Here is a 115,343-nt window from a genome sequence, read left to right on the forward strand (position 1 = left end):
CGTCGGATTGATGGAACAGACCGGGATCGAGCAGGAAGAACTGCATGAGTGTATGGTCTGAGTGATTTTGGGGGCAGAAAGGCGACTGGTGTGTCTCCTGGTCTTCAAAACCAGTGTGGGGCTTAAAGAAGAAGTCCCGGGTGGGTTCGATTCCCACATGTCCTCGCCAAAAAAAGAAAAAGCAAAGATGATAGGAAAGACAGTTGATTTCACATAAGAAATTGATTGTCTTTTTTTGTATAGACGACGAGCCAAAGTCCGGGCTTGCCCGAGACCTTGGCGATTGCTTACAATCCCGGAATGTGCCTCTTGGCACTTCCGGTGATTTGAAAGATTTCATGCCGCAGTAAAAGGTCTGGGCACGATTTTTAAGACCGGTTTAAAAGTGTTGCTTTGGCAGGTGTTGATTTGTTATAAAAAGATTGTATTTATCGTCTTTTTTCTTGTACAGAATTTACAGATAAGATATAATAAGAGCATGTAACTTTTGAGAGAGATAAAAGGTATTACCTATGAAAGAAGAACTGTTTGGCAGACATGGGACCGTCAATGCAGAGACGGCGATTTATACTTACGGAGAGATGGTTTACAGGCTCGCATTGATCCAGATGAAGAACAGGAGCGAAGCGGACGATGTGTTTCAGGAAGTGTTTCTGAGACTGGTCAAATATAAAGACAGGATCCGGAGTGAAGAACATCTGAAAGCATGGCTTTTGCGGGTGACATTAAACTGCTGTAAAAAAGAGTTCGACAAAGCCTTTCGCAGGAATACCGTTGCGATGGAAAAGGAATGCAAAAGCGAAGAAAGTTATGAGATGGAGATGCCGGGTAATCCGGTGTATGAAGCGGTTCTTGCACTTCCGGAGAATTATAAAAGCGTCGTGCACCTGTTCTATTATGAGCAGTATTCCGTGCGGGAGATCGGCAAGATTCTGGAAGTTTCAGAGTCTGTCGTCAAGACGCGGCTTTACCGTGGACGCGAGATGTTGAAAGAAGCGTTGAAAGGAGAGTGGGAGAGTGCAGGAAGAATTTAGAGAAGAATATCGAAAAGCCAATGACAGTGTTCATGTACCGGAAGAACTGATGGAGCGGACGGTAAAGGCAGTCAGAACCGAGGAGCGCAGACAGAAGACGAGGTATTTTTGGAAATATGCGGCGATGGCGGCATGTGTCTGTATTGTCTGTTTTGGCGGCTGGAAACTGACGATGGGTGATCGGATCCGCGTGCAGGATGTGACATTTTCTTCCGGAGAGATGCAGATCGGGCTGACCCTTGGGAATCAAGAGGCGAAGCCGGATGGTGAGGAGAAAAAAGAACAGCTTACGGTTGAGACATATCAGATGGAAGAAAAGGGGAACGTTCCGGAAGAATTGTGGGCGGTGGAACCGAGCCGGATCAATGGAGAAGAGGTTTTCCTTGGACAGACGGAAGACGGCAGACTTCATGCAGCATATGAAACAGGCGGACAGATTTACTATATAATAGAAGAAAGCGGCGACCGCGATTTTCTGATCGAATATTTGAAAAATAATTTATAAAATATTTTGTGAAATCTGTAACCTTTTAAAACGCGGAAAGGTATTATAATCAGAAACACAAAAATACAGCCGCTCAAAGCAGGGAAACGAACTGGGGGCGCGGCAGACAGTTGCCTGGGAAAAGTTGATCGAGAGGAAAAGCGCATGAAGAGAAAATATCAGCGGATAGGAATCAGTGTATTATTGGCATCTTCCCTTTTGCTGACGGCATGTCAGGGACAGGGAGAGACGAAAGAGAAGACGGATGGGGACGGAAAAGAAAAGCAGGCGTCGATGGAGACGGCAAAGCTGGCGGATTCCATCCGGCAGAAATACGAAGAGAATTATGTGTATGCAGAGCCGATCAAAGATGTGGCGCGCGATGAACATTTGAAACTGCAGATGGGATTCGACATTATGAATTCTGAATTTACTGAATACACGCAGATCGTAAATGTGTTCAAAGATGCGGAACTGACGCAGCCCATCGGATCTCATTTTGAATGGGATGAGGAGACAAAAGAGCTGGAGGTCACTCCGCCGCGGTGGAGTGTCGGCGGGATCATGAGCGAGGGACTGAGCGAGGAAGATCCGGGTTATCAACCGGCAGATACTTCCCTGTTTGACAAAGGAGAACTCAACGATTGGGGAAACCTCCCGCAGTATTACATGGTGCAGTATGTGGATCTGGAGACCGGAGAACAACTGGAAAAGCCGATCGTCACCGTGTTTACCGTTGATTTTGAAGTGGACCGGGCGCCAAAGGTCTCGCTTTCGATCGACGAGGACGGAATACCGGTGTTCCGCTGGAAAGAGGTGGACGGAGCCGAACGTTATTATGTGATGAGCATGACGTATTCGGAAGAGAACGGTCTTTCCGGAGACGGATGGGTAGAAGGAAGTACGACAAAGACCGAGTGGAAACCGGAGTCGACGGCCAAATTTATCACTTATGATGTGTCGGAAGCGGAGCGGCAGGATCCGGCTGTCGTAGAAAAGTATGGAGAGGGAACCGGAGCGATCCCGAAAGATTCCGAGTATGAGACTTATTATTGCGTGATCGCGGCATCGGAAGACGGTACTTCCGCGATGAGCAATCTGCTGGACGAGAAAGCGATCGCCCGAAAAGTTCCGTATATGGAAGAAGTTAAGATGAGTCTGGATCAGGAGGGCTCCAATTATGTGGACAGCTTTGCGGAGATGCCGTCGTACAAATGGGTGACGATGTGCGACGGAACATTGGTTCAGAAGATCATCAATTATGATTTTGAAAATGCAAAAGCGACAACCGAGACATGGGGCGAATACGAAAAAGAGGATATGTCGGATCTGAAAGTCGTTGAAAAAGACATTGTCAAAGTACCTTATGTGATCGACGGAACCGGTTTTGACGGAACGGTTGTCATTGAAAATTATAATCCCGATACATGGGAAGAAGAACTGGAAAGAATCCATCAGAGACAGGAACAGCTTCGGAGCCGGGGCGGAGCCGTGACGCCGGAGATGACCGAGGGCGAAAGCGGTGAAGGCGGAAAGAACGAGGATAAGAAACCGGATGATGCGGAATCGGAGGATGCGAAACCGGAGGAAAACGTGCAGGATGCAAAATATCCGGTAACCGCGAACAGTGCGCTCAGCGAGTATCTGGCAGTGAATATGATGAATGGAAATACACGGATCGATCTGAAAGATTTTCCGGAAAGTGCAGATACGTCCTATCTTCTGGATGCATGGGAGGAAGCTGTTTACCAGAATCCGCTTGTGATCGGCGTTACGAGCGCCTCCATTTTAGATGATGGAAGAACGCTGGCGGTGGAATACGATACGGAAGCGGATGTGATCAAAGAGAAACAAAAAGAGATCACGGAAGAAGTGAAAAAAGTTGTCGGTCAGATCATCAAAGACGATATGACCGAACTGGAAAAAGAGATGGCGATCAATCAGTATCTGTGCGATACGGCAGAGTATGATATGGAGGCGCTGGAAAATGCCGAGGAAAATAATTTCGCAGGCGTGGATGAAGAATTCAACGATTCCTTTACTCCGTACGGCGTACTTCTGAATCAGGTCGGAGTATGTTCCAGCTATGCGGGGGCGTTTAAGCTGCTGGCCCAGGAAGCCGGACTGGAATGTATCGTGGTGACCGGCAATCTGGACGGAGATCTGCCGCACGCATGGAACAAGGTGAAGATCGACGGCGAATGGCAGATCGTCGATTCCACCAACAATGACAATGAGCTGATACTCAATGCGCTTCTGAACCTGCCGGATCATGCGGCGGATAAAGTGCTTGTGGAAGATGAACGGTATGCGTTGGATCCAATCGTCAAAGAGTATAAGGCACAGACGGACGAGAAAGAATATTATCGGATCAATGGCAAATTCTTCGAGCAAAGTGAAATCACAAAGCCACTGAGTGAAGCACTCGGAAAAGAGGGAACGGCAGTGCTTCGTACAGATTATACATTGAGTGACGAAGAGTTCATGAACATTGCACAGGCGGTGGTCGAACAGTCCGGACAGGAGGAACTTTCTGGTTATTACTGGATGGGCGTGATCTATCTGACAAAAGAAGAGATGGCAGAGCCGTAAATTGGCGGGACAGCGCAGTGTAGTCTGAGCGGCGCGGTCGAAGCGCTGCAGCTTCCCGAAAGGGAGAAGTTGAGAGGATATAGCTGCCGGGGCAAAAGATGCCTGACACATTGTTTCGTGCTATGCACTCCCCGGCATTTTATATATAAGAATATACATAGCAAAAAGGAGAAAAAGGTATGAAAAGACGTACAAAGAAATTAGTGGCATTGGGAATGACAGCAGCAATGACAGCCGGGCTGATAGCCGGATGCGGAAAGAAAGCGACGCCGGAAAGCCTGCTGACAGATATGGCGAAGAATCTCGCAGAGGTAGAGTCTTTGATGGCGAATATCGGAGTCGGAATGGAGATGACAGACGGAACCGATACGATGGGGCTTGAGATGAAAATGGATCTGGAAACGATCCTGAAAACAGAGGATACCCACGCAAAAGGTGAAATGAACATCGAAATGATGGGATCTAAGATCGGAACCGAGATCGAGCTGTACAGCGTAAAAGAAGATGACAAATATGTCACATATATGAAAGCGGCGGATCAGTGGACAAAAGAAGAAACAGACGTTGAGGACAGTGATTCCGAAGATGCTTCCACTGGAGATTTTGAAAAAATAGCAGAAGACATCGCGAAAAGTGCAGATGCATTTACGTTGTCAGAAGAAAAGACGGAAGTAGACGGAAAGAAATGTTTTGAACTGAAAGGAAAGATTGACGGCAGTGAAGTTTCCGATCTGATGGAAGACGAGATGATGGGTGACCTTTCTTCCGCCGGTATGGATTCCGAGGCGTTGGACGAGGTGACGATCCCATGTACGATGGAGATTTATGAAGAAGATCTTCTTCCCGCAAAGATTTCCTTTGATATGAAATCCGCAATGGCAGATATGGCAGAGGAGAGCGGTCTGGAGATCAATGAATTCTACATGGACGTTACTTACGTAGAATTTGACAGTGTTGACGAGATCAAAGTTCCGAAAGATGTGATCGAGGCGGTAGAAGATTCTGACAGCGGACTGAGCGCATTGTACGAAGACGATTCCGACAGCAAAGAAGAGAAGAACGACAAAGATTCCGATGACAAAGAGAAGGGGCAGGCAAAAGAGCCGGCAAAACAGAGCGGAGAGCTGGGAAAGACATGGGACAGCTATACCGTACAGATCAATGACAAAGTGCTGACACTGCCATGTACACTGGCAGAGCTGGAAAGTGCAGGCGTAACGCTTGACAGAGAATACACGCCGGAAGACTATGTGGTAAATGTGGAAGAATATGAACTGGCATGGTTTATGGATGGAAACGGAAATGAGATCACAGTAGAAATGGTGAATATGACAGACAAGCCGATCGCGTTAAAAGATTGTGTTGTAGGCGGAATTTCGGTAGATGCATACAGCGTGGAAGAAGGCGGACTCACAGTGATCTTCCCGGGAGGTATCCAGATCGGATCGACGGAGGCAGATGTACTGGCGGCGTACGGAGAACCATCCGACACATATGAGAGTGAAGAATATGGAAACTCTTTTATGTGGTATGACGAAAACAGCGAAAACTATTACGATGGCTGCTCGATTGACACGGAACTGGAAACGGGACTGGTAGATTCCATGAGCCTGACACATTACGAGTAAGAAAGAAAACAGATCATTTCTGAAAAAATGAAAAGAGTTTCTTCTATATATAATAGGAAGAAAGTCATAGGAAGATAAGATAGCGCCGGTGTGCAGGAGAGCATGTTGCCTCTTGTGCACCGGCGTTGTCATCGGGAGGAGAAATGCCGCAGCGCAGGTACAGATTTCCGTGCGGCGGTATTGTGCTAAAACCCGGTATTAAAAATTTGGTGTTAAAATTTTTTAAAAAATTTAAAAAAACTACTTGCAAAATCCGATGTGATTCGCTATACTAAGAGGGCTGTGACATGATAGCTGTGAAGCGCGAGGTTGCTGCCGAGACGAAGAATCGTCGATAGCAGGTTTTCCGTGGAGCGAATGTCAAGTTAGGAAACTGGCGACAAGTCACTGTACGAATCACAACTGATTACTTATTACCAAAAGGGAAGAGTATGAAACAACGTGTGAGTTTCTCACGACACACACGGGAGAGTGTACAGTCACCGCTTGTCGTACTGAGTTTAAAAGTACGAAAAGGAGGCGACTTTTTTTATGGCAAGTCAAGTAATGAGAATCACATTGAAAGCGTATGATCACCAGCTGGTAGATGCATCCGCAAAGAAAATCATCGAAACTGTAAAAAAGAACGGATCACAGGTGAGCGGTCCAGTGCCACTTCCGACTAAGAAGGAAGTTGTAACAATTCTGAGAGCGGTACACAAATACAAAGACTCCAGAGAGCAGTTCGAGCAGAGAACTCATAAGAGACTCATCGATATCATTACACCAACCCAGAAGACAGTTGATGCACTGTCCAGACTGGAAATGCCGGCAGGTGTGTTCATCGACATCAAGATGAAAAATAAGTAAAACACTTAGCAAGGCAGAAACATTTAATTAAGAAACAGTAATTCCTAATATTTAGGATGAACGTCCATGCGGCGTTCCGCTGTAAATTACAGGAGGTAGTTATAATGAAGAAAGCTATTTTAGCGACTAAAGTCGGAATGACTCAAATCTTCAACGAAGACGGAACATTGATTCCGGTAACAGTTCTTCAGGCTGGTCCTTGTGTAGTAACACAGGTTAAAACAGTAGAGAACGATGGTTACAGCGCAGTTCAGGTTGGTTTTGTTGACAAGAAAGAAAAGATTGTCACAAAAGACAAGAGCGGCAAAAAAGAAATCGCACACAGAAATGGTGTGACTAGAGCGGAAAAAGGTCACTTTGATAAAGCTGGCGTTTCCGGTAAGAGATATGTAAAAGAGTTCAAATTTGAGAACGCTGAAGAATACACACTGGCTCAGGAAATCAAAGCCGACATCTTCGAAGCAGGAGATAAGATTGACGCAACAGCAATCTCCAAAGGTAAAGGTTTCCAGGGAGCAATCAAACGTCACGGACAGAGCAGAGGACCTATGACTCACGGTTCTAAGTTCCACCGTCACGCAGGTTCCAATGGGGCGGCATCCGATCCGAGTAAAGTATTCAAAGGAAAGAAGATGCCAGGTCAGATGGGTAACAAGCAGATTACTGTACAGAATCTGGAAGTTGTAAGAGTTGATGCTGAGAACAATCTGCTGTTGGTAAAAGGCTCTGTACCGGGACCGAAGAAATGTCTCGTAACAATCAAAGAAACAGTAAAGGCTGCAAAATAGTCTGACATCGTAGAAAGGAGGAACACACAGATGGCAAACGTATCTGTTTATAATATCGAAGGTAAAGAAGTTGGTACAATCGATCTGAACGATGCTGTATTTGGTGTTGAGGTGAATGAACACCTTGTACACATGGCAGTAGTAAGCCAGCTTGCAAATAAACGTCAGGGAACACAGAAAGCAAAAACACGTTCTGAAGTTTCCGGTGGCGGAAGAAAACCGTGGAGACAGAAAGGAACAGGTCATGCAAGACAGGGTTCAACAAGAGCTCCACAGTGGACAGGCGGCGGAGTTGTATTTGCTCCGGTACCGAGAGACTACTCTTTCAAGATGAACAAAAAAGAAAAAAGAGCAGCTCTGAAATCTGCACTTTCATCCAGAGTAGCAGAGAACAAATTTATCGTAGTTGACGAGATCAAATTCGATGAGATCAAAACAAAGAAATTCCAGGAAGTTCTGAACAACCTGAACGTAAATAAAGCATTGGTTGTACTGGAAGACGGTAACACAAATGTAGAGATTTCCGCAAGAAATATCGCAAATGTGAAAACAGCACGTACCAATACGATCAACGTATTTGACATCCTGAAATACAACACAGTAATCGCTACGAAAGCTGCTGTTGCAACAATCGAGGAGGTGTACGCATAATGGCTAACATTCAATATTATGATGTAATCCTGAAACCGGTTATCACCGAAAAAAGCATGGAGCTGATGGCTGACAAGAAATATACATTCATGGTTCATACAGAAGCTACAAAAAATCAGGTAAAAGAAGCTGTTGAAAAAATGTTCAACGGAACAAAAGTAAAAAGCGTAAACACCATGAATCTTGATGGAAAAACAAAGAGACGTGGTATGACATTCGGAAAAACTGCAAAAGCGAAAAAAGCAATCGTGCAGTTGACAGAAGACAGCGCAGATATCGAAATATTCGAGGGACTGTAAAATAGGAAACACCACAGCCGCTAAGTTCGAGAATACCTCGCTAAGCGGACCGGGTGTACTTTCGCACTAAGCTCGGGGGATACCTCGCTAAGTGCTCAATGTATACGGTGCAAATCCGTGATAACAAATAATTAGAGCAAACGAAAGGAGAGACAGTAATGGGAATCAAAACTTATAACCCATATACACCTTCCAGAAGACAGATGACTGGTTCTGATTTCTCTGAGATCACAAAGACAACTCCTGAGAAATCTCTGTTGGATTCTAAGAGCAGAAAAGCTGGTCGTAATAATCAGGGTAAAATTACAGTAAGACACCGCGGAGGCGGAGCTAAGAAAAAATACAGAATCGTAGATTTCAAGAGAAGAAAAGATGGAATTCCGGCAACTGTAATCGGTATCGAGTACGATCCGAACAGATCTGCTAACATCGCACTGATCTGCTACGCTGACGGAGAGAAAGCATACATCCTCGCTCCGGAAGGACTGACAGACGGTATGAAAGTTATGAACGGACCGGAAGCAGAAGTAAGAGTAGGAAACTGCTTGCCGCTTTCTGAAATCCCGGTTGGTACACAGATCCACAACATTGAGCTTTATCCGGGAAAAGGCGGACAGCTTGTTCGTTCCGCAGGAAACAGCGCACAGTTGATGGCTAAAGAAGGAAAATACGCAACACTGAGACTTCCGTCCGGTGAAATGAGAATGGTTCCGATCATTTGTAGAGCATCTATCGGTGTTGTAGGAAATGGCGAACACAACCTGATCAACGTTGGTAAAGCAGGACGTAAACGTCACATGGGAATCAGACCTACTGTTCGTGGTTCCGTTATGAACCCGAATGACCATCCGCATGGTGGTGGTGAAGGTAAGACTGGTATCGGTCGCCCGGGTCCGTGTACACCATGGGGCAAACCTGCACTCGGTCTGAAGACACGTAAGAAAAACAAATCTTCTAACAAACTGATCGTAAGAAGAAGAGATGGTAAAGCAATCAAATAATTGTTCGCAAGGAGGTTAGAACTTATGGCTCGTTCACTTAAAAAAGGACCATTTGCAGATGAAAGCTTACTGAAAAAAGTAGACGCTATGAACGCTGCAGGTGATAAATCAGTTATTAAGACATGGTCACGTCGTTCTACAATCTTCCCGTCATTCGTAGGGCATACTTTTGCCGTACATGACGGAAGAAAACATGTGCCGGTATATGTTACAGAAGATATGGTTGGACACAAACTCGGAGAGTTCGTTGCAACCAGAACATACAGAGGACATGGAAAAGACGAGAAGAAGTCCAGAGTTAGATAATAAATCGAGATTTTGAAAGGAGGGTTCATCCATGGCTAAAGGACATAGATCGCAGATCAAGAGAGAAAGAAATGAGCAGAAGGATACAAGACCATCAGCTAAGATTTCTTATGCTAGAGTATCTGTTCAGAAAGCATGCTACGTTTTGGATGCAATCAGAGGCAAGGATGTACAGACAGCGCTTGGTATCTTGGCTTACAACCCGAGATATGCGTCAAGCGTAATAGAGAAATTATTGAAATCAGCAATCGCAAATGCTGAGAACAACAACGGTATGAGCGCAGAAAACCTTTATATTGAAGAGTGTTATGCAAATAAAGGACCGACAATGAAGAGAATCAGACCGAGAGCACAGGGCAGAGCTTACAGAATCGAAAAGAGAATGAGCCACATCACCATCGTGCTGAATGAAAGATAAGAAGGAGGAACACAATGGGACAGAAAGTTAATCCTCATGGCTTAAGAGTCGGAGTTATCAAAGACTGGGATTCCAAATGGTATGCAGAAAAAGATTTCGCAGATAACCTTGTGGAAGACCATGAAATCAGAACATTTTTGAAGAAAAGATTATACAGTGCCGGAATCTCCAAGATCGAGATCGAAAGAGCTTCTGACCGCGTGAAGATCATCGTATATACTGCTAAACCGGGCGTTGTGATCGGTAAAGGCGGTTCTGAGATCGAAAAAGTAAAAGCTGAACTGGCACAGTTCACAGACAAGAAGCTTATCGTTGACATCAAAGAAGTAAAGAGACCGGACAAAGACGCTCAGCTTGTAGCAGAGAACATTGCTCAGCAGCTTGAGAACCGTATTTCTTTCAGACGTGCTATGAAATCCTGCATGTCCAGAACGATGAAGTCCGGAGCGCTTGGAGTTAAGACAGCAGTTGCAGGACGTCTCGGCGGAGCTGATATGGCTCGTACAGAGTTTTACAGCGAGGGAACAATTCCGCTTCAGACACTGAGAGCTGACATTGATTATGGATTCGCAGAAGCTGACACAACTTACGGAAAAGTCGGTGTAAAGGTTTGGATTTACAAAGGCGAAGTACTTCCGACTAAAGGGAACAAGGAAGGGAGCGATAAATAATGTTAATGCCAAAAAGAGTTAAACGTCGTAAACAGTTCCGTGGTACTATGAAGGGCAAAGCTCTGAGAGGTAACACGATTTCTTATGGTGAATATGGTATCGTTGCAGCAGAACCATGCTGGATCCGTTCCAACCAGATCGAGGCAGCCCGTGTTGCCATGACACGTTACATCAAACGTGGCGGTAAGGTTTGGATCAAAATATTCCCAGATAAACCGGTAACAGCAAAACCAGCAGAAACTCGTATGGGTAGCGGAAAAGGTGCATTAGAGTACTGGGTAGCAGTAGTAAAACCAGGTCGTGTAATGTTCGAGATCGCAGGCGTATCTGAAGAAGTAGCAAGAGAAGCGCTTCGTCTTGCAATGCACAAATTACCTTGCAAATGCAAAATCGTTTCTCGCGCAGAATTAGAAGGCGGTGATAACAGTGAAAATTAATACATTTGTAAACGAATTAAGAGGAAAATCCGTAGAGGAATTGAATGAAGAATTAGTAGCTGCTAAGAAAGAGCTTTTTAACCTGAGATTCCAGAATGCAACAAATCAGTTAGATAACACAAGCAGAATCAAAGAAGTTAGAAAGAATATTGCTCGTATCCAGACTCTGATCACAGAGAACGCTCGTTAATCGGCGGCTGGTTGATTTGAAGTAAGTGAAAGAACTTCTTTATAAAAGAATTTGAAAGGAGTAGCAACTGTGGAAGAAAGAAATCTGAGAAAAACTCGTGTTGGCAAGGTTGTCAGCGACAAGATGGACAAGACAATCGTAGTTGCCGTAGAAGACCACGTTAAGCATCCGCTGTATAAGAAAATCGTAAAGAGAACTTATAAGCTGAAAGCTCATGATGAGCAGAACGAATGCCGCGTAGGTGATACAGTAAAAGTTATGGAAACAAGACCGCTCTCTAAAGACAAGAGATGGAGACTTGTAGAAATCATGGAGAAAGCAAAATAATTTGCTTTACGTTTGTGAGTATATAAAAGGAGGTTTACCTGCATGATACAACAGGAAAGTAGACTTAAAGTAGCTGACAATACAGGTGCGAAAGAATTACTGTGTATCCGTGTGCTTGGTGGTTCTACAAGAAGATATGCAAGCATCGGAGATGTGATCGTTGCGACTGTTAAAGATGCAACACCAGGCGGCGTTGTTAAAAAAGGTGACGTTGTTAAAGCGGTTGTTGTTCGTTCTGTAAAAGGTGCTCGTCGTAAAGACGGATCCTACATCAGATTTGATGAGAATGCTGCTGTAATTATAAAAGACGATTTGAACCCACGTGGAACACGTATTTTTGGACCAGTAGCTCGTGAGCTTCGTGAGAAACACTTCATGAAGATCGTTTCTCTGGCTCCGGAAGTACTGTAAGGAGGTGCGTAAGAATGTCAAGTATGAAGATTAAAAAGGGTGACACTGTAAGAGTGATCGCCGGTAAAGACAAAGATAAAGAAGGCAAAGTTCTTGCTGTAAATAAAAAAGACGGAAAAGTTCTGGTTGAAGGCGTTAATATGCTGACAAAGCACACAAAACCGAGCATGTCTAATCAGAATGGCGGTATCGTTCATCAGGAAGGACCGATCGACATCTCTAACGTTATGTATGTACACAACGGAAAGACAACAAGAATCGGATTCAAGATGGATGGAGACAAAAAGGTTCGTGTTGCGAAATCAACAGGCGACGTTATTGACTAATTCAAGGAAGGAGGTCCAGAACTTTGAGTAGACTGAAAGAGACATATCAGAATGAGATCGTTGATGCAATGATCAAAAAATTTGGATATAAAAATATCATGGAAGTACCGAAACTCGACAAAGTTGTTATCAACATGGGTGTAGGTGAAGCAAAAGACAATGCGAAAGTATTGGAGTCTGCAATTGCTGATCTTGAGAAGATCACAGGACAGAAAGCAGTTGTGACAAGAGCAAAGAATTCCGTAGCTAACTTCAAGATCAGAGAGGGTATGGCGATCGGATGTAAAGTAACACTGAGAGGCGAGAGAATGTACGAATTCGTTGACCGTCTGATCAATCTTGCACTTCCTCGTGTACGTGACTTCCGCGGTGTAAACCCGAACGCGTTCGACGGAAGAGGTAATTACGCACTTGGAATCAAGGAGCAGCTGATTTTCCCGGAAATTGAGTACGATAAAATCGACAAGGTTAGAGGTATGGACGTAATTTTCGTTACAACCGCTAAAACTGACGAGGAAGCTCGTGAACTGCTGACACAGTTCAACATGCCGTTCAAAAAGTAAGGAGGAAAATCATGGCTAAGACATCTATGAAAATTAAACAGCAGCGCAAAGCTAAATTCTCCACAAGAGAATATAACCGCTGCAGAATTTGTGGTCGTCCACATGCATATTTAAGAAAATATGGTATCTGCCGTATCTGCTTCCGCGAACTGGCATACAAAGGACAGATCCCGGGAGTTAAGAAAGCCAGCTGGTAAGCCGGAATTCTTCCGAATGCCGAATGGAAACAGCGAGGTTGTTCTTGGAGCTTAGCAGTCATCGACAGGTCTGGCGAAAAGAACTGCCGACCCAGCGCGGCAGCGCTTGAATAGAATTGATAAATATAAAAAAGGAGGATACTTCCACATGACTATGAGTGATCCAATCGCAGATATGCTTACAAGAATCCGTAATGCAAATACTGCTAAACATGATACAGTAGACGTACCTGCATCTAAGATGAAAGTAGCGATCGCAAACATTCTCTTGGATGAAGGATACATCGCAAAGTATGACATTGTAGAAGATGGAGTATTTAAGACAATTCATATCACACTGAAATACGGTGCAGATAAGAATGAGAAAGTTATTTCCGGTCTGAAGAGAATTTCCAAACCTGGTCTGCGCGTATACGCAAACAGCGAAGATATGCCGAAAGTTTTGGGTGGACTCGGAACTGCTATCGTATCTACAAACAAAGGTGTAATCACAGACAAAGAAGCAAGAAAACTCGGCGTAGGCGGAGAGGTTCTTTGCTTTATCTGGTAGACCGAAAGCAACTTAGTGAAAGCAAGCCGAAAGGCGCAGCTTGAACTTAGTGCGAGGTCGTTCTTGGAGCTTGTCGAGGTATTGTCGAGCTTAGCGAGAAGAACTACCTTAGACCGGCGCTCAGGCGCACGGAACTAGTCCGGGGAGAAAATCTCCCCACTGTAACTGAAAACAGAGCGGGCGAGCATCCGCTCCGAAAATCTAAGTTAATAGGAGGATAAAGGTATGTCACGTATTGGAAGACTGCCAATTACAATCCCGGCAGGAGTTACTGTTGAGATTGCTGAGAATAATGTAGTGACTGTAAAAGGTCCGAAAGGAACTCTGACAAAAGAGCTTCCGGTTGAAATGGAAATCAAACAGGAAGGCGAAGAAGTAATCGTAACAAGACCGAATGATCTGAAGAAAATGAAATCTCTTCACGGTCTGACAAGAACACTGATCAACAACATGGTTGTTGGTGTTACAGCAGGATATGAGAAAGTCCTGGAAGTAAACGGTGTAGGTTACAGAGCCGCTAAGTCAGGAAACAAACTGACACTGAACCTCGGATATTCACATCCGGTAGAAATGATCGATCCAGAGGGCGTTGAGACTGTTCTGGAGGGTCAGAATAAGATTACTGTAAAAGGTATCGACAAAGAAAAAGTTGGCCAGTACGCTGCTGAAATCAGAGACAAGAGAAGACCGGAGCCATATAAGGGCAAGGGAATCAAGTATGCTGATGAAGTGATCAGACGTAAAGTTGGTAAGACTGGTAAGAAATAATTAAGGAGGGTGTGAAAATGGTTAGTAAAAAATCAAGAAGTGAAGTTCGTAGAAAAAAACACATGAAATTACGTAACCGTTTCAGCGGTACAGCTGAGAGACCACGTTTGGCTGTGTTTAGAAGTAATAATCATATGTATGCACAGATTATTGACGATACAGTTGGAAACACTCTGGTTGCAGCTTCCACTCTTCAGAAAGACGTGAAAGCAGAACTTGAGAAGACCAACAACGTTGATGCTGCAGCATATCTTGGAAAAGTTATCGCTGAGAAGGCAATGGCAAAAGGAATCACAGAGGTTGTATTCGACAGAGGTGGTTTCATTTACCAGGGAAAAATCAAAGCACTGGCAGACGCAGCAAGAGAAGCTGGGTTGAATTTCTAGGAAGGGAGAACACATATGAGACAGGAACGTATTGATGCTAGTCAGTTAGAGTTAGAAGAAAAAGTGGTATCAATCAAACGTGTAACCAAGGTCGTAAAAGGTGGTCGCAACATGAGATTCACAGCTTTAGTTGTTGTTGGCGATGGAAAAGGCCATGTTGGTGCAGGTTTAGGAAAAGCTACTGAAATCCCGGAAGCAATCCGCAAAGGAAAAGAAGATGCAGCAAAGAAACTGATCGAAGTTGTATTGGATGAGAATGAAAGCGTTACACACGATACAATCGGTAAATTCGGAAGCGCTTCCGTATTGCTGAAGAAAGCTCCGGATGGTACCGGAGTGATCGCCGGAGGTCCGGCACGTGCGGTAATCGAGCTTGCAGGAATCAAGAACATCCGTACAAAATCATTAGGTTCTAACAATAAACAGAACGTCGTACTTGCTACAATCGAAGGACTGAGAGGAATCAAAACTCCGGAGGAAGTTGCAAGACTTCGCGGCAAATCAGTAGAAGAGATCGTAGGCTAAGATAGCGTATCAGCTCTGCTGCATCTGGCGGACAGAGCGTGATCCTATCCAATAGGAGGTAAAACAATGGCAGATTTAAAAGTTACTTTGGTAAAGTCTACAATCGGTGCCATCCCGAAGCATAGAAGAACAGTAGAAGCTCTGGGACTTAAGAAGCTGAACAAGACGGTCGTATTGCCGGACAACGCAGCTACAAGAGGAATGGTACAGCAGGTTAGACATTTAGTGAAAGTAGAAGAAGCGTAAATCAAAAACGATAAGGAGGTAACGTCATGGACTTATCAAACTTGAGACCGGCAGACGGTGCAAAGCAGAGTGATAATTTCAGAAGAGGCCGTGGACATGGTTCAGGAAACGGCAAGACAGCCGGTAAAGGCCACAAAGGTCAGAAAGCTCGTTCCGGAGCTACAAGACCGGGCTTTGAAGGTGGTCAGATGCCTTTATACAGAAGAATTCCGAAGAGAGGATTTACATGCAGAAACTCTAAGGAAATCATCGGCATCAACCTTAGCGCGCTGGAAATCTTTGAAGACGGCGCAACAGTATCTGTTGAGACTCTGATCGAGACAGGTATCGTAAAGAATCCAAAAGATGGTGTTAAAATTCTTGGAAATGGAGAGTTAACTAAGAAGCTTACAGTTCAGGCAAATGCATTCAGTGCAAAAGCTGCAGAGAAGATTGAAGCGCTTGGTGGAAAAGCAGAGGTGATCTAATGCTAGATACAGTGCGAAGAGCATTTCGTATAGAAGAGATCCGCAAGAAAATCTTTTATACCTTTTTGATGCTTATCGTTGTTAGATTTGGTTCCCAATTGCCGGCTCCAGGCGTGGACCCAACCTTTATTCAGAATTTTTTCGCGAACCAGACCGGTGATGCATTCAATTTCTTTGATGCATTTACCGGGGGTTCTTTTACCCAGATGTCGGTGTTTGCTCTCAGTATTACGCCGTACATCACATCATCTATTATCATGCAGCTTCTGACGATCGCGATTCCGAAACTGGAAGATATGCAGAAAGAGGGTGCGGATGGAAGAAAGAAGATTGCGGCGATCACAAGATATGTGACGGTCGTTCTTGCATTGATCGAGTCTACTGCAATGGCAGTCGGATTCGGACGTCAGGGACTTCTCGTTGAATTTAATTTTGTCAATGCGGCAATCGTTGTGTGCACACTGACCGCAGGAAGCGCATTCCTTATGTGGATCGGTGAGCGTATTACGGAAAAAGGTGTTGGAAACGGTATCTCTATCGTACTTTTGATCAATATTCTTTCCCGTGTACCGCAGGATCTTGTGCAGCTGTATACACAGTTCATCAGTGGAAAAACACTGGCAAAAGGAATCCTCGCGGCAGTGATCATTCTGCTTGTACTGTTGGCAGTTGTTGTATTTGTCATCATTCTTCAGGATGGGGAACGCAGAATCGCGGTACAGTACTCACAGAAAGTACAGGGACGGAAGACGTACGGAGGACAGTCCTCACATATTCCGCTTAAGGTGAACACCGCAGGAGTTATCCCGATCATCTTTGCATCATCGCTGATGCAGACGCCGATCGTCATCGCTACATTCCTCGGAAAAGGAGACGGAACAGGGATCGGAAGTCAGATTCTTCGGGCGTTGAACTCCAATAACTGGTGTGATCCGGATAACTTAATATATTCCATAGGGCTGATTTTCTACATTATCCTTACGATATTCTTTGCATATTTCTATACGTCGATCACATTCAATCCGTTGGAGATTGCAAACAACATGAAGAAAAGCGGCGGTTTTGTTCCGGGAATCCGTCCGGGAAAACCGACCGTAGAATATTTCCAGAAGATTTTGAACTACATTATTTTTATTGGGGCATGTGGACTGATTATCGTTCAGGTAATTCCATTTTTCTTCAATGGTGTATTCGGGGCAAACGTTTCTTTCGGAGGAACATCCCTGATCATTATCGTAGGTGTTGTGCTTGAGACGATCAAGCAGATCGAATCCCAGATGCTTGTACGCAACTATACGGGATTTTTGAACAACAAAGGAAATTCAATGAAAAACAGTTTCCTTGGATACTAAGAGATTTAGCTCGTTGTACCTGTCCGGATCAAAAGACAGGTGCGACGGGTTAATGTGCGTTCCGGCGTACTAAAAAGATGACAGCAAATACATATAAAGGAGGGTTACACAATATGAAGATTATTATGTTAGGCGCACCGGGTGCCGGCAAGGGTACACAGGCGAAGAAAATTGCCGAGAAATATGCGATCCCGCACATTTCAACAGGAGACATTTTCCGGGCAAATATCAAGAACGGAACCGAACTCGGTCAGAAAGCAAAAGGATATATGGATCAGGGACTTCTCGTTCCGGATGAACTGGTCGTAGATCTTGTTGCCGACCGCGTGAAGCAGGGCGACTGCAAAAACGGTTATGTGCTGGACGGATTCCCGAGAACGATCCCGCAGGCGGAAGCTCTGGATCATGCGCTTGCCGAGATGGGAGAAAAGATGGACTACGCGATCAATGTGGAAGTTCCGGATGAGAACATCGTCAACCGTATGTCAGGAAGAAGAGCCTGTGTGGACTGCGGAGCAACGTATCATATTGTGTATGCTCCGACCAAAGAAGACGGAGTCTGCGACAAATGCGGCGGCAGCCTGATCCTGCGCGATGATGACAAACCGGAGACGGTGAAGAAGCGTCTCGGTGTGTATCATGACCAGACACAGCCGCTGATCGACTACTATACAAATGCCGGAATCTTAAAAGAAGTAGACGGCACGATCGAGATCGAAGATGTGTTCGGCGAGATCGTAAAGATCCTGGGAGCGTAGTCAATGGAACTGAAGCCGGGAATGCTCGCCAGATCGAAAGCCGGGCGGGATAAGGATTGTATATATGTTATAAGATCTGTCAATGATGAATATGTATATCTGGCGGACTCTCTCGAGGAGGGAACCCGCCGGATCAAGAAAAAGAACCGGAAACATATTCAGGTAATAAAGAAAACAGGAAATGTAAAGTGCGAAGCGCACGGGAGGATTAAGCATGTCAAAAGCTGACGTAATCGAAATCGAAGGAGTCGTAGTTGAAAAACTGCCGAATGCGATGTTTAAAGTTGAGTTGGAGAACGGACACATTGTTCTGGCGCATATCAGCGGAAAACTGCGTATGAATTTTATTAAGATTTTGCCGGGAGACAAGGTAACTTTGGAAATGTCTCCGTATGACCTCAGCAAAGGTAGAATTGTCTGGAGAGACAAATAAATATCGATATAGTGAAATAAAACAACGAAACAGTATAAAAAAGATGCAAAATTGTGAATCAATAACACAAAAAGGTGTTGACTTTGCGATGAATTAGGCGTTATAATATCAAATGGTTGTTTTTGGGTAGGTGTGTCCAAAAATATCCGTAGCATAAGGATTCAGCAAAGGATGGAAGGAGGATTTGACATGAAGGTTAGATCATCAGTAAAACCAATCTGTGAAAAATGCAAGATTATCAAGAGAAAAGGAAGTATCCGCGTAATCTGCGAAAATCCGAAGCACAAACAGAGACAGGGCTAATTTATTAGTTTTGAGGAGAATTTGTGCAACAAAATTAGGCGGCTGACAGTGCGACACACCAGGCGGTGTGTAGACTGTTTAATATACAGTAAGGTTACACCAGGCGACTATCACAGGTACCGGTAGAGTCGGTGTTCGCTGCATTTGGGCTGTACGGCATATTCCCATGCCGATACATGAGAGGACCTGGCATTCACAGCAGGAAAATCCGGTTTGAAGAAACCGTCGGATGCAGAATGTATATTGCTTATAATACCCGGAGAAAGAGCGGTATATAAAAAAGAACCGTGCCGGGAAAGGGCATGGTAGCATGCCTGGGCGGTACCGACCTCGAAAGATCATGTCGGGAAACCCCAGTTAGGGACAATATGTAACACGCCAAGCCAGTCAGACTGGCAAAGCAAACAGAGACAAAAAGAAAATGGAGGAAAGACACATGGCTCGTATTGCAGGTGTAGACTTACCAAGAGACAAACGTGTAGAAATCGGTTTGACTTATATTTATGGAATTGGAAGAACAAGCGCAAACCGTATCTTAGCAGAGGCAGGAATCGATCCGAGCACTCGCGTAAGAGATCTGACTCAGGAAGATGTAAAGAAGATCAGTGAGATCATCGACGCATCTCAGGTTGTAGAAGGTGACCTGAGAAGAGAGATCCAGCTGAACATCAAGAGACTGAAAGAAATCGGATGTTACCGTGGAATCCGTCATAGAAAAGGACTTCCGGTTCGTGGTCAGAAGACAAAGACGAACGCAAGAACATGTAAAGGTCCGAAGAGAACAGTAGCAAACAAGAAGAAATAAAACTTGTAAACCAATTTTGTAGAAAGAAGAAAGTAGGTTAGTTTAAATGGCTAAGAAAGTTACAAAGAAAGTGACAAAAAAACGTGTCAAGAAAAACGTTGAACGGGGACAGGCTCACATCCAGTCATCTTTTAATAATACGATCGTAACATTAACAGATGCACAGGGAAATGCTCTTTCATGGGCAAGTGCAGGCGGTCTTGGATTTAGAGGTTCAAGGAAATCTACTCCATATGCAGCTCAGATGGCAGCAGAAACAGCAGCAAAAGCAGCTCTGCCGCACGGTCTGAAGACAGTAGATGTTTTCGTAAAAGGACCTGGATCAGGAAGAGAAGCAGCGATCCGTGCACTTCAGGCATGTGGTATTGACGTAGTAAGCATCAAAGACGTTACTCCGGTACCGCACAACGGATGCCGCCCGCCGAAACGCAGAAGAGTCTAATCGAAGACGAATTGCAGGCAGGTCAGATAGAGGTAACGAAGTGAGTTGCAGATATTCTGCAATGTAATCATATAGGAGGAAGCATAACTATGGCAGTAAATAGAGTTCCAGTTCTTAAAAGATGCCGTTCATTAGGCATGGACCCGATCTATTTAGGAATTAATAAAAAATCCAACAGACAGCTGAAAAGATCCAACAGAAAGATGAGCGAGTATGGTCTTCAGCTGCGTGAGAAACAGAAAGCAAAATTCATCTACGGAGTTCTGGAGAAACCTTTCAGAAACTACTACGCAAAAGCAAAACAGATGGAAGGAATGACAGGTGAAAACCTGATGACCATTCTAGAATCCAGATTGGACAACGTAATGTTCCGTATGGGATTTGCAAGAACAAGAAAAGAAGCAAGACAGATCGTTGATCACAAACACGTACTTGTAAACGGTAAACAGGTAAATATCCCGTCTTACCTTGTAAAAGCAGGAGACGTTATTGAAATCAAAGAGAAACACAAAGGATGCCAGAGATACAAAGACATTCTTGAAGTAACAGGCGGAAACATGATTCCGGATTGGCTGGAAGTAGATGCTGAGAACCTGAAAGGTGAAGTAAAAGAACTTCCGAAGCGTGAAGCGATCGATGTTCCGGTTGACGAGATGCTGATCGTCGAGTTGTATTCTAAATAATAGAATCCAATCAGTGCGCAAGGCGCGGAAACGTGTCTTGTGCATTGGTATATCGTATCCCCTCAACATATATTAACCCATAAGGAGGGTCTGTGTAGTGTTTGATTTTAATAAACCTAATATTGAAATTACAGAGATTTCAGAAGATAAGAAATATGGACGTTTTGTTGTAGAACCTCTGGAAAGAGGATACGGAACGACTCTCGGCAATTCCCTGAGAAGAATCATGCTTTCTTCACTTCCGGGAGCTGCGATCAGTTCTGTAAAGATTGACGGGGTTCTTCATGAATTCAGTTCTATTCCGGGTGTAAAAGAAGATGTGACAGAGATCATCATGAACTTAAAGTCTCTTGCGATCAAAAACACATCTGAATCAGACGAAGTGAAGACTGCATATATCGAATTTGAGGGTGAGGGCGTTGTAACAGGCGCTGACATCCAGGCAGACTCTGATATTGAGATTATGAATCCTGAGCAGGTCATTGCCACTTTAAGCGGCGGCAAAGACAGCAAATTGTATATGGAACTTACCATTACAAAAGGCAGAGGATACGTGAGCGCAGACAAGAACAAGAGTGAAGATATGCCGATCGGCGTGATCCCGATCGACTCCATCTATACACCGGTAGAGCGTGTGAACCTGACAGTAGAGAACACGCGTGTCGGTCAGATCACTGACTATGACAAACTGACACTGGACGTATGGACTAAGGGAACATTACTTCCGGACGAGGCTGTCAGCCTTGCTGCGAAAGTACTCAGCGAACATCTGAAATTATTTATCGATCTGTCCGAAGTTGCACAGGCAGCGGAAGTTATGATCGAAAAAGAAGACGATGAGAAAGAGAAAGTTCTGGAGATGAGCATCGACGAACTTGAACTGTCCGTCCGCTCATACAATTGTCTGAAGAGAGCAGGAATCAACACCGTTGAAGAACTCACGAACAAGACACCGGAAGATATGATGAAAGTACGAAACCTCGGACGTAAGTCTCTGGAAGAAGTACTTGCCAAATTGAAAGAACTCAACTTAGAACTAAACTCAGGCGACGAGTAGGAGCCGGAGAATATTTGCTTAATACTTAAATATCCTGTCGGTAAGCCCGATGAGTACGGCGGGAGCATTTGATTAATAAGCCCGAAGATTGCATAACCAAATGTAGGAGGAAAATGAAAATGGCAAAATATAGAAAACTCGGAAGAACAGCAAGCCAGAGAAAGGCTCTGCTTAGAAACCAGGTAACAGCACTTCTGAACAACGGAAAGATCGTTACAACAGAAGCGAAAGCAAAAGAGATCCGCAAGATCGCTGAAGGTCTCATCGCTATGGCTGTAAAAGAGAAAGACAACTTTGAAGAAGTAACTGTAAAAGCAAAAGTTGCTCGTAAAGACAGCGAAGGCAAGAGAGTGAAAGAAGTAGTAGACGGAAAGAAAGTAACTGTTTACGACGAAGTTGAAAAAACGATCAAGAAAGATATGCCGAGCAGACTTCATGCAAGAAGAGAGATGCTGAAAGTTCTCTATCCTGTAAAAGAAGTTCCGACTGCAGTAGCAGGAAGAAAGAAAAATACAAAAGAAGTTGATCTCGTAGATAAGCTGTTCTCAGAGATCGCACCGAAATATGCAGATCGTAACGGTGGTTACACAAGAATCGTTAAGATCGGTCAGCGTAAAGGTGATGCGGCAATGGAAGTTCTGATCGAACTTGTTTAATTAAAAATTGATCATGTGGAAAGAGCATTGTTTCATTTTCGGAAGAAATGGAATGATGCTCTTTCTTTACATTCAATGTGGAAAATGCTATTCTAATGTGTATAAGGTTTCTCTGAGGGGGGCGGGATTGTGAAAAAGAAGTATCAAAATATCGGAAAAATTGTTTTTATCATAATTATGGGGATCGGATTGCTTTATGCGTTCTGGAATCTTTTAAGCAGCCGCTTTTTACTTGGAGAGAACAAGAAAGAAGTGGAAATGGCAACGGAAAAGATTCTTTCGTCCGTAAAAAATGCAGATCGTATGGAGTGTTATACATGGGTTTACCGGGATCTTGCGGAGGAAGAGCTTTGGGATCCGCAGTATGATGTGAAAATGGTCCACGATTTTGAACATCAGAAATTCCAGACCATGAAAGCGGATAAGAAAGAGATCATCGACTATACGAAAGAAGATATTGAAGTGTATTCCCGCGGCATTTCTCCTGTTTATATTCCGGACGGCGAGGGGCTGCGCACAGCTCTTCTGGATCGGTGGCTGAAATATGAGGGCGCTAAAACATACGGAAAACAGCAGATCAAAGGTATGACGGATTTCATTTCTTATGGGTATCTGGAAAATCCGGATTATCTTCTGAGCATCAAGGAAGAAGACACGGAAGATGTGGGCGGCATGACATGCCGGAAATACAAGGTACGCGTACGCAATACGTTAAGACAGGAAAAAAGCGGTGAGGAAAGTGACTTTGAATTCCGTAAGGCGATCAGCGCCAACGGTTTGGATGTGTTGGAATTAAAAGCAAGTTATCCACAGGTGTACCGTCTTTTAAAAGAAAGTTTCAACAAGGATGCGGAAGAATTTTTCGTATGGGTGGATAACAATGACGTAATGGTACAGATCGAGCGGGATTATACGTTTCAGTATTACGTCAATGTGATGAAAGAACATTCCGAGAAGATCGAGGAACTCGTCGGGCAATATGATTATCCGAAAATCGTCTGCCATCAGCAGTATCGCTATTCACCGGAATGTCAGACCATCGAGATGCCGGAAGCATTTGAGGAGATGTAAAGCAGAGAAAAGGTGAGACCGATGAAATTTATTTTTGTACACGGTATGGGACATACGGCAGCAAGTTGGGAAGAGACAATTTCATATATGAAAAATAAACAGGATATTGTATGCCCGGATTTATCGGCGATCTTGAACGGAAAAGAAGCCAGTTATCCTAATTTATGTTCTGCATTTGCAGAATATTGCAATCAGTTTGAAGAGCAGATTCATCTATGCGGTCTCTCACTGGGAGGCGTCTTAGCGTTGGATTATTCTTTGAAGTTTCCCGAGAAAGTGAAGTCACTGGTTCTGATCGGCACTCCGCACAAAATACCGAAATTTATGCTCTCCGTTCAAAACGTGATTTTCCGTTTTTTCCCAAAATCCATGTTTGATGGTATGGTCTTTGATAAAAATGCAACCTCCGTATTGACAAATTCCATGAGGGAACTGGATTTTACGGATAAAGTCAAAATGGTGCAATGTCCGACACTGGTACTATGCGGGGAAAAGGACAGCGCCAATAAGAAATCCGCATATTATCTCGCAGAGAACATTCCACATGCAGAGTTGAAAGTGATAAAAAATACCGGGCACATTGTGAATGAAGAGAATCCCAAAGGTTTGGCGGAGATTTTGGATTCCTGGAGATGATTTTTAACCTTTCCTTTTTGAAAAATCTGCCGATAAAATATATAGGACTATGTATCGGAAAAATGGAGGAAAGGAGCAGGATCATGAAAATTCAGGAAACAATTCCCAATGATTTTTCAACTCGAAATCTAGTGAGAACCAGATCGATTCAACCGGAAGAAAAGAGAACGAGAGAACTTTCTACATCGGAAAAGTTGATGGAAGAATTGAGAAATAATTATAAAAATATTCAGTTTGATTTTGTTGATTTCAAAAATGATTCTCAACTGAAAGAATATGCGATGTCGAAACCGGGAATGAATCATGTTGCGATCTCGAAAGAGTTACTGAATAAAATGGCAGAGGACGAAAAGCTGTATACAGAAGTAAAAGAAATTTTATCGTCACTATCGAAGTATCAAGAAAATTCTATGATAGAAGCTTATCTGTCAGGGAAGAAATTAAATGGAATGGGTTTGGTGCTTGACGAAAATGGGGAAGTCTCCAAATGGACGAATATGGAAGAAATTCCGGAAGAAACATACTGGATTCCAAAACATGAGACAGAATCGACGACATCATCCTTTTCTTCAACGACGGAAAAAAAGAATATATATGAGATTCCTTACAAATATTCACAAAGCCGTCATATGATGCGCCTTGCCAACGCAAAGAATGTTACAAGTGTCAGAGGTGTGATTGCGGCAAGTCAAAGTGAAATTGGAAAAGTAAAGTTGAAAATTTCAGATCCAAAAGAGGCGGCAGTCATCATACGGAAGATCAAAAATGTGATACGAAATGGGAATATTAAAATTGCGAGGCTGCATAAGGAAGAACGATTGTTTCGAGCGGAACGTCTGGCGGAGAAACGAAAGAAAGCTGCGTTGGAACGTCAGTTGGCAGAGCAGCTCCGCAAAAAAAAGATTGCCCGTAAAGCGCAGGAACATTGTCAGACAGCCTCATTCGATGATATTTTTGGAAAACCGTCTGTAAATGACGAACGATACAGGCAGATCAGTGAACAGTATGCGTCGGTTGCAGCATTAGGAGTGGGAGCGGCGTCGGTTTCGGCTTCGGCTGTAACAACGGTTCCGCAGACAGCACTTACAGGCGGAAGTGGCGGGGAGATCAGTATTGTTTCCACAGGTGTCATTAATAGTAGTGTATAAAAAGAATGCGTGCGTAAGAAACAACAAAAGGGTTTCTTACGCACGCATTTTTTCTCAGCAAGATCCACAGACCTTACATCGTCAATGTACAAAAGTGCGTTACGGATTCCGTCAATATCCATAATAACGTTAAAAAAATAACGTTATATTTTTAACAAAAAAGTATTGACAAATAATTAACAAATGCATTATACTAAACACGTATTAAAGAAAAAGTTCCATTCATGAAAATGATTCAGGAGGAAATGAACATGGCAAAGCAGAAAGAAGCGGCAGTTGTGCCGACAGTCGTAGATAGTGTAGAAACACTGGAAGCAAAAATGAAAGCAATGCGCGAGGCGCAGAAAGTTTTTGCTACATTTACACAGGAACAGGTAGATAAGATTTTTTATGAAGCTGCTATGGCGGCAAATAAACAGCGTATTCCGCTTGCAAAAATGGCAGTGGAAGAGACACAGCGTGGTATCGTGGAAGACAAAGTGATCAAAAACCACTACGCAGCAGAATATATTTACAATGCATATAAGAGCACAAAGACATGTGGCGTGATCGAAGAGGACGAGGCATTCGGAATCAAAAAAGTTGCAGAGCCGATCGGTCTGGTGGCAGCAGTTATCCCGACAACAAACCCGACATCCACAGCGATCTTCAAGACATTGATCTGTCTGAAGACAAGAAATGCGATCATCATCAGCCCGCATCCGGCTGCAAAAGCCTGCACGATCGCGGCAGCAAAAGTTGTTCTGGACGCGGCAGTAAAAGCAGGCGCTCCGGAGGGGATCATCGGATGGATCGACGCTCCGTCACTGGAACTGACCAACACCGTTATGCGTGAGGCAGACATCATCCTCGCAACAGGCGGACCGGGAATGGTAAAAGCAGCATATTCATCCGGAAAACCGGCTCTCGGAGTAGGAGCAGGAAATACACCGGTCATCATTGACGATACAGCAGATGTGAAGATGGCAGTAAACTCCATCATCCATTCCAAGACATTTGACAATGGTATGATCTGTGCATCCGAGCAGTCAGTAACTGTACTGGACAGCATTTATGACGAAGTGAAGAAAGAATTTGCATACCGCGGATGCTACTTCCTGAAAAAAGGCGACGAGCTGGACAAAGTTCGTAAAACGATCATCATCAACGGCGCATTGAACAGCAAAATCCCGGGAAAATCTGCATACGAGATCGCAAAAATGGCAGGAGTCAATGTACCGGAAGATACAAAGATCCTGATCGGTGAAGTAGAGTCCGTAGACATTTCCGAAGAATTTGCACACGAAAAACTGTCTCCGGTACTCGGAATGTACAGAGCAAAGACATTTGACGAGGCGCTTGCAAAAGCAGAGCAGCTTGTAGCAGACGGCGGATACGGACATACCGCTTCCCTGTATGTACATCCTGCACAGAAAGAGAAGATCGCAAAACATGCGGCTGCAATGAAAACATGCCGTATCCTGATCAACACACCATCCTCACACGGTGGAATCGGAGATCTTTACAACTTCAAACTGGCTCCGTCACTGACACTCGGATGCGGATCCTGGGGCGGAAACTCCGTATCTGAAAACGTAGGAGTGAAACATCTGCTGAACATCAAGACCGTTGCCGAGAGGAGAGAGAACATGCTTTGGTTCAGAACACCTGAGAAAGTATACTTTAAGAAAGGCTGTATGCCGGTTGCACTGGATGAACTTGGAACGATCATGCATAAGAAAAAAGCATTTATCGTAACAGACTCTTTCCTGTACAAGAACGGATATGTAGCTCCGATCGAGGCGAAACTGGACGAAATGGGAATCCAGCACACATGTTTCTACGAAGTAGCTCCGGACCCGACACTGCAGTGTGCACGTCTTGGTACAGATCAGATGCGTGCATTTGAACCGGATACGATCATCGCGCTCGGCGGTGGATCTGCGATGGATGCCGCAAAGATCATGTGGGTAATGTACGAGCATCCGGAAGCAAACTTTGAAGATATGGCGATGGATTTCATGGACATCCGCAAGAGAGTTTATACATTCCCGGAGATGGGGACAAAGGCTTATTTTGTAGCGATCCCGACTTCTTCAGGAACAGGCTCCGAGGTGACACCGTTCGCGATCATCACAGACGCAGAGACCGGCGTAAAATGGCCGCTGGCAGATTATCAGCTTCTTCCGAACATGGCGATCGTAGACGTGGACAACATGATGACACAGCCGAAAGGACTGACAAGTGCTTCAGGTATCGACGTTATGACACATGCGATCGAGGCATATGTTTCGATCATGGCATCGGATTACACAGACGGTCTGGCGCTCAAAGCGGTGAAAGCAGTATTTGATTATCTGCCGTCCGCATATGAGAACGGAGCAAACGATCCGATCGCAAGAGAGAAAATGGCAAACGCATCCTGTATGGCAGGTATGGCATTTGCAAATGCATTCCTCGGACTGAATCACTCCATGGCACATAAACTGGGTGCGTTCCATCACCTGCCGCACGGTGTTGCAAATGCAGTGCTTCTGACAGAAGTAATGCGTTACAATGCGGCGGAAGTTCCGACAAAGATGGGAACATTCTCTCAGTATCAGTATCCGCACGCAAAAGCAAGATACGCAGAGCTTGGACGCTTCGCAGGATGTACCGGAAAGAACGACGATGAAGTATTTGAAAACTTCCTTGCAAAACTGGAAGACCTCAAAGAAAAGATCGGAATCAAGAAGAGCATCAAAGAGTACGGAATCGATGAGAAATACTTCCTCGATACATTGGATGACATGGTAGAGCAGGCATTTAACGACCAGTGTACAGGAGCAAACCCGAGATACCCGCTCTTCAAGGAGATCAAAGAAATCTACCTGAAATGCTACTACGGAAAATAAAGACCAGCGTAGGAAAAAGCGTACGATCCGTGAATAAAGGGCGCAAGTCCTTTTGTACGCGGAGGATAAATAGGGATTATAGAGAATAGAAAGCAGAAAGCCTGGATAGTACCGGAAGAGACGGTATGTCCGGGCTTTCTGTTTTTTTCGGGACTTTGCAAATAAAGGGGATTCCTGTATAATAAGAAGCGTCCAAATTATAGAAGAGAGGATTGACTGACAGATGGATTTGAATCAGAAACTGACCGAAGAATTAGGTGTAAAACGCTGGCAGGTAGACGCTGCGGTAAATTTGATCGATGAGGGAAATACGATCCCGTTTATTTCACGATACAGAAAAGAGGCGACCGGATCGCTGAATGACGAGCAGCTCCGAAAATTACATGAGCGGCTTTTATATTTGCGGAATCTGGAAGAGAAAAAAGAACAGGTACTTTCCAGTATCGAGGAACAGGGAAAACTAACGGAAGAATTGAAAGCGCAGATCCTTGCGGCGGAAACATTGGTTGTCGTGGAAGATCTGTACCGCCCGTATCGTCCGAAACGGCGGACGCGCGCAACGATCGCGAAAGAGAAAGGACTGGAACCGCTCTCTGTATTGATCATGCTGCAGCAGACGAAAGAACCGCTGGAAGTGGAGGCGGAGAAGTATATATCCGAGGAAAAAGAAGTGAAATCCGCGAAAGAGGCGCTCTCAGGAGCAATGGATATCATCGCGGAATCGATTTCCGATGAGGCGGATTACCGGAGCTGGATCCGGAAACAGACGATGCAGAAAGGAAAGATCATTTCTGCGGCGAAAGATGCGGAGGCAGAGTCCGTATATGAGATGTATTATGAATTTGAAGAACCGATCGGAAAACTGGCAGGACACAGGATCCTCGCATTGAACCGCGGGGAAAAAGAGAAGTTCTTGACGGTGAAGATCGAAGCGCCGGAGGAAGACATCCTGCGGTATCTCGAAAAACAGGTGATCCGGCGGGACAATCCATATACAAGGCCGGTGTTGAAAGATGTTGTGGAAGACAGTTATAAGCGTCTGATCGCGCCGGCGATCGAACGGGAGATCCGAAACGAACTGACGGAAAAAGCGGAAGACGGTGCAATCGAAGTATTCGGAAAGAATCTGCACCAGCTCTTGATGCAGCCGCCGATCACCGGAAGAGTTGTACTCGGATGGGATCCGGCATTCCGTACCGGATGTAAGCTGGCAGTCGTGGACGAGACCGGAAAAGTGCTCGGAACAACCGTCATTTATCCGACTGCGCCGACAACGCCTGCGAAGATCAAGGCGTCTAAAGATCTGCTCAAGAAGATCATTCCGAAGTACCATGTCTCCCTGATCTCCCTCGGAAACGGAACCGCATCCAGAGAGTCGGAGCAGTTTATCGTGGAACTGTTAAAAGAGATCCCGGACAACGTACAGTATGTGATCGTCAACGAGGCGGGCGCGTCGGTTTATTCGGCGAGCAAGCTTGCAAGTGAAGAATTTCCGAAATTTGACGTGGGACAGCGGAGCGCGGCTTCTATCGCGAGACGTCTGCAGGATCCGCTGGCGGAACTGGTGAAGATCGATCCGAAATCCATCGGAGTCGGACAATATCAGCACGACATGAACCAGAAGAAACTGGGCGAATCATTGAACGGTGTTGTGGAAGACTGCGTCAACAAAGTCGGCGTCGATCTGAATACGGCTTCCGCGCCGCTGCTCTCTTATATTTCGGGAATCAGCAGTGCGATCGCAAAAAATATTGTCGCATACCGCGAGGAGAACGGTCGCTTTGCGAGCCGGAAAGAATTGCTGAAAGTGGCGAAACTCGGACCGAAGGCATTTGAGCAGTGCGCCGGATTTATGCGGATCCAGGGCGGAGAAAATCCGCTGGATGGAACGGGCGTGCATCCGGAGTCCTACGAGGCGGCGGAAAAATTACTGAAAAAGCAGGGATATACGCCGGAAGACATTACAGGCGGCAATCTGACAGGACTTTCGCTGACGATCAAAGACTATAAGAAGCTGGCGGAGGAACTGGGAATCGGGGAGATCACTCTGCGCGATATTGTCAAAGAACTGGAAAAACCTGCGCGCGATCCGCGTGAGGAGATGCCGAAACCGATCCTGCGGACCGACGTGCTGGAGATGAAAGACTTAAAAGAGGGAATGGTCTTAAAAGGGACGGTGCGCAATGTCATCGACTTCGGCGTATTTGTGGATATCGGCGTGCATCAGGACGGACTGGTACATATTTCCCAGATCACGGACCGTTATATCAAGCACCCGTTGGAAGCGGTCAGCGTCGGAGACATCGTGGATGTGAAAGTCATGAGCGTGGATCTCAAGAAGAAACGGATCCAACTGACGATGCGCGGAATCTGATAAGGAAACTATGTGATGAGAAACATTGTAAATGGAGGGCTGTTGTTCTAGGAGATAAAATCATCTACTGGAGCAGCAGCTCCTCTTTATGTCCTAAAAGCAGAATGGAATAAACAGTTCTATATTTCAAAGATTCTTATTTCAGTAAAACTAGGGTGAAACTGGGACTTTTATATATAACGCGAGGGCGTCGGTCAATTCTCTGATTTTATATTTTACGATATTGGTAAATGTTTCTGAACATAAAAGGTGAAAATGAAATATAATTGAAAATTCTGAAAATTAGAGATATGATAAAGTTAGTGGAGAGTTTTAGGGATCAGTATCATGGAAAGAGGATAGCAAATAAGCTGATCATAAGTATAATACAGCTACTTAGAGATGAGATAGAAAGTAGGAAAGAAGATGAAAAAAATATAATAACATTTTTCTTATGTATAATTGTTTTAACAGGATGTAGTTCAAGTAAAAAAGTTGAAAATATTGAGAGAGAACAAATTATAGGTACACTTTATAATGTATCAGAAAGTGCTGTATCTTATCCGGATATTCCCTCATTAACAAAAAATAGTGAAATAATAATATATGGCGAAGTTGTACAAATAGAGTCAGTAACTCCAGAGAACGGAATTGCAAGAGCCTGGCGATCGAATAATTTATTTTTTGGTTGAATCACCTCATAAAGGATTTGGAGAATTATATACACGAGTAACAGGACCAGAAGCAGAGTATTTTGAACTGGAAGATGGGCAGTTCGTAAAAATGGAATCATGGGCTGGATATCAAAATAGTCTTTCTATTGAGGAAAAAGCTGCAGATGAAAATCCTCCGTTGTATGAAACTTACACATTTGATCAAATTAGTATCATGATTAATGAATCGATTGATTTAATTTGATTTTGCGTTCTCCTTTTGCATCCGGTAAAACTTTTTGCGTAAAAAAAAGTACCGTTCACGGATATTCCTGTTTTTCAATCGGAAAACGTGATATGGTTGAATTGACGAAAAATAACCGAAATTACGCGGTTTGAGGCGTGTTTCCCCTTATACATTGACGCCAGGGAAACAAAAGATACAGAAATGCAAAAAGGAGGAACGGCATGAAACGGATCGATTTTAACAACGGGTGGAAATACCGCCGTGCAGGAGGAAATGAGTCATGGAAAGAAGTGACGATTCCACATGATGCGATGATTTCAGAGAGACGGACAGCCGACAGCGCCGGGGGGATCAATACCGGTTGGTTTGAGGGATATGATTATGTTTATGAGAAAACATTTGAAGTGCCTGAAGAGATGAAAGAAAATGAGGTGAGCTTTGAATTTGAGGGAGTTTACCACAATGCGGAGGTCTATATCAATGACAGGAAAGCGGGATTCCATCCTTACGGGTACACGAATTTCTATGTGGAGGCGGATCCGTATTTGAAATACGGAGAGGAAAATGTGATCCGTGTCATTGCTCACAATGCCGACCAGCCAAACAGCAGATGGTATTCCGGCGCGGGAATTTATCGCCCCGTCTGGATGGATGTATTTTCAAAACAGCATATTCAAAGAAATGGCATTCGCATCCGGACGGTCAGTGCAGAGCCGCCTGTAATAGAAGTCGAAGTGCAGACAACTGCGGCAGGGGAATTGGAGTTGGAAGTGTTGGAGACGGGGGTCACGGCAAATATGGAGACGAACGGACATGCCTGTGTGCAGATGGAGATTCCCGGCGGAAAACTGTGGAATGTCGATATGCCGAATTTATATCAGTTAAAGGTAAGGTATACCGGAAGAAAAGAGAGCGGTGCAGATGACCAGACCGTCATAGAGAAAGAGACCGTGACAGAGAAAGAAACTGTGACAGAGGAAGAAACGGTCACATTCGGAATCCGGACTCTTACGTGGGATGTGAAAAAGGGACTGTGTATCAACGGGGAACGGGTGATTTTGCGCGGAGCGTGCATCCATCACGACAATGGTGTGCTTGGAGCCTGCTGTTACGCGGATGCGGAAGCGCGGAAAGTGCGTATCCTGAAAGAAAACGGATATAATGCGATCCGTTCGGCACACAATCCATGTTCCAAAGCGCTTCTGGAAGCCTGTGACCGTCAGGGCGTGCTGGTTATGGATGAGTTTGTGGACGTCTGGTACATCCATAAGACGGAATATGATTATGTGGATCATTTTCAGAAATGGTGGCGGCAGGATCTGAAAGATATGGTAGAAAAGGATTTTAACCATCCGTCGGTCATTCTGTATTCCACCGGAAATGAGGTGTCGGAAACGGCACAGCCGAAAGGAATCGAGCTGACAAGGAAAATGACGGAATATCTACATCGGCTGGATGATACGAGACCGGTTTCTTGCGGCATCAATATCTTCTTTAATTTTTTAAGTTCTGTGGGTTTTGGCGTATACAGTGATAAAAAAGCAAAAAAAGAAGTCGAGAAAGCAGAAAAGACAAAAGGAAAACAAAAAAAGAAAGCGGTCGGAAGTCAGTTTTTCAATGATCTGGCGGGAATGCTCGGAAGCGGTTTTATGAAATGGGGAGCGACGTTTTACGGCTGCGATCTGAAGACACGCGATGCCTTTGCAAATATGGATATTGCCGGCTACAATTATGGGATCAACCGTTATCGGCACGATCTGAAAAAATACAAAAAAAGACTGATACTCGGGAGCGAGACATTTTGTGACGATGCGTATACATTTTGGGAGCTGGCAAAACAAAATCCGAGGATCATCGGGGATTTTGTGTGGGCAGGGATGGACTATCTCGGAGAGGTAGGAGTAGGTTCCTGGGAATACAAAGATTACGCCCCGGACTTTTCACACGGTCCCGGCTGGATCACTGCGGGAAGCGGACGGATCGATCTGACAGGAAAACCGCTGGCAGAAGCGGGATATACAAAGACGGCGTTTGAACTGACAGACAGACCGGTCATCGCAGTGCGTCCGGTCAACCATACGGGAGAACGGCATTCTCCGTCCGCCTGGAAAATGACAAATGCCTTGGAATCCTGGTCATGGAACGGATGCGAGGGGAAAAAGGCAGTGGTCGAAGTCTATGCAAGAGCCGCAAAGGTCGCATTGTATCTGAACGGCAAGAAAGTCGGAAGCAATCTTCTGAAAGATGGGTGCGATACGAAGTTTCAGATCCGATATGAGCCGGGAGTCTTAAAGGCGGTGGCTTATGACGCCGAAGAAAATGTGATCTCGGAACATAAGCTCTGTACAGCAGGAGAGGAGACGATGCTTCGTGCGGTTCCGGAAGAAAAAACGGTAAAAGCCGGGAAGCTCAGTTTTATCCGTCTGCAGTACACCGATGCGAACGGAACGGTCAAGCCTCTGGAAAGGGGGATTTTGCAGGTTCGGGTCAAAGGCGGCAGACTGCTTGGAGTTGGAAACGGATGTCCGTATAATAAGATCGGTTACTGCAAAAATCACACGGATACCTATTGGGGCGAGGCATTGGCGGTTGTACAGGCGGACGGAAGCGGACCGGTCTGTCTGGAAGTAAGCGACGGCAAGCTGCGGGCATCGGCAGAGATCCCGTTAGAAAGAAGTGAAACCATACAAAATAAAAAGTGATTTTGTGCAAAACATACAAAAACGTGAATGCAGATTGCGTTAAAAAAGCAACCATTCACGTTTTTTTTATGCCTGTATTTTAAAACGTGATAACATAATAGCAACAAGAAGAGAGACGGTGAGGAGGAAACGGATATGCTGAAGATCAGCAGGCTTTCGGTAGAACATCTGCGTACAGGATGCGTGACGGACAGGGCGCAGCCACGGGTATCGTTTCAGGTGCAAAGTGACAGAGCAAACGTGCGGTTAAAATGTGCGGAGCTTCAGATCGCAGATTGGGAGATTGAGACGGACAAACAGATTCTGATCCCTTATCAAGGTCAGAAATTGAAGCCATTTACGACATACCCGGTGCGGCTAAAGGTGACGGATGACGCAGGAGAAACCGCGGAAGCAGCGATGCAGTTTGAGACCGGAAGAATGGGAGCACCGTGGCAGGCACAGTGGATTAGCGATCCGGCATATTCCTTTACTGAGAAAAAAGTATCGCCTCTCCCGATGATGTTCCGCAAAAAAGTTACGCTCAAGGGCAGCGTCGCGTCGGCAAAGATCTGCGCGTCGGCGCTTGGGATCTATGAGCTGGAGATCGACGGGAAAAAGGCAGGAGACCGGTATTTTGCGCCCGGATTCACTTCGTATCGACATGAAATGCAGTATCAGGTATACGACGTCACTGATCTGCTCACGGGAAACGAAGCCGTCTTGTCGGCAGTCGTTGCAGGCGGATGGGCAGTCGGTTCGTTCGTGTTTACAAGAGGAAACCGGTTCGACGGAGACCGGCAGGCATTTCTGGCAGAATTGAGAATCACTTACGAAGACGGTTCGGAAGAGATCATCGGTACAGATGAGACATGGGAAGTGACAGAGGACGGACCGTATCGCATGGCAGATCTGTACGACGGAGAAACGTACGATGCGACGATCGATACAGAACAGATCGCATGGAGAAAAGCAGCGCCGGAGAAATTAAAGTTTGTGCCGAATCTGATCGCAGATTACGGAAGCCCGGTCAAGGCGCAGGAGATCATGAAGCCGCTTACATGCAGACGGACAGAGAGAAAAACACTGATCTATGATTTCGGACAGAATTTCGCAGGGGTGATCCGACTGAAGCTCAAAGGAAGAGCCGGGCAGAAGATCACGGTCCGCCATGCTGAAATATTGAATCCGGACGGAAGTCTGAACGTAACGTTTTTGCGGACCGCAAAGGCGACGGCAACGTATATTTGTAAGGCGGGCGAGCAGGAGTACAGCCCGAAGCTGACGTACATGGGATTTCGATATGCGGAGATTGAGGGGACCGAGGAAGCGGATGTGGAAGTTTCCGCTATTGCGCTTTATTCGGATATGGAACAGATCGGCGGGTTTACCTGTTCCGACGAACGGCTGAACCGCCTGCAGAAAAATATCGAGTGGAGCAGCAAATCTAATTTTGTAGAGATCCCGACCGACTGTCCGCAGCGTGACGAGCGTATGGGGTGGACAGGAGATATCGCGGTATTTGCGCCGACAGCATATTTTAATTTTGATCTCAGCAGATTTGCGGAAAAATGGCTGCTGGACGTAAAGGCGGAACAGCTTCCAAGCGGAGGCATCCCGAATACAGTGCCGGCGCAGGGATACGGATTTCCGGCAACGATGCCGACCATGGCAATCGACTGGTGGGGAGACGCCTGCGTTCTCGTTCCGTGGGCACAGTATCAGGCATGCGGGGATATACAGATTTTAAAGGAAATGTATCCGACGATGAAAAAATATGTGAAAGCATGTCGGTTCTGGGCGGGATTTGGGCTCGGAAAACATCGATATATCTGGCACACTCCGTCCATGCTGCATTTCGGTGACTGGGTGGCACCGGATGTTCCGAAGATGTCTCAGTGGCAGAGCCGGAGTAAATGGACGGCCACCGCGAGCCTGTACAATACGAGCAGGATCACCGGAATGACGGCTAAATTGTTGGGAGAGGAAGCAGACGCAAAATATTTCAACACACTGGCAGATAAAACAGCGGATGCATATGTTTCGATTTTTACAGACGGAAATGGAAAACTGAAAGAGGAATTTCAGACCGGATATGTACTGCCGGTGTATTTGAACATGTTTTCGGAGGAAACAAAGCGTAAGGCTGCGGATAATCTGGCGGGGCTTGTCGAAAAAGCGGATTACTGTATCGGAACAGGCTTTCCGGGGACGCCGTATATACTCTTTGCTCTTGCAGATAACGGGCAGGAAGAGACTGCGTTTAGGATGCTGATGAATACGAGGTGCCCGTCCTGGCTGTATGAAGTGAAAGCCGGAGCAACGACGATCTGGGAGCGCTGGGACGGGCTAGATGAAAAAGGAGAGTGTCCGATCGGCAACGACGGAACAGACCAGATGATCTCTTACAACCATTATGCCTCCGGTTCAGTCGGCGCTTTCTTGTATCAGCGGATCGCCGGGATCGAGGCAGTCGAACCGGGATATGAAACATTTCGGATCAAACCGGTCGTGGGCGGCGGGCTGACCTGGGCAGAGGGAAGCACCGAAACGCCATATGGACGGATTTCTTCCAAATGGAAGATCGAAAACGGCAGATTTTATCTGGAAGCCGAAGTTCCCGTCGGCACAAAATGTACGGTCATACTGCCCGACGACTCCGTGAAAGAGACGGGAAGCGGAACATACAGGATGGAATGTGCTTATGCAAAAGGAGAAGTGAGGAAGTAAAAGTATGAGAGAAGAGAGGAAAGGAAATTTCTGGAATACGCCGTTGACGGCGTCTATGATCAAGACGAAAGATGTGCGGATGCCGGAAATGCTGCTGGGATATTTTATCGGTCCCATCGGAGGGCTGCTTTCATCTGGGATTTTTACCAGTATTTTAAATACATATTTCACGGATGTACTGAAACTGGATCTGACGTTTTTGACAACCTTGCAGTTGGTATCGACGATATTCATTGTGATCGCCAACCTGATCGTCGGACAGTTGATCGAACGGACAAAAGTGATGGCGGGCAAGGCAAGACCGTGGATTCTGTTATCGGCACTGACGCTGTCGGTCGCCTCGGTTCTGATGTTTATCGTACCGTTTGAGGGCACGGCAAAGATGATCTGGATCGCAGTGGCATATAACTTGTTTTATTCCGTGGCATATCCGATTTATAATACCGCCAATTCCACACTTGTGGCAGTGTCAACAAGAAATTCCGACCAGAGAGGACAGCTCGCATCCTTTACAAATATCGCAGGACTTGCGGCGATGGGAGCCGGTTCGATGGTATTTCCGATTCTCGTATCCTTTGCGTTAAAAGAGAAACAAAATCTCTGGTTTATGGCGATGCTGGCAGTCGGGATCCTCACGGCGCTTACCATATTCTTACAATATAAGTTCAGCCGTGAACGTGTGACGGAAGAATTGCTGGAGCAAAACAAAGAGGATGGGGGAACGATACCGCAGACATCGGTATCTATGAGAGCACAGTTTGCAGCAGTTGCATCGGAAAAATGGTGGTGGATCGTCATGGTATTCTATATGATCTTTCAGTTTTCCGGTGCGATCAAGAATGGCTCGATGTCCTATTTTTGTAAATGGGTGCTGGATAATTCGGTCATGGGAGCTGATGCATGGGGAACATATCAGTCGATCCTGGCGATCATGGGAGCGATCCCGATGGCAGTGGCGATGTTATTTGTCAATCCGCTGTGTCAGAAATTCGGAAAGCGGAAAACAGTCAGCGCGTTTCTGATCCTGGGCGTTATAGGCGGCGCGATCGCAGGAATGGGAGGAAATCATATCGTACCGGTTGCTGCCGGCGTAGCATTGAAATGTCTGGGATCGTCTCCGGCATGCTATATGATCCTGGCAATGCTGGCGGATGTGATCGATCATATTGAATGGAAGACCGGACTTCGTACGGACGGATTGACGATGTCGATTTACAGTTCGCTTATGGTGGCGGCGTCTCCGGTCATGAACGCAGTCTTTTCCCTGATCTTGAAGATCGTCGGATACGATCAGAATTCGGTGGTCGGAGTGGATGTGCAAAGTGCGGCGGCACAGGCCGGGATCTCCATCAGTTATATCTGGGTCGAGACCGCGGCATATCTGATCTGCGCAGTGCTGTTGTTTTTGTTCTTCCGGGTGGAAGACAATCTGAAAGCGGAGCAGGATGAGATCGAATGCAGAAATAAAGAGAAAAAAGCGGAAATTTAAAAAGGAATGAGATCGGATCTTTCAGCCGTGCGGGCTGAGAAAATAGATCAAATGAACAAAAGGAGGAGGAATCTATATGAAAACAAAGAAAATTGCACCGGCGATGCGTGGGCTTGCGGCAGTTACAGCATCTGTTATGGCTCTTTCCATCGTTGGGGCAGACATCGCAGACGGTTATCGCGCAAGAATAGACAGCGCGCTCGGAACACAGAGCTATGTGACGAAGAATGATGAAGATTCGGCGAGATTTGTCAGCGATTACGCAACATTCGAAGAGATGAAAGCGGCAGCAAAAGACATTGCCGTAAGAGAGGGAGAGGAGGGAACGGTCATTATGAAAAATGACAACGACGTTCTTCCTTTATCCGGTAAGAGTGTGGCGCTGTTTGGTCTTGCGGCGTATGTACCGTATCCATACGCACAAAAGGATCTGAAAGCCGGAAATGAAGATGCGGTGAATCTGGTTCAAGCATTTACAGATGCAGGGGTTGAGATCAACCAGACGGTGATGGATTTCTATCAGAAAAATATTTTGAATGAACATATTGAAGAAGTAGAAAACAAATGGACAGGAGAAAAGGAGAAACAGGTTGCATATGATAACATCTATGTATCCGCTCCGGGAGATATGGCGACGTATCAGATCAACGAAGTTCCTCCGTCAGAATATGAGAGCCTCGGAGCTCCGGCAGACTGGAAGTCCAAGATCAATAAGGACGAAACCGTCGGAATCTGTGTATTTGCAAGGGGCGCAGGAGAGGGAAATACTTATGCGCCGGGTTCCGCGACAGACCGTGCAGGCAAAGAAACAGGAGCAGATCCGCTTGCACTTTCAGCAGATGAACTGGCAGTTGTCGACGCGGCAAAAGAAACCTGTTCTCAGGTCGTTGTTCTGATCAACTCCGGAAATACAATGGTATTGAAAGAAATCGCAGAGGGCGGCGCACATGAGGTGGACGGTATCGCCTACATCGGCTGTCTGAACGATTATCAGGCGACCGGAGTTGTCAATGTACTGACCGGAAACGTGAATGCCACCGGAGCGCTTCCGGATACCTATGTGGCAGACAATGCCTCCATACCGGCGGTGATGAATTTCGGCGGAGGATATTATGCTGATTACGAATCCATCGGACGAAACGGAGATGACCCGCGGTATCCGGGCGTTGAGATCGCCAATACCGAAGCCGGTTCTTTCGGAGGATCCGATACATATAACGGCGGTACTTATGTCGTGGAAGCAGAGGGCATTTATGTCGGATATAAATATTTTGAGACACGTTATTACGACGCGGTTGCCAATCCGGATTCCGGTGCGAATTCAGCGGCAGGAGCGACTCAGGCGGCAGCGTGGGATTATAACAACGAAGTGCTTTATGATTTCGGGCATGGTCTGAGTTATCTGGATTATGCACAGAACTTAAAGAGCGTCGAAGTAGATAAGACGGCAGACGGCAATATTACGGCAGTTGTAGAATTGAAAAACAACAGCGATCAGGACGGAACATTTCTGGCACAGTTGTATGTGCAGCAGCCATATACGGAATATGATAAAGAAAATCATGTGGAGAAATCCGCAGTGATGTTCCTGAATTCTGCCAAGACAGAAGTGGCGGCAGGAAAAACAGAAGAAGTAACGATCACGATCCCGACAAAGTATCTCGCAAGTTATGATTATACAAATGCCAAAACTTATATTCTGGATGAGGGAGATTACTATTTTACCGCGGCAGCAGGATCCCATGAGGCAGTGAATAATATTCTGGCAGAACAGGGATATACAGTCAAAGACGGTATGGATGCGGAAGCATCAGGCGCAGTCCAGACATGGAAGCTGGATGAGTTCGACAATACCACATTTGCCGTTGAAAACGGTACGGAAGTCACCAATGTGGCAGAGGAAGCAGATTTGAATTACTGGACAGAAGAGGAGACCGTGACATACCTGTCCCGTCAGGATTGGGAGGGAACCTATCCGATCAACTACAACGAGGTGGAGATCAAGGTAGGAGACAGCCCGAAGAGTGAGGAATGGATTGCAGAACTTCGCGGAGAGACCTACACGATCCAGACAGACGATCCGGCAAAAGAGGGCAAGGATCAGGGCATCCGTTTTGATACTGCGACGATCCAGCCGAATCAGATGGAAGATATCAACGATCCGGTATGGGATGAACTTGTCGCAGAGATCACGATCGATGAAGCAGTCGGCGCAGTGATCCACGGCGGAAGCCAGACAGATAAGCTGACAAATGTAGAGAACCCGATCGTAAACCAGAACGAGGGCGTCAGCGGATTTACGGCAGCTTATGAGGATAAAGAGTCCGGAGAGACCTATCGTTTCAATGTACATTCCCAGACACTGCTCGGTTCTTCCTTTAATCCACAGCTGGCATATGACTGGGGACGTGTAGAGGGAAATTCCGGACTCTGGCTCCAGAGGTATCATCTGTGGGGAACCGGTCTCACACAGAGAAGAACGCCTTACAACGGACGTAACTACGAATACATTTCCGAAGACCCGATGCTGACGAACCGTATGGGATATGGTATTTTGCAGGGATGCGCGGATATGGGAATCTTAAACGGACCGAAGCATATGGGATTCAACGATCAGGAACATAACCGAGGCGGAATTTCCGCATATATGCACGAGCAGAAATTCCGTGAGACCGATTTACGTTGTTTCCAGGGCGGTCTGGAAGATGCGGACGGTATGGCTGTTATGATCGCGTTTAACCGGATCGGAGCAACCAATGCATCTCACCATGTAGGTATGCTGCAGGATATTTTAAGAAACGAATGGGCGTTTACAGGTTTGATCTCGACGGATATGATGAACAACAAATATTATTTCAATCCGGAATCCATGATCATGGCGGGAATCACACAGGTGGCAGATTTTGCGACGGAAGACAACCATATCAATATGGGAGAAAACGGAGCAGACGCAACATGGATGCATATTTCGGAAGATACCGTGAAAAATGATGCGGCTCTGGTAGAACAGGCAAGAGAAAATCTGAAATATCAGCTTTATACATTTGCAAACAGCGCAGTCATGAATGTTTCTACGGAACGGGTAATGACCTGGTGGGATATCGCGCTGAAAACAATTACTTATGTAAGCGGCGCTCTGGCTGTTGCTTCGGCGGCAGCATGGATCGTACTGACGGTTCAGTCAGGAAAGAAAGCGACCACAAAGAAAAAGGAGGAGAGCGAATCATGATCAAAAAACAGTCAGTCGGAATTTGGATGAACGTGGCGGTTGTTTTGTTAACGCTGGTATCTCTTATCGTATATGGCGTCAATATTTCAAGCGAGGGGTATTTCAAAAATGCAGCGGTCAGCAACCTGATCTTATATGGTGTACTTGCGATCGTGATGCTGATAATGGTGATCGTACTGGCACAGGTAAAGGTCAGCGATTCCGTACAGCTTGCAGTTGAGATCGTTTCCGGGATCCTCAGGATCGCAGCTCCGGTGCTTCTGACACTGGGACTGGTCACACTGGTCAGTGCAAGAGCAGAGGGACTTGGGTTTATCTTCTTTTCCAATGAAGATGTCCTGCTGGAAGTTCAGACGGCGGCAAATATGTCTTCGGCAACAGGCACGATCGTAAATATGGTATGCTTAGGGATCTCTGCGATCGCGGCGATGGCAGCAGCATTTTTCAGCACAAAGAAAAAGGACGCTTAGAGAGCGGCGCACGAAGCAAAAAAGAAAAACATGAAATAGAGATCGTGTGATAAAAAGAGAAATTCCAGTTTCGGAGCGGGAATCATCCGGAACGGGAATTTCTCTTTTCTTTGTATAGGCGACGAGCCAAAGTCCGGACTTGCCCGAGACCTTGGCGACTGCTTACAATCCCGGAATGTGCCTTTTGGCGCTTCCGGTGATTGCGGTATGGAAAAGTCAATATTTTGCGGTAAAACAAAGTGTGGAACAAAGAGTACAACAAAGAGTACAAAACAAAGATTGTAAAAGAGGTTTTTGGAAGACAGATTAGATAACAGGGGTGCAAAATCATTGAAAATAGTATAAAATGGAGACAAAAATGAAAAGGAGATCAGCATCATGTATCGGATTGCAGTGGTGGAGGACGATAAGACTTATGCTGTGCAGCTAAAAGAATACCTTGCCCGTTATGGAGAAGAAACCGGGCATAAAATAACGGTCACGGTATTTCAGGACGGAGAAGATATTGTGACGGATTATTCGGCAGATTTTGATATTATTTTAATGGATGTGGAAATGGCTTTTATGGACGGGATGACCGCCGCAGAAAAAATCAGGGAAAAGGATCGGGAAGTGATCATTATTTTCATTACCAATATGCCGCAGTATGCAATTCAGGGATATCGGGTGGATGCGCTCGATTATGTGCTCAAGCCGATTTCTTACTTTGCGTTCTCCCAGCGGATCGACCGGGCACTTATGCGGGTGAAACGAAAGGAAACGACATACCTTACGGTGGCGCAGAAAGGTGGGATGCGTAAGCTGGACGTGTCGAAGATCAGTTATGTGGAAGTGCGGGATCATCTGCTGATCTATCATCTGCCGGATGAGGAGATCGTGGCAAAAGGCAGTATGAATGACGCAGAGAGCGCGCTGGACGGACGATTGTTTTTTCGGTGCAACCGATGTTATCTTGTAAATCTGGAGTATGTGGAGGACTTCCGTGGAAATGATGTGACGGTTGCAGGGGATCTGATCCAGGTAAGCCGATCCAGAAAGAAACCGTTTCTGGACGCATTGAACAATTATATGAATGAGGTGGGAAATTAGATGACAGGAATCACATTTGTGAATACGCCGGGATATTATTATTCCATTTCTTACTTTTTGGCGGCGATGCTCGTGATCGCCACGAACCGGAAACGAATCGGCAGGAGCCAGCGGCTAGTGGTACATGGCGCTTTTTTTGTGGCGATCGTCGGCTTTATGGCGGTGACGGACGGTGTGAGACAGGCATTGTTTCTTCCGTGTATGATCGTGTCTATTTCACTTCTTTTGCTTTATATCTATGTATGCTGTGAATTTAAGCTGACGGAAGCCGGATATTATTGTGCGAGGGCATTCATTACCGGCGAATTTGCGGCTTCTCTGTGCTGGCAGATTTATTTTTACCTGTTAAAAATATTTCCGCAGATCATCGATACGGCAACCGGAAGATGGATACAGCTTGGGGTGGCTTATCTGTTTATTTTCGGAGGGATTTACTGGCTTGAAAGACATTTTCAAAAAGAAGTGGAGATTGTGAACATCAATCGCAGGGAACTGATCACCGTGATCATTATGAGCGCCTCGGTATTTGCGGTGAGCAATCTCAGTTACCTGAACCAGAACGCGTTGTTCAGCAGCCGATTTGCAGGGGAAATGTTTACCATTCGGACCCTTGTGGATCTGAGTGGAATGGCAATGCTGTATGCTTATCATATTCAGGTCAGAGAGCTGCAGATGAAGTTTGAGGTAGACACGTTGCAGAACATTCTGGAGATGCAGTATAAGAATTATCAGCTGTCACAGGAAAGTATCGACATTGTCAATCAGAAGTACCATGATCTGAAACATCAGATCGCCCTTTTGAAAGTGGAGGCAAACAGTGAAAAATCCACCCGTTATCTGGAACAAATGGAGCAGGAGATCAAGTCCTATGAGGCGCAGAATAAGACCGGGAATAAAGTGCTGGATGCCGTGCTGACGAGCAAGAGCCTGTATTGCCAGAATAAGGGGATCGGGCTGACCTGTGTGGCGGACGGAACTTTGTTGAATTTTATTGCGGAGATGGATATCAGCGCTCTTTTCGGAAATATTCTGGACAATGCGATCGAGAGCGTGGAAAAGTTAGAGAAACCGGAAAAACGACTGATCCATCTGTATGTGGCGCAGCAGAAAAATTTCCTGCGTATCAAGGTGGAAAATTATTGCGAAGAGAAGATCGTGTTCAAAAACGGCATACCGCAGACGACAAAAAAGGATAAGCAGTTTCACGGATTTGGAATGAAGAGTATTCAAACGACGGTGCGGAAGTATAACGGTTCTGTCACAGCCGGGATCCACGATAACTGGTTCGAACTGCGGATCTTGATCCCGCTCGTAAAGAGAGCTGGCTGAGGGAAGAAAGCGTTGAAAGAAAAGTGGATTTATTTGACCTGTGGGAGTACAATTCTTATGTTGTACATTCCCAGTTATATATTGCGGCAAAAGATCGTAAAAAATCACCGGAGGTCTTACGAGCAATGTTCACGTCGCTCACAAAAAAATGGGAGATCGATCAGTCGCCGTTATATCGGCATATTGAGAAAAAAGAAGTCGATCAGGCATTTGGGGGAGAGCTTCAAAAATTAATTATTCAGTCGCTCCGGACAGATGAAGAAATGCAGTTTTAGAGAATAGATAAGCGTCTGAATAAAGAAACCAGGGGAGTCGAAAGACACCCCTGATTTTATCTAAATAGAACGTTTTTTTAGAAACAAAAGATCTTTAAATTCATCTAAAGAAATATTCTGTCCCGTTCTTTTTAATTGTAATGCTTGCAGTACTTCGGAATAACGTTTTTTTGTTAAAGGATTTGTTGCCATGGTAATGATGGAGAGCAGTAAGCACACAGAGGTTCCGATGACAAATATATTTTGAAATCCCTCGAGTGTACTTATGCTCTGCACCGATGCCAGCGGATCATAACCGACATAGTCAATCACCATACCTAAAATACTTACACCGATGGCGGCAGCTATTTTTTGAGATACCGTTGCCATAGAATAAAATAAGCCCTCTCGTCTCTCGCCGCTGACCAGTTCGTCCACCTCTACGCAATCGGAGATCATAGAATAAATCACCTGATACAGTGCGTTTAAACCTACGACAAGAATACTGGTCATAATGATCGGTGCCATTGTAGATCCTGTTTTCAGGAAAAATAATGGGAAGATGATCATACAAAGCAGCCAGATTCCCATTGAAATAATCCATGAGGTCACTTTTGAATATTTTGTGGACCAGTGATCGATCGGAAACACCCAGAACAATGCGACGATCCACATAATGATATTCACGAGAGACACTTGTGTGTCGTTTAAATTTAAGTTGTAGGTTAAATAATATACCAGGACTCCGAGGAAAATTGCCTGTGCCAAAATAGCAAATATAAAGGCAATTGTTAAGTGGAGAAATGGTTTGTTACGAAAAGGACCCTCGATCATCTCTTTGACCGAATATGATTTTTTTACGGATATATTTTGATTTTCGTATCCCTCGCTGGCTTTATAACCGATCAAAATACTGATCGTACAAATAAATCCGAATAATGCAAAACATACGGACCAGGCTTGTCTCATACCTCCGACAACAGGTTCTAAAAAGGCGGTATAAGTCATGATCCCTCCGCCTATTGCTACTCCGATGATCGCCCAAAAAGTTCGGATCGTGGCTAATTTACTTCTCAGATCGTAGTCGTCAGTGACCTCTCCGCTTAGAGATGTATAAGGAACATCAATCAAAGTCTGAAATGTATAAAATAATAAAGCGACGACGATAAAATAAATTTTTTGCCGAGATTCAACAAAATCCCATGTAGTAAACAGAAGCCAGGTTACAACTCCGAAAGGAACAGCGCAGGTAAGCAGAAAAGGTCTTCTCCGTCCCTTTTTTGGATCCCTGTTATCGGAAAGAATACCAACCAACGGATCTGTAACCGCATCCCATAAAGTACCGATTGTCATGATGAGCCCGGCAAAGCTTCCGGATAATCCAACGACATTTGTAAAAAAATACAACCCATATGTCGTGAACATTGTAAATGTAAAAAGGGTAGCCAGCCCCGGAAGTCCATATGCGATCGCTCTTGCAGGTGACATCCTTTTCATGTTATTTGCCTTTCTTATCTTCTTTCGTCATTCCAGCCACGGCAAATGAGAATGGTTCAAAAATTACCATTAATCTGTCTATAATCGGTCCATATGCAACCACTGCGATCAAAGTACCGATTCCCCAGGAAGATCCCAGGGCGACGCCGATCACAAATAAGATGGCATAGGATATGATCAAACCGATACCATAACTTTTCTTAACAATATCTGCTGCTATGAAAGCGAATATATCGGATGTCTGATAACCCAAACCGATCGGAATATAATAAGCCAGAGTCACAATGATGATGGCTGAACCGAGTAAAATACACACGATTTTCAATCCAACACTCATTTCTGATGCTACCGGTAAAATTGGGTCAAGGATGCCTAACCACAGATTTTCAAAAGGACCGATCAAAAAACACCATGCAAGAGTTCCCAGGTGTACTAAATCTTTTCTTACAAAAAGGAAAACAAAGAACATGATTCCCTCAAATACGAGAGCGACCGTCCCAAATTGAACATGAAATACATTGGACAGACCGATTTCAAATGTTGTCAAAGGATCACAGCCCCACTCCGGCCAAACTAAAAGCGCAACGCCTAGTGCACAAATAAAAATAGATGGAATAATGGCAAGCAGCCGTCTTGTATAACTCCATATTTTTTTCAGATCCATTATTCTTCCTCCCACTGTACTGCAACTGCTCTCACCGGGGATCCGTCGCAGCCTACGATTTTCATCGGCAGTGCGATCACAAATGGATGTTCAAAGTCAATCTTGTCGAAATAAGCCCAGTTTTCTCCGATCATCAGTCTTTTTTCGGAAAACAGGTCATGTACTGGGAATTCTGTTCCGCCGGTTTGATCTGCGTTGATCGTATCGATACCGATAAAGCGAACGCCTTTTTCAACCAGATATTTTGCAACTTCTCCATTTACATAAGGATGGTGGAAAAATTCGTCTGTTCCTCTTGTTTTATACCAGTTTGTATGGAAGAGAACGATTTTTCCGTCGGAGATTTCGTCTTTATATTCTTCAATATCTTCTAAAGTGATGGCTTCATCCGCTTTTTTGTCCGTAACGTGAATAACGACAGCTTCTCCCAGAAAGAAATCCAATTCCATTTTATCGATGGTTTCGCCTGTGTTTGAAAAATGGTAAGGCGCATCTACATGCGATCCTGTCTGTGTTCCCATTACTAATGTAGATAAATTATATCCCTCATTTTCTAATGTGGTGGCAACAGTTACGGATGGTTCCGGATCTCCCGGATAAATTGGTGTTTCAGCAGTAAATTCCCATGATAAATCTACGATTTTTTTAATTTTTTTCATGATCACACGCTCCTCTTTAGTCATTGTAAGCTTTTTTTAACAGCTCTAAATAGTCTTCTTTTGTGATGGCTCTTGCATTGTCGTTTGACAAAACATTATTCGCAGATCTTTCTGCGATCGCGTCAAAATTCTCTTCTGAGATACCCTTAATATCTTTGATCGTAGGGATATTTAATTTTTTATTTAAGTCTTTTACATATTCGACTGCCTTTTGAGCGTACTGTTCATCAGACATATTTTCATCTCTTTTGATTCCGAGTGCGTTTGCAATGTCGGCAAAACGTTCCGGGCATGCCGGAATATTGAATTCCATGATATATGGCAAAAATAATGAATTGGCTACTCCGTGCGGGGTATCAAACCATGCGCCGACTGTTTCCGCAAAAGCATGAACCGCTCCGACATTGGAAGAAATGAAAGCCATACCACCGATCGTACTTGCGATCATCATATTGCGTCTAGCTTCCCTGTCTTCACCGTTATGGTAAGCTTTCTCCAGATTTTCAGCGATCATGGAAATACCTTTCAGAGCTAAAGCATCCGTGATCGGCTGGTGAAGCTGAACGGTATATGCTTCAATACAATGTGTTAAAGCGTCTACTCCGCAGGAGGCGGTTAAAGATTTCGGCAGACCAACTGTGATTTCCGGATCGCAGATTGCCAAGGTTGGAATCATATGGATCGGATCGCCGACGGTCATCTTATATTGTCTTTTGGTGTCGGTTATTACAGCACACCAGGTGACTTCTGCACCGGTTCCGGAAGTGGACGGGATACAAATTAGCGGGAGGATATTCTTCTTTAGTTCTGTATCGCCCCATTCTACTGTTGTTTTTCCGTTTGTGACAACGGCACCGACCGCTTTTGCCTGATCCATAGAGGAACCGCCGCCTAAAGCGATCAACGCGTCTACATGATGTTTCTTGGCGAAATCAGCCATCTCATCACAATCTTCGGCTCTCGGGTTCGGTTTGACATTCGTTAATAAGAAATTTTCGATTTTCGCATCATCTAAACTTTTTTTCAGTTTTTCATAATGTTCGGAAGATGCCAGAAACGGATCGGTAATAACCAATACTTTCTGAAAACCTAAATTCTTACATTCCTGTCCGGTTGTTTCGATCACCCCATAGCCTTCCACGATACGGGTTGCATGAAATAAATTGTTTACATCCAACATATTTTTTCACTCCTTTTATGTTTCTGACAATCATTATATGATATATTGTAACTATATGGTCAAGCCTGATTGTTAAAAAATTATTTTATGTGAGGAAGGAGTCAATTATGTATGAAAATCTGTTAAGTCCGAATGAATTTGCGAATATTTCTGGGATTTCGAGACAGACATTAATTTTTTATGAACGAAAGAATGTGTTTAAGCCTATATTAAAGAATGAAAAAGGGTTTCGTTTTTATAGTTTAGAGCAATTAGATGTTATAGTTACTATACAGGGATTGCAGACAATCGGTCTGTCACTTCGCGAGATCCAGGATTATATAGAAAATAGAAACGCGGAATTAATTTATGAACTTTACAGCAGCAAACTGATACCTTTGAAGCAAACTGTTCAAAAATATAATCGAATGATCGAAATGATGAATGTCAAACTTGAACTGATCAAAAAAGCAAAATCTGTGTTGTTGGATACGATTTATCTTGAATACAGACCGGCAATTCAGATTATTAAAAGTAAAGAGATTCCGCTCGATGCGAGTGATACGATTCAGTACAAAATATTAGGCGAGCACATGGAATACCGCAAGGTGAAAGATTATAGTCTGGGGCATGCCGTAGCCGGAATCGTGGATTGGAAAAGAGCGATAGAAAGTATGACGGACAAAACACAGTATCGATATTATTATACAATTCTTCCGTCGAGTCATGAGGAGACGGATTATAGTGTGATTGAGAGTGGAACGTATATCGTTATTTATCATAAGGGACCGTATAATCAAACGTATGAGATTTATCCGAAAATTATAGAGTATGTGAAAGAAAACCATTTTGAAATAGAATCTATGCTTTATGAAGAAAGTTTGATCGATGAGACAACAGAATCAGATCCCAATAATTATATTACCCAGATATCGGTCAGGATAAAAGAAATTTTTTAAAAAATTAGCACTCACCTATTGACAGTGCTAATAATAAGTGTTATATTACAACTAGAACAAAGGGAGAGGAAAAAGTTCCGAACTTTATTTGTTCCGGTAACAGAACAACACAAGGATTTATTCCAAAGTGCTTATTATTTTCAATTGTCATTAGGAAGGGAGATATGACTTATGTTAATGCCTAGTATTTTTGGAGAAAGTTTATTTGATGATTTTATGAAAGATTTTCCGTTTTATGATGATCGGGATATGAAACGGATGGAGAAGAAACTGTACGGTCATCACGCAGGTAATCTGATGAAGACCGATATCCGGGAGATGGATAATGGATTTGAACTGCTGATGGATCTTCCGGGATTTACAAAAGAAGAAGTGAAAGCGTCGCTGAAAGACGGTTATCTGACGATCACGGCGGCAAAAGGACTGGATCAGGACGAGCAGGAGGCGAAGACGGGAACCTATATCCGCCGCGAGCGTTTTGCAGGATCCTGCCAGAGAAGCTTCTATGTAGGCGAAGATATCACAGAGGCGGATATCAAAGCAGAGTTTAAACATGGTATTCTGAAACTGTTTGTTCCGAAAAAAGAGAAACAGCCGGAAGTACCGCAGGAGAAATTTATCGCGATCGAATAGATCGTCTGACAAAAGAAAGGGAACCGGAGGTTGGGAAACCAATCTCCGGTTTTCCTTTTCGACCGAAAGAGCGGACAAAGCAGAAAAAAGCAAGACAAAGGGGAGGTGTGAAAAATGGTAGCCAAAAAAGATTATTATGAAGTGTTGGGCGTCGACCGGCACGCAGACGCGACGGCGATCAAGAAAGCGTACCGGAAGCTTGCAAAAAAATATCATCCCGATACGAATAAAGATAATCCGCAGGCGGAACAGAAATTTAAAGAGGCTTCGGAAGCGTATACGATATTAAGCGATCCGGAGAAGAAAAAATTATACGATCGGTTCGGGCATGCGGCATTTGACGGAAGCATGGGGGCAGGCGGCGCGTCCGGCGGAACCTCCTACGGAGGAACTGCTTACGACGGAGCGGACTCCGGGTTTGGAGGATTCGGAGGGTTCGGCGGCTTCGGAAACGGAAGTTTCCGAAAGGAGGGACCTGATGGCAGTTATCAGGAATTTCATTTCGAAAGCGGAGATGCAGACGACTGGATGAACGATTTGTTTGGAGATATGTTCGGCAGCAGACGATCCGGATTCGACGGCCGTTTCCGAAGCGGATATAGCGGAAATACCGGATATGAAGGAAGCGGCAGCTATGATGGAAGCGGCGGTTACAGAGGAAGCAGAGGGCGGCAGACGTTTAGGCAGAAAGGATCGGATCTGCGGGCAGGTGTGACGATCAGCTTTGAAGAAGCTGCGTTTGGGTGCGAGAAGACGATCACATTGCGGAATCCGAACGGGACGGATCAAAGCACAGCAACGCAGACATTGAAAGTGAAAATCCCGGCAGGGATCGGGGACGGGCAGAGCGTCCGGCTCCGGGGAAAAGGAATGCCGGGAAATGGCGGCGGCGAACCGGGAGATCTTCTTTTGAAAGTTGCCATTCAGGAAAAGCCGGGATTTGAGCGGAAAGGGATGGACGTTTACACGACCGTACAGATCCCGTATACGACGGCGGTTCTCGGCGGCGAAGCGCTTGTGCAGACATTGAGCGGAAACGTGCTCTGCAAGATCCGTGAGGGAACGCAGTCCGGAAGCCGGATTCGTTTGAAAGGAAAAGGAATCGTCTCGATGAAAGATCCGTCCGTCTATGGAGATCAGTATGTGACCGTACAGATCCGGGTTCCGAAAAATCTGACGCCGCAGGCAAAAGAAAAACTACGGGAGTTTGAAACACTGTGCCAGTGATAAAATGGCGCATTAGAATACTGCATTAGAATATCACGTCAGAATACTGTATCGGAATACCGCATCAAAATACTGTTGCCAATAAACGGCGGCAGCATAGCTTTTACCGTGCAACAGACGGATCATCGTGCTCCCGTGAAAAAAGTTCCTTGTATTCTTTCGGGGAGAGCCCGTATTCTTTTTTAAATGCGCGGAAAAAGCTGGAATAATCTTTAAAACCATACATCAGATACGCTTCGCTTATGCTGGTTTGCGCGAGGATCGCATCCCGGCACATAGCGAGGCGTTTTTTTGTGATAAACTGATGGACGGAAAGACCGAGGTTGTCCTTAAACACATGGGAAATGTGATATTTGCTCACAAAAAACTGCCGGGAAAGTGAATCAAGGGAAAGATCCTCGTCCAGATGATCTTCGATAAACTGGAGTAGACTGCGGTAAAGGTGTTGCTCCTCGTGGGCGGACTTCGGGTGTTCTTTCTCGTAGATCGTCCGGTTCAGGTGCAGGATCAGATCATTGACGCAGAGCGTGATCTGGGTTTCTTTTCCAAAACGTTCGGAGTGGATTTCCTCGATCAGACGAAATACTTTTGACTGCAGGGCGTTGAACGCGATCACATCATAATGGAAAATGTACCGTTTGGTGACGAGCACTTGCTGCATCAGATAGACATAATCGGAAGAAATCTGCAGAAGCTGATTGCAGTATTCCTCGCTGATCCAGAATACAAAACGGCGGTACGGCGCTTTTCCGTCGAGAAGTTTCGCGTAATGCTGCACATGCGGCGGGATCACGATGACGTCGCCGGGCTTGAGCGACAGGATCTCGTCGTTGATGTTGATCGAGACATTTCCCTCGAGAAAAAAATAAAATTCATAATAACTGTGCGCGTGGCTGTCCACACCGTAATAATGACTGTCCTCAAAAGTATCGTTATAGTAATAAATTTCAAAATCTCTGGACAGCATATACTGTCGGGGACTGAATGTACTTTGCAGATTTTTTTTCATTGCTTGCTCCGTTCTGCCGAAAAACCGGCGTTGGTGGTCAACAGATGTCCGAACTCTGATATCTGATTTATATTTTACACGGAAACCGCAAGTTTTGCAATGTACACAACAAATAAACCAATTGGATTTTTCGATACGTCCATTTATAATAAGGGCATCAGAACAACAAGATTCTAAGAAAGTGAGGAACAAGCCTTATGGAAATGACACTGAGATGGTATGGAGCCAAATTTGACACAGTAACTCTGAAGCAGATTCGCCAGATCCCGGGAGTGACAGGCGTGATCACAACACTGTACGATACGGAGCCGGGCGAAGTATGGAGCAGAGAGCGTATCCGTGCAATGAAAGAAGAAGTAGAGGCAGCAGGGCTGAACCTGTCCGGTATCGAAAGCGTAAATATCCACGATGCGATCAAGACCGGAGCGCCGGAAAGAGAGCAGTACATTGCCAACTACATCGAGACTCTGGAAAATCTTGGTAAAGAGGACATTCATCTTGTATGTTATAACTTCATGCCGGTATTTGACTGGACCCGTACAGAGCTGGCGCGTGTGAGACCGGATGGATCTACGGTACTTGCTTATACGCAGGAAGCTGTTGACGCGATCGATCCGGAGAAGATGTTCGAGTCTATCGCAGGCGATATGAACGGAACGATCATGCCGGGCTGGGAGCCGGAGCGTATGGCAAAGGTAAAAGAACTTTTTGAGATGTACAAAGACATTGATGATGAGAAATTGTTTGAAAATCTGAAATACTTCCTCGAGAAGATCATGCCGGTTTGCGACAAATATGACATCAACATGGCGATCCATCCGGACGATCCGGCATGGAGCGTATTCGGACTTCCGAGAATCATCATCAACAAGGCAAACATCCTCCGCATGATGAAAATGGTAGACAACCCGCACAACGGTGTGACATTCTGCTCCGGTTCTTACGGAACCAATCTGGAGAATGATCTTCCGGATATGATCCGTTCCCTGAAAGGAAGAATCCACTTCGCACATGTGCGCAACCTGAAATTCATTACACCGACGAACTTCGAGGAGGCGGCACATCTGTCAAGCGACGGAACATTTGATATGTACGAGATCATGAAAGCATTGTACGATATCGGCTTTGACGGACCGATCCGTCCGGATCACGGTCGTATGATCTGGGACGAAGTGGCAATGCCGGGATACGGTCTGTACGACAGAGCGCTCGGAGCAACCTACCTGAACGGATTGTGGGAAGCGATCGACAAAGCGACACAGCGTGGAATCTAGGATACAAAATTCAGAAAATATCGGAACAGGAGAGCCTGGAAAGGAGCATATACAATGAAATTAAATTTACAGGGAATCGCTGATAAAAGTCAGTGGGAAGCAAAAGGATATCAACTTCCGCAGTACGACCTGGAGAAGATGATCGCGGCGACAAAAGAGAAACCGTTCTGGATCCATTTCGGAGCAGGAAACTTGTTCCGTGCATTTCATGCAAATGTTGTACAGAACATGCTCAACGCCGGAGATCTGGATCGTGGTCTGATCGTGGCAGAGGGATTTGATTATGAGATCGTTGAGAAAATGTACGCGCCGCACGACAATCTTGGAATCGTTGCGACACTGAAAGCGGACGGAACGATCGAGAAAACCGTAGTCGGAAGCGTGGCGGAGTCTCTTCCGCTGGATTCTGACAATGAAGCCGCTTACGGCAGACTGAAAGAGATCTTTGCAAATCCGTCCCTGCAGATGGCGACCTTTACGATCACAGAGAAAGGTTACAGTCTGGTGAACGGAAAAGGCGAGCAGCTTGCGGACGTGACTGCTGATTTCGCGGCAGGTCCGGAGAAACCGGCAAGCTACATGGGAAAAGTAACTTCTCTTCTGTATGCAAGATATAAAGCGGACGAGCTTCCGATCGCGATGGTGAGCACAGACAACTGTTCCCACAACGGAGACAAGCTTTACGCAGCGATCGCAGCATTTGCGAAAGCATGGGCAGAGAACGGAAAAGCGGAAGCGGGATTTGTATCCTACATCGATTCTGAGAAAGTGTCTTTCACATGGAGCATGATTGACAAGATCACACCGAGACCGGACGCTTCCGTAGAGAAGATCCTGTTGGATGACGGTGTGGAGGAACTGGAGCCGGTGATCACATCCAAGAATACTTACGTTGCACCGTTTGTAAACGCTGAGGAGACCGAGTATCTCGTGATTGAGGATGATTTCCCGAACGGACGTCCGGATCTGACAAAGGGCGGACTGATGTTCACAGACCGTGAGACGGTTGACAAAGTAGAGAAGATGAAAGTCTGCACCTGCTTAAATCCGCTTCATACCTGTCTGGCAGTATACGGATGTATTCTCGGATATCAGAAGATTTCCGATGAGATGAACGATGCAGAGTTGAAAAAACTGGTAGAGACCGTCGGATATGTAGAGGGACTTCCGGTAGTTGTCAATCCGGGAATCCTGGATCCGAAAGCATTTATCGACACGGTTCTTCAGGTGCGTGTACCGAATCCGTTCATGCCGGATACGCCGCAGAGAATCGCAACCGATACTTCTCAGAAACTGGCGATCCGTTTCGGCGAGACGATCAAAGCGTATGCAGAATCCGACGAACTGGATGTGGCATCCCTGAAACTGATCCCGCTTGTATTTGCAGGATGGCTGAGATACCTGATGGCAGTAGACGATGCGGGAAATGCGTTTGAACTGAGCCCGGATCCGCTGCTTGATACGGTATGCCCGTATGTAGCAGGATTCAAACTGGGAGAAGTCGGAGATGTGGCGGAGATCGAAGCTGCATTGAAACCGGTTCTGGAAAATGCAAAAATCTTCGGTGTAAATCTTTACGAAGTCGGCATGGCAGAGACTGTATGCAGCTATTTCAAAGAGCTGACAGCAGGCGTCGGAGCCGTTCGCGAAACACTGAAAAAATATGTATAATCGATGAAGAAGAGGCGGACAGCATGCAGACGCAGGGCGGATGTATGCTGTCCGTCTGCCTTTTGGCAGCGAAAACATGAGAAAATATGAGAACATAAGAGGAGGATGAAAAATGGCGTTAAAAGCAGAAGAACATGTAAAGTATTATCATAATCAGAATGGACCGACGATCGGTACGACTTGTCAGAGGGTGATCGAAAAGGACGGACTGTATTTCAAAGATCTGGACGGAAGCGGCGAACTGAAAAGTTACGACGACTGGAGACTTCCGGCGAAAGAGCGCGCCGAAGCATATGTAAAGGTGCTGAGTACAGAAGAAAAGATCGCGCAGTTATTTATTTCCGACTGGCGGATGGGAAAATATCCGGTTACCGGTCCGATGGCGGCAATGGCGCCGAAAGAAGTGATCTTAGACGAGAGCGGCGTACTCGATGAAGCGGAATTTCGGGGAAAGACGATCTTCGGAGAACAGTATCTTCCGGGGACGACGACGCTTTTAAAAGAGTGGTTTTCCAGACATTTGATCCTGCGCGCCAATGCGACTGCGGAAGATATGACTGATTGGCTCAACCAGCTGCAGGCGGTGGCGGAAGAGTGTCCGCACTGGGTTCCTGTGAGCGTGGCGTCCAACTCCCGCAATGAAAACGGGGAAGTTGTCTTCGGAATGAATGACGCGGCGGGCGTATTTGCAGCCTGGCCGGGGACACTTGGGATCGCGGCAGCAGTCAAAGGCGCAGGATTGGAATTGATCGATGAATTTGCGGATTGTATCCGCCGTGAGTGGAATGCCTGCGGTCTGCGAAAAGGATATATGTACATGGCGGATATTATGACCGATCCGAGATGGCAGCGTTCTTACGGTACGTTCGGCGAGGATCCGGAATTGGTCTGCGCGGTGATGGAGCGTCTGATCCCGGGGATCCAGGGAAGTAAAGAGGGTGTGACGGCGGACGGCGTGGCAGTGACAACGAAGCATTTTCCGGGCGGCGGCGCAAGAGAAAACGGATTTGATCCTCATTATGCAGCCGGACAGTGGAACGTTTATGCAACCGAAGGCTCTCTGCAGAAATACCATATTCCTGCATTTAAGACGGCGGTGGAAAATCATACTTCCGCGATCATGCCGTACTATTCCAAACCGGCGGCTTCAAAAAGTGCGGCGCAGACAGACTGCGAGGGAAATCCATGCGAAATGGAGCCGTTCGGGTTTGCATATAACCGTACATTTATCCAGACAATGCTTCGCGAGCAGCTTGGCTTTCAAGGCTATATCAATTCGGATACCGGTATCGTCCATAATATGTGCTGGGGTGTGGAAATGCTGGACTCCGCAGAACGGATCGGTTTTGCGGTCAACCATGCGGGCGTGGATCTGATCAGCGGTCTGTTTGACAACGAAGCGGGAATGGAAGCTTACAACCGTGGAAAAAATGATTACTATGAGACACATCCGGTTCCGGACGGATTTACAAAAGAACAGCTTGTGCTCACAGATGAAGCTCTGGATCGTGCGGTTGCGCGCACATTGCAGGAAATGTTTGAACTCGGGATGTTTGAAAATCCATACCGCAGTGCGAAAGACGCGGTACAAGCGGTAGGAGAACAGGCGGACTGGGATGCGGCAGCAAGAGTGCACAGACAGAGCGTCGTTCTGCTGAAAAATGACGGAACACTTCCGCTCATAGATGAGAAATGCGCACAGAAGAAATTCTATGTGGAAGCGTTCAAAAAAGACGCCGCGCAGGCAGAAGAGGCGACAAAGGCTCTGAGAGAAATGTTTGCGGACCGGATACTGACCGACGATCCGGGCGAGGCAGATTTCGCAGTGTTGATGGTAACACCGTCCAGCGGAGAATATTTCAATGCGACGCCGGGATATCTGGAATTGGATATCTGTGACGGCAAGACGGTCTGCAACGTGGACGCAGATGGAAAGCCGGAGGCGAGCACGCACGAAGAGACTACACTTTCCGGCGCAGACCGGATCCGCGAGATTGCGGAAGCGGTTCACAAAAACGGCGGAAAAGTCATTGCGAATATCAACTTTACGCTTGCATGGGAAGTCGGAAATGTAGAGCGGTATGCGGATGCACTTCTGGCAGGATTCGATACCTATCCGAATGCGACGCTGGATGTGATCTTCGGGCGTTTCTCCCCGGTCGGAAAATTGCCGCTCACACTTCCGAAAGGCGATGAAGTGCTGGCGGTGAATGCAGACGGCGTCTGTATCAGTCCGAACGATGTGCCGGGATATGACAAAGATCAGTATATGCCGGATGCAATGAAAGACGAGAACGGAAAAGCGTATGCTTACCGGGATGCGGCAGGCAATTACTATGAGCTGAATTTTGGGTTGAGTTACGAATAAGAGAGTGTGAAAGAGATTGTCTTGAAACAGACAGATAGAAACAGGGGCAGATGTGACTTGTATGAGTCGCGTCTGCCCCTAAAATATTTCCATAAAAAACAGGTTTAACGCAGTTTTTTCACCCGCTTCATGGCGCTGGTCACCATGCCGCCCAGAGCAAATAAAGCCAGAGCATTTGGGATTACCATTAAGTTGTTGAACATATCGGATAACTCCCATACGAGGTCGTTGGAAGCAAGTGTTCCGAGAAAGATAAATACAAGTGCGAGCACGGTATAGATCTTCGTAGATTTTTCACCGAATAAATAGGAAACATTGATCTTTCCGAACAAATTCCAGCCGAGGATCGTGGAAAATGCGAAGAAGAACAAGGTAACGGCAACAAACTGTGCGCCCAGCTGTTCTCCGAATACTGCGCCGAATGCTGTCTGAGCAAGGTTGGTCTTGTCTACAACTTCCAGAGCGGATCCGGTGTAGCCGTTTGCAAGAATTCCGCCTTTTGTATACAAGGTAGAAATTACAACCAGAGCATTTAAGGTCAGAACGACGAATGTGTCGATAAATACACCGACCATAGCCACGCACCCCTGTTCATGCGGAGATTTTACCTGTGCCAGTGCGTGGGCATGCGGTGTGGAACCCATACCGGCTTCATTGGAAAAAAGCCCGCGCTTCGCACCCTGTGTCATTGCAGTTTTGATCGCGGCTCCGAAAGAACCTCCGATGATAGCCTGAGGCTGGAATGCGTATGTAAAGATCATTGCAAAAGTCTCCGGCAAATACTTGAATCTTGCGATCAGGACGATCAGTCCTCCAAGCAGAAAGACTGCGGCCATGATCGGGACCAGCTTTTCGGTGACGGATGCAAGTCGTTTGATCCCTCCGAGAAAAATAAATCCGCAGATAATGACAAGGATGATTCCTACGACCCAAGACGGAATGCCGAATGCCGTTTCACAGGTAGAGCCGATCGAGTTGGACTGCACCATACATCCGAAGAATCCCAGAGCAAGTGTGATCGCGATGGCGAAAAATCCGGCAAGAAATTTACCGAGAGGACCTTTAAACGCCGTAGTGATATAGTAAACCGGACCACCCTTGATCGTTCCGTCCTTTTGTACGATACGGGTTTCCTGCGCAAGCGTTGCCTCGGCATAGATGGTCGCCATGCCAAAGAACGCGATGATCCACATCCAGAAAATAGCGCCGGGACCACCGGTAAGGATCGCGCCGGAAGCTCCGACGATATTTCCGGTTCCGACCTGAGCTGCGATCGCGGTTGCAAGAGCCTGAAAAGAGCTCATACCGGAGTCGTGTTTTTTTCCGTTGAGTGTCAGTGTTCCGAATACACGAGACATTCCCTCTTTGAAGCAGCGCACCTGGACAAAATGGGTTTTGAAAGAATAAAAGAGTCCGACTGCGATCAACATAAAAAATAAAATGTAGTCAGACAAGTAGCTGTTGATTGTTTGGACAATCGGTAATAAAGTTTCAGACATTGTTCTCTCTCCTTTAAATAAAATAAGAGCAGCCGATAAGCCGACTGCTCTGAAAAAACACATATAAATCTGAGAAAAGCTGATAATATAACCCTTTTGAATCATAAAAACGGGGATATCACCACTCTGTCTCCTTTACCTGAGAGATTCAGTCCGTCAGGACCTTACACCTTCGGTACTCATACATGAGTTTTTCCAGAGTATTCTCCGCCTCCAGTCTCCCAATTATGAGATTCAAGAGGTTTCAATGAATCCACTTCATCTTAGCACAGCGGGAAAATGCTGTCAATGTATTTGGGGATAAAAACTTCTTATAAATATTAATAAACGTTACTTTCAATCTGATGTTTTGTTTTTAATATCATTTCCCTTAATAGTAAAATCCGGGCGTCGCTCATGCGGTCTTTCGGTGCGGAAATACTGATCGCATACGTTGACTTCCCATTGTATCCTTTTAAGGAAACTGCGATACAACGCACGCCGATCTCATTTTCCTCGTTGTCCAGAGCATATCCGGATCTGCGCGTTTCTTCTATAAGATTCATAAAATCGACAAATCTGGTAACGGTATGCTCTGTAAGCTGCTGGATGAAGCTCTGTTTCCAGATCGATTCGATCTTAGCGTCCGGCATATCTGCCAGAATCGCCTTTCCGACGCCGGAGCAATACAGCGGAATACTTTTTCCGACCATGGAGATCATGCGGACAGAGTTTTGAGAAGCCTCTACTTTGTCAATGTAAGTTGCATTTATGCCGTCAAGCTGGACAAGATGGACCGTCTCACCGGAATTGGCGGAAAGTTCTTTGATAAAGGGGCGCGCGATGTCGATCATACTGTTTTGGGATAAAATCTGATTGGATAAACCGCAGATTTTAAAACTAAGACTATATTTGGCTGTCTCTGGATCCTGACGGACATAATCCATGCAGATCAGGGAATTTAGGATCCGGTGGACGGTACTTTTATTTAAGTCCAGTGCGGTACTCAATTCCTGAAGCCCCATAGCTCCGTTCTGCGCGAGACATTCGATCGTATGAAAAATGCGTTCCGATACCTGGATCGGATTTTTGGTATCTGTCATAACTGCCTCCTGATACATTTGCATTGTAAATTCTTTAAATCACGTCGTATTGTAGCATGTTTCCGGAAAAAGGGGAAGAGGTTTTTATTTTGACTATTGTATCTGATGCGCATACAAGGTATAATAAGAGAAAAATTCATAATATGAAATTGAGTTCCGTATTATGAAATTATAATCCGTATCATGGAATAGGAAGAGTCGGAAAGGAGTGTTTGGGATGAACAGAGATGATTTTGAATTTGAGGTGCGTCATGTAGGGATCAACTGTGAGAATGAAGAAGAGGCAGACGCGGTGGCACAGCGTTTTGAGGATGTGTTCGGATTCACAAAAAAAGCGGGGAACAGTTCGATCTTTGCAGGAACCGGCGTGGAAGTGATGAAGACGAACTATCTCGGAAAGAACGGACATATTGCGGTTGCGACCAATGATATTGAGAAAGCAAAAGCGTATCTGGCTGTACAGGGGATCGAGTTTGATGAGGAGAGCGCAAAGTATAAAAATGGGAAGATGGTCGCAATCTATCTGAGAGAAGAGTTCGGCGGCTTTGCAGTGCATCTTGTACAGAAATAAGTACAGAGATTTTGTTAAAAAAGCCTGAAAAGCAGTTGACAAGAAGGAAGAATCGAGTATAATAAAAGCATGAAGTTCACATTATGAAATATAGTTCCACAATGTGAAACAACGGACTCGATAACAGAGCAATGCAAATAAGGAGAATGAAAAGATGAGTAATGTATCAGAGACAATTCAGAAAATGGGTGTAGTACCGGTTGTTGTATTGAACGACGCGAAAGATGCAGCTCCGCTTGCAAAAGCATTGTGTGAGGGCGGACTTCCATGTGCAGAAGTTACATTCCGTACTGACGCAGCAGAGGAATCTATCCGTGTCATGACAACAGAATATCCGGAGATGTTCGTAGGAGCAGGAACTGTCCTGACGATCGAACAGGTAGACCGTGCAGTTGCGGCAGGCGCGAAATTCATCGTAAGCCCGGGATTTGATCCGGAGATCGTAGACTACTGTCTGAGCAAAGAGATTCCGGTATATCCGGGATGTATCACACCGTCAGAAGTTGCACAGGCGGTCAAGAGAGGACTGAAAGTTGTGAAGTTCTTCCCGGCAGAGCAGTTCGGTGGAGTGGCAACGATCAAAGCACTGGCAGCGCCGTATGTAGGCGTGAAATTCATGCCGACAGGCGGAGTCAGCGCTAAGAACCTGGAAAGCTATCTGTCCTGCGATAAGATCGTAGCATGCGGCGGAAGCTGGATGGTAAAAGGAGATCTTGTAAAAGAGGGTAAATTTGACGAGATCAAAGCGCTGGTTGAAGAAGCTGTCAGCCTGGTAGCAGAGATCCGCAATAAATAATCTTACGAAAAGAATCAAAGAGATCGATCAATAGAAAAAGATAACGGAGGAAAATCATGAGTAAGAAAGTCGTTACATTTGGAGAAATCATGCTGAGACTTGCACCGGAGGGATATTACCGTTTCGTGCAGGCAGATACATTCGGAGCAACTTACGGCGGAGGAGAGGCAAACGTAGCAGTTTCCCTTGCCAACTACGGATTTGATGCAAAATTCGTTACCAAACTTCCGAAACACGAGATCGGACAGGCAGCAGTGAATTCCCTGAGAAAATATGGAGTAGATACTTCTTTCATCGCCCGCGGCGGAGACAGAGTCGGAATCTACTTCCTTGAAAAAGGAGCATCCCAGAGACCGTCCAAGGTTATTTACGACAGAGCAGGTTCTTCTATTTATACAGCAGCTCCGGAAGACTTCGATTGGAAAGCGATCTTCGACGGAGCAGAATGGTTCCACTTTACAGGAATCACACCGGCGCTCAACGACGGTGTTGCAGCGATCTGTCTGGAAGCTTGTAAGGCTGCAAAAGAAGCAGGCGTGAATATTTCCTGTGACTTAAATTACAGAAACAAACTGTGGAGCAAAGAGAAAGCCGGACAGGTAATGGGCGAGCTCTGCAAATATGTAGATGTCTGCATCGCAAATGAAGAAGACGCGGCAGACGTATTTGGAATCAAAGCGGCAGATACCGATGTGTACGCAGGTGAAGTGAACCACGAGGGATACAAAGACGTGGCAAAACAGCTTGCAGACCGTTTCGGATTCGAGAAAGTAGCGATCACACTTCGTGAATCACTTTCCGCAAATGACAATAACTGGTCCGCAATGCTTTACGACGGAACAGATTACTATTTCAGCAAAAAATATAAAATGCATATCGTAGATCGTGTCGGCGGCGGAGACAGCTTCGGCGGCGGACTGATCGCAGCAACACTGAACGGATATGATGCACAGGCTACCATTGAATTTGCAGTAGCGGCATCCTGTCTGAAACACTCCATCGAGGGTGACTTCAATATGGTCTCCATGGACGAAGTTGCAAAACTTGCCGGCGGCGATGCTTCCGGACGTGTCCAGAGATAATAAATAATCCCTATTTGCTATGCAGGAATATGGCTGTCACGAAAGTGGCAGCTATATTGCTATATGCACCAAAACGCATGAGATACAAAGCCTGAGAAGATCTGGGAAGAATCCGGGAAAAGAGGTGGAAACAGATCTTTTCCGGCAGTATAATAAACAAAGAAAAGCAACGCATAAAACGCAGAAAACAAAACTGGAAAATCAGAAACACAAGGAGGATATGAAATGAAAGCATTTATGGACGAAGAATTTCTCTTGTCAACGAAGACCGCGCAGAAGTTGTATCACGAGTACGCTGAGGTAATGCCGATCTTGGACTATCATTGCCATCTGGTTCCGCGGGAGATTTACGAAGACCGGAAATTTGAGAACATCACACAGGCATGGCTGGAAGCAGATCATTACAAATGGCGTCAGATGCGTTCCAACGGTGTGGAAGAACGTTACATTACCGGAGACGCCACGGATCGCGAGAAGTTCCAGAAATGGGCGGAGACATTGGAGATGGCGATCGGAAATCCGCTGTATCACTGGAGTCATCTGGAATTGAAACGATATTTCGGATATGACGGATATTTGAATGGAGAGACTGCAGAGGAAGTATGGAATCTGTGCAATGCAAAACTGCAGGAAGACGGTATGACCGCCCGTAACCTGATCAAACAGTCCAACGTAACGCTTGTATGTACGACAGACGATCCGATCGATTCGCTGGAGTGGCACAAAAAGCTGGCTGAGGATGAGACTTTTGACGTACAGGTTCTTCCGGCATGGAGACCGGATAAGGCAATGAACCTGGAGAAACCGGATTATCTGGATTACCTTGCGAAGCTGGAAACAGCAAGCGGTATGAAGATCGACAGCTTTGCCGCATTGATCGAGGCTCTGAAAAACCGGATGGATTTCTTTGCGGAGAATGGCTGTACTGTTTCTGATCACGGTCTGGAATATGTGATGCATGTGCCAGCGACAGAAGAAGAGGTTGAGAAGATCTTTGCGAAGCGGTTGTCCGGTGAGACTGTAAGTCGTCAGGAAGAATTACAGTTCAAGACTGCATATATGACAGCGCTCGGAAAAGAATACCATAAGAGAAACTGGGTAATGCAGCTTCATTACGGTGTGAAACGTGACAATAACCGCCGGGTATTCAATGAACTGGGACCGGATGCGGGAATCGACTGCATCAACAACTTTGCACCGTCTTCCGAGATGGCAGATTATCTGAACGGACTGGCAGAGACAGACGAGCTTCCGAAGACGATCCTTTATTCGCTGAATCCGACAGACAACGCATCGATCGGAACGATCATCGGATGTTTCCAGGATTCTTCCTGCATCGGAAAGATCCAGCAGGGAAGCGGCTGGTGGTTCAATGACAATAAGACCGGAATGATCGAGCAGATGACATCACTTGCTAATTTAGGACTTCTTGGCAACTTTGTCGGAATGCTGACCGATTCCAGAAGCTTCCTTTCTTATACAAGACATGAATATTTCCGCCGCATCCTGTGCGAGCTGATCGGAGGATGGGTAGAAAACGGAGAGTATCCGGAAGATTACAAGGCATTGGAGAAGATCGTAAAAGGAATTTCCTATAACAATGCGGTAAGATATTTCGGATTTGATCTGGAAAAGAAATAGACGATTCCAAACAGGGGCGATCGCTTCACGATTTATCAATCATGAAAGCAACCGCCCCTCAAATCTTCGCACATCTGGAAAATTTTAAGAAATTAAGAAATCCCATCCCGATATTCTTTCGGTGTTTTCCCTACATACTTCTTGAAAATCTTTGTAAAATAATTGACGTCCGGAATCCCGCAGTACTGCGCGATCGTCTGGATCTGCATACTGCTGGAATTGAGGAGGAACAGCGCGTGTTCCACCCGTTTCTTGTTGACGTAATCGGTCAGTGTCTGCCCGGTTTCTTTTTTAAATAAGGTAGAAAGATAGCTGGCATTGACGTTGAGGAGTGCTGCCTGTGTCTTCAGACTTAGGTCTGCAGTCAGATCGGAGTCGATCCGGACAAGTACTTTCTGGATCAGCAGAGAATAGCCTTTCATGGAATGGTTCTTTACAAGCAGACAGTATTTATGCACCATCTCTTTTTGGAGCGCAACCGCATTTTCCGGTGTGCTGATCTGCTCGATCTGGCGCGCAAAACGTGAGGAAAGGCTGTCAATGTGGAGCGGATGTACAGATCCGGCTTCGGCGCCTTTCCGGAGCAGTGTATTTAAAATGATCGTATAGTTTTTCAGACTCCGGATCGGGTCGGCGCTCCGTTTTTCCATCCGCAGTATATTGTTGTTGCCCATCATCATCTCGGCTTTTTGCACCAGTCCCTGCGAAACGGCATGAATCATGTTATTTTCCTGTGCATAACGATCTTCCAGACGATGCATGGATAAAAAGGCTTCTTCCGGTTCCTGAAAATCCGGTCGTGATGCGACAGGCTCTATATTATCGGAAAGCCGGCGTTCGATTGTTTCTACAGAAAAGCTTTCTATACTTCCGTAAAGCTTCTCGCAGAAAGTTGAGATGATCGCAAACAAGGTATTTTCATCCGAGTGAAGTGGAAGATCGCTGTAATAACGGTGGAACTGGGAAAACTGCCGGGGAGACAGCGACAATTTTTCGGCTAGTTTTAACACCATTTGTTCGGTAATCTCCGTATAAGTAAAAGGACCGATCACGAGGTATTTGGAGGGCGTTGTCTCGGGAAGCGCAAAAAGAAGATAGTTGCACAAATATTCGTCTTTGATCCGAAATACCGTGTTTTCTTTCAAAGGTTCCTCGAACAGAGCCAGTGTTTTCTGATAATCCGGTTCTTTGTATAACATTCTGCGCAGACCGAAGTCCAGTTCCGGAGGTTCGGAAGTTGGATATTCGATGATGTTGACCGGCAGATGGAGATTTTTCATCAGAGAACATAAAAAATTCAATTCTGTATCATAATACATAAATAGCCTCTTTCTGGAAATTATCGTTAATGATGTAACAAAATACAATTTATGGAATCGTAAGATTCTTTTTTATTATCGTACAATTTTTAGATGGATGCAAGACATAATAAAAAAAATACGAATAAATGCAAAAAAAATTCTAACGTAAAAAGCAGGATTTCTATTAATATATGAATATAAGAGCTGTGACCCGAGCAATAGGGCAACGGCAGCAGCGAAGAAGGAGGAACAATATGCGCAATATCATCAACTTAAACAAAGACTGGAAGTTTATCCAGAAAGATGCGGGACTGCCGAACAGCCTGCCGACAGACTGGACAAGCGTGGATCTTCCGCATACATGGAATGCGGTGGACGGTCACGACGGAAACGGAAGCTTTGACCGCGGAACATACTGGTATGCAAAGACATTTGCGACGCCAAAACAGGCATTTGGCGGAAACCGTGTATTTGTTGAGATCCTTGCAGCAGGACAGCAGGCGACGGTATATGTCAACGGAACAGAAGTTGTGTATCATGAGGGCGGATATTCCACATTCCGCGCCGACGTTACAGATCTCTGCAAAGAGGATGGCGAGAATCTTCTGGTCGTTGCCTGCAGTAATGAGCGAAAAGAGAGCGTGTATCCGCAGTCTGCAGACTTCACGTTTTACGGAGGGCTGTACCGCGGCGTGAACATCATCAGCGTGCCGGACGCGCATTTCGATCTGGAATATTACGGAGGTCCGGGAATTCAGGTGACGCCGACACCGTGTGACTGCGGCGGCGCAATGTTTGACATCGTAACGTATACAAAAGGGAGCGATGAGAACTTTACCGTGCTCTACTCTATCTGCGATGCAGAGGGGCAGGAAGTGGCAGGCGGATGCCGTCCGGCAGATGACACGAAGATCAAACTGTTCGTGCCGGATGCAAAGAAATGGGAGATCGACGATCCGTATCTGTATACCGTGACCGCACGTCTTCAGAGAAGAAACGAGACATTCGACGAGGTGAACGCGCGCGTAGGTGTGAGAAGCTTCTCCTGCGATCCGGAAAAAGGATTTATCATCAACGGAAAAGAGACGCCGCTGCGCGGAGTGAGCCGTCATCAGGATATGCTTTATAAAGGAAACGCGCTGAGCAAAGAAGAGCATTATCATGATGCGGAGCTGATCAAAGAGCTGGGAGCAAATACGATCCGTCTGGCACATTATCAGCATAACCAGTATTTCTATGACGCATGTGACGAACTTGGATTTGTGATCTGGGCAGAGATTCCGTTTATCAGTGTGATGAATAAAGATCCGGAAGCACATCAGAACTGTATCAGCCAGATGAAAGAACTTGTCATCCAGAACTATAACCATCCGTCCATCTGCTTCTGGGGAATCTCCAATGAGATCCTGATCGGAGGAATTTCCGAGCAGCTCGTGGAGAACCACAAAGAACTGAACGCGCTTGTAAAAGAGTTGGATCCGACAAGACTGACAACGATCGCCCATGTAAGTATGACGCCGATCGAAAGCCCGCTTCATCATATCACCGATGTGATCAGCTACAATCATTATTTCGGATGGTACGGCGGAAAGATGGAAGACAACGGACCGTGGATGGATAACTTCCATAAAGTACACCCGGATCTCTGCGTGGGAATGTCCGAGTACGGATGTGAGGGAATCATCACCTATCACGGACCGAACCCGGCATGCAAGGATTACAGTGAGGAATATCAGGCGCTTTACCATGAGCACATGGCGAAAATGCTGGACGAGCGTCCGTGGATCTGGTCTTCCCATGTATGGAACATGTTTGACTTTGGCTGTGCTGCCCGTGACGAGGGCGGCGTTGCAGGACGCAACAACAAAGGTCTTGTGACAATGGACCGCAAGACAAAGAAAGACAGCTATTATATTTACAAAGCATACTGGAATAAAGCGCCGATGGTGCACATCTGCGGAAGAAGATATGCACAGCGTGCAGGCGAGACGACGGAAATCCGCGTATATTCCAACCAGCCGACGGTTACACTGTACTTAAACGGAGAAAAAGCAGAAGAGAAGAGTGCAGAGAAAGTCTTCGTATTTACTGTGGCGCTTGCAGAGGGACAGAACATCGTTGTTGCAGAGGCTGGCGGTGTAAAAGACAGTATTACACTGGAAAAAGTAGAAAAAGAGCCGGAGATCTATGTACTTCCGGAAGTCAACGAACGGGCTGAGGGCGTTGCAAACTGGTTCAGCACGGTCGGAGAAATGGATCTGAAAGCTCCGATGGAATTTCCGGAAGGAAAATACAACATCCACTGTACAATGGAAGAGATTGCAGAATCTCCGGAAGCGCTGGCAGTGCTTACCGAGGCAGTGAAACTGGCGATGAACATGAAAGTCACTCCGGGCGCCGGCATGTGGGATATGATGAAAGGAATGACGCCGGAGCGGATCGGTCAGATGGCAGGAAATATGATCCCGGAGGGATTTATAGAGAGTCTGAACCTGAAACTGACAAAGATTGAGAAGAAATAAGCAAAGGAAGCATAAGAGTTTCAGATAAACTTGCGGAGTGTGCAAAATGTTTTTTGGACACTCCGGGAATCAGAGAGTAGAGAAAAAGGAGCGTTTATATGGCTACGAATACAAAGAAATTTGGTATGGTCGATAAACTGGGATATATGTTCGGTGACTTCGGTAACGATTTAACGTTCATTCTTTCCAGTATGATGCTGATGAAATTCTATTCAGACGTTATGGGAGTTTCCGTAGCGTTAGTCGGAACTATGATGATGGTTGCACGTTTTGTGGATGCGTTCACAGACGTGGCGATGGGACAGATTGTAGACAGAAGCCGTCCGGGCAAGAAGGGTAAATTCCTTCCGTGGATCCGCAGAATGTGCGGACCGGTTGCAGTCGCATCGTTCTTGATGTATGCGTCTTGGTTCCAAGATATGTCGATGGGATTTAAGATTGGCTGGATGTTTGTGACTTATCTGCTTTGGGGCAGTGTATTCTATACCAGTATCAATATTCCATATGGTTCTATGGCGTCTGCACTTTCCGCAGATCCGAAAGAACGTGCACAGTTGTCCAGCTTCCGTACGATCGGGGCGACTATTGCAGGATCGGTTATCGGTATTGTCCTTCCGCTGATCGTATACTATCAGGATGAAGCAGGAAATCAGATTCTTTCCGGACCGAAGACAACTCTGGCAGCAGGAATCTTTTCTGTCGGAGCAGTTATCTGCTACCTGCTTTGTTACTTTATGTCAACAGAGCGTGTGAAAGTAGAACAGAAAACAGAGAAGTTTAACTTCAAGGAACTGGTCAAAGGTCTGGTAACAAACAAAGCGCTGGTGGGTATCGTAATCTGCTCTATCTTGATGCTGCTTGTACAGCTTACAATGCAGTCTATGTCAACTTACGTATACCCGAACTATTTCGGTAATGTGCAGGCACAGTCGGTTGCCGGCGTGGTAGGTCTTGTAATGACCCTTCTGCTTTCTACGGTGGTTGTAAAACTTCAGGTGAAGATGGGAAGAAAAGAACTGGCGATCGCAGGTTCCTTGTTTGGTGCAGTGATCTTCTTCATCACATGGCTGACACATACAAAGAATGCATGGCTCTATGTTGGTCTGTATGCACTGGCTTATCTTGGACTGGCTGCATTCTCCCTGATCTGCTGGGCGATGATCACAGACGTTATCGATGACACAGAGGTTCGTACAGGAGAACGTTCCGACGGAACGATCTATGCCGTATATTCTTTCGCAAGAAAACTTGGTCAGGCAGCATCTGCCGGTGTGACCGGAGCCCTGCTTGGTCTGATCGGATATTCGGCAGAAACCGCATTTGAGCCGGCAGTTACCGAAGGAATCTTCAATCTGGCTTGTCTGATCCCGACAGGTGGATTTATCCTTCTGGCAGCAGCGTTGTGGTTCTTCTATCCGCTGAACAAAAAACGTGTAGAAGACAATGCGAAATTCCTTGCCGAGAAAGCGGAAAAAGCGGGAAAATAAATCAAGAATAAAGTGAAATAGAAATCCCATCCTTTGGAAAACGATGCCGGTCGGATTCATTTTCCGAAAGGATGGGATTTTTTGTTGCGTGTCGTCTGTACCGGAAAAAATACTTGTAAAATCAATAAAATTCGCTTACAATGTACTCGACAATTTAATAATGAAGGTTATTTGAAGAAGGAGACGAACATGAAAAGAAGAATGAGAAGTGTTCTTTTGGTGGTTACACTGGCGGTTTCTGTTGCACTGAGCGGATGTTCAGGTGACAAGAAGACGATAGAGTCTGCAACGGAGAATGAACTTTCCAAAAACCCGGTCGAAGGCGGGAGTATCAAAGTTGGTATCTCTCAGGACTTGGACAGTCTTGACCCTCATAAGGCAGTAGCGGCAGGAACAAAAGAGGTTTTATTTAACATTTTTGAAGGTCTGGTAAAACCGGACAGCAATGGGAATTTAGTGGAAGCTGTGGCGGATTCCTATGAGATTTCAGAGGATGCGAAAGTGTATACATTTACTTTGCGCGACGGTGTGAAATTTCACAATGGGAATGAAGTGACAGCGGAAGATGTTAAATATTCAATTGAGCGATGCGCCGATACGTCAAATGGGGATCCATTGGTATCGGCGTATTCTATTATCGAGAGCGTGAACATTCTCGATGAAAATACGGTGGAGATCCGTCTGACGGAGCCGGATACGGAGTTTCTCTCCTATATGACGACAGCGATCATACCAAAGGACAATGCCGATTTGGAAACCAATCCGATCGGAACCGGACCGTTTCGTTATGTGTCAAGAAGCCCGCAGGAAAATGTGATCCTTGCAAAAAATGAGGATTACTGGGGCGAAAAAGCGCATCTGGATGAGGTGGAGTTTAAGATCGTGTCCGACGCCGATATGCTGGTGACCAATTTAAAAGGCGGTTCCATCGATATGGCGATGCGGCTGACGACAACACAGGCGGCTGAACTGAAGGAGGGATTCCATATTGAAGAGGGTACGATGAATCTGGTACAGGCATTGTATCTGAATAACGAGGCAGAGCCGCTGAATAATGAAAAAGTGCGGCAGGCGCTCTGCTATGCGATCGATCCGGATGAGATCATGGCGATGATGGCAGACGGAAAAGGAGTCCGGGTCGGAACAAGTATGTATCCGGGGCTGAAAAAATATTACGATGAATCGTATGCGACTTATTATGAGCAGGATTACGAGAAAGCGAAAAAGCTTCTGAAAGAGGCCGGGTATCCGGACGGATTTGATCTGGAGATCACGGTCAGCTCAGCGGATCAGCCGCATATCGACACCGCGCAGGTGATCGTGGAAGAATTGAAAAATATCGGAGTGAACGCAACGATCAAACCGATCGAATGGGAGACCTGGCTGGAAGAAGTTTATGCCAACCGGGATTTTGAATCGACGGTTGTCGGCGTCGATGCGACCACGCTATCCGCAAGGGCGATGCTGGAGCGGTTTACATCCGATGCGGGCGGTAATTTTATCAACTTTAAAGACGCGGAGTACGACGGATTGTTTGAGCAGGCGGTTTCCACAACGGATGAAGAGGAGCAGGTGCGGCTTTATAAAGAACTGGAAGGCATTCTGGCGGAAAAAGCGGCGAACGTCTATATCCAGGATCTTGCCAATCTGGTGGCGGTGAGCGACAAATTTGACGGATATACGTTTTATCCGTTATATGTGCAGGATATGGCAAAAATTTATGCGGTAGAGTAGAGAATAAAGCCGATAGGGAAGCAAAATAGAAATGAAAAAATGACGAATGCAGGGAGGCAAGTATGAAATACACAGTGAAAAAAATAGCAGGTCTTATAATCACATTATTAATTGTCAGTATGCTTGCTTTTCTGGCATTTGAATTGATTCCGGGAGATCCGGCGAGATCGATCCTCGGGACGGAGGCGACAGAGAGCAAAGTCCAGGCTCTGCGGGAGGAGATGGGACTCAACCGTCCCCTGCCGCAGCGATATGGACAGTGGGTGAAAGACTTTGTGACAGGAGATATGGGAACCTCTTATTCCTATCAGGAGCCGGTAAAAGACTTGATCGCAGATAAACTTCCGGTCACATTTACGATGACGGCGATGGCGTTTGTATTCATTTTACTTTTTTTCATTCCGATCGGACTGCTGAGCGTCCGTTATGAAAATCGGTGGATCGACAAATTATTTCTGATCGGAAATCAGGTGACAATGTCAATCCCGCCTTTTTTTGTCGGTATGATCTTCACGGTGATATTCGGATTGACGCTGCGTCTGTTTGTGCCGGGCGGATATATTTCTTATACGGAAAATGTGAGCGGATTTTTGGGATACCTGATCTTCCCGTCTCTGGCGCTGGCGCTTCCGAAAGCGGCAATGACCGCAAAGATGTTCCGAAATGCGCTGCTTTCCGAAATACACAAAGACTATATCAGGACAGCGAAAAGCCGGGGGAACGGACCGTGGCGGATTTTGATCTGTCATGCGTTCCGAAACGGAATTTTGCCGGTAATCACATTTCTCGGAATGGCGGCGGCAGATCTGATCGCAAACAGTATCGTGATCGAGCAGGTATTCGGGATCCCGGGATTGGGCAGAACATTGATCTCTTCGATCTCCAACCGGGATTATCCGGTGGTGGAGGCTGTGATCGTGCTGATCGCGGCAGTCATTTTGATCCTGAATACGGTCGTGGATCTTTTATACCGGGCGCTGGATAAACGGATCGTGCTTTAAGGGCAGGAAAGAATGAGAGGGACTGTGATGCAGAAGAGACAGAACAAATTAAAATGGAATAATTACAGGATCGGTCTGATCCTGACTGCTGCGATGACGTTCGTGATCCTGCTCGGAATTTTCTGGACGCCGTATGATCCGGAGATGATGCAGGGATCGCTGAAACTTAAGGGACCGTCGCTTGCGCATTGGTTCGGGACGGATCAGTTCGGGCGGGATGTGCTAAGCCGTGTTGTGCGCGGCGCGGGAAGCACGTTTCTGATCGGAGTCGGGACGACCTTGATCGGCGGGATCGGCGGGATGATCCTCGGAGCTGTGACCGGATATTTCGGCGGCTGGCTGGACGAGATCCTGATGCGTGTCAATGATGCGGCGGCGGCATTTCCCAGCGTGCTGCTTGCTCTGGTGATGATCAGCTTGTGGGGAAGCGGAACGTATAAAGTGATGCTGGCTCTCGGGATCGCGTTTATTCCGAGTTTTGCCCGGATCGTGCGTGGAGAATTTATGCGGCTTCGGGAGTCCGACTATGTGATCAGCGCACGGCTGATTGGCGTGAAGACGCCGCGGATCTTGTTCGTGCATATTTTGCCGAATATTCTTCCGGCGCTTTTGTCTGCGCTGGCGATCGGATTTAACAACGCGGTGCTGGCGGAAGCAGGGATGAGTTATCTGGGGATCGGTGTACAGCCGCCGGACGCCAGTCTGGGGCGGATGCTCTCGGAGGCGCAGACGTATTTGTCCGGCGCGCCGTGGTGCGCGGTCTTTCCGGGAGTGTTTCTGGTACTGCTCGTACTGGGCGTGGGATTGCTCGGCGAGGGGATCCTGGATCGGTTCGGAGGTGGAAGATAATGTTGCAGGTAGATAGATTGTCGATCCATTTCGCGGATCGGGAAGAGGTACAGGAAGTGGTGCGCGGGATCTCATTTTCCGTGCAGGATGGTGAGATCGTCGGTATTGTCGGGGAATCCGGATCGGGAAAGACGATGACGGCGCTGACGATCGCCGGACTTTTCAAAGAACATGCGGTTCTGGATGCCGGAACGATACGGCTGGACGGAACCGATCTTTTAAAATTGACAGAGCGGGAAATGCGGCAGGTGCAGGGGAACCGGATCGGTATGATTTTTCAGGAGCCGATGACCGCCTTGAATCCGACGATGAAGATCGGAAGACAGGTGGAGGAGGCGCTGCGTCTGCATACGGATCTGGATAGCCGTGCACGAAAAGCTGCTGTGATCCGGGCGTTGGAAGAGGTGGAACTGGACGAGGCGGAAAAGCTGCTTTCCAAATATCCGCACGAACTTTCCGGCGGTATGCGCCAGCGGGTGATGATCGCGGCGGCGATGATCTGCCGTCCGTCACTTTTGATCGCCGATGAGCCGACGACGGCGCTGGACGCGGCGACTCAGGAAAGTATATTAAAACTGCTGAAAAAGCTGAACGATAAATATGGAATGAGTATTCTGTTCATTTCCCATAACCTGCGCGTCGTCAAAGAATTGTGTACGCGCGTGTTCGTGATGAAAGACGGGGAAATTCTGGAAGAGGGAGAGACGGAAGTTGTTTTCCAAAATCCGAAAACAGAGTACACGAAAGCATTGATCGCGGCGATTCCGGCGCGGGTGGGAGAGAATCCTTACTATGAAATGCTGAAGCAAAAGGCGGGACGGCAGTATGATTGAGCAGGGAATGGAAAAAGAGATTATAAATAAGAAGAAAAAAGTTCTGGAATTCCGGCATGTGAGCGCGTATTATAAAGAAAGAAGCGCGCGAAAAAAAGTGTTGGACGACGTTTCATTTTCCTTGTATGAGGGAGAAATTGTGGGACTGTTGGGGGAGAGCGGAAGCGGAAAGTCCACTTTGTGCAAATGTGTCCTTGGGCTTTTGAAAGAGTGCGAGGGCATAGTGACACATTATACGGAGCGCCCCCAGATGGTATTTCAGGATCCTTACGGTTCCCTGAATCCACGGAAAACGATCGGATGGATCCTGGAAGAGCCGCTCCGCGTCCGGAAAATGGGAACAAAGGAAGAACGAAAGGCGAGGGTTCTGGAAATGCTTGAAACCGTGCATCTTTCCGAGGAACTTTACAGCCGTTATCCGCGGGAATTAAGCGGCGGACAGCGGCAGAGAGTCAGCCTCGCGCAGGCGCTATTGACGGGAACAAAGTTTATCCTGCTGGATGAAGCGCTCTCCGCGTTGGATGTGACGGTGCAGGCACAGATGATCCGGCTGCTCAAAGAACTGCAGGAAAAACAGAATCTTTGTTATCTGTTTGTGTCCCATGATCTGGACGTGGTGAGCCAGATCTGCGATCGTGTGCTTTTTATAAAGGACGGAAAGGTGATCGAAACAACAGGGGCGATCGAATCAAAATGACAGGTGAAATATGAGGACATATAAATTGACAATAGCATATGACGGCTCCCGTTATCAGGGCTGGCAGCGGCAGCCGTCTACGGATCTGACCATACAGGGAACATTGGAAAAGACGATCTCCGGGATCCTAGGGTATGATGTGGAGGTACAGGGTTCGGGAAGAACCGACGGCGGCGTACATGCGAAAGGGCAGACTGCCAGTATCGTGCTGCGCGGAAAGATCGAGGAAGCACAATTCTTAAGTGAATGTGCAAAACGGCTTCCGGAAGATATCTGTATCTGGAAGATCGAGCTTGTAAAGAACGGGTTCCATGCCCGGCACAGCGCCCGCGGAAAATGCTATGTATATACCGTGGATACCCGGGAAAAGGCGGATGTATTTTCCAGAAAATATACGGGACACTATCCGGGGGAACTGGATGTTTCGGCGATGGGAAAAGCTGCGGGCATTCTGGTCGGGGCGCATGATTTTGCGGGATTTACCGATCGGAAAGATGAAAAGTCCACAATTCGGAGAATTTATGATATAATGATAGAACGTCAGGGTGAAAAAGTCGTGATCACTTATCGTGGAAGCGGATTTATGTACCATATGGTACGGATCCTGACGGGAACGCTTCTGGAAGTCGGAAGCGGAATGCGTTCCATTGAAAGTGTCGGGGCGGCGCTCGAATCGAAAGTGCGCGCGGATGCAGGATTTCTTGCGCAGGCAAGCGGACTTACCCTGCGGGAAGTGTACTATCACTGACTGTGTCAGTGTACAAGGATCGCATGGACGTTTGAATACCGACGCTGCGAATGAGGAAGAGAAACAGAGGGGCAGATGTAGGAGACATCTGTCCCTGATTCAATAAAGGAGAGTGACGATGAAGCTTGTATCATGGAATGTAAATGGGCTGAGAGCCTGCGTACAAAAAGGATTTCAGGATATTTTCCGGGAGATCGATGCAGATATATTCTGCGTACAGGAGACAAAGATGCAGGAGGGGCAGCTTGACCTGGAACTGGACGGGTATTACCAGTATTGGAATTATGCGGTGAAAAAGGGGTATTCCGGAACCGCAGTATTTACGAAACAAGAGCCGATCGGGGTCACATACGGGATCGGGATTGAAGAACACGATCAGGAGGGGCGTGTGATCACCTGCGAGTTTGAGGATTTCTATTTTGTGACGGTATATACTCCGAATTCACAGAATGAACTGAAGCGGCTGGATTACCGGATGCGCTGGGAAGACGATTTCCGGGCGTATTTGAAAGCGCTGGATGAGAAAAAGCCGGTGGTGGTGACCGGGGATATGAATGTGGCACATGCGGAGATCGATCTGAAGAATCCGAAGTCAAATCGTAAGAATGCGGGATTTACCGACGAAGAACGGGGGAAATTTACCGAACTTCTGGATGCGGGATTTATCGATACATTCCGCTATTTCTATCCCGATCAGGAGGGGATTTACTCCTGGTGGTCGTATCGGTTTAAAGCCCGTGAGAAAAATGCGGGGTGGCGGATCGATTATTTCTGCGTATCGGAACGGATGAAGGACAGGCTTTCGGATGCGAAGATACTGACGGATATCTACGGATCGGATCATTGTCCGATCTGCTTGGAATTAAAATAAAATGGAGGCGGTCGATATGACGAAGATTGATATTATCTCCGGCTTTCTGGGAGCCGGAAAAACAACATTTATTAAAAAAATGCTGACGGAAGCATTTGCGGGAGAACAGGTCGTGCTTATTGAAAACGAATTCGGAGAGATCGGGATCGACGGCGGATTCTTAAAAGAGTCCGGGATCGAGATCCGGGAGATGAATTCCGGATGTATCTGTTGTTCTCTTGTCGGCGATTTCGGGAAATCGTTAAAAGAGGTCGTGGAAAAGTACCATCCGGACCGGATACTGATCGAGCCGTCCGGCGTCGGAAAGCTGTCGGATGTGATCAAAGCCGTGCGGGACGTGCAGGATGAGATCGATGCGAAACTGAACAGTTTTACAACCGTGGTGGACGTGACGAAATGCCGGATTTACAGTAAGAATTTCGGAGAATTTTTCAGCAACCAGATTGAATATGCGGGTGCGGTGATCTTAAGCAGGACTGACAAAGCGAAACCTGCGAAAGTGGAGGAAAGCATGGAGATCTTGCGCAGTCTGAATGCAAAAGCGCCGGTGATCACGACGCCGATCACAGAGCTGGATGGGAAAAAACTTCTGGAAGTGATGGAGGGAACAAAATCGCTGGAAGAAGAATTGCTGGCGGAACTGACCTGCCCGGAGTGCGGAGAAATCCATGATCATGAGCATGAGCATCATCACGACCACGAGCACCATCACGATCATGAGCATCATCACGACCATGAGCATCATCACGACCACGAGCACCATCACGACCATGAGCACCATCACGATCATGAGCATCATCACGATCATGACCACCACGCCCACCATCACCACGAACACGGGGAAGAATGCAGCTGCGGCTGCGGACATGATCACGGGCATGACCATCATGAGCATGGACATCATCATCATGCAGATGAAGTGTTTACAAGCTGGGGCTGCGAGACGACAAAGACGTACACAAAAGAAAGCATTTCGGAAATTTTGAAGACACTGGAGAGCGACACATCTTACGGAACGATCCTCCGTGCAAAAGGAATGGTCGAGGGAGAAAACGGAGAGTGGATCTACTTTGATATGGTGCCGGAAGAGCATGAGGTACGCGGCGGAGCGGCAGAATATACCGGACGGATCTGTGTGATCGGATCGAAATTGAATGAAGAGAAGATCGCGGAACTGTTTGGTGTCGGAAAAGAGGTGCATTAATATGGAACAGCCGGAAGTAATGGTCTATCTGATGACCGGATTTCTGGACAGCGGCAAGAGCCAGTTCTTAAAATTTACACTGGCGCAGGATTATTTTCAGATCGACGGAACAACGCTTCTTCTCTTATGTGAAGAGGGCGAGGAGGAGTATGATGCCGAAGAATTGAAGAAATACGGCGTTGTGATCGAGACTGTGGACAGTCAGGAGGAACTGACGGAAGATCTGCTGGCTGAGCTGGATGTGAAATATCGTCCGGAGCGTGTCGTGATCGAATATAACGGTATGTGGAAAGTCAGTGATTTTGAAAAAATGAAGCTGCCGGAGGGCTGGGGGATCGAGCAAAAACTGACGACTGTGGACGCCAGCACATTTCAGATGTATTTGACGAATTTGAAACCACTGTTCGTGGAAATGGTACGGGATGCGGAACTTGTGCTGTTTAATCGCTGCACGGATTTAAAACCGCTTGCCGGATACCGCAGAAGTGTAAAAGTAGTGAGCCCGCAGGCGGAAGTGATCTTTGAAGATGAAAACGGCGAGATCGAAAATATTTTCCAGGATCATGTGCCGTATGATCTGAATGCTCCGGTGATCGAGATCCGCCCGGAAGATTACGGGATCTGGTATGTGGATGTGATGGAGAATCCGGATCGGTACCGCGGAAAAATCGTGGAATATACGGCGCGTGTACTGAAGCCGAGAAGTTTTCCGTCCAAGCTGTTTTTCCCGGGAAGAATGGCGATGACCTGCTGTGCGGATGATACGACATTTCTCGGCTATGTGTGCAAAAGCGCATATGCGCCGAAATTAAAAGCCGGGCAATGGGTGAAGATCCGGGCAAAGGTCGAATACGCCAAACTGGCGATGTACCATGGAACCGGACCGGTTCTGGAGGCGGAGCATATAGAAAGCGGAGATGAGATCAAAGAACTGGTGTATTTTAATTAAGAAATTGTCCGTATGAGTGAGGATATGTGAAAATAGAAGGAGGAGTGTGGGGATGGAAAAGAAATATGATGTGATCGCAATGGGAGAACTTCTCGTTGATTTTACAATGAATGGAAAAAGCGAACAGGGAAACGATCTGTTTGAGGCGTGCCCGGGAGGTGCGCCATGCAATGTGCTGGCAATGTTGAACAAACTTGGAAAGAGAACGGCATTTCTCGGAAAGGTCGGAAAGGATCAGTTTGGAATGCTTTTGCACGACACACTGCAGAAAGTAGGGATCAACACGTCCAATCTGCTGATGGATGATACGGTCAATACGACCTTGGCATTTGTGCATACGTTTCCGGACGGAGACCGGGAGTTTTCTTTTTACCGCAATCCCGGGGCGGACATGATGCTTGATGAAAATGATGTGGATCCTGCGTTCATCGGACAGACAAGACTTTTTCATTTCGGAACGCTTTCCATGACCCATGACGGAGTGCGTTCGGCGACGAAAAAAGCTGTGCAGGCGGCAAAAAGATCCGGCGCGTTGATCTCGTTTGATCCGAATCTGCGCCCGCCGCTCTGGAGCAGTATGGAGCTGGCAAAGGCGCAGATGGAATATGGGTGCAGTCAGTGTGATATTCTGAAGATTTCGGATAATGAGATCCAGTTCCTGTCCGGAAAAGAAGATTATGATGAGGGAATCCGTTATCTGCAGGAAACGTATCAGATCCCGTTGATCCTTTTGACAATGGGGAAAGACGGAAGCCGCGCATATTATAAGGAAATGCGTGTGGAGCGCGGAGGCATTCTGTGCAAGACGATCGAGACGACCGGAGCGGGAGATACCTTTTGCGGAAGCGTGCTGAATTATGTGCTGGAACATGGTCTTGATAATCTGACGGAAGAACAGCTTGGAGAAATGCTGTCCTTTGCCAACGCGGCGGCAGCGATCGTCACGACAAGAAAAGGTGCGATCCGGGCAATGCCGGAAAAAGTGGAAGTTTTACGTCTGCTCGGACAGTAAAACCGAAAAAGGAAGATTATGGCTGGGTGAAAGCGGTAAAAAACATACTAAAATGGTCTGAATTAAGGAAATACCATTTTCAGCGAAAGAAATCTGTTGTATAATGACATAAATGTGCAATGGCATGCGTATGCAAAATATCAATGTGTGGGGGCATAAATTGCGGTGTATAGATGTGTTTTACGGCAGCGGAGGAAAAGCAGACAAGAGAGAGAAAACGAGAATAGAGACAAAAGTGGGAGAACCGGGTTTCTCGATAGTTGGGGGATTCGGTTTTCCTTTTGCTAGAGAATGGGGAATGGTATGAAGATAGCGGTAATTGATGACAGAACAGAAGAGATCACATTTCTTACAGAATATCTGGATCAGTATTTAGGAGAACGATCCACATCCTATCAAATGGTGTGCTTTACGTCAGGGGAAGCTTTTCTGGATCATTTTCGTGAAGGAATGTATGCGGTGATTTTTCTGGATGCGGTTTTGGATTCGGAAAATATGAACGGAATGGAAACGGCAAAGAAGATCCGGGAAAAAGATCCGGATGTTATGATCATTTTTTCGACGAATTCACCGGATTTTGCGATCGAGGGGTATACCGTCGGGGCATCGGGATATTTGCTGAAGCCGTATAGTTACGATCAGTTTATGCAGACGATGGATCTTGTGTATGATAAGATCCATCCGGTTCGGAAATATATTGAAGTAAAAGAGAAAAAAATGATGGTACGCGTATTATTGGATGATATTATTTATTGCGATTATGAGAATCATTATATCCGGATCCATACAGCGCGGCGGATGGTGCGCTCTTACATGCAGTTTCGTGAATTGAGCAAACTTCTTATCGGATATGCACAGTTTCAATGCTGCTACCGAAATATCATCATCAATATGGATCAGGTTCAGGAGATGGAGCATGCCGATTTTCTGATGTCCAATGGGGAACGGATTCCGATGCGCAGACAGGAACGGCTGGAGATCCGACAAAAATATGCGGATTATATTTTCGAGAAAACAAATTTATAAATCTTACGAAGAAAGAGGAACAGAGAAGATGAGTGCTACAAAGCTGCAGTTTACGAAAATGCAGGGACTTGGGAATGACTATGTCTATGTAGATTGTACAAAGAAAAAACTGGAAAATGCGTCAGAGGTCGCAGTGAAAGTCAGCGACCGGCATTTCGGAATCGGTTCGGACGGGCTGATTTTGATCAACGCGTCGAGCGTAGCGGATTTTGAGATGGAGATGTATAACGCGGATGGATCCCGCGGAGAAATGTGCGGAAATGGTATCCGTTGTGTTGCAAAATATGTGTATGATTACGGACTGACAGATCAGACGCACATTTCCGTGGAAACACTTGGCGGGATCAAATATCTGGATCTTACGGTGAAAGAGGGACGTGTGCGGCAGGTACGCGTGGATATGGGCAGACCGATGCTGTGTCCGATGGAGATTCCGGTGATCGCAAACGGCGAGTCGGTGATCGATATGCCGATCGAAGTGGACGGTACAGAATACCGGATGACTGCTGTCGGAATGGGAAATCCACATACGGTTGTATTTGTGGAAGATGTGGACGGGCTGGAGATCGAGCAGATCGGTCCGAAATTTGAACATCATCCTTGTTTTCCGAATCGTGTGAACACCGAGTTCGTAAAAGTGCTGGATCGAAATACCGTCAAGATGCGTGTATGGGAAAGAGGATCCGGGGAGACGCTGGCCTGCGGAACCGGAGCATGTGCGGTTGCCGTCGCGTGTATATTGAATGGTCTGACGGAAAATAAAGTAACAGTTCAGCTTTTGGGCGGAGATCTGCTGATCGAATGGGATCGGGAAGCGGACAAGGTTTACATGACCGGACTGGCGGAAGTCGTATTTGATGGAGAGATTGAATTGTGAGAAAATTCTGAAAATAACAAAAAAAACGGAGAAAAAACTTTCTTAAAATTTTTTGTAAAAAAGGGTTGATTTTTTATATGAGTCTGCTATAATAACCATGTTGCGTGTGACAAGTAAGAAAACACAACAGCAACGAGATGATGCGGAATGGTGTAATTGGCAGCACAGCAGACTCTGACTCTGTTAGTAGGGGTTCAAGTCCCTTTTCCGTAGCTGGGAATCTGAATCTCAGGTTCCCTATTTTATCGGAGTGTGGCTCAGCTTGGTAGAGCGCTACGTTCGGGACGTAGAGGTCGCAGGTTCAAATCCTGTCACTCCGACTTGAAGAAACCCTTATAAATAGCGGGTTGTGAGGAATCACAACCCGCTATTTTCTTGTCTGAAATTTTCTATCTAAGAATTTTACCTAAGAATTTTTTTGAAAATCATGATACCAGAAGAGCTTAACTATTGATCAGCAATTAACTGATCTTTCCAGTCTTCAAAATAAGCTGACCAGTCAGCATAAGAAGCTTCCGGATGTGATGTGAAAAAATCTTCTAGGATCGTATTAACATATTTTTGCGAAACGAGTAAGGTCTGATAAACTTCCCGTTCGTATTCCCAATAATCTTCTTCGCTTTTAAAAGTACTGATGATCGCCTCCATTTGTTCTTTAGATATTTCATCTAAATCAGCACTATGGTATAATTGCTTAATAGATTCGACTTCGGCAGCAACTTCATCATCTGTCACACGAATTCCTGCTTCAATGGCTTTTTGGTAAATGGCATCTGATTCTTCTACATAATCCGCAGCTAATTTTTGAGCCTCTTTTTTGTTGTATCCCTGTATCTCGTAGAATTTGATGACCTGTTCCATTTTTTGATCGTCATTCGTTGTGTTTGAGGATTTTACATCTTTTTGATAAAATTGTGAACTAAGATATTCGCCCCATTCGGTGGCGATCTTTTTAACCCCTTTATTATTTTTATCAGTAGCAAAGGTATTATATGCAAGAATTGACACAAATAAAAGAACAAATACGAAAATGACAACTCCGATTCTTTTCTTCATAGTTGGTCTCCTTTTGGGATTTTTTAATAGTTTCAAGATACCATGTATTCTTATGCAAGAAAATAAAATTTCCATAACCGGTAAATTCTTACGGTTTCAGCTGAAGTGTCAGAAAAAGGAAAGACTTCACCCGGGTATAAAAGCAATCCGCATCTTATACACGAGGAATGCGCAAATAAAAAAACTGCCGTGACAGATGACTATAAATCTTTGGTTTCCCCAAAATTTGTAGTCAACTGTTACGGCAGTTGGTAGACACGCTCATCCAATCACGAACTTATACAAGTCAATTTCAGAGACTTTTATACGGCAGATTTATTTTTTGCGGAATGTCGGCAATTTCTTTGAAGCGCGCCGGTCGGGCAGGCTTTCAGACAATCGCCGCAGCGGATACATTCCGGATTGTTAGGTGTTTCCCAGACGCGAATGTCCATGCCGCAGGCTTTTTGACATTTGCCGCATTTTGTACAGCTGCTTTCCTGCACCCGGTACCGATAAAGTGCGATCGGGTTGAAAAGACTGTACACTGCGCCCAACGGACAGAGGTATTTGCAGAATGGGCGGTATACCAATACCGATAAAATTAGAAGAAACATCAGGATTGCGAATTTCCACTGGAAGAGAAAGCCTGCAGCCTGACGCAGCGGCTCGTTGGTCAACAAAAGCGGGATCCCGGCGCCAAGCGTACCGCTGGGGCAAATATATTTGCAGAACCACGGAGAACCCTGACCGATGATGTCTACGGCAATGAGCGGAAGTATGATCACAAAACCGGCAAGGATCAGATATTTTGTCCAAACAAGGATTTTGTGACCGGGAAGATTCTTCCGTTTGGAAATCCATTTTTTTAAAGGTGCGGGAATCGGGATCCGAAAAAGCAGATCCTGCACCAGACCGAACGGACAGAGCCATCCGCAGACGAAGCGTCCGAAGATCGATCCGAACAGCATCAGGAATCCGACGACATAAAAGGAAAAACGATAATTCCGATCGGCGAGGACTGCCTGCAGGGAGCCGATCGGACAGGAGCCGAGGGCGCCGGGACAGGAATAACAGTTCAGTCCGGGAACACAAAGCGTTTTGGCGGGACCGGTGTAGATCCGCCCGGTGGCGAAGCCGTACAGGTATCCGTTCATGACCGCGGAAAAGAGCAGCTGGACAAGCAGCCGCGGACGTTTTATCAGTTTCTGAAAAAAGTTTGTTTTCATAGGTATTTGCTTACTTTCTGTTTGGTTAGCGACAGGAAACGGCATCCTGCAGAATGAAAATATTTTACGGGAACATGTTGATGTTTAACCGATGCCGATACATTCCAGACAGATGTTGATCGATTTGATCAGCACGGTAGCGGTCTCATCTCTCAAAATACCTGCTCCGATAAAAAGTACGGAGAGGATCAGAAGAAAGACGGCAGGCTTATTCGTTCTGTTTGTTTTAGTTGCTTTCATTGTTGTTCTCCTGTGCGGCACGGAGTGTTTCTTCGATGATCTGCGCCCAGGTATCCTGGTCTTTCGCACCGAGATACGGATCTCCGATCTGTTTTCCATTGGAATCTACAAAAAATGTCGTCGGAACGGACTGGACATTTTTCAGAAATCCGGTACGAAGATCGGAAGACGGAATGATGTGCATATAAGTTGTTCCGGTGGCATCGATGATGTCCTGTACCGTGTCGTCGCCGGACTTGGCTACGTCACTGACGATACCGACAACCTGAAATCCTTTGTCTTTGTATTCCTCGGAAAGCGCCTGCAGTGCGGGCATTTCATCGAGACAGTAAGTGCAGAACGTCGTCCACACATTGATCATTGTGACATCCGCCTGTGCAAAGATGGTCTGATCCACAGGTTCGCCGCTTTGTGTTACGGCTGTAAAATCTCCGAGCAGCGAAGATGTCTTGGCGTCGGAGTCCGTTGAGGCAGATGCCTGCGTTCCCTGAGAGGATGTGTCCGTTTCGTCCGGGGAGCCGGAGCATCCGGTTACGGAAATGGATAAAAAAATACCGCATGCGGCGAGAAAGGACAGCGCCCGTCTGCGCATGTAAGATTTCGTTGATTTCATAAAAATGTGTTCTCCTTTACAAATGAATTTGTCTGTTTTCGGGGATTTAGAGTAATCATACAGGGGAGTGGGCAGGGATGTCAAGTGGACACTTCGGGAAAAAGGGATTCAAAAGTGTAACAATCAAAAATGATCATAAATATATAAAAGTGAAAGAAAAGAATTGGTTTTTAATGATGATGACGATATAATACAGACATAAAAAGAAGACAGGAGGAAGACAGATGGTATATACGGTCACGTTTAATCCGTCCATCGACTACATTGTATCCGTCGATGATTTTAAGTTGGGTCTGACGAATCGGGCGAGTTCGGAACTGCTTCTTCCCGGCGGGAAAGGATTGAATGTTTCCATGGTGCTGGGAAATCTCGGGATCGGCAATACGGCGCTCGGATTTGCGGCAGGTTTTACGGGAGAAGAGATTATCCGACGGATTGAGCAGATGGGAGTACAGGCTGACTTTATCAGGATAGAGAACGGAATTTCACGAATCAATTTAAAATTGAAGACGACTGACGGAACAGAGATCAACGGAGTCGGACCGCAGATCGATCCGGATGCGGTCGGGAAATTGACGAAGAAACTGGAAGCCTTAAAAGACGGCGATACACTTGTACTTGCGGGGAGTATACCGGCATCGATGCCGGGTGACATTTACAGCCGGATCATGGAACATCTGGCAGGAAGAAAATTGAATATTGTCGTGGATGCAACGAGAGATCTTCTCGTGAATGTGTTAGGATATCATCCGTTTTTGATCAAACCGAATCATCATGAACTCGGAGAAATCTTTGACGTTGAGTTAAGGAAACGCAGTGAAGTTGTGCTATATGCGAAAGAATTACAGAAAATGGGTGCAAAAAATGTGTTGGTATCGATGGCGGGAGAGGGTGCTGTTCTTATTGCGGAAGATGGGAACGTATATGAAGCGGCGGCGCCAAAAGGTACATTGGTAAACGGAGTCGGAGCGGGGGACTCCATGGTAGCCGGATTCATCTGCGGATGGCTGGAACGGCGGGAATATCGATATGCATTTGAAATGGGAGTATCGGCAGGAAGCGCAAGCGCCTTTTCGGAGAGGCTGGCAACAAAAGAAGAGATCATCCGCTTATACCGGCGCGAATTTGGAAGACTATAGCGTTACGGTGACAGAAGAGACAGAAGCGGCGTCCGGGAAAACGGTTGTTATTTCGGAGGGAATATGCTATATTTTCAGAGGAAACAAGCAAGTTTGAGATAGGAGTAAGAGGAAATGAGTATTCTAAATGTAGAACATCTTTCCCATGGATTTGGAGACCGCGCGATCTTTCAGGACGTTTCGTTTCGGCTGCTTCGCGGCGAACATATCGGTCTTGTCGGAGCGAATGGAGAGGGAAAGTCCACATTTTTTAATATTGTAACGGGAAAATTAAGACCCGATGAGGGCAGGATCGAGTGGGCGAAAGATGTGCGCATCGGCTATCTGGATCAGCATACGGTTCTGGAAAAAGGGATGACGATCCGAGATGTGCTGAAATCGGCGTTTTCTTATCTGTTTGATCTGGAAGCAAAGATGAATGAGATCTGCGACCGACTGGGAAATGTGGATGAAGACGAGATGAACCGGCTGATGGAGGAACTCGGAACGATCCAGGATACGCTGACACTTCATGATTTTTATGTGATCGATGCGAAAGTGGAGGAAGTGGCGCGGGCACTTGGGCTTCTGGATTTGGGGCTGGAACGTGATGTAACGGATCTGAGCGGTGGACAGAGAACGAGGATCCTCCTCGGAAAATTATTGCTGGAAAAACCGGACATCCTGCTGTTGGATGAGCCGACGAACTATTTGGACGAGGAACACATTAACTGGCTGAAGCGCTATCTGACCGAATATGAAAACGCGTTTATTCTGATCTCACATGACATTCCGTTTCTTGATGAGGTCGTGAACATCATTTACCATATGGAAAATCAATGTCTCGACCGGTATGTTGGAAATTATGAGGATTTCCGGCGTGTTTATGAGGTGAAAAAGGCGCAGCTTGAGGCGGCTTATAAGAAACAGCAGCAGGAGATCAGTCAGCTGAAAGATTTTGTGGCACGGAACAAAGCGCGTGTGGCGACGCGAAACATGGCGATGTCGCGGCAGAAAAAGCTGGATAAAATGGATCTGATCGAACTGGCAGCGGAGCGCCCAAAGCCGGAATTCCATTTCCGGATCGGACGGACGCCGGGGAAATATATATTCGAGACAAAAAATTTTGTGATCGGATATGAGGATCCGCTTTCAAAACCGCTGAATCTGACATTGGAGCGCGGACAGAAGATCGCCCTGACCGGAGCGAACGGAATCGGAAAAACGACGTTGATCCGCAGCATCCTCGGAATAGTGAAGCCGTTGAAAGGAAGCTGCGAACTGGGAGAAAATCTGCAAATCGGATATTTTGAACAGGAAACGACAGGAGAAAACCGCTCTACCTGTATCGAGGAGATCTGGAATGAATTTCCGTCCTTTACACAGTATGAGGTGCGTTCCGCACTGGCAAAATGCGGACTTACGACGAAGCATATCGAGAGTCAGGTCCGTGTACTCAGCGGAGGAGAACAGGCAAAGGTAAGGTTGTGCAAACTGATCAACAGGGAGACGAACGTATTGATGCTGGACGAGCCGACTAATCATCTGGATGTGGATGCAAAGGAAGAATTGAAACGGGCTTTGAACGAGTACCGCGGAACATTGCTCTTGATCTGTCATGAACCGGAATTTTATCAGGATATCGTACAGGATGTCTGGGATTGTTCAAAATGGACGACCAGAATTGTGTAAATAGAGAAAGAAAAGAGAAAAAGGAGAACAAAGATGTCACAGGAAACAAATAAGAAAGAAGTGGTAGCAGTAGTAGCAGGGGAAGAGATCACGCAGGAGGAGTTCAACTTCTTTTTACAGGCGGTGCCGAGAGAGCAGCAGGCATATCTGGCAAATCCGCAGTTCCGTCAGCAGTGTCTGGATCAGTTCATCGCGCTGCGGCTGTATGCGAAGTTAGGAGAAGAGTTAAAATTAGAAGAGACAGAAGAATTTCAGACGATGATCGCCAATGCAAAGCGCGATATCCTGGCTCAGATCGCAATGCGCGAGACGTTAAAAGCCGCTTCGGTAAGCGAGGAGGAAGCCGCTGCATATTATGAGGAAAATAAAGAGCAGTACAAAAAAGGAGAGACAGTCCGCGCGAAGCATATTTTGACGGAAACAGAAGAAAAATGCGCAGAGATTCTTGCTGCGATCGAGAAAAATGAGAAATCATTCGAGGACGCTGCGAAAGAATTTTCCACTTGCCCATCCGGTGCTAAGGGCGGAGATCTTGGCGCATTTGGAAGAGGACAGATGGTAAAAGAATTTGAAGACGCTGCATTTTCAGCGGAAATCGGAGCGGTTGTGGGACCTGTGAAAACGCAGTTCGGTTATCATCTGATCAAGGTGGAAGAGAAGAACGAAGCGCAGATCGCATCATTTGACGAGGCGGCAGCCAGCATCCGCAGAATCCTTTTGCAGAAAAAGCAGAAAGAAGTTTATGACGCTAAAGTAGCAGAACTGCGCGGAAAATATATGGAAGAGAAATAATATATGAAAAAAGAAGAACAGAGAAAAAAGGGGATTGATCCGAAGAAAAAGTATTCCTTTTTCAGTCATAAGGAATGCGAATATTTTCCGTGTCATAAAACAGAAGATCCGGAGAATTTTAACTGTCTGTTCTGTTATTGTCCGCTGTATGCGCTCGGAGAGCGCTGCGGCGGCAATTTCCGTTATACGGAGAACGGGATCAAAGACTGTACCGGATGTATGCTGCCGCACAAGCGGGAAAATTACCCGTATGTTATAGGAAAATACGGGGAGATCATGGAGCTGGCGAAGAAACAGGAGCGGAAAAAGGATTGAAATATCTGTTGGAGCGTGGAAGCGGAGGATCAAGAGAGTGCCACTGCTTTTACCGCTTCGATATCTCCGGTAAATACGATTCCGTTCATTCCGGCTTTTTTCGCCGCTTCGATATTTTCCGGTTTATCGTCCAGAAAGAAACAATCTTGTGGATCGAGATCCCATTTATCAAAGAGAAGCCGGTAAATTTCCGGCTGCGGTTTTGCGAGCAGGACCGGTGCGGAGAAAAGGATCCCGTCAAATTCCTTTAAGATCTCATAGACTTCCGATGCGTGATCCGCAAAATAGACAGGCGCGTTGGAGAGCAGATAAATGGAATGCCCGGACGCCTTGAGTTCACGGATAAAATCCCATGTCTGAGTCAGCGGCGTAAGATACCGGTGCCAGTCTTTGAAAAAGGCACGCACATTTTCATGGAGATGCTCGGGAGTTTGTAAAAGCGCCTGATCGATATAGTCTTGATAGCGAATTGTTCCCTCATCTAATGCCTGCCAGTTCTCAAAAATGATTTTTTTTAGGAGCGCCCGATCTTTTTTGTCTTCGCAAAAATGTGTGAGCAATTCCTCGCCGTCAAAGGAAGCGAGTACATTTCCGAAATCAAATACAAAATTTTTATAATTCATTGTGAAAAACCTCCGTTTTAATTTTGATCCATGTGAAAAAACAGCCAGTCCGACTGTTTTGAGTTTAGCAGTTACAGAAGAGAAAGTCAAAAAAATATGAAAAATATGAAATTTTTATGTGGATGTTACCGGAAGTGTTTTTTGTGATAAAATAAAACAAAGATGTGCGAAAATTCCAAGACGGGAGGAATGGATATGAGATTAAAAGTACACACAAAAGCAACACTTTCCGATGCGATGACGGCATTGGAAAAAGCGAACAGGGAAGTGGCGTATCAGGCGGCATTAGAGGGGATCGTCCTGCTGGAAAACGACGGCTGTCTTCCGGTCAAGCCGGGAAAGATCGCTTTGTTTGGAGCAGGCGCAGGTATGACGATCAAAGGCGGAACCGGATCGGGCGAAGTGAACGAGCGGCATGCGGTGTCCATTCGGGAGGGGCTGGAGATGAGCGGGTTCACGGTCACGACAGGAGAATGGATCGACGAATACGCCCGGTTATATGAGGCTGGAGAAAAAGCATACGCAGAGGCATTTCGCAAGAAACTGATGACATTAAACATGACGAATGTGATCAACCTGATGAGCGAGCCGTATCAGTATCCGTTTGGTCAGCCGGTGACAAAGGCAGATCTGGAAGACTCGGGAACGGATACCTGTATTTATGTGATCGCAAGGCAGGCGGGAGAGGGCGCTGACCGCAAGCTGAAAAATAAGGAATATACACTCTCCGAAGTGGAACGGCAGAATATCAGCCTTTGCGCTGCATATTATGAGAAAATGATCGTGGCAGTCAACGTAGGCGCAGCATTTGACATGAATTTCCTGGATGAAATTTCGGGGATCAACGCGGTAGTCTTTTTTGCACAGCAGGGAACGATGGGAGGAAAAGCATTTGCGGATCTTGTGAGCGGTGAGGCGACGCCATCGGGAAAACTGGCAGATACATGGGCGCAGCATTACGAAGACATTCCGTTTGCAAAGGAATATAGCTATTTAAACGGCAATCTGAATGAAGAACATTATAAAGAGGGGATTTATGTAGGATACCGGTATTTTGATTCGTTTCATGTGACGCCGAAATATCCGATCGGTTACGGCTTATCTTATACGACGTTTTCATGGGATATGGAAGAAATCGTTGTGGATCAAACAAAGATCACGGTTTCTGTCCGCGTAAAAAATACAGGGGAACAGTACGCGGGAAAAGAAGTGCTTCAACTTTATGTAAGCTGTCCGGAGGGACGGATTGAGAAAGAATATCAAAAGCTGGCGGCATTTGCAAAAACAGACCGCCTGAAGCCGGGAGAGAGTCAGATCGTGACGCTGCAGTTTGATTTTGCGGATCTGGCAAGTTACAGTACCGCGGATGCGGGAATGATACTGGAAGCGGGAGAATATCGGCTCCGTCTCGGAAACAGCAGCCGAAACACGGAAGTTTGCGCAGTCGTGGAATTGGATGAAGAGGTAGTGACAAAACATTTGGCTCATATTTGCGAGCGGCTCAGTCCGGTGGAGGAACTGCATCAGCCGAAAAGGGAGGCAGCGGAACATACAGGCAGGGAAAACACAGACGGAGAACATACAGGCAGGGAAAATTCGGACAAAGAGACAAACGCTCCGGAGAATGTTGCCCATCGGGCGATCTGTGCCTCCGATTTTGAAACAATCGAATATCATTACAAAAATCCGGATGTGTATTCCTCGGAAAAGCTGGATCCGATCCTGAACAAACTTTCCACAGAGGAACTGGCGGCCTTGACGGCAGGCGCAGGAATACGCGGACAGAAAAAGTTTTTTGAAGCGCCGGGTTCCGCGGGATTTACGACAGGAAAACTCCTTGGAAAAGGCATTCCGAACGTCGCGCTTGCGGACGGACCGGCAGGGCTGCGGCTGCAAAAAAGGTCTGCGCTTATGAGAAGCGGCAAACTGAAAGCGGTAGATCCGTTTATTTCGTTGATGAATTATATGCCGGATTTTGTGAAAAAACTGATGCTTGCGGATCCGGATAAAAATATCCTGCTTTATCAGTTTACGACAGCGTTTCCGGTGGGGCTGGCACTGGCTCAGAGTTGGAACACCGAATTGGTTGAGAAAGTCGGAAATGCAGTCGGAGAAGAAATGAAAGCATATGGAGTGACGTATTGGCTGGCGCCGGCGCTGAATATTCATCGGAATCCATTGTGCGGACGTAACTTTGAATATTATTCGGAAGATCCGCTGATCTCCGGGAAAATGGCGGCGGCAATGACGCGCGGCGTGCAGAAAAACAGGGGCTGTTTTGTGACGATCAAGCATTTTTGCTGTAATAATCAGGAAGATAACCGAAATCGGACGAATGCAAATGTAAGTGAGCGGGCGCTTCGGGAGATTTATCTGCGTGGGTTTGAAATTGTTGTGAAAGAAGCGTATCCGGGGGCGGTGATGTCCAGTTATAATAAAGTAAACGGCGAATATGTCAATAACAGTTACGATCTTTTGACAAAAGTATTGCGGAATGAATGGGGATTTGACGGTTTGGTGATGACCGACTGGTTTGCAACCGGAAAAGGACTCGGGGATCATGCAAAGGCGATCGCGGCAGGAAACGATCTGCTGATGCCGGGAGGAGACGGCGCAGTCAAAGCAGTAACGAAAGCCGTGCAGGATGGTGTGATCACAGTGACCGATGTGCGAAGATGTGCGGCAAATGTTCTGCATGGAATCATGTCCAGCAGGATTTATTATGCATTCTGCAAAAAGAACGGAACACTGCTTCGTTAGGCGAAAGCGGAAAGTATTTTGAGAAAACAGAGAGTAAAAATCCGCAGTGAGTATTTGATGAAAAAATAAATTTTATAAATAATTAATAAAATAGATTAAAAATCATATGTATTTCTGACCAATCCTCTGTCGCTGGAAGAATAGACAGATGTTAGGATAGGACTATCAAATCAAAGGACGACTAGAGGAGGAAGTCATGGAAAATCAAGTAGCAACACAAGAGAAAACCAACAAACTGACAGGCTTTTGCTACAGTTTCGGTGAGGTCGGATCCCAGCTTTCCTGGTATATGATCAACACCTATCTGACCGTATTTTATACGGATATTGTAGGCTTAAGCGCGAGTGCGATTTCATTGATCATGCTGATCGCACGAGTATGGGATGCGATCAATGATCCGATGATGGGAGTAATCGCAGACAGAACAAGAACACGCTGGGGCAAATTCAGACCATATCTGATGTTTGCTTCTCCGTTCCTTGCAATCTTTAACGTATTGACTTTTACCGTGTTCCCGGTTCAGGGGCTGGCGAAAGTGATCCTTTGTCTTGTATGTTACATCGGAGCCGGTATGGCTTATACCGCGATCTGCGTTACATACGGCGGACTGGTAAACCTGATCGCGCGTGATTCCCAGGTTCGTATGAACTATACAGCATACAGAGCGACAGGAGCATCTGTGATCAAGATGATTCTTTCAGCAGGCGCAATGCCGTTGATCCTGTTCTTCAGCAAGAGCGACGCTGCAAACGCACAGGGATATTTCTGGGCGACGATCGTATTTTCAGTGCTGATGTTGCCATGTTTCTGGATTTGTGCTGCAAGATGTAAAGAAACGGTTGTAGTTGAGGCACCTCAGCAGACAGTAAAGAAGAGATCCGTACTGGAATCCCTGAAACTGATGTGCAAGAACAAAATGCTTTTGATCACCGTATCGAACGTATTTCTCGGAGCGCTTGCGATCATGTGCCGTATGTCGATGCTGACATATTATGTAATCTATGTGGTTGGTTCCTTTACAATGATCGCTCCGATTTTTACGATCATGACAGTTACCGAATTACTCGGATGTCTGGCACTTCCGTGGGGAACAAAGACATTTGGAAAGAGAAACTGGCTGCTGATCCTCAACGTAATCATGGTATTCGGATTTGTGACGATGTTTATCGTACCGGCAAACAACAATGTATTCCTGCTTACGATCAGTGCGATCATTGGATTTGGAAACTCTGCTGCAAATGTCAGCACAGGTATGCTTTCCGACTGTATCGAATATGGAGACTGGAAATACGGAATCCGTGAGGAAGGGCTTACCTATTCCTACATGAGCTTTGGTGTAAAACTTGCGACAGCAGTCGGCGGTTCTGCAACAGTACTGCTTCTTGCGGCAACCGGTTATGTTCCGAATGCAGAACAGACAGAAGCGGTAAAGACAGGTATCAACGCAATCGTAAACCTGTTCCCGACAATCTGTATCATCATTTCCATGATTCCTCTGTTCTGGTACAAACTGGATAAGAAGATGATGGATAAGATCCGTGTGGAATTGGATGAAAGAAATGCGAAAAATGCATAAACAGTATAGCTGATAAAAAGATGTTCCTTTTCGGAAAGAGAAGAATCTCGTGAACGGAAAGGGGCATCTTTTTTGTTGCCAAATCGGAAAAATCAGATTATCATAGGGGATAGACGTAAGAAGCGGGGAGACCAATGATGAAATATGAGAATATCGTCAAATGTCAGTTTTCAACAAAAACAGAACGGGAAATGCATTTTCATCAGGATATAGAGATCCTGTATGTGCTGGATGGAAGTCTGGAAGTGGAGTATGAAGACGGAACGCATTTTTTAAATACGGATCAGTTCATACTGGTGAATTCCAATGTCCGGCATGCCTACCATACAGAGGGGGAACTGCTGCTCGGAAGCCTGTTCATTGACTATACGATGCTGACCGAAATTTTCGGCGGGGAGCATCTGTTTTTCTGGTGCAATTCGGCAGAGGAACGTTCGGAAAGTTATGATAAGATGCGTTATTATATCCGTCAGATTTTTAACTATTATCAGACGACGGAGGGACAGGGAATCGCGCTGAAGAACAGTATTTATTATCAGCTGATCTATTTGATCACGACGGATTTTATTGTGAAAAAGGGAATGAAGCAGTATGATTCCCTGCGCGGGATCCAGGATGAGCGGATGAATGAGATCATGAGTTATATCATGTCGAATTACCGGGAACCGATCACATTAAAGGGGCTGGCGGACCGACTGTATCTGTCGCATACTTATTTGTCCAAATATATCAAACAGAATTTCGGGATGAGTTTTTTGAAATTGTTAAATAATATCCGTCTGGAGCATGCGGTCAGTGATCTTCTGTACACAGATAAGACGGTGATCAAGATCGCGATGGAAAACGGATTTCCGAATCAGGCGGGATTCAACAATGCGTTCCGGGAAATTTATCACTGCACGCCGGCAGAGTACCGGATGGAAATGCTCGAAAAACGGGAGAAAAGCGAACAGCCGGAAAACAGCGAGCAGATCATGGAACGTGTGGAACAATATCTGACGTACAATCTGATCAGTTCACCGGAATCGGGAGATTCGACAGTACGCGAACTGGAGATCGACGTGACGAAAAAGGAGCTGACAGAGAGAAACTGGTGCAAACTCATCAATGTGGGGACGGCGTCGGAACTGCTGCGGTTTGATGTGCGCGAACATATCAAATATCTTGTGGAGATGCTTCATTTTGAATATGTACGTTTTTGGAATCTACTTTCCGATGATGTGATGATCGAGATCAAGGAGCGGAATACCCGGTATAATTTCAAGATCATCGATCAGATCTTCGATTTTCTGATGGAGATCGGCGTAAAACCGCATGTGGAACTCGGGTTTAAAGGAAGAGAATATGTTGTCGGTCGTGTGGAGCGCAAGATGCTGTCTCTGGATATCCGGAGTCAGATCTCGCTGATCGGAAAGAACCGGGGATTTTTGGAAGAACTGATCAAACATCTTGTGCGGCGGTATGGGATCAGCGAAGTGGAAAGCTGGCATTTTGAATTGGAGCAGAATGCGGTGATCCAGGAGAAAGTTGAGATCGAGAGTTATTTTGAGGCGTTTGATGCGGTGGCGGATATTTTCCGGACATATGCGCCCGGCGTGAAGCTCGGCGGCGCCGGATTCAGCATGAATTATATTGCGGAAGAATTGCCGTCGATCCTCAGAAAGTGGAAAAAACGCAGGCAGCAGCCGGATTTTATTTCGATTTATTCCTATCCGTATCTTCTGAAAGAACATTTGCTCGACGCGGGAAGAAATCCGTATTCACCGGATGAAAGTTATCTTTATCATCAGGTACAGCGGATCAAAGAAATCCTTGTGGAAGAGGACTTCCCGACAAAAGAACTTTACGTCACAGAGTGGAGTTCGACATTGTCCAACCGGAACTGCCTGAATGACGGCTGTTATAAGAGCGCCTACATCGTGAAAAACCTGATCCAGAATTACGGACAGGCGGATATGATCGGATATTGGAGCGCGACAGATATCTTTGCGGAACGGATCGATTCGGAAGCGTTATTGTTTGGCGGATGCGGGCTGATCACACGGGACGGGATCCGGAAACCGGCATATTTTGCATTTGAACATCTGAACAATCTGGAAAAATACTATTATGGGAAAGGGCAGTATTCTCTTGTGTCGGGAAACGGAAAAGATCTGTTCTATATTTGCTGCCATAACTATAAGCATTTTAACTTCCGTTATTATTCGTTGAACGAGGATGAGATCGAGGAAGAGCAGCAGCCTCGTCTGTATGCGGATAACGAGAGCATTCAGCTTAGTTTTCGTTTGAAAAACGTAAACGACGGTATTTATCAGATCAAAGTATTTTCTGTCAATCAGGAAAACGGAAATGTGCAGAATGAATGGAAAAAACTGGACTATTTCAATGATCTGTCGGTAAAAGAGATCGAATATCTGAAAATGACCTGTCAGCCGAAACTGACGATCCGAAAGGCGGAGGCAGTGGATCATGTGCTTGTCGTGGAGACAAAGCTGACGGCGCAGGAAATCCAGGGGATCGTGATCTCGGAGATGCCGTGACCGGTCAGGCTGGATGATTCTGTGACAGGAGGATTTTGCGGCAGAATGATCCTGCGACAGGATGATCCTGCGAAAAAGGCAAGAAAAGGAAAATGAGGAAAGAACATGGATATCATGCATGAAGTGATGGATTTTGATTTCGATACTCGTAAGGTGCAGGAAACACATTTCCATCAAAATCTGGAGATACTGTATGTGCTGGACGGCGCGGCGGAGATCCAGATCGAAACGGAGAAATATGAGTTAAAGAAAGGCGAGTTTCTGCTTGTCAATGCAAATAAACGGCATTCACTGGCGGAGACGGAGGGGGAACTTCTGATCGCCGGATTCCGGATCAATTTTACGAAGCTGGCGGAATACCTCGGAACGAACCAGATTTTGTTCTGGTGTAATTCCGGGGCGGATAAAAATGAAGCTTACGAGCCGTTGAAGCAAGTGCTGAACCGGATCCTGAACCGATTCTACGACCGGGAAAATGAGGGCGCGCTTTATCTCAACAGTATTTACTATGAGGCGCTTTATCTGCTGACCAGCTATTTTCGGATCAAAGCGGACGACAGCCGGCTGAAAGGAAAGGGAGCGCCGGACAATTCACGCGTATTTGAAATTCAGAATTATGTGCAGGCGAATTATCAAAAACAGATCAGTCTGAACGATCTCGCGAAGAAATTGTATTTGTCCAATGCATATTTGTCAAAATACATTAAAAAACGGTTTGGATTGAGTTTTCTGGAATATGTCAACAATATCCGTTTGTTCCATGCGGTGGACGATCTGCTTTATACCGAGAAAAAGATCACAAGGATCGCGCTGGACAATGGATTCCCGACGACGGCTTCGTTTAACAAAGCATTTCGGGATATTTATAATATGACGCCGTCCGCATACCGGAGCAGTATCCGAAAAGAACAGGCGGAAGAGAAAAAAGAAGATTCCGGATCGAGAGAGGCAGTGGAGGAAAGGGTCAAACAGTATCTTGCCGGCGGGATCAGCGTGCAGGACGATGTGGCGACGAAAAATCGGGAGTTGTTCGCGGTGGATGCGAACAAAACAGTCCCGCTTTCAAAAAACTGGAGCCGGATCATCAATATCGGAAAGATCGACGCGCTTCTGGACAGCGACATGCAGCAGCAGCTTCTTGTGATGAAAGAGGAGATCGGTTTTTCGTATGTGCGTATCTGGAATATTTTTGTGCAGGATATGTACGATGAGGGCGAGGACGGGAATTGGCGGTACAATTTCAGCCGTGTGGACAGAGGATTGGATTTTCTTGTGGACAATGGGCTGAAACCGTACATCGAACTGTCGTTCAAACCGATGGACGTCAGCTATTCGATCAACTCCGCGATGACGAGCAAAGACAATGAGATCATTTTCCATGACAGGGAAAGTTATCAAAAAGTCATGCATGATTTTGCCTCTCATCTGATCAACCGGTATGGGATGGATGTGGTGGAAACATGGTATTTTGAATTGTGGAAAGACGACCGGCTGAATATGCAGGATGAGAATGGGTGGTATTTCGACTGTTTTGAAATCGGATATCATGCATTGAAGCGGATTTCGGAGAAGATCAAGGTCGGCGGGGCGGGGATCGCGCTTGGTTATGACACGCATCAGTATCACCGCTTGATACGCAACTGGAAGAAGCGGCAGGTTCATCCGGATTTTCTGACCGTTTATTCCTATTCGTATTTACTGCTTCAACAGGACGGCGTATATTTTGGAAAACGGTCTCTGGACAGTAATTTTACAAAAAATCAACTGGATATTTTTAAAGAGGTGCTGAAAGAAGAGGAATTTGAACCGGCGGAACTTCATATTACAGAGTGGAATTTTACGATCTCCAATCGGAACTGTATCAACGACAGCTGCGCGCAGGGGGCGTATGTGATGAAAACCTGTATCGAATCTGTCGGGAATGTAGATATGATGGGATTTTGGCACGGTTCGGATCTGCATTCGGAATTTTATGATACGGATGGCGTTTTGTATGGAGAAAGCGGTCTTTTGAGCCGAGACGGTATAAAAAAACCGTCGTTCTACGCATTTCATTTTCTGCATTTTCTGCAGTCGGATCTGCTCGGAAAGACGGAAAATGCGTTGCTAAGTACGAACGGACGCGGAAATTATACGATCGTCTGTCATAACTGCAAACAATTGAATTACCGCTATACAATGAAAGAAGAAAAGGATATCGATGTGAAAGACATCGGGGAATTGTATGAAGATCTGGACGCGATCCATTTGAAATTTGAGATCCGGAATGTAGAAAACGGTGATTATATCATGCGTAGTTTCTATGTGAACCCGGAAAACGGCAGTGTGCAGGAGCTTTGGCGGGATATGGAATATCTTCGCGATCTGTCAAAAGGAGAGATCGAATATCTGAGACGTAATGCGACGCCGAAAGTCGAGATGAGAAAAATCCATGTGGAAGACGGAATCCTCCGTGTGGAGACCAAGCTTTTGGCACATGAGATCCGGGCGTTGGATATTCATTATCAATATTAGAAAGAGAAGAGGACAAAAAAAGACATGCTTTTTTTGTCCTCTTTTTCCGTGGAAGAGAAAAAGAGTCTAAAAGAACTAGTAAATTAGGATAATTTGAGGAAAGTTTTTCTTTTTTGAACAGGCTATAATGAAGTCAAGTTCAGAGGGAAACTCAAAAAGAAAAGGAGACAGGACAATGAAATTAGGATTTGTGAGTGCAATTCTTGACACATGGACCTACGAGGAAATGATGGATTTTGCAGCAGACCACGGATTTGAGTGTGTGGAAGTTGCATGCTGGCCGCAGGGAAAAGCGGAGAGAAGATATGCCGGTGTGAGCCACATTGATGTGGATCGTGTGCTGGAAGATGACGCATATGCGAAACACATTCTGGATTACAGCAAAGAGAAAAATGTAGACATTTCTTCTCTGGCATTCTATCCGAACACAATGGACGGAGATCTGGAAAAGAGAGCGGCAGCAGTTGCACATCTGAAAAATGTGATCCTTGCAAGCGCAAAGCTGGGCGTCGGCATGGTGACAACATTTATCGGAAGAGACCAGACAAAGACAGTGGAAGAGAATCTGGAACTGGTGAAAGAAGTATGGCCGTCGATCATCAAACTGGCAGAAGAAAATGATGTAAAAGTTGCGATCGAGAACTGCCCGATGTTGTTCGGACCGGATCAGTGGCCGGGCGGACAGAACCTGATGACAACACCGAAGATCTGGAGAGAAGTGTTCAAGATTCTGGACAGCGACAATCTCGGAATCAATTATGACCCGTCTCATTTTGTATGGCAGATGATCGATTACATCAAACCGATCTATGAGTTTAAAGACAAGATCTTCCATGTACATTATAAAGATATCAAAGTATACAGAGACCGCCTGAATGACTGCGGAATCATGGCTTATCCGCTTGATTTCATGTCACCGAAACTTCCGGGACTCGGTGATGTAGACTGGGGTAAATATGTATCCGCGCTGACAGACATCGGATTCGACGGATATACATGTATCGAAGTAGAAGATAAAGCGTTTGAGGGAAGCAAAGAAAAAGTGGAAGATTCCCTCGTATTAAGCCAGAGATACCTGAAACAGTATGTCATCTAGTATGCAAACAAAAGGAAGCACGAACGAAGTGAGTATTTACTTTTGTGCATACGATGACAGCGAAAGAATCGAGAGCGCGTAAGCGCGGCAGACGCGGATGCGGCTGGATTCTTGAGCTGATGATGCATAGAAGCGCAAGCAAAGTAAACAACCGCCGTTTAAGGCGTGAGAAATAAGAATCAAAAGGAGAAAAATCATGGAAAAATTAAGAGTTGCAATTGTTGGATGTGGTGGAATCGCAAATCAGAAGCATATGCCGTCTTTGAAAGCAAACGCTGACAAAGCTGAGATGGTAGCTTTCTGTGATATCATTCCGGAGCGTGCAGAAAAAGCTGCAAAAGAATACGGAGCAGAGGGCGCGAAAGTTTATACAGATTACAAAGAAATGCTTGCAGACAAGAGCGTTGACATCGACGTTGTACATGTATGTACACCGAACGTTGCTCATTGCCCGATCACAGTAGCTGCATTTGAAGCAGGAAAACACGTTATGTGTGAGAAGCCGATGGCTCACAACACAGAAGACGCTCAGAAGATGCTGGATGCTTGGAAAGCTTCCGGAAAGAAATTCACGATCGGTTATCAGAACCGTCTGCGTGACGATACACAGACACTTCACGCTTCCTGTGAAAACGGAGAACTGGGAGACATCTACTTCGCAAAAGCACACGCTTTGAGAAGAAGAGCTGTTCCGACATGGGGCGTATTCCCGAACAAAGCGCTTCAGGGAGGCGGACCGCTGATCGATATCGGAACACACGCATTGGACATCACACTGTGGATGATGAACAACTACGAGCCGGCATCTGTATCCGGACAGGTATTCTACAAACTGGGACGTCAGGCAGACGGTCCGGAAGGAAACGTATTCGGACCATGGGATCCGGAAACATTTGAAGTAGAAGACTCTGCATTCGGTCTGATCAAAATGAAAAACGGTGCGACGATCTACCTTGAGGCATCATGGGCATTGAACGTACTGAAATCCATGGAAGCATCTACAACACTTTGCGGAACAAAAGCAGGTGCTGAGATCCACCACGGCGGAAGCTATCCGCAGGATGAGCTGATCTACAACACAGTAGAGCACAACCAGCTGATGGAAAAGACAATCTCTCCGGCAGGCGTTGTTGACTTCTTCGAGGGCGGAGCAGCAGCAGAGGCAGTTCGTGAGCAGACACAGTGGTTGGAAGCAATCCTGAATGACACAGATCCGCTTGTAAAACCGGAACAGGCATTTGTAGTAACTCAGATTTTGGAAGCAATCTACAAATCAGCAGAAACAGGAAAAGAAGTATTCTTCGACTAATAAAATAACTACGGCAGTACCTCCAGGCATCGAACGTGAAATCACTTCCCATTGCTCGATTACATAGACGATGAACCCGGCATATCGGCTGTGATGTGCCGGAGACGGTTCTGCCGTTTTTATTGATTTATTGAAAATGTGAAAACAGATCTACAATAGATTTAAGGAGGAAATCAAAACAATGGCTGGAAGACAGATTTACAATCCGGACGGATTTAAGAATATCGAAGCAGACGGAAAAGTAACTGGTTTTGAATTTCAGTTCAAAGCACAGTATTATCGTGGAATCACACTTTCCATCGTAAGAGACATCAAAGTAAACGTAGACGGTGTGGACTACCCGAGAGAGGCAGTTCGTCTTACTGTAAACGGAGAGACATTTACTCTCGAAGAAATGCGTACCGTGATCGATTCCGATTACCGTTGGGAATTCGGCGACTATGCAACCGTATCTGTATTGACGGAGGGCGGACTTTCCAAAGGAAGCCACCACATCAACACACTGCAGATTATTGACCCGTCCTATATGCCGTTCCAGATCGAGGCGGTATGCGAGACAGATTTCGTGATTGAGTAAGGAGGAACAAAACATGAGTTACGATATTAAAAGAAGTGTTTCCCTGTACAGTTATCAGGATGAATATTACAACAAACAGCTTGATCTGGAAGGATGCTTAAGAGAAACCGCAAAAACAGGCGCGACAGGAGTAGAACTTCTGGCAGAGCAGATGATCCGCAGATTCCCGCTTCCGATCGAGGACGAAGCTTTCCGTGAGCAGTGGTTTGGATGGCTGAAAAAATATAATCTGGAGCCGTCCTGCTACGACGCATTTTTGGAAAACCATATTTACGACAACCGTATGCTCTCCATCGGCGAGCAGGTCAATATGATGAAACGCGACATTCGTCTGGCATCCATGCTCGGATTTAAGAACCTGCGTACACTCGTTTCCACTCCGATGGACGTGATCGAGGGAAGTTTGGAATATGCAGAGAAAATGGACGTTAAGATCGGTCTGGAAGTGCACGCACCGTTCTCACTGAATTCCGGATGGGCTGACGGATATATGGAGATGATCCACCGCACAGGTACAAAGTATTTCGGATTTATCCCGGATATGGGAATCTTCTGCAAGAACATTCCGGACGTTCTGAGAGACAAAGCAAGAAGAATGGGCGCATCCGAAGAATGTATCAAGATCGTAGACGATGCATATGCACAGAGAATCGAAAAAGGATTCGTGAAGATCAAATATGATCTGGATCTTGGAAAAGCCAACATGGAATACCGTATGGCTAACGGAATGAAAGAGATGATGGAAGCCGTAGAAAAAGCAGGCGGCGGTCCGGCAGATATGATGTACGCGGGATCTTCTTTCACATATTCCTGGTCAGATCCGCAGGATATCATTGACAACATTGATTACATTTTCCATACACATGCAAAATTCTACAATGTCCATGAAGATTATACAGAGACGGCAGTTGCGATCCCGGAAGTTGTAGAAGCATTCAAGAAAGCCGGATACAAAGGATACTTAAGTTCAGAGTATGAGGGCGGAGAGCACTTGAGAGCAGATATGGAAGTAGACAGTATCGAACAGGTAAGACGTCATCAGGAAGCAATGAGAAGAGCGATAGAGGGATAAGATTATGGAGAAAATGAAATTAGGAATCGTCGGATTTGGTTTCATGGGACACTGTGACGCAGATATGATGGCTACATTTGATGAGATCGATCTTGTGGCAGTTGCAGATACCAATCCGGAACAGTTAAAAGACGCTCCGGAGGGAGTAGAGACATACGGAAGCATCGATGAGATGCTGGAAAAAGCGGATATCAACGTTGTGATGGTATCCACTCCGAACCCAAGCCATCCGGAGATGGTAAAGAAAGCGGCTGCAGCGAAAAAGCATGTCATCTGTGAGAAACCGGCAGCGATGAGTGTTGCTGAGTTTGACGAGATGGTAGCGGCATGTAAAGAGAACGGCGTGATCTTTACCGTACATCAGCAGAGAAGATGGGATACCGACTACCGCATCATGAAAGAAGTTTATGATAAAAACATGGTCGGCGATATGTATGTGATCAAATCCCAGCTTTACGGATTCAACGGAAACATGCATGACTGGCACGTATATCCGGAGATGGGCGGAGGAATGCTCTACGACTGGGGCGTTCATCTGATCGACCAGATGCTGGATATGGTAAAATCTGATATCGTATCTCTGTATGCAGACGTACAGAATGTCATCAATGAAAATGTAGACGACTACTTTAACATCATCATGAAATTTGCAAACGGCGTGACAGCCGAGATCGAGCTTGGAACATACTATCTGACACCAAAGCGCGGATGGTTCATCGGCGGAAACAAAGGATCTGCAATGATCGACGGATTTGCAGGCGAGGGAAAGATCGTGCGTACCGCACACTTGCTTGAAAACGTACCGGGCAAGATCACAATGACAGCGGCAGGACCGACAAGAAGCTTCGGACCGGCAGCTCCGGGACTGCTTCAGGAAGAACCGCTTCCGGAAGTAAACGTATCGCATAGAATGTATTTTGAGCACTTCCTGAAAGCATTTAACGGCGAAGAAGAAGTGATCATCAAACCGGAACAGGTAAGACGTGTTCTGTGCGTGATGGATGCGGTAAGAGAATCCGCACGTACCGGAAAAGCGATCGAATTTGAAAAATAAGATAAAAACACACAGATTCAGCAGCAGGGAGACTTGTTGCTGAATTGTGCTTTAAGTAGTAGTAGGAGATATAAAAATGGAAGTATATGAGGCGATCCGAAAAAGAAAGTCCACAAGAAATTATACAGAGGAAGAAGTGAAGCGAGAGCAGATCGAACAGGTTCTGGAAGCGGGAAGACAGGCTCCGTTTGCCGGGCTGGCGCAGGCAGGAAAGACTGATTTCCGTCATTTCTTTGTGATAAAAAGAGGAAGCGAAACGGCGGAAAAACTGATGGATCTTGTTCTGGAGGCAAGAAAAGAAGATCTGCGTGAAGTAGAAGAAAAACATTTGGAAGAAAAATACCCTGTTTATGCCGGAGCAGTCAAAAATGGTGCGGGAAAGAAACCTGTGGATCTTTTTATGGCGCCGCTTCTGATCGTAGCGGCGGAGCGGTCAGGGCGGCCTGCAAGAGAACATGCGGCGCTCGGCTATGTAATGGAGAATATGTGGCTGCGTGCGACCGAACTGGGGCTGGGGTTCAAACTTTGCTCCGGCGTCAGCGATGTGAAAGATCAGTCGGCGATGAAGCGCCTGTTCGGACTCCCGGAAGAAGAAAATTATGCATTTGAGGGATGCAGTCTCGGATATGCGGTTTCGGATCTCTACCGGGAAGATACGAGACAATTGCCGGAGTTTGACGTGACATATTTACCGTGACAGCAAAAATGATATATGTTTTTTTGCTGTTCTTTGAAAAAATCATATATTTTAGGACAAAAAACGGGGCGTTTTTCATCAAAAAACAGATATTTCCGTTTGAAAAAAGAAAGTACAATAACAGTAAATCAAGGAACTTATTAATAGTAAAAAAGCGAGGGAAAGACAATGGCAGATTATGAAACACAAATCGTAGTAATTGCAGGCGGTCCGTCCGGATTATCCGCAGCCGTTCAGGCAGCAGAAGACGGAGCTGAAGTCATCGTTGTAGAGAAAGCAGCGGCAGTCGGCGGCGCGGCAAACATGGGAATGGGACCGTTAGGAATCGGAACGAAGTACCAGAAACAGAATATGATCGACATCAGCGTGGAAAAAGCATTCAATATGTTCATGGAATACACACATTATAATGTAGACGCGAGACTTGTAAAACGTTACTTCGAGCAGTCCGGAGAGACGATCGAGTGGCTGGAAGACATGGGCGTAGAGTTCGAGGGAGCGTTCCGTTACTTCCCGAAATCAGAAGCAACATGGCATATTGTAAAGACAGATACAGGAATCGGACCGAGAGCGGCGTCCTTTATGAACAAAGCACTTTACGCGAGAGCACAGGAACTGGGCGTAAAATTCCTGTTGGAAACTCCGGCAAAGAAGATCATCAAGAAAGACGGAAAAGTAGCAGGCGTTCTTGCTACAGATAAAGACGGAAAAGAGATCGAGATCGCATGTAAGGCAGCGATCATCTGTACAGGCGGAGCCGGATGCAACAAAGAGTTCATCGAAGAAGAGACAGGATACAAACACGGCGTAGATATGTTCAACTTCGCGATCCCGGGAATCATGGGAGACGGTCTGAAGATGGCATGGGAAGCAGGCGCAGACAAACTTCCGGTACGTATCGAACAGGCAGCTGCGATCGAGGGCGTGGACGATCTTCCGGGAAGCGTTGGAAATATCATGAGCCAGCCAAACCTCCTTGTAAACCTTCAGGGAAAACGTGTGATGAACGAAGACCATATGCAGAACACAACATTCCTTTCCAATGTGGCTTCTCACCAGAAAGGAAAAGTTGTCATCAGCATCATTGATTCTTCCATCGCAAAATACTACATGAAGAACGGCGTTGATAACGTAAGCCTTGTTCGTCCGGATCCGGATGTATCAGATTTCGTTGAGGGCGTAAAGATGGCACAAGCAAACGGAAACGAGGGACTGTTCATTGCGGACAGCATTGAAGAACTGGCTGAAATGGTAGGAATCGATGTAGACAATCTGGTAGATACCGTAGATGAATACAATGATTTCTGCGACAGCACAGACGAAGAATTCTTCAAACCGAAGAAATATATGAGACCTCTGACAAAAGCTCCATACTATGCGGCACGGATCCGTCCGGGCGGATACGGAACAGTTGGCGGAATCCGTATCAACGAGAACTGCGAAGCATGCGATAAAGATTTCGAGCCGGTTCCGGGACTGTATGCGGCAGGCGCCGACGCATGTAACATTTATGATGACAGCTACATGTTCTTACTCCCGGGTAACTCCATGGGATTTGCAGTAAATACCGGACGTATCGCAGGTATGAGCGCAGCAGAGTATGTAGAGGATGAAGATTAAAAGCGATCAGAAAGTGATCAGCAATACAGATTCATAGCAGATAGTGTAAAATAAAGCGGCAGAGCGGGTATGACTCCTTTTTGGAAACGGTATCCGCTCTGTTTTAGAAAACAGGCTTATAAGGAAGCCTGAGATCAAACTGGCCCGAAAACGGGCGGAGGTAGAATATGGAGGAAAAAAATAAAGAAGTGATCCGCAGATTTTATCAGGAGTTTTTCAACGATCATATCGTGGATTCGGCGGATCGCTACGTGAGGGAAGATTACGTTCAGCATAACCCGGGAGTAGAACAGGGAAGAGACGGGCTGAAACGGGCTTTTGCGGAGAAATTTCGGGAGCATCCGGAATTTGCCCTTGATATCCAGATGTTGATCGCAGAAAAAGATATGGTTGCGGTTTATCTAAAAAACGTTGCGCCGGACGGAACAACAAGATGTCGTGTCGTTGATATATACAGACTGGAAGAAGGGATGCTCGCAGAGCATTGGGACGTATTACAACCTTGCGAATAAGATCGAAAAGAGGTTGAAAAAATGTCAGAATGTGTGACAAAAACGGAGATCGCACCGTCGGTAAAACGTCGTGTGGCGGCAAGCGTATTTATCGTAGCGTTTGCATTTGGGCTGAACATTACGGGAATCCTGCCGGTACTCGGTATTTTAAATGAGAAATACCAGCAGTACGGAACGAGCGCGGTACAGCTTTTGCAGACGATCATGTATCTGCTTCTGATCGTCGGTTCTTTGATGGTCGGATGGATGACGACGAAGATCAGCAAGAAAAATATTACATTACTGGGTCTTTTGATCGTCGGATGCTGCGGTGTGCTTCCGTTTTTTCTGGAAAGTTTCGCGGTACTTTTGATCGCGCGGATCGTGATCGGATTCGGATATGGTATTATGGGTCCGATGAATACTGCGATCATCAGTGAATTTTTCCCGCCGGAAGAGCGGGCAGGTTATATGGGACTGCACGTTGTCGGCATGGGAATCGGAACGATGGTGGGAAATCTGCTCGGCGGAATGCTGGCAGGGATCGGTTACCGGTATTTTTACCTTGTATATTTGATCGCATTTGCGGCGCTGCTCGGCGTGAAAGCAGTGCTGATCGAGACGCCGCCCGCACAGGTGGAAAAAGCATCGGATCTGAAACTGAATAAAATGGTGTTTGTGATTTCCTTTGCATCCTTTGTACATACGTTGTTTATCAATGCGTATAACACAAACATCAGTATTTATATCACGCAGAATATTACGGAAGATCCGTCGGTGACAGGTGTGGTAACCGCGGTCAATGCGGCGTTCGCACTGCTTGTGGGAATGTTTTTCGCAAAGATCTCCGGATTTTTCAAAACGTATACGCTGACGTTTTCGATCTTCGCGGCGGCGGTGGGATACGGCGTGATCTTGTTTGTACCCGGCATGGCGGGCATATATATTGCAAGTGCGCTCTGCGGCGTGTCATTGAGCTGTTTTATGGCGATCGGATCTTATCTGATCTCGATCTCCGTGGAGCAGGAAGCGGTGGCGAAAGCAAGCGGAATGTTTTCGATCATCGGCGGGATCGGCGGTTTGATCGCACCGATCTTCCTTGGAAACGCGGCAAAATTACTTGGTGAAAATTCGGCAAGAAATCAGTTCGTGATTTCGTTCGCCGGAATGTTGATATTCGGTGTGATCGTGTGGATCGCATCGGCAAATAAGGCAAAAAAGGAGAAAAATCAATGAAACGGTATGGATTTGGAGTAGATATCGGAGGAACGACCTGCAAGATCGGACTGTTTGATATGAGCGGTGTGATCGTGGAGAAATGGGAGATCCCGACCAACACTGAAAACAACGGCGCGGCGATCCTCGACGATGTGGCAGCGGCTGTTCTCGGGAAAATGGAAGAAAAGCAGATCGCAAAGGACGACGTGCAGGGAATCGGGCTCGGCGTTCCGGGACCGGTTGGAGCGGACGGAACCGTTCACAAATGTGTAAACTTAGGCTGGGGCGTGATCAACGTTGAGCAGATCCTGTCCGAGAAGACAGGACTTCTCGTAAAAGCCGGAAACGATGCGAATGTTGCCGCATTAGGAGAAATGTGGCAGGGCGGCGGAAAAGGTCATGAGGATGTCGTGATGGTCACACTCGGGACCGGAGTCGGCGGCGGGATCATCATCGGCGGTAAAATGATCTCCGGATTCCACGGCGCAGGCGGAGAGATCGGACATATCAAGATGCGCGACGATGAGACAGACACTTGCGGATGCGGAAAGAAAGGCTGTCTCGAGCAGTATGCTTCCGCTACGGGAATTGTCCGCATGGCAAGACAGAAACTGGAAGCGGACGACAGCGAGACGGTATTGAGAAGCTTGGATGATCTGACGGCAAAAGATATTTTTGACGCGGCGAAAGACGGAGACAAAGTGGCGGGAGAACTGGTTGAAAAATTATGCAGGATCTTGGGAACCGCGCTGGCAAATATCGCTTCGATCGTGGATCCGGAAGTCTTCGTGATCGGCGGAGGCGTATCCCGCGCCGGAGCGATCCTGATCGACGGCATCAGGAAATATTTTACAGAGCGGACATTCCATGCCTGTGAGTCGACGGAGATCACACTGGCAACACTCGGAAACGATGCGGGAATGTACGGATGTGTCCGCCTGCTTTTCTAGGAAAACAGCATTTTCAACAGAGAGATAAGAAAGAACGAATCGAGAAAGAGAGGTTGCTGACATGGCAGTGATTACAATTGACGGAACAAGACTGGAAGTTCCGGAGAATAAAAATGTGCTGGAATGTGCTCTGGATGCAGGCATCTATATTCCGCACCTGTGCCACCACAAAGACTTAAGCCCGCTTGGGTCCTGTCGGATGTGCGTGGTAGAAGTAGAGGGACAGGAGGGGGCGACCACATCCTGTACATTGAAAGCAAAAGACGGAATGGTGATCCATACAAAGACGCCGGAACTGGAAAAACTCAGAATGCTGGCGCTGGAGCTGCTTCTGACCGGACATCCGGAAGACTGTTCCACCTGCCCGAAATACGGAAACTGCGAGCTGCAGACATTGATCCAGTATATCGGACCGAAGACCGGACGTCTGAAAATGCGCACAAAAGGATTCCGTCCGCAGGAAGACAATCCGCTGATCCTGCACGATATGAACCGTTGTGTTCTCTGCGGAAGATGTGTGCGCGCATGTAACGAACTGCGCGGTGTAAAAGTGCTTCAGTACCAGAAAAAAGAGATGGAGACTTATGTCGGAACCTTACATAACAAACTGCTGAAAGACGCGGACTGCCGTTTCTGCGGAGCGTGCGTGGAAGTATGTCCGACCGGAACGATCCGCGACAAGCTGATGAACAGCGAAGTGAAAAAAGAAGAAGCCGTTGTTCCGTGCCGTCACGCATGTCCGGCACACACCGACGTACCGCGTTATATCCGTCATGTGAAAAACGGAGAATTTGATGCGGCGGCGGCAGTGATCCGTGAAAAAGTTCCGTTCCCGAAAGCATTGGGATATATCTGTAACCATGTATGTGAACTGGAATGTAAGAGAAAAGAAGTCAGCGAAGCAATGTCGATCCGCAACATCAAACGGTATGCGGCAGACCACGATACCGGATCCTACTGGAAAGGCAAAGGAAAACAGCTTGCCGATACCGGAAAGAAAGTCTGCGTAGTGGGCGCAGGTCCGGCAGGTCTGACAGCGGCATATTACCTGCGCAAACAGGGACATGACGTGACATTGAAAGAAGCGCTTCCGACCGTGGGCGGTATGATGGCATACGGAATCCCGTCTTATCGTCTGCCGAGAGAGATCATCGCAGAGGAAGCGAAAGTGATCGAAGAGCAGGGTGTGAAGATCGAAGTCAATACAAAAGTCGAGAAACCGGCAGAGCTTTTGAAAGAATACGACGCAGTGCTGATGACGATCGGCGGACATAAAGGCGTGCGTCTTCCGATGGAGGGAAGCGAGCTGGACGGCGTGATCTTAAACGCAGATTTCCTGCGCAATGCAAGCATGGGAAATGAAACCGGAATCGGAAAACGGATCATCGTACTCGGCGGAGGAAACGTTGCGTTTGACTGTGCAAGAACCGCAAAACGTCTCGGAGCGGAAGAAATCCACCTTGCGTGTCTGGAAGCAAGAGATGTGATGACCGCTGACGAGGAAGAGATCACACAGGCACAGGAAGAGGGAATCTTCGTACATCCGGCGCAGACATTTGAGCGGATCACAGGCGAAGACCATGTGACAGGTGTGGACTTCATGAATGTAAAATCCTTTACATTTGATGAGAACCGTCGTGCGATCATCGAGAAAGAAGAGGGAAGCGAACATCATATCGACGCAGACACCGTGATCTTTGCAGTCGGACAGAGACCGGACATCACAGAAGAAGCCGGACTGGAACTGGGAAGAGGAAACAGTATCGTTGTCAAAGATATGGAAAAAGATAAAACGACTTCCGTGGAGGGAATCTTCGCGGCAGGAGACGTGATCTACGGAACAAAATCGGTGATCATGGCGATCGAGTCCGGACGTGAGGCGGCAAGCCAGATCGATAAATATCTGGGCGGAGACGGAGACATTTCCGAGAAACTGGCTCCGGAACAGAATGCAGATCCGTATATCGGACAGTGCCCGGGATTCGGATACGAAGAACGGAAAGAGCCACAGATCGACGAGGCAGAGAAACGTCAGGATAATTTTAACTTATTCGACCATGGAATCTGCGATTCCGACATTTGCGCGGAAGCAGGACGCTGTCTGCAGTGCGATCTTCGTCTGCAGATCTCCGGACCGAGACTTTGGGGCGATTTTACAGAGAATAAGGAGGCGTAAGGAATGAGTGCTTTGGAATGTGCAATGAAATTGAGCAGAGAAGAAGTCCTGGAACAGATCAAAACATCCGGACTTAAAGAATACGGACTGGAAAAAGAACTGCTTTCCGAACGTCTTGTCCGTGCGGTGGAAGAAAGCAAGGAAGAAGAAAAAGAACTTGGCGTTGTCGCTGCGCTGAATAACGCGGACACGACAGGCGTTCTTCTGGAAGTGCTTCTGGCAGATCCGCAGAAAGTCATGGAGGGGATCGCGATCGCAGCCTATGCGCTCGGAACAGAGAAAAAGGTGCTTTATCTTCCGGAATATGCGGCAGATAAGGAAGCTGCAGTGAAAGAAGCGGCAGAGCAGGCTGGCGTGGAAGTGATCGTAGGACTGGTCAATGTGCGCGCATGCAAGGGAAGCGCATTGCTCCATATCGTGACCGCTGCCGATCTGGCGGATACATTTGCCGGATGCTGTGAAGACGGCGTGTATGTATCGGTCAACGGAGGCGAACTGAAAAAAGTATCTGCAGAGACAAAAGTGTCCGAGCTGACAGAAGATGCGGCAGGCGCAAAAGGGTTCTGCATCGGATATGAATATTACGGACCGGAAGCGGCAGAGATGACATTGGAAGAAGTACATCCGGACAACGGTGTGATCCGTGTCCTGAAAGCTTCCGACTGTATCGTAAGCGAGACCGAAAAAGCATTGCTTGCGTCCCGCAAACAGAGCTGCGGAAAATGTGTATTTTGCCGCGAGGGACTTCTGCAGTTACAGTATATGCAGAAAGAGACGACCGAGGGAAGAGGAAAAGCGGAATTCCTTGATCTGACAAAGGAGATCGGGGAGGCGATGACGTATTCCACACCATGTACGATGGGACAGGTTTCTTCGAAGATCGCTTTGAGCGCGGTGGAGAAATTCGAAAGCGAATTTACAGCGCATATCAAGAAGAAAAAATGTCCGGCAGGCGTATGCTTCTCGGAAGAAGTGATCTACATCGATCCGAAACTCTGTCAGGGATGCGGAGAATGTGCGGATGTATGCCCGAAAGACTGTATCGAGGGAAAAGCAAAATACATCCATATGATCGATGAATTTGACTGCGACCAGTGTGGAAAATGTATCGAAGCCTGCGATGCGGGGGCGATCATCAAGACATCGGGCAAAGTACCGAAACTGCCGAACCGTCTGACAAAAGTCGGAAGATTTAAACGGTAAGAATACCCAAAGCGAACACTTTTAAACCAGTCTCAAAAATCGTGTGCAGACCTTTTACTGCGTCAGTATCATTTGGCGTACGCCCTGTACGCCTCAATCTACTTCCTTGTAAAATGATACTGCACACGATTTTGAGACCCTGCGGCATGAAATCTTTCAGAAAAAGCGATTTTCAAGGCAGACAAGTGAGCTGTACTGGACGTACAGCGATCGCGGATAACGCAGAAAATCGCTTTATATGGAAGATTTCATGTGTATTGAAAGTGTTCGCTTTGGGTAAAAAGTAAAATATGATTTTTATCCAAAGAGACGTCCAAATGAGCGGCGTCTCTTTTTTATACAAAATCTTAAATGGAATAGAACGGAAATGTACAAGAAACAGAGGCGTAAAGATGGTAGAATACGGACAATGAAGATTCTGTGATGAAATGGAAAAGGAGAAAAATATGGGACTGAAATTTGGGAAGGTACTGCATCTTGGGATCGTTGTGAGAGACTTGGAGAAAGCAGTGAAGATCTATGAAGAAGAATTGGGGATCGGACCGTGGAAGATCGAAAGCGCAAGTCCTTTTTTCGATGACAAACTTGTAAATGACGGTGTGGGACTGAATATCCGCACGGCAATTTTCCGGGGAGAGGGATATGAGATCGAGCTTTGCACACCGACCGGACCGGGCGTATTTCAGGAGTGGCTGGATCAGCATGGTCCGTCGCTGCACCATGTGAAACTGGAATCGGATGCGACGTATGAAGAGGTAGTAGGAATGGCAGAGCGGACATCGGGAAGAAAACCGTATCTGGATGTACGTTGGCCGGATGGAAAACCTCTGGTTGCGTATGCGGATCTGCTGGAAGAGACGGGGCTGCTTCTGGAAATCGGCGCGGATCAGTGAGGTATTTTTCGCCGGCTATTTCTTTTTAAAAGATTAAGAATTCCAGTATAAGTATAAAAAATGAGATGGTGATAAAAGATTCTAGTATAAGTTGATAGTCTTCTTGAATAGAAAAAAGGATTCTGGTATACTCTATAAATAAGAGATTAAAAAGAGGGTGAGAAAATGATCGAACGAGAGTTGTATATAAGAAAAATCCGACCGTTTATGAACCAGAATATTGTGAAAGTATTAACCGGAATCCGACGATGCGGAAAATCTGTTATGCTCCAATTGATACAGGAAGATTTAATAAAACAGGGGGCGGAGCAGGAGCAGTTTCTTTTTGTGAATTTTGAATCAAAGTCGAAAACATATCTTCAATCGGTTGAAACATGTTATCAGCATATTAAGCAGTTTACGGAGAAGTCTAAAAAAAGAGTATATCTGATGCTGGACGAGATTCAGGAACTTACCGGATGGGAGACCATGGTAAATGCCTGTATGATTGATTTTGATGTAGATATTTATATTACGGGATCAAATGCGAAGATGCTGTCGGGGGAATTGGCAACTTATCTCGGAGGACGATATGTAGAGTTTAAGGTGTATCCGTTTTCTTATGGGGAAATGCTTTCGGCAGTTGGGGAGGAAGCGTCCCCTCAAAACTTTCAGCGCTATCTGGTGCAGGGAGGAATGCCGTTTTTATATCAATTTCCTTTTCAGGATGAAAGTGTCAAACAATATTTGAATGATATTTACTCATCGATTATTTTGAAAGATATTGCGGAACGTTATAAGATTCGTGATCTTGAACAGTTGAAACGGATTTTTCTCTATTTTATAACCGGGATCGGGCATACGTTTTCGGCGGGAAACATTATAAAATATTTGAAGAATGAGCGCAGAAGTCTTTCAATGGAGACTGTTTATAACTATATTGAATACGGAAAATCGGCTTGTCTGTTCCATTTTGTCAAACGCGAAGACGTAATTGGCAAACGGGTTCTGCAGTTTCAGGAGAAGATTTATCTGGCGGATCATGGAATGCGCGAAGCTATTTACGGAAATAATCTGCGGGATATAGACCAGATACTTGAAAATATTATTTATATGGAATTACTGCGCCGGGGTTATGAAGTGTATGTCGGAAAGGCAGATACACAGGAAGTAGATTTTGTGGCGAAAAAGGGAAATGAAAAAATATATGTACAGGTGGCGTATCTGCTGGCAGATGAGCGGACCGTAGAGCGGGAATTTTCTGTGCTGGAAAAAATACCGGACAACTATCCGAAATATGTTGTGACGATGGATGAAATTTCCCGCAGTCGAAATGGGATTCCGAATAAAAATATCAGAGATTTTTTATTGATGAATCAATGGTAGCAGTAAATCGGCGCGGATCAGTGAGGCGCGTATTCCGCCGCCGCATAAGCAACCGCATAATCGGTATCGTAAGAAAGGGAGATCATGATCGTCGTGATCTTCTTTTCTTTTGCCAATTGTTCTGCCTTGCCGTGCAGTGAGACCTGTGGCTGTCCGTTTTCATTTTCCAGAATCTCGATCTCATTCAGCCGGATCGCATTTCCGTTTAAATTCAAAGCCTTAAAAACGGCTTCTTTCCCGGCAAAACGTGTGGCATAGCTGTACAGCGGAATCGGTCGGCTTTCGATCAGTTCGATCTCCGCAGGCGTATAGATTTTGCGGACAAACGGATCCAGCCGGTCCGATACCGAAGATTCGATCTGATGGATATTTAAAATATCGGTTCCGATTCCATAGAGCATGAGAGAAGTCTCCTTTCGTTTTATGGTCTTTTGCCGCTGGCATCATATAATCCCTTGATCTTTTGTTCAAATTCCGGTGAAATGTTCCGCTTGAACGTCAGATATCCGGCGCCGACCCGCATCGTATTCAATAAGTTTACAACTTCCGATACGGATAAAAAGTCGGATTCATCGGATTCCAGCCAGATCCGCGCGGCTAGGAAATGCAGTTCCGAAAAGGCTTTGACAAAGTAATTCCGCAGTTCGTCATGGGGCAGCCCGTCGGTATCCATCATATCGTTGATCGTGTCGATCAGCAGATATTTTAATTTCTTTTCAAAATAAATATCGCCGTTCTGTAAGTCGAGAAGCGCCCGGATCGCCTCCTGATTGTCTTTGCAGAAATCAAACCAGACGATCAGATTTTGCGGCGGTTCG

General features: G+C 46.2%; 112 protein-coding genes, 3 tRNA genes and 2 riboswitches (2 of these 117 running past the window's edge). Of the genes, 100 read left to right on the forward strand and 15 right to left on the reverse strand.

Going from position 1 to position 115,343, the window contains the following annotated elements:
- From I2H87_RS01080 to I2H87_RS01335, 52 genes are all read left to right on the forward strand, one after another.
- Nucleotides 1–61 carry the end of a DUF3343 domain-containing protein gene (locus I2H87_RS01080; RefSeq protein ID WP_022151873.1) on the forward strand. 176 nt of this gene lie to the left of the window's left edge, so 61 of the gene's 237 nt are visible here — the last part of the coding sequence; the start codon falls outside the window, past its left edge; its stop codon occupies nt 59–61.
- An 8-nt stretch (nt 62–69) separates the two neighbouring features.
- Nucleotides 70–169: transfer RNA gene (locus I2H87_RS01085), tRNA-Sec, on the forward strand.
- 343 nt (nt 170–512) lie between these two features.
- Nucleotides 513–1,034, forward strand: a complete 522-nt coding sequence (locus I2H87_RS01090) for an RNA polymerase sigma factor (protein WP_022151872.1) — start codon at nt 513–515, stop codon at nt 1,032–1,034.
- A complete protein-coding gene (locus I2H87_RS01095) occupies nt 1,018–1,539 on the forward strand; it encodes a hypothetical protein (RefSeq protein WP_195609122.1) in 522 nt (173 codons plus the stop codon). The genes I2H87_RS01090 and I2H87_RS01095 overlap by 17 nt, the downstream gene beginning before the upstream one ends.
- 144 nt (nt 1,540–1,683) lie before the next feature.
- Nucleotides 1,684–4,110: a transglutaminase domain-containing protein gene (locus I2H87_RS01100; protein ID WP_195609123.1), complete on the forward strand. Its 2,427-nt coding sequence runs from the start codon at nt 1,684–1,686 to the stop codon at nt 4,108–4,110.
- A gap of 179 nt (nt 4,111–4,289) precedes the next feature.
- Entirely contained in the window at nt 4,290–5,738 is a 1,449-nt protein-coding gene (locus tag I2H87_RS01105; protein ID WP_195609124.1) for a DUF6612 family protein, read from the forward strand.
- Between the two features lie 531 nt (nt 5,739–6,269).
- Nucleotides 6,270–6,587, forward strand: a complete 318-nt coding sequence (gene rpsJ, locus I2H87_RS01110) for a 30S ribosomal protein S10 (RefSeq protein ID WP_009267285.1) — start codon at nt 6,270–6,272, stop codon at nt 6,585–6,587.
- 104 nt (nt 6,588–6,691) lie between these two features.
- Nucleotides 6,692–7,375, forward strand: coding sequence for a 50S ribosomal protein L3 (rplC, locus tag I2H87_RS01115; RefSeq protein ID WP_009267284.1), 684 nt, complete (start codon nt 6,692–6,694; stop codon nt 7,373–7,375).
- A 30-nt stretch (nt 7,376–7,405) separates the two neighbouring features.
- On the forward strand, nt 7,406–8,026 hold the full coding sequence (gene rplD, locus I2H87_RS01120) for a 50S ribosomal protein L4 (protein ID WP_009267283.1): 621 nt from the start codon (nt 7,406–7,408) through the stop codon (nt 8,024–8,026).
- Complete coding sequence (gene rplW / locus I2H87_RS01125) at nt 8,026–8,325, forward strand: 50S ribosomal protein L23 (protein ID WP_009267282.1); 300 nt, start codon at nt 8,026–8,028, stop codon at nt 8,323–8,325. Before rplD ends, rplW begins: the two co-directional genes overlap by 1 nt.
- 158 nt (nt 8,326–8,483) lie before the next feature.
- The gene (rplB, locus tag I2H87_RS01130) at nt 8,484–9,326 is read left to right on the forward strand and encodes a 50S ribosomal protein L2 (RefSeq protein WP_009267281.1); all 843 of its coding nucleotides are present in this window, start codon (nt 8,484–8,486) and stop codon (nt 9,324–9,326) included.
- 24 nt (nt 9,327–9,350) lie between these two features.
- Entirely contained in the window at nt 9,351–9,632 is a 282-nt protein-coding gene (gene rpsS, locus I2H87_RS01135; RefSeq protein WP_009267280.1) for a 30S ribosomal protein S19, read from the forward strand.
- 31 nt (nt 9,633–9,663) lie between these two features.
- Nucleotides 9,664–10,050, forward strand: a complete 387-nt coding sequence (gene rplV / locus I2H87_RS01140) for a 50S ribosomal protein L22 (protein WP_009267279.1) — start codon at nt 9,664–9,666, stop codon at nt 10,048–10,050.
- Nucleotides 10,051–10,064: 14 nt separating this feature from the next.
- Nucleotides 10,065–10,721, forward strand: a complete 657-nt coding sequence (gene rpsC / locus I2H87_RS01145; RefSeq protein WP_009267278.1) for a 30S ribosomal protein S3 — start codon at nt 10,065–10,067, stop codon at nt 10,719–10,721.
- A complete protein-coding gene (gene rplP / locus I2H87_RS01150) occupies nt 10,721–11,158 on the forward strand; it encodes a 50S ribosomal protein L16 (protein WP_009267277.1) in 438 nt (145 codons plus the stop codon). Before rpsC ends, rplP begins: the two co-directional genes overlap by 1 nt.
- Nucleotides 11,148–11,348, forward strand: coding sequence for a 50S ribosomal protein L29 (gene rpmC / locus I2H87_RS01155; RefSeq protein ID WP_009267276.1), 201 nt, complete (start codon nt 11,148–11,150; stop codon nt 11,346–11,348). The genes rplP and rpmC overlap by 11 nt, the downstream gene beginning before the upstream one ends.
- Nucleotides 11,349–11,417: 69 nt before the next feature.
- A complete protein-coding gene (gene rpsQ, locus I2H87_RS01160) occupies nt 11,418–11,675 on the forward strand; it encodes a 30S ribosomal protein S17 (protein WP_009267275.1) in 258 nt (85 codons plus the stop codon).
- A 42-nt stretch (nt 11,676–11,717) separates the two neighbouring features.
- Nucleotides 11,718–12,086, forward strand: coding sequence for a 50S ribosomal protein L14 (rplN, locus tag I2H87_RS01165; protein ID WP_004847511.1), 369 nt, complete (start codon nt 11,718–11,720; stop codon nt 12,084–12,086).
- A 14-nt stretch (nt 12,087–12,100) separates the two neighbouring features.
- The gene (rplX, locus tag I2H87_RS01170) at nt 12,101–12,412 is read left to right on the forward strand and encodes a 50S ribosomal protein L24 (RefSeq protein WP_009267274.1); all 312 of its coding nucleotides are present in this window, start codon (nt 12,101–12,103) and stop codon (nt 12,410–12,412) included.
- Nucleotides 12,413–12,435: 23 nt separating this feature from the next.
- Entirely contained in the window at nt 12,436–12,975 is a 540-nt protein-coding gene (rplE, locus tag I2H87_RS01175; RefSeq protein WP_009267273.1) for a 50S ribosomal protein L5, read from the forward strand.
- Between the two features lie 11 nt (nt 12,976–12,986).
- The gene (locus I2H87_RS01180; RefSeq protein ID WP_009267272.1) at nt 12,987–13,172 is read left to right on the forward strand and encodes a type Z 30S ribosomal protein S14; all 186 of its coding nucleotides are present in this window, start codon (nt 12,987–12,989) and stop codon (nt 13,170–13,172) included.
- Between the two features lie 148 nt (nt 13,173–13,320).
- On the forward strand, nt 13,321–13,722 hold the full coding sequence (gene rpsH, locus I2H87_RS01185) for a 30S ribosomal protein S8 (RefSeq protein ID WP_009267271.1): 402 nt from the start codon (nt 13,321–13,323) through the stop codon (nt 13,720–13,722).
- 225 nt (nt 13,723–13,947) lie between these two features.
- Nucleotides 13,948–14,490, forward strand: a complete 543-nt coding sequence (rplF, locus tag I2H87_RS01190; RefSeq protein ID WP_009267270.1) for a 50S ribosomal protein L6 — start codon at nt 13,948–13,950, stop codon at nt 14,488–14,490.
- A 17-nt stretch (nt 14,491–14,507) separates the two neighbouring features.
- A complete protein-coding gene (gene rplR / locus I2H87_RS01195) occupies nt 14,508–14,876 on the forward strand; it encodes a 50S ribosomal protein L18 (protein WP_009267269.1) in 369 nt (122 codons plus the stop codon).
- A gap of 15 nt (nt 14,877–14,891) precedes the next feature.
- Nucleotides 14,892–15,401: a 30S ribosomal protein S5 gene (rpsE, locus tag I2H87_RS01200; protein WP_009267268.1), complete on the forward strand. Its 510-nt coding sequence runs from the start codon at nt 14,892–14,894 to the stop codon at nt 15,399–15,401.
- 66 nt (nt 15,402–15,467) lie between these two features.
- The gene (gene rpmD, locus I2H87_RS01205; protein ID WP_009267267.1) at nt 15,468–15,647 is read left to right on the forward strand and encodes a 50S ribosomal protein L30; all 180 of its coding nucleotides are present in this window, start codon (nt 15,468–15,470) and stop codon (nt 15,645–15,647) included.
- Between the two features lie 26 nt (nt 15,648–15,673).
- Nucleotides 15,674–16,114: a 50S ribosomal protein L15 gene (rplO, locus tag I2H87_RS01210; RefSeq protein ID WP_009267266.1), complete on the forward strand. Its 441-nt coding sequence runs from the start codon at nt 15,674–15,676 to the stop codon at nt 16,112–16,114.
- On the forward strand, nt 16,114–17,466 hold the full coding sequence (secY, locus tag I2H87_RS01215; RefSeq protein ID WP_022152126.1) for a preprotein translocase subunit SecY: 1,353 nt from the start codon (nt 16,114–16,116) through the stop codon (nt 17,464–17,466). The genes rplO and secY overlap by 1 nt, the downstream gene beginning before the upstream one ends.
- Before the next feature lie 113 nt (nt 17,467–17,579).
- Nucleotides 17,580–18,224 (forward strand): adenylate kinase, encoded by a 645-nt coding sequence (locus I2H87_RS01220; RefSeq protein WP_117550707.1) that lies wholly within the window; start codon nt 17,580–17,582, stop codon nt 18,222–18,224.
- A 3-nt stretch (nt 18,225–18,227) separates the two neighbouring features.
- Nucleotides 18,228–18,452, forward strand: coding sequence for a KOW domain-containing RNA-binding protein (locus tag I2H87_RS01225; protein WP_009267263.1), 225 nt, complete (start codon nt 18,228–18,230; stop codon nt 18,450–18,452).
- A complete protein-coding gene (gene infA, locus I2H87_RS01230; protein ID WP_004074886.1) occupies nt 18,439–18,657 on the forward strand; it encodes a translation initiation factor IF-1 in 219 nt (72 codons plus the stop codon). The genes I2H87_RS01225 and infA overlap by 14 nt, the downstream gene beginning before the upstream one ends.
- A 189-nt stretch (nt 18,658–18,846) precedes the next feature.
- Nucleotides 18,847–18,960 (forward strand): 50S ribosomal protein L36, encoded by a 114-nt coding sequence (gene rpmJ, locus I2H87_RS01235; protein ID WP_003497809.1) that lies wholly within the window; start codon nt 18,847–18,849, stop codon nt 18,958–18,960.
- Between the two features lie 436 nt (nt 18,961–19,396).
- Nucleotides 19,397–19,765 (forward strand): 30S ribosomal protein S13, encoded by a 369-nt coding sequence (gene rpsM / locus I2H87_RS01240; protein ID WP_009267261.1) that lies wholly within the window; start codon nt 19,397–19,399, stop codon nt 19,763–19,765.
- 46 nt (nt 19,766–19,811) lie between these two features.
- Nucleotides 19,812–20,207: a 30S ribosomal protein S11 gene (gene rpsK, locus I2H87_RS01245; RefSeq protein WP_009267260.1), complete on the forward strand. Its 396-nt coding sequence runs from the start codon at nt 19,812–19,814 to the stop codon at nt 20,205–20,207.
- An 89-nt stretch (nt 20,208–20,296) separates the two neighbouring features.
- Nucleotides 20,297–20,890 carry a 30S ribosomal protein S4 gene (gene rpsD / locus I2H87_RS01250; RefSeq protein WP_009267259.1) on the forward strand — a complete coding sequence of 198 codons (594 nt, stop codon included), beginning with the start codon at nt 20,297–20,299 and terminating at the stop codon, nt 20,888–20,890.
- A 97-nt stretch (nt 20,891–20,987) separates the two neighbouring features.
- A complete protein-coding gene (locus tag I2H87_RS01255; protein WP_009267258.1) occupies nt 20,988–21,947 on the forward strand; it encodes a DNA-directed RNA polymerase subunit alpha in 960 nt (319 codons plus the stop codon).
- Between the two features lie 119 nt (nt 21,948–22,066).
- Complete coding sequence (locus I2H87_RS01260) at nt 22,067–22,603, forward strand: bL17 family ribosomal protein (RefSeq protein WP_009267257.1); 537 nt, start codon at nt 22,067–22,069, stop codon at nt 22,601–22,603.
- A 129-nt stretch (nt 22,604–22,732) separates the two neighbouring features.
- Nucleotides 22,733–23,674: a hypothetical protein gene (locus I2H87_RS01265; protein ID WP_195609125.1), complete on the forward strand. Its 942-nt coding sequence runs from the start codon at nt 22,733–22,735 to the stop codon at nt 23,672–23,674.
- A gap of 21 nt (nt 23,675–23,695) precedes the next feature.
- Nucleotides 23,696–24,310, forward strand: a complete 615-nt coding sequence (locus tag I2H87_RS01270; RefSeq protein WP_009267255.1) for an alpha/beta fold hydrolase — start codon at nt 23,696–23,698, stop codon at nt 24,308–24,310.
- Nucleotides 24,311–24,393: 83 nt separating this feature from the next.
- Complete coding sequence (locus I2H87_RS01275; protein ID WP_009267254.1) at nt 24,394–25,458, forward strand: DUF6033 family protein; 1,065 nt, start codon at nt 24,394–24,396, stop codon at nt 25,456–25,458.
- 251 nt (nt 25,459–25,709) lie between these two features.
- On the forward strand, nt 25,710–28,331 hold the full coding sequence (gene adhE / locus I2H87_RS01280) for a bifunctional acetaldehyde-CoA/alcohol dehydrogenase (protein WP_009267253.1): 2,622 nt from the start codon (nt 25,710–25,712) through the stop codon (nt 28,329–28,331).
- A gap of 223 nt (nt 28,332–28,554) precedes the next feature.
- Nucleotides 28,555–30,705, forward strand: a complete 2,151-nt coding sequence (locus I2H87_RS01285; RefSeq protein ID WP_009267252.1) for a Tex family protein — start codon at nt 28,555–28,557, stop codon at nt 30,703–30,705.
- Nucleotides 30,706–30,995: 290 nt separating this feature from the next.
- A complete protein-coding gene (locus I2H87_RS01290) occupies nt 30,996–31,376 on the forward strand; it encodes a hypothetical protein (protein ID WP_195609126.1) in 381 nt (126 codons plus the stop codon).
- Complete coding sequence (locus I2H87_RS01295) at nt 31,369–31,602, forward strand: hypothetical protein (protein ID WP_195609127.1); 234 nt, start codon at nt 31,369–31,371, stop codon at nt 31,600–31,602. Before I2H87_RS01290 ends, I2H87_RS01295 begins: the two co-directional genes overlap by 8 nt.
- A gap of 203 nt (nt 31,603–31,805) precedes the next feature.
- Nucleotides 31,806–34,286, forward strand: a complete 2,481-nt coding sequence (locus tag I2H87_RS01300) for a glycoside hydrolase family 2 TIM barrel-domain containing protein (protein WP_195609128.1) — start codon at nt 31,806–31,808, stop codon at nt 34,284–34,286.
- 135 nt (nt 34,287–34,421) lie between these two features.
- Nucleotides 34,422–36,995, forward strand: coding sequence for a family 78 glycoside hydrolase catalytic domain (locus I2H87_RS01305; protein ID WP_195609129.1), 2,574 nt, complete (start codon nt 34,422–34,424; stop codon nt 36,993–36,995).
- Between the two features lie 4 nt (nt 36,996–36,999).
- Nucleotides 37,000–38,484, forward strand: coding sequence for an MFS transporter (locus I2H87_RS01310; RefSeq protein WP_195609130.1), 1,485 nt, complete (start codon nt 37,000–37,002; stop codon nt 38,482–38,484).
- 76 nt (nt 38,485–38,560) lie between these two features.
- Nucleotides 38,561–41,713, forward strand: coding sequence for a glycoside hydrolase family 3 N-terminal domain-containing protein (locus I2H87_RS01315; RefSeq protein ID WP_195609131.1), 3,153 nt, complete (start codon nt 38,561–38,563; stop codon nt 41,711–41,713).
- On the forward strand, nt 41,710–42,183 hold the full coding sequence (locus I2H87_RS01320) for a hypothetical protein (RefSeq protein ID WP_207745965.1): 474 nt from the start codon (nt 41,710–41,712) through the stop codon (nt 42,181–42,183). The genes I2H87_RS01315 and I2H87_RS01320 overlap by 4 nt, the downstream gene beginning before the upstream one ends.
- Before the next feature lie 378 nt (nt 42,184–42,561).
- A complete protein-coding gene (locus I2H87_RS01325; RefSeq protein WP_195609132.1) occupies nt 42,562–43,272 on the forward strand; it encodes a LytR/AlgR family response regulator transcription factor in 711 nt (236 codons plus the stop codon).
- On the forward strand, nt 43,273–44,601 hold the full coding sequence (locus tag I2H87_RS01330; RefSeq protein ID WP_195609133.1) for a sensor histidine kinase: 1,329 nt from the start codon (nt 43,273–43,275) through the stop codon (nt 44,599–44,601).
- A gap of 23 nt (nt 44,602–44,624) precedes the next feature.
- Nucleotides 44,625–44,876 carry a hypothetical protein gene (locus I2H87_RS01335; RefSeq protein WP_195609134.1) on the forward strand — a complete coding sequence of 84 codons (252 nt, stop codon included), beginning with the start codon at nt 44,625–44,627 and terminating at the stop codon, nt 44,874–44,876.
- A 60-nt stretch (nt 44,877–44,936) separates the two neighbouring features.
- On the opposite strand, the gene I2H87_RS01340 is transcribed toward I2H87_RS01335, so the two are convergent.
- Genes I2H87_RS01340 through I2H87_RS01355 form a run of 4 tightly spaced genes read right to left on the reverse strand, consistent with a single transcriptional unit; the run spans nt 44,937 to nt 48,855 of the window.
- Nucleotides 44,937–46,352 carry an MFS transporter gene (locus I2H87_RS01340; protein WP_195609135.1) on the reverse strand — a complete coding sequence of 472 codons (1,416 nt, stop codon included), beginning with the start codon at nt 46,350–46,352 and terminating at the stop codon, nt 44,937–44,939.
- 1 nt (nt 46,353) lies between these two features.
- The gene (locus I2H87_RS01345) at nt 46,354–47,016 is read right to left on the reverse strand and encodes a hypothetical protein (RefSeq protein WP_009267249.1); all 663 of its coding nucleotides are present in this window, start codon (nt 47,014–47,016) and stop codon (nt 46,354–46,356) included.
- Nucleotides 47,016–47,675, reverse strand: a complete 660-nt coding sequence (locus I2H87_RS01350) for a cyclase family protein (protein WP_195609136.1) — start codon at nt 47,673–47,675, stop codon at nt 47,016–47,018. The genes I2H87_RS01345 and I2H87_RS01350 overlap by 1 nt, the downstream gene beginning before the upstream one ends.
- A gap of 16 nt (nt 47,676–47,691) precedes the next feature.
- Nucleotides 47,692–48,855, reverse strand: coding sequence for an iron-containing alcohol dehydrogenase (locus tag I2H87_RS01355; protein WP_009267247.1), 1,164 nt, complete (start codon nt 48,853–48,855; stop codon nt 47,692–47,694).
- A 107-nt stretch (nt 48,856–48,962) separates the two neighbouring features.
- Here I2H87_RS01355 and I2H87_RS01360 point away from each other — a divergent pair, with 107 nt between their 5' ends.
- The 3 genes from I2H87_RS01360 to I2H87_RS01370 all read left to right on the forward strand — a co-directional run bounded on the left by I2H87_RS01360 (nt 48,963) and on the right by I2H87_RS01370 (nt 51,653).
- Nucleotides 48,963–49,793, forward strand: a complete 831-nt coding sequence (locus tag I2H87_RS01360; protein WP_022150965.1) for a MerR family transcriptional regulator — start codon at nt 48,963–48,965, stop codon at nt 49,791–49,793.
- A gap of 171 nt (nt 49,794–49,964) precedes the next feature.
- Nucleotides 49,965–50,426 (forward strand): Hsp20/alpha crystallin family protein, encoded by a 462-nt coding sequence (locus tag I2H87_RS01365; protein WP_009267240.1) that lies wholly within the window; start codon nt 49,965–49,967, stop codon nt 50,424–50,426.
- Between the two features lie 114 nt (nt 50,427–50,540).
- Nucleotides 50,541–51,653, forward strand: a complete 1,113-nt coding sequence (locus I2H87_RS01370) for a DnaJ C-terminal domain-containing protein (RefSeq protein WP_195609137.1) — start codon at nt 50,541–50,543, stop codon at nt 51,651–51,653.
- A gap of 103 nt (nt 51,654–51,756) precedes the next feature.
- Here I2H87_RS01370 and I2H87_RS01375 read toward each other — a convergent pair whose 3' ends face one another.
- Complete coding sequence (locus tag I2H87_RS01375) at nt 51,757–52,662, reverse strand: AraC family transcriptional regulator (RefSeq protein ID WP_195609138.1); 906 nt, start codon at nt 52,660–52,662, stop codon at nt 51,757–51,759.
- 197 nt (nt 52,663–52,859) lie between these two features.
- On the opposite strand from I2H87_RS01375, the gene uxuA reads away from it, so the two are divergent.
- The 3 genes from uxuA to I2H87_RS01390 all read left to right on the forward strand — a co-directional run bounded on the left by uxuA (nt 52,860) and on the right by I2H87_RS01390 (nt 57,975).
- Nucleotides 52,860–53,936 carry a mannonate dehydratase gene (gene uxuA / locus I2H87_RS01380; protein WP_009267237.1) on the forward strand — a complete coding sequence of 359 codons (1,077 nt, stop codon included), beginning with the start codon at nt 52,860–52,862 and terminating at the stop codon, nt 53,934–53,936.
- Nucleotides 53,937–53,990: 54 nt separating this feature from the next.
- Nucleotides 53,991–55,607: a mannitol dehydrogenase family protein gene (locus I2H87_RS01385; RefSeq protein ID WP_195609139.1), complete on the forward strand. Its 1,617-nt coding sequence runs from the start codon at nt 53,991–53,993 to the stop codon at nt 55,605–55,607.
- A gap of 112 nt (nt 55,608–55,719) precedes the next feature.
- Nucleotides 55,720–57,975 (forward strand): glycoside hydrolase family 3 N-terminal domain-containing protein, encoded by a 2,256-nt coding sequence (locus I2H87_RS01390; protein ID WP_195609140.1) that lies wholly within the window; start codon nt 55,720–55,722, stop codon nt 57,973–57,975.
- Nucleotides 57,976–58,079: 104 nt separating this feature from the next.
- Here I2H87_RS01390 and I2H87_RS01395 read toward each other — a convergent pair whose 3' ends face one another.
- Together I2H87_RS01395 and I2H87_RS01400 are read right to left on the reverse strand one after the other, a co-directional pair.
- A complete protein-coding gene (locus tag I2H87_RS01395) occupies nt 58,080–59,474 on the reverse strand; it encodes an alanine/glycine:cation symporter family protein (RefSeq protein WP_195609141.1) in 1,395 nt (464 codons plus the stop codon).
- Nucleotides 59,475–59,590: 116 nt separating this feature from the next.
- Nucleotides 59,591–59,683, reverse strand: a riboswitch (glycine riboswitch).
- Between the two features lie 111 nt (nt 59,684–59,794).
- Nucleotides 59,795–60,556, reverse strand: coding sequence for an IclR family transcriptional regulator (locus I2H87_RS01400; protein ID WP_009267223.1), 762 nt, complete (start codon nt 60,554–60,556; stop codon nt 59,795–59,797).
- Between the two features lie 217 nt (nt 60,557–60,773).
- Here I2H87_RS01400 and I2H87_RS01405 point away from each other — a divergent pair, with 217 nt between their 5' ends.
- The 4 genes from I2H87_RS01405 to uxaC all read left to right on the forward strand — a co-directional run bounded on the left by I2H87_RS01405 (nt 60,774) and on the right by uxaC (nt 64,646).
- Nucleotides 60,774–61,127 (forward strand): VOC family protein, encoded by a 354-nt coding sequence (locus tag I2H87_RS01405; protein WP_009267222.1) that lies wholly within the window; start codon nt 60,774–60,776, stop codon nt 61,125–61,127.
- A 154-nt stretch (nt 61,128–61,281) separates the two neighbouring features.
- Nucleotides 61,282–61,923, forward strand: coding sequence for a bifunctional 4-hydroxy-2-oxoglutarate aldolase/2-dehydro-3-deoxy-phosphogluconate aldolase (locus I2H87_RS01410; protein WP_195609142.1), 642 nt, complete (start codon nt 61,282–61,284; stop codon nt 61,921–61,923).
- Between the two features lie 56 nt (nt 61,924–61,979).
- Entirely contained in the window at nt 61,980–63,005 is a 1,026-nt protein-coding gene (locus I2H87_RS01415; RefSeq protein WP_195609143.1) for a sugar kinase, read from the forward strand.
- Between the two features lie 225 nt (nt 63,006–63,230).
- Nucleotides 63,231–64,646 (forward strand): glucuronate isomerase, encoded by a 1,416-nt coding sequence (gene uxaC, locus I2H87_RS01420; RefSeq protein WP_009267219.1) that lies wholly within the window; start codon nt 63,231–63,233, stop codon nt 64,644–64,646.
- Nucleotides 64,647–64,738: 92 nt separating this feature from the next.
- Here uxaC and I2H87_RS01425 read toward each other — a convergent pair whose 3' ends face one another.
- On the reverse strand, nt 64,739–65,965 hold the full coding sequence (locus tag I2H87_RS01425) for a helix-turn-helix domain-containing protein (protein WP_009267218.1): 1,227 nt from the start codon (nt 65,963–65,965) through the stop codon (nt 64,739–64,741).
- A 236-nt stretch (nt 65,966–66,201) separates the two neighbouring features.
- Here I2H87_RS01425 and I2H87_RS01430 point away from each other — a divergent pair, with 236 nt between their 5' ends.
- The 16 genes from I2H87_RS01430 (at nt 66,202) to I2H87_RS01505 (ending at nt 82,077) form a co-directional block, all read left to right on the forward strand.
- Nucleotides 66,202–68,469, forward strand: coding sequence for a glycoside hydrolase family 2 protein (locus I2H87_RS01430; protein ID WP_054705174.1), 2,268 nt, complete (start codon nt 66,202–66,204; stop codon nt 68,467–68,469).
- Between the two features lie 98 nt (nt 68,470–68,567).
- On the forward strand, nt 68,568–69,956 hold the full coding sequence (locus tag I2H87_RS01435) for an MFS transporter (RefSeq protein WP_195609144.1): 1,389 nt from the start codon (nt 68,568–68,570) through the stop codon (nt 69,954–69,956).
- A 189-nt stretch (nt 69,957–70,145) separates the two neighbouring features.
- A complete protein-coding gene (locus tag I2H87_RS01440; protein WP_195609145.1) occupies nt 70,146–71,690 on the forward strand; it encodes an ABC transporter substrate-binding protein in 1,545 nt (514 codons plus the stop codon).
- Between the two features lie 62 nt (nt 71,691–71,752).
- On the forward strand, nt 71,753–72,691 hold the full coding sequence (locus I2H87_RS01445; protein WP_195609146.1) for an ABC transporter permease: 939 nt from the start codon (nt 71,753–71,755) through the stop codon (nt 72,689–72,691).
- Nucleotides 72,692–72,718: 27 nt separating this feature from the next.
- Nucleotides 72,719–73,540 (forward strand): ABC transporter permease, encoded by an 822-nt coding sequence (locus I2H87_RS01450; RefSeq protein ID WP_195609147.1) that lies wholly within the window; start codon nt 72,719–72,721, stop codon nt 73,538–73,540.
- Nucleotides 73,540–74,373 (forward strand): ABC transporter ATP-binding protein, encoded by an 834-nt coding sequence (locus I2H87_RS01455; RefSeq protein ID WP_009267208.1) that lies wholly within the window; start codon nt 73,540–73,542, stop codon nt 74,371–74,373. Before I2H87_RS01450 ends, I2H87_RS01455 begins: the two co-directional genes overlap by 1 nt.
- On the forward strand, nt 74,366–75,070 hold the full coding sequence (locus I2H87_RS01460) for an ABC transporter ATP-binding protein (RefSeq protein ID WP_009267207.1): 705 nt from the start codon (nt 74,366–74,368) through the stop codon (nt 75,068–75,070). The genes I2H87_RS01455 and I2H87_RS01460 overlap by 8 nt, the downstream gene beginning before the upstream one ends.
- A gap of 10 nt (nt 75,071–75,080) precedes the next feature.
- On the forward strand, nt 75,081–75,818 hold the full coding sequence (gene truA, locus I2H87_RS01465) for a tRNA pseudouridine(38-40) synthase TruA (protein WP_117551476.1): 738 nt from the start codon (nt 75,081–75,083) through the stop codon (nt 75,816–75,818).
- A gap of 118 nt (nt 75,819–75,936) precedes the next feature.
- On the forward strand, nt 75,937–76,689 hold the full coding sequence (locus I2H87_RS01470; protein ID WP_195609148.1) for an exodeoxyribonuclease III: 753 nt from the start codon (nt 75,937–75,939) through the stop codon (nt 76,687–76,689).
- Nucleotides 76,690–76,705: 16 nt separating this feature from the next.
- Nucleotides 76,706–77,893: a CobW family GTP-binding protein gene (locus I2H87_RS01475; RefSeq protein ID WP_117551474.1), complete on the forward strand. Its 1,188-nt coding sequence runs from the start codon at nt 76,706–76,708 to the stop codon at nt 77,891–77,893.
- Nucleotide 77,894: 1 nt separating this feature from the next.
- Nucleotides 77,895–78,842: a TIGR03943 family putative permease subunit gene (locus I2H87_RS01480; RefSeq protein WP_195609149.1), complete on the forward strand. Its 948-nt coding sequence runs from the start codon at nt 77,895–77,897 to the stop codon at nt 78,840–78,842.
- 52 nt (nt 78,843–78,894) lie between these two features.
- Complete coding sequence (locus I2H87_RS01485; protein ID WP_117551472.1) at nt 78,895–79,854, forward strand: carbohydrate kinase family protein; 960 nt, start codon at nt 78,895–78,897, stop codon at nt 79,852–79,854.
- A gap of 303 nt (nt 79,855–80,157) precedes the next feature.
- Nucleotides 80,158–80,880, forward strand: a complete 723-nt coding sequence (locus tag I2H87_RS01490; protein WP_009267201.1) for a LytR/AlgR family response regulator transcription factor — start codon at nt 80,158–80,160, stop codon at nt 80,878–80,880.
- A 43-nt stretch (nt 80,881–80,923) separates the two neighbouring features.
- Nucleotides 80,924–81,757, forward strand: coding sequence for a diaminopimelate epimerase (gene dapF, locus I2H87_RS01495; protein ID WP_334299419.1), 834 nt, complete (start codon nt 80,924–80,926; stop codon nt 81,755–81,757).
- 141 nt (nt 81,758–81,898) lie between these two features.
- A tRNA-Gln gene (locus I2H87_RS01500) sits at nt 81,899–81,970 on the forward strand.
- A gap of 33 nt (nt 81,971–82,003) precedes the next feature.
- Nucleotides 82,004–82,077 (forward strand) — tRNA-Pro (locus tag I2H87_RS01505).
- Between the two features lie 127 nt (nt 82,078–82,204).
- Here the strand turns inward: I2H87_RS01505 and I2H87_RS01510 are convergent.
- The 4 genes from I2H87_RS01510 to I2H87_RS01525 form a co-directional block, all read right to left on the reverse strand.
- A complete protein-coding gene (locus I2H87_RS01510) occupies nt 82,205–82,813 on the reverse strand; it encodes a hypothetical protein (protein ID WP_195609151.1) in 609 nt (202 codons plus the stop codon).
- Between the two features lie 209 nt (nt 82,814–83,022).
- A riboswitch (purine riboswitch) is annotated at nt 83,023–83,118 on the reverse strand.
- Nucleotides 83,116–84,021 carry a 4Fe-4S binding protein gene (locus I2H87_RS01515; protein ID WP_195609152.1) on the reverse strand — a complete coding sequence of 302 codons (906 nt, stop codon included), beginning with the start codon at nt 84,019–84,021 and terminating at the stop codon, nt 83,116–83,118. (Overlaps the previous riboswitch by 3 nt.)
- Before the next feature lie 84 nt (nt 84,022–84,105).
- Nucleotides 84,106–84,261 carry a CD1871A family CXXC motif-containing protein gene (locus I2H87_RS01520; protein ID WP_195609153.1) on the reverse strand — a complete coding sequence of 52 codons (156 nt, stop codon included), beginning with the start codon at nt 84,259–84,261 and terminating at the stop codon, nt 84,106–84,108.
- The gene (locus tag I2H87_RS01525) at nt 84,248–84,874 is read right to left on the reverse strand and encodes a TlpA disulfide reductase family protein (RefSeq protein WP_195609154.1); all 627 of its coding nucleotides are present in this window, start codon (nt 84,872–84,874) and stop codon (nt 84,248–84,250) included. The genes I2H87_RS01520 and I2H87_RS01525 overlap by 14 nt, the downstream gene beginning before the upstream one ends.
- A gap of 224 nt (nt 84,875–85,098) precedes the next feature.
- On the opposite strand from I2H87_RS01525, the gene pfkB reads away from it, so the two are divergent.
- The 4 genes from pfkB to I2H87_RS01545 all read left to right on the forward strand — a co-directional run bounded on the left by pfkB (nt 85,099) and on the right by I2H87_RS01545 (nt 88,791).
- Nucleotides 85,099–86,013 (forward strand): 1-phosphofructokinase, encoded by a 915-nt coding sequence (pfkB, locus tag I2H87_RS01530; protein ID WP_195609155.1) that lies wholly within the window; start codon nt 85,099–85,101, stop codon nt 86,011–86,013.
- A gap of 114 nt (nt 86,014–86,127) precedes the next feature.
- Complete coding sequence (locus I2H87_RS01535) at nt 86,128–87,684, forward strand: ABC-F family ATP-binding cassette domain-containing protein (protein WP_009267191.1); 1,557 nt, start codon at nt 86,128–86,130, stop codon at nt 87,682–87,684.
- Between the two features lie 33 nt (nt 87,685–87,717).
- On the forward strand, nt 87,718–88,476 hold the full coding sequence (locus I2H87_RS01540; protein ID WP_195609156.1) for a peptidylprolyl isomerase: 759 nt from the start codon (nt 87,718–87,720) through the stop codon (nt 88,474–88,476).
- Nucleotides 88,477–88,479: 3 nt separating this feature from the next.
- A complete protein-coding gene (locus I2H87_RS01545) occupies nt 88,480–88,791 on the forward strand; it encodes a cysteine-rich small domain-containing protein (RefSeq protein ID WP_195609157.1) in 312 nt (103 codons plus the stop codon).
- Between the two features lie 29 nt (nt 88,792–88,820).
- Here the strand turns inward: I2H87_RS01545 and I2H87_RS01550 are convergent, their stop codons facing one another.
- Nucleotides 88,821–89,414: an HAD family hydrolase gene (locus tag I2H87_RS01550; protein ID WP_195609158.1), complete on the reverse strand. Its 594-nt coding sequence runs from the start codon at nt 89,412–89,414 to the stop codon at nt 88,821–88,823.
- A 195-nt stretch (nt 89,415–89,609) separates the two neighbouring features.
- Between I2H87_RS01550 and I2H87_RS01555 the strand changes: the two genes are divergently transcribed.
- The 18 genes from I2H87_RS01555 to I2H87_RS01640 all read left to right on the forward strand — a co-directional run bounded on the left by I2H87_RS01555 (nt 89,610) and on the right by I2H87_RS01640 (nt 114,525).
- Nucleotides 89,610–92,174 (forward strand): beta-glucosidase, encoded by a 2,565-nt coding sequence (locus I2H87_RS01555; protein WP_195609159.1) that lies wholly within the window; start codon nt 89,610–89,612, stop codon nt 92,172–92,174.
- A gap of 196 nt (nt 92,175–92,370) precedes the next feature.
- Nucleotides 92,371–93,750: an MFS transporter gene (locus tag I2H87_RS01560; RefSeq protein ID WP_022151891.1), complete on the forward strand. Its 1,380-nt coding sequence runs from the start codon at nt 92,371–92,373 to the stop codon at nt 93,748–93,750.
- Between the two features lie 137 nt (nt 93,751–93,887).
- Nucleotides 93,888–96,290: a GH39 family glycosyl hydrolase gene (locus I2H87_RS01565; protein WP_195609160.1), complete on the forward strand. Its 2,403-nt coding sequence runs from the start codon at nt 93,888–93,890 to the stop codon at nt 96,288–96,290.
- 105 nt (nt 96,291–96,395) lie between these two features.
- On the forward strand, nt 96,396–98,804 hold the full coding sequence (locus I2H87_RS01570) for a GH39 family glycosyl hydrolase (protein ID WP_195609161.1): 2,409 nt from the start codon (nt 96,396–96,398) through the stop codon (nt 98,802–98,804).
- 175 nt (nt 98,805–98,979) lie between these two features.
- Nucleotides 98,980–99,900 (forward strand): sugar phosphate isomerase/epimerase family protein, encoded by a 921-nt coding sequence (locus tag I2H87_RS01575; RefSeq protein ID WP_195609162.1) that lies wholly within the window; start codon nt 98,980–98,982, stop codon nt 99,898–99,900.
- 196 nt (nt 99,901–100,096) lie between these two features.
- On the forward strand, nt 100,097–101,209 hold the full coding sequence (locus I2H87_RS01580; RefSeq protein ID WP_195609163.1) for a Gfo/Idh/MocA family protein: 1,113 nt from the start codon (nt 100,097–100,099) through the stop codon (nt 101,207–101,209).
- 181 nt (nt 101,210–101,390) lie between these two features.
- Nucleotides 101,391–101,786 (forward strand): C-glycoside deglycosidase beta subunit domain-containing protein, encoded by a 396-nt coding sequence (locus I2H87_RS01585; protein ID WP_195609164.1) that lies wholly within the window; start codon nt 101,391–101,393, stop codon nt 101,784–101,786.
- A 13-nt stretch (nt 101,787–101,799) separates the two neighbouring features.
- Nucleotides 101,800–102,858, forward strand: a complete 1,059-nt coding sequence (locus tag I2H87_RS01590; protein ID WP_195609165.1) for a sugar phosphate isomerase/epimerase family protein — start codon at nt 101,800–101,802, stop codon at nt 102,856–102,858.
- A 4-nt stretch (nt 102,859–102,862) separates the two neighbouring features.
- A complete protein-coding gene (locus I2H87_RS01595; protein ID WP_117551456.1) occupies nt 102,863–103,912 on the forward strand; it encodes a Gfo/Idh/MocA family protein in 1,050 nt (349 codons plus the stop codon).
- Nucleotides 103,913–103,988: 76 nt separating this feature from the next.
- Entirely contained in the window at nt 103,989–104,609 is a 621-nt protein-coding gene (locus I2H87_RS01600) for a nitroreductase family protein (protein ID WP_195609166.1), read from the forward strand.
- 168 nt (nt 104,610–104,777) lie between these two features.
- Nucleotides 104,778–106,229 (forward strand): FAD-dependent oxidoreductase, encoded by a 1,452-nt coding sequence (locus I2H87_RS01605; protein WP_117551452.1) that lies wholly within the window; start codon nt 104,778–104,780, stop codon nt 106,227–106,229.
- Nucleotides 106,230–106,396: 167 nt separating this feature from the next.
- Entirely contained in the window at nt 106,397–106,741 is a 345-nt protein-coding gene (locus I2H87_RS01610; protein WP_195609167.1) for a nuclear transport factor 2 family protein, read from the forward strand.
- Nucleotides 106,742–106,762: 21 nt separating this feature from the next.
- Complete coding sequence (locus I2H87_RS01615) at nt 106,763–107,956, forward strand: MFS transporter (protein ID WP_195609168.1); 1,194 nt, start codon at nt 106,763–106,765, stop codon at nt 107,954–107,956.
- A complete protein-coding gene (locus I2H87_RS01620; RefSeq protein WP_195609169.1) occupies nt 107,953–108,888 on the forward strand; it encodes an ROK family glucokinase in 936 nt (311 codons plus the stop codon). Before I2H87_RS01615 ends, I2H87_RS01620 begins: the two co-directional genes overlap by 4 nt.
- Before the next feature lie 61 nt (nt 108,889–108,949).
- Nucleotides 108,950–111,064 carry an FAD-dependent oxidoreductase gene (locus tag I2H87_RS01625; protein ID WP_195609170.1) on the forward strand — a complete coding sequence of 705 codons (2,115 nt, stop codon included), beginning with the start codon at nt 108,950–108,952 and terminating at the stop codon, nt 111,062–111,064.
- A 3-nt stretch (nt 111,065–111,067) separates the two neighbouring features.
- On the forward strand, nt 111,068–112,267 hold the full coding sequence (locus I2H87_RS01630; RefSeq protein WP_195609171.1) for an NADH-ubiquinone oxidoreductase-F iron-sulfur binding region domain-containing protein: 1,200 nt from the start codon (nt 111,068–111,070) through the stop codon (nt 112,265–112,267).
- Between the two features lie 446 nt (nt 112,268–112,713).
- Complete coding sequence (locus I2H87_RS01635) at nt 112,714–113,160, forward strand: VOC family protein (RefSeq protein ID WP_195609172.1); 447 nt, start codon at nt 112,714–112,716, stop codon at nt 113,158–113,160.
- Between the two features lie 165 nt (nt 113,161–113,325).
- Nucleotides 113,326–114,525 carry an ATP-binding protein gene (locus tag I2H87_RS01640; protein ID WP_195609173.1) on the forward strand — a complete coding sequence of 400 codons (1,200 nt, stop codon included), beginning with the start codon at nt 113,326–113,328 and terminating at the stop codon, nt 114,523–114,525.
- A 17-nt stretch (nt 114,526–114,542) separates the two neighbouring features.
- On the opposite strand, the gene acpS is transcribed toward I2H87_RS01640, so the two are convergent.
- Nucleotides 114,543–114,926: a holo-ACP synthase gene (acpS, locus tag I2H87_RS01645; RefSeq protein WP_195609174.1), complete on the reverse strand. Its 384-nt coding sequence runs from the start codon at nt 114,924–114,926 to the stop codon at nt 114,543–114,545.
- Between the two features lie 20 nt (nt 114,927–114,946).
- A protein-coding gene (locus tag I2H87_RS01650; RefSeq protein ID WP_195609175.1) for a TetR/AcrR family transcriptional regulator crosses the window boundary here: on the reverse strand, nt 114,947–115,343 show its 3' portion. 299 nt of this gene lie beyond the right edge of the window; 397 of the gene's 696 nt are visible here — the last part of the coding sequence; its start codon lies beyond the right edge, outside the window; the stop codon is at nt 114,947–114,949.

The sequence above is a fragment of the Mediterraneibacter glycyrrhizinilyticus genome, assembly GCF_015560805.1.
GTDB lineage: Bacteria > Bacillota > Clostridia > Lachnospirales > Lachnospiraceae > Schaedlerella > Schaedlerella glycyrrhizinilytica_A.

What these genes read in the sequence shown, in the direction of transcription:
- I2H87_RS01455 (WP_009267208.1), top strand. Translation starts at nt 73,540, where the DNA reads ATGTTGCAGGTAGATAGATTGTCGATCCATTTCGCGGATCGGGAAGAG.
- I2H87_RS01545 (WP_195609157.1), top strand. Translation starts at nt 88,480, where the DNA reads ATGAAAAAAGAAGAACAGAGAAAAAAGGGGATTGATCCGAAGAAAAAG.
- I2H87_RS01105 (WP_195609124.1), top strand. Translation starts at nt 4,290, where the DNA reads ATGAAAAGACGTACAAAGAAATTAGTGGCATTGGGAATGACAGCAGCA.
- I2H87_RS01285 (WP_009267252.1), top strand. Translation starts at nt 28,555, where the DNA reads ATGGATTTGAATCAGAAACTGACCGAAGAATTAGGTGTAAAACGCTGG.
- I2H87_RS01580 (WP_195609163.1), top strand. Translation starts at nt 100,097, where the DNA reads ATGGAAAAATTAAGAGTTGCAATTGTTGGATGTGGTGGAATCGCAAAT.
- I2H87_RS01490 (WP_009267201.1), top strand. Translation starts at nt 80,158, where the DNA reads ATGAAGATAGCGGTAATTGATGACAGAACAGAAGAGATCACATTTCTT.
- infA (WP_004074886.1), top strand. Translation starts at nt 18,439, where the DNA reads ATGTCAAAAGCTGACGTAATCGAAATCGAAGGAGTCGTAGTTGAAAAA.
- I2H87_RS01485 (WP_117551472.1), top strand. Translation starts at nt 78,895, where the DNA reads ATGGAAAAGAAATATGATGTGATCGCAATGGGAGAACTTCTCGTTGAT.
- I2H87_RS01535 (WP_009267191.1), top strand. Translation starts at nt 86,128, where the DNA reads ATGAGTATTCTAAATGTAGAACATCTTTCCCATGGATTTGGAGACCGC.
- I2H87_RS01365 (WP_009267240.1), top strand. Translation starts at nt 49,965, where the DNA reads ATGTTAATGCCTAGTATTTTTGGAGAAAGTTTATTTGATGATTTTATG.
- I2H87_RS01300 (WP_195609128.1), top strand. Translation starts at nt 31,806, where the DNA reads ATGAAACGGATCGATTTTAACAACGGGTGGAAATACCGCCGTGCAGGA.
- I2H87_RS01635 (WP_195609172.1), top strand. Translation starts at nt 112,714, where the DNA reads ATGGGACTGAAATTTGGGAAGGTACTGCATCTTGGGATCGTTGTGAGA.
- secY (WP_022152126.1), top strand. Translation starts at nt 16,114, where the DNA reads ATGCTAGATACAGTGCGAAGAGCATTTCGTATAGAAGAGATCCGCAAG.
- I2H87_RS01470 (WP_195609148.1), top strand. Translation starts at nt 75,937, where the DNA reads ATGAAGCTTGTATCATGGAATGTAAATGGGCTGAGAGCCTGCGTACAA.
- I2H87_RS01260 (WP_009267257.1), top strand. Translation starts at nt 22,067, where the DNA reads ATGGCAAAATATAGAAAACTCGGAAGAACAGCAAGCCAGAGAAAGGCT.
- rplO (WP_009267266.1), top strand. Translation starts at nt 15,674, where the DNA reads ATGGACTTATCAAACTTGAGACCGGCAGACGGTGCAAAGCAGAGTGAT.
- I2H87_RS01440 (WP_195609145.1), top strand. Translation starts at nt 70,146, where the DNA reads ATGAAAAGAAGAATGAGAAGTGTTCTTTTGGTGGTTACACTGGCGGTT.
- I2H87_RS01400 (WP_009267223.1), bottom strand. Translation starts at nt 60,556, where the DNA reads ATGACAGATACCAAAAATCCGATCCAGGTATCGGAACGCATTTTTCAT.
- rplC (WP_009267284.1), top strand. Translation starts at nt 6,692, where the DNA reads ATGAAGAAAGCTATTTTAGCGACTAAAGTCGGAATGACTCAAATCTTC.
- I2H87_RS01595 (WP_117551456.1), top strand. Translation starts at nt 102,863, where the DNA reads ATGGAGAAAATGAAATTAGGAATCGTCGGATTTGGTTTCATGGGACAC.
- uxaC (WP_009267219.1), top strand. Translation starts at nt 63,231, where the DNA reads ATGAAAGCATTTATGGACGAAGAATTTCTCTTGTCAACGAAGACCGCG.
- I2H87_RS01330 (WP_195609133.1), top strand. Translation starts at nt 43,273, where the DNA reads ATGACAGGAATCACATTTGTGAATACGCCGGGATATTATTATTCCATT.
- rplB (WP_009267281.1), top strand. Translation starts at nt 8,484, where the DNA reads ATGGGAATCAAAACTTATAACCCATATACACCTTCCAGAAGACAGATG.
- rplF (WP_009267270.1), top strand. Translation starts at nt 13,948, where the DNA reads ATGTCACGTATTGGAAGACTGCCAATTACAATCCCGGCAGGAGTTACT.
- I2H87_RS01350 (WP_195609136.1), bottom strand. Translation starts at nt 47,675, where the DNA reads ATGAAAAAAATTAAAAAAATCGTAGATTTATCATGGGAATTTACTGCT.
- I2H87_RS01430 (WP_054705174.1), top strand. Translation starts at nt 66,202, where the DNA reads ATGCGCAATATCATCAACTTAAACAAAGACTGGAAGTTTATCCAGAAA.
- I2H87_RS01570 (WP_195609161.1), top strand. Translation starts at nt 96,396, where the DNA reads ATGGATATCATGCATGAAGTGATGGATTTTGATTTCGATACTCGTAAG.
- I2H87_RS01180 (WP_009267272.1), top strand. Translation starts at nt 12,987, where the DNA reads ATGGCTAAGACATCTATGAAAATTAAACAGCAGCGCAAAGCTAAATTC.
- pfkB (WP_195609155.1), top strand. Translation starts at nt 85,099, where the DNA reads ATGGTATATACGGTCACGTTTAATCCGTCCATCGACTACATTGTATCC.
- I2H87_RS01220 (WP_117550707.1), top strand. Translation starts at nt 17,580, where the DNA reads ATGAAGATTATTATGTTAGGCGCACCGGGTGCCGGCAAGGGTACACAG.
- I2H87_RS01460 (WP_009267207.1), top strand. Translation starts at nt 74,366, where the DNA reads ATGATTGAGCAGGGAATGGAAAAAGAGATTATAAATAAGAAGAAAAAA.
- I2H87_RS01325 (WP_195609132.1), top strand. Translation starts at nt 42,562, where the DNA reads ATGTATCGGATTGCAGTGGTGGAGGACGATAAGACTTATGCTGTGCAG.
- rpsJ (WP_009267285.1), top strand. Translation starts at nt 6,270, where the DNA reads ATGGCAAGTCAAGTAATGAGAATCACATTGAAAGCGTATGATCACCAG.
- I2H87_RS01510 (WP_195609151.1), bottom strand. Translation starts at nt 82,813, where the DNA reads ATGAAGAAAAGAATCGGAGTTGTCATTTTCGTATTTGTTCTTTTATTT.
- rplP (WP_009267277.1), top strand. Translation starts at nt 10,721, where the DNA reads ATGTTAATGCCAAAAAGAGTTAAACGTCGTAAACAGTTCCGTGGTACT.
- I2H87_RS01445 (WP_195609146.1), top strand. Translation starts at nt 71,753, where the DNA reads ATGAAATACACAGTGAAAAAAATAGCAGGTCTTATAATCACATTATTA.
- rplN (WP_004847511.1), top strand. Translation starts at nt 11,718, where the DNA reads ATGATACAACAGGAAAGTAGACTTAAAGTAGCTGACAATACAGGTGCG.
- rpsH (WP_009267271.1), top strand. Translation starts at nt 13,321, where the DNA reads ATGACTATGAGTGATCCAATCGCAGATATGCTTACAAGAATCCGTAAT.
- I2H87_RS01590 (WP_195609165.1), top strand. Translation starts at nt 101,800, where the DNA reads ATGAGTTACGATATTAAAAGAAGTGTTTCCCTGTACAGTTATCAGGAT.
- I2H87_RS01100 (WP_195609123.1), top strand. Translation starts at nt 1,684, where the DNA reads ATGAAGAGAAAATATCAGCGGATAGGAATCAGTGTATTATTGGCATCT.
- uxuA (WP_009267237.1), top strand. Translation starts at nt 52,860, where the DNA reads ATGGAAATGACACTGAGATGGTATGGAGCCAAATTTGACACAGTAACT.
- I2H87_RS01225 (WP_009267263.1), top strand. Translation starts at nt 18,228, where the DNA reads ATGGAACTGAAGCCGGGAATGCTCGCCAGATCGAAAGCCGGGCGGGAT.
- I2H87_RS01630 (WP_195609171.1), top strand. Translation starts at nt 111,068, where the DNA reads ATGAGTGCTTTGGAATGTGCAATGAAATTGAGCAGAGAAGAAGTCCTG.
- rplD (WP_009267283.1), top strand. Translation starts at nt 7,406, where the DNA reads ATGGCAAACGTATCTGTTTATAATATCGAAGGTAAAGAAGTTGGTACA.
- I2H87_RS01550 (WP_195609158.1), bottom strand. Translation starts at nt 89,414, where the DNA reads ATGAATTATAAAAATTTTGTATTTGATTTCGGAAATGTACTCGCTTCC.
- rplW (WP_009267282.1), top strand. Translation starts at nt 8,026, where the DNA reads ATGGCTAACATTCAATATTATGATGTAATCCTGAAACCGGTTATCACC.
- rpmJ (WP_003497809.1), top strand. Translation starts at nt 18,847, where the DNA reads ATGAAGGTTAGATCATCAGTAAAACCAATCTGTGAAAAATGCAAGATT.
- I2H87_RS01625 (WP_195609170.1), top strand. Translation starts at nt 108,950, where the DNA reads ATGGCAGTGATTACAATTGACGGAACAAGACTGGAAGTTCCGGAGAAT.
- I2H87_RS01565 (WP_195609160.1), top strand. Translation starts at nt 93,888, where the DNA reads ATGAAATATGAGAATATCGTCAAATGTCAGTTTTCAACAAAAACAGAA.
- I2H87_RS01090 (WP_022151872.1), top strand. Translation starts at nt 513, where the DNA reads ATGAAAGAAGAACTGTTTGGCAGACATGGGACCGTCAATGCAGAGACG.
- I2H87_RS01385 (WP_195609139.1), top strand. Translation starts at nt 53,991, where the DNA reads ATGAAATTAAATTTACAGGGAATCGCTGATAAAAGTCAGTGGGAAGCA.
- adhE (WP_009267253.1), top strand. Translation starts at nt 25,710, where the DNA reads ATGGCAAAGCAGAAAGAAGCGGCAGTTGTGCCGACAGTCGTAGATAGT.
- I2H87_RS01585 (WP_195609164.1), top strand. Translation starts at nt 101,391, where the DNA reads ATGGCTGGAAGACAGATTTACAATCCGGACGGATTTAAGAATATCGAA.
- I2H87_RS01345 (WP_009267249.1), bottom strand. Translation starts at nt 47,016, where the DNA reads ATGGATCTGAAAAAAATATGGAGTTATACAAGACGGCTGCTTGCCATT.
- I2H87_RS01320 (WP_207745965.1), top strand. Translation starts at nt 41,710, where the DNA reads ATGATCAAAAAACAGTCAGTCGGAATTTGGATGAACGTGGCGGTTGTT.
- I2H87_RS01615 (WP_195609168.1), top strand. Translation starts at nt 106,763, where the DNA reads ATGTCAGAATGTGTGACAAAAACGGAGATCGCACCGTCGGTAAAACGT.
- I2H87_RS01355 (WP_009267247.1), bottom strand. Translation starts at nt 48,855, where the DNA reads ATGTTGGATGTAAACAATTTATTTCATGCAACCCGTATCGTGGAAGGC.
- I2H87_RS01340 (WP_195609135.1), bottom strand. Translation starts at nt 46,352, where the DNA reads ATGAAAAGGATGTCACCTGCAAGAGCGATCGCATATGGACTTCCGGGG.
- I2H87_RS01520 (WP_195609153.1), bottom strand. Translation starts at nt 84,261, where the DNA reads ATGAAAGCAACTAAAACAAACAGAACGAATAAGCCTGCCGTCTTTCTT.
- rpsM (WP_009267261.1), top strand. Translation starts at nt 19,397, where the DNA reads ATGGCTCGTATTGCAGGTGTAGACTTACCAAGAGACAAACGTGTAGAA.
- rplR (WP_009267269.1), top strand. Translation starts at nt 14,508, where the DNA reads ATGGTTAGTAAAAAATCAAGAAGTGAAGTTCGTAGAAAAAAACACATG.
- acpS (WP_195609174.1), bottom strand. Translation starts at nt 114,926, where the DNA reads ATGCTCTATGGAATCGGAACCGATATTTTAAATATCCATCAGATCGAA.
- I2H87_RS01270 (WP_009267255.1), top strand. Translation starts at nt 23,696, where the DNA reads ATGAAATTTATTTTTGTACACGGTATGGGACATACGGCAGCAAGTTGG.
- I2H87_RS01390 (WP_195609140.1), top strand. Translation starts at nt 55,720, where the DNA reads ATGGCGTTAAAAGCAGAAGAACATGTAAAGTATTATCATAATCAGAAT.
- I2H87_RS01575 (WP_195609162.1), top strand. Translation starts at nt 98,980, where the DNA reads ATGAAATTAGGATTTGTGAGTGCAATTCTTGACACATGGACCTACGAG.
- I2H87_RS01555 (WP_195609159.1), top strand. Translation starts at nt 89,610, where the DNA reads ATGAGATTAAAAGTACACACAAAAGCAACACTTTCCGATGCGATGACG.
- rpsK (WP_009267260.1), top strand. Translation starts at nt 19,812, where the DNA reads ATGGCTAAGAAAGTTACAAAGAAAGTGACAAAAAAACGTGTCAAGAAA.
- I2H87_RS01525 (WP_195609154.1), bottom strand. Translation starts at nt 84,874, where the DNA reads ATGAAATCAACGAAATCTTACATGCGCAGACGGGCGCTGTCCTTTCTC.
- I2H87_RS01310 (WP_195609130.1), top strand. Translation starts at nt 37,000, where the DNA reads ATGAGAGAAGAGAGGAAAGGAAATTTCTGGAATACGCCGTTGACGGCG.
- rpsD (WP_009267259.1), top strand. Translation starts at nt 20,297, where the DNA reads ATGGCAGTAAATAGAGTTCCAGTTCTTAAAAGATGCCGTTCATTAGGC.
- I2H87_RS01305 (WP_195609129.1), top strand. Translation starts at nt 34,422, where the DNA reads ATGCTGAAGATCAGCAGGCTTTCGGTAGAACATCTGCGTACAGGATGC.
- I2H87_RS01475 (WP_117551474.1), top strand. Translation starts at nt 76,706, where the DNA reads ATGACGAAGATTGATATTATCTCCGGCTTTCTGGGAGCCGGAAAAACA.
- rpmD (WP_009267267.1), top strand. Translation starts at nt 15,468, where the DNA reads ATGGCAGATTTAAAAGTTACTTTGGTAAAGTCTACAATCGGTGCCATC.
- I2H87_RS01600 (WP_195609166.1), top strand. Translation starts at nt 103,989, where the DNA reads ATGGAAGTATATGAGGCGATCCGAAAAAGAAAGTCCACAAGAAATTAT.
- I2H87_RS01360 (WP_022150965.1), top strand. Translation starts at nt 48,963, where the DNA reads ATGTATGAAAATCTGTTAAGTCCGAATGAATTTGCGAATATTTCTGGG.
- I2H87_RS01410 (WP_195609142.1), top strand. Translation starts at nt 61,282, where the DNA reads ATGAGTAATGTATCAGAGACAATTCAGAAAATGGGTGTAGTACCGGTT.
- rpsE (WP_009267268.1), top strand. Translation starts at nt 14,892, where the DNA reads ATGAGACAGGAACGTATTGATGCTAGTCAGTTAGAGTTAGAAGAAAAA.
- rpsS (WP_009267280.1), top strand. Translation starts at nt 9,351, where the DNA reads ATGGCTCGTTCACTTAAAAAAGGACCATTTGCAGATGAAAGCTTACTG.
- I2H87_RS01395 (WP_195609141.1), bottom strand. Translation starts at nt 59,474, where the DNA reads ATGTCTGAAACTTTATTACCGATTGTCCAAACAATCAACAGCTACTTG.
- I2H87_RS01620 (WP_195609169.1), top strand. Translation starts at nt 107,953, where the DNA reads ATGAAACGGTATGGATTTGGAGTAGATATCGGAGGAACGACCTGCAAG.
- I2H87_RS01450 (WP_195609147.1), top strand. Translation starts at nt 72,719, where the DNA reads ATGCAGAAGAGACAGAACAAATTAAAATGGAATAATTACAGGATCGGT.
- I2H87_RS01515 (WP_195609152.1), bottom strand. Translation starts at nt 84,021, where the DNA reads ATGAAAACAAACTTTTTTCAGAAACTGATAAAACGTCCGCGGCTGCTT.
- I2H87_RS01610 (WP_195609167.1), top strand. Translation starts at nt 106,397, where the DNA reads ATGGAGGAAAAAAATAAAGAAGTGATCCGCAGATTTTATCAGGAGTTT.
- I2H87_RS01560 (WP_022151891.1), top strand. Translation starts at nt 92,371, where the DNA reads ATGGAAAATCAAGTAGCAACACAAGAGAAAACCAACAAACTGACAGGC.
- I2H87_RS01370 (WP_195609137.1), top strand. Translation starts at nt 50,541, where the DNA reads ATGGTAGCCAAAAAAGATTATTATGAAGTGTTGGGCGTCGACCGGCAC.
- I2H87_RS01415 (WP_195609143.1), top strand. Translation starts at nt 61,980, where the DNA reads ATGAGTAAGAAAGTCGTTACATTTGGAGAAATCATGCTGAGACTTGCA.
- I2H87_RS01480 (WP_195609149.1), top strand. Translation starts at nt 77,895, where the DNA reads ATGGAACAGCCGGAAGTAATGGTCTATCTGATGACCGGATTTCTGGAC.
- I2H87_RS01425 (WP_009267218.1), bottom strand. Translation starts at nt 65,965, where the DNA reads ATGTATTATGATACAGAATTGAATTTTTTATGTTCTCTGATGAAAAAT.
- I2H87_RS01315 (WP_195609131.1), top strand. Translation starts at nt 38,561, where the DNA reads ATGAAAACAAAGAAAATTGCACCGGCGATGCGTGGGCTTGCGGCAGTT.
- I2H87_RS01375 (WP_195609138.1), bottom strand. Translation starts at nt 52,662, where the DNA reads ATGAAAAAAAATCTGCAAAGTACATTCAGTCCCCGACAGTATATGCTG.
- I2H87_RS01275 (WP_009267254.1), top strand. Translation starts at nt 24,394, where the DNA reads ATGAAAATTCAGGAAACAATTCCCAATGATTTTTCAACTCGAAATCTA.
- rplV (WP_009267279.1), top strand. Translation starts at nt 9,664, where the DNA reads ATGGCTAAAGGACATAGATCGCAGATCAAGAGAGAAAGAAATGAGCAG.
- I2H87_RS01640 (WP_195609173.1), top strand. Translation starts at nt 113,326, where the DNA reads ATGATCGAACGAGAGTTGTATATAAGAAAAATCCGACCGTTTATGAAC.
- rplX (WP_009267274.1), top strand. Translation starts at nt 12,101, where the DNA reads ATGTCAAGTATGAAGATTAAAAAGGGTGACACTGTAAGAGTGATCGCC.
- rpsC (WP_009267278.1), top strand. Translation starts at nt 10,065, where the DNA reads ATGGGACAGAAAGTTAATCCTCATGGCTTAAGAGTCGGAGTTATCAAA.
- I2H87_RS01435 (WP_195609144.1), top strand. Translation starts at nt 68,568, where the DNA reads ATGGCTACGAATACAAAGAAATTTGGTATGGTCGATAAACTGGGATAT.
- truA (WP_117551476.1), top strand. Translation starts at nt 75,081, where the DNA reads ATGAGGACATATAAATTGACAATAGCATATGACGGCTCCCGTTATCAG.
- I2H87_RS01540 (WP_195609156.1), top strand. Translation starts at nt 87,718, where the DNA reads ATGTCACAGGAAACAAATAAGAAAGAAGTGGTAGCAGTAGTAGCAGGG.
- I2H87_RS01290 (WP_195609126.1), top strand. Translation starts at nt 30,996, where the DNA reads ATGATAAAGTTAGTGGAGAGTTTTAGGGATCAGTATCATGGAAAGAGG.
- I2H87_RS01605 (WP_117551452.1), top strand. Translation starts at nt 104,778, where the DNA reads ATGGCAGATTATGAAACACAAATCGTAGTAATTGCAGGCGGTCCGTCC.
- I2H87_RS01405 (WP_009267222.1), top strand. Translation starts at nt 60,774, where the DNA reads ATGAACAGAGATGATTTTGAATTTGAGGTGCGTCATGTAGGGATCAAC.